Below are 115343 nucleotides of genomic sequence, written 5' to 3'. Positions count from 1 at the left end.
GGTGCCGGTTCTTTCGGACAAACCGGGACGCAGCATGGAGGTCGATACAACGAAAAAGCTGCTGACAGAAGTTTTCCGCGCCGGCAATGCCAGCAACGGCAATGTTTATTTTGACGAAGAAAACCGCCGGCACTTGCTTTCGATCCGTTCTACGTACGCACAAGGAGCATCGGCTCTTTCTGATGAAGGCCGTAAGCCAGAAGCGGTTACCGTGCTCGCCAAGGCCGAAAGCCTGATGAACACAAAAGCGTTCCCTTATGCGATGACGGCGTCCACGCAGAACCAGAACAACCATAACCGCACTGGTTTGTTGTATCTGGAAGCAGCCTACAAGGCCGGTTATACCGACCTGGCAGCAAAGGTGAAGACAGCACTTGTAAAAGACCTGAACGACCAGCTGAAATACTACAAGTACCTGCGTGAGTTCAGGGAAGATTATTATTACCAGCTTGCAAGCGACGAGCGGGATGCAGAGGATTTCCTCCAAATCATCAAGCAGTTCGAGCAGGCTTACGAAGGCAAAAAGCCGCCGGTGCAGGAGCTGCCGCAAGGAGCAAAAGCAGCCGACAGCACAAAAAAATAAAAAAACCAAAACCTCTCACCCGCTGAGAGGTTTTTTGTTTAACGACTTTGTGTGAACAAACTGCCCGGAAATGGTGTAGATTGTGAATACGTCAAAAGTGAAACGGCAAACGTTAAACCGTAGAGTTTTTGATATGAAAGCGGCTCATTTTTACGTTTCCCGATTGACGGCTTACTAAATTTTTTAATTATGATTGGTTTTCATTTTACCAAATACGATCCACGGCAAAACGGGAAGTCGAGGTTCGAGCAGTTGCTGGATTTGTTCACCCAGTTGCTGACTTATACCAGTGGTGATGTGGCTGAGGCCTTGCAATGGCTGAACGAACTGGATAAGAAATACGAACTGACCGACGATGAATATGGCATGGGTGATTTCATCGATGAACTGAAAGAGAAGGGTTATATCACCGAAGATGCGCAAAAAGGTGAGATCAAAATTACCTCCAAGACCGAACAAAGCATACGCAAGCGCAGTCTCGAAGAAATATTCGGCAAGTTGAAAAAAACAAAGTCAGGCGATCACCAGACGTTCAAGCCGGGACTGGGCGATGAAATCAGCCCGGACACCCGGCCCTTCCAGTTTGGCGACATGCTGGAACAAATTGATTTCACCGAGTCGATTCGCAATGCGCAAATTAACCACGGCCTCGATACATTTTCGATGAACGAAGATGACCTGCAGATTCGTGAGACCGATTTTAAATCACAGACGTCCACAGTGCTGATGATCGATATTTCGCATTCGATGATCCTTTATGGCGAAGACCGCATCACGCCGGCAAAAAAAGTGGCGATGGCGTTGAGCGAATTGATTACGACCAAATATCCCAAAGACACCCTCGATATCGTGGTTTTTGGAAACGACGCCTGGCCGGTTGAGATCAAAGACCTTCCCTATTTGCAGGTGGGCCCTTACCACACCAATACGGTTGCGGGGCTGGAACTGGCAATGGACATTTTGCGCCGCAGGAAGAATCCCAACAAGCAGATCTTCATGATCACGGACGGCAAGCCAACCTGCCTGAAGATCGGGAAGCGCTATTACAAGAACAGTTTCGGGCTCGACCGCAAAGTCACCAACCGGTGCATCAACCTTGCGGCCCAGTGCAAGAAGCTGAAAATCCCCATCACGACATTTATGATCGCGACAGACCCTTACCTGCAACGATTTGTGCAGGAATTTACAGAAACCAATAACGGGAAGGCCTATTTCGCCTCGCTCGATCGTCTCGGCGCCTTTATCTTCCGGGACTTCGAAAGCGGCAAACGAAAGACGGTTTATTAAAAACATTTTAAACTTCAGATACGGAATTAAACATGGATAGAAAACACATCAACACCCTTGGCGAGTTGTTAGAAGCTGGATACAAACCGAAAAACATCAAAGAAGAAATCCGACAAAATCTCATCCAAAAATTAAAAGCAAAAGAAGAAACCTTCAACGGAATCATCGGCTATGAAGAAACGGTCATTCCCGATGTGGAGCGAGCCCTGTTAAGCAAGCACAATATTCTTTTTCTCGGGTTGCGTGGCCAGGCCAAAACACGCATGGCGAGGCAAATGACGGAGCTTCTTGATGAATACATCCCTGTGGTGGCGGGCAGCGAAATCAATGATGATCCGCTGAAACCAATTTCAAAATTTGCCAAAGACCTGATTCGCGAAAAAGGCGATGAAACGCCGATCGAATGGATTCACCGCAGCCAGCGTTATGGTGAAAAGCTGGCCACGCCTGATGTCAGCGTTGCAGACCTCATCGGCGATGTTGACCCCATCAAGGCAGCCAACCTGCGCTTAAGCTTTGCGGACGAACGGGTAATCCACTACGGAATCATCCCGAAGAGCAACCGTAGCATCTTTGTCATCAACGAGCTTCCCGATTTGCAGGCAAGAATCCAGGTGGCGCTTTTCAATATCCTGGAAGAAGGCGACGTGCAGATTCGCGGTTTTAAATTGCGACTGCCGCTGGATATCCTGTTTGTCTTTACCGCCAATCCTGAGGACTACACCAACCGCGGTTCTATTGTAACGCCGCTCAAAGACAGGATCCAAAGCCAGATCCTCACACACTATCCCAAGTCGCTGGAAAATGCGCTGGCCATTACCGAGCAGGAAGCCGATATCGAAGATGAGCAGAAAGAAATCGTCAACGTGTCGGACCTCGTCAAGCGCCTGATCGAGCAGGTAGCTTTCGAAGCAAGAGGCAGTGAGTTCGTCGACAAGAAAAGTGGTGTGAGTGCACGCCTGACCATATCGGCTTTTGAAAACGCCGTGAGTGCAGCCGAACGCAGGGCGATCATCAATCGTGAAGCCAATACACAGGTATGGGTGAGTGATTTGGTAGGCATCATTCCGTCCATCACGGGGAAAATCGAGTTGGTATACGAAGGCGAACAGGAAGGACCCTACCAGGTTGCCATGAATTTGCTCGACAAGTCGATCCGTTCGCAATTTGTGCAATACTTCCCCAATCCCGATACACTGAAAAAAAGGGCGCCGCGGAAAGGTGAAGCGCCACAGGCAGTAGACAATCCCTATCGCAGCATCATTTCCTGGTTCGACAAGGGAAACCACATCAACCTTTTCTTTGGAACAACCGATCGTGAGAAAGTGAACCAGTTGTACCAGGTCGACGGCTTGCATGCGTTGGTGAAAAAAACCTTCACCTACGCCAATGAAAAAGAGGCGGCGTTGCTGATGGAATTTGTTTTGCACGGCCTGGCTTCCTATTCACTGATCAGTAAAAAAATCATGGAAACCTCCATCGAATTCAAAGACCTGATGGGAAGCATGTTGAACATCCAATCCTCGTCCGGTTTTGATGATTTGGAGGAAGACGATTTCAGATAGATAACATAAAAAAGCCAACTCGCGGGAGTTGGCTTTTTTATAACTCGTTTTTTGTTTTAAAATCGGAAGCCGATGCTAGCTCCTGCATAGGGTTGAAAACCCGCACCGCCGTCTATGAACGGTGTAAAGGCAATCCGCCAGGTCAATCCCTTTTTTGCGAAAGGCTGGGAACGAAAGCCAACAACCAGGTTTGCAACCATCGTTGATTGATCGTCAAAAAGGAAGTCGTTACCATGAACGTTTATGTAGGTTCCACCGGCTCCTAATTCAAGGTATTTACCATTTTCGCCCAACAGGTAATTTATTTGTGCCGGGATAGCGAAATAACCTGATCCACTTCCGCCGGCCCCGCCTAAACCGATTCGAAAGCCAAGTCCATTTTCTTGTTTTTTAAAACGGGAATCAAAGTTTAATGAATAGATCACAGCAGAGCCCCCGGCTTCAAAATAGATTTGTGAGGCACTGGCCGAAGTACCCATCTTTTTTTCCACCCCTTGTGCATTTGCAGCTACTGTACAAATGATTAAAACGGCAAACAGTAAGCGTTTCTTCATAAACGTAGTTTTGAATAATTTTTATCACGAACATAGAGGAAAAAAGATAAATAATACTGCTTTGGTAGTTTTCGGTTTTTTGAGGGCATTTACCAATCCATTGCTTCACCTATAATTTAAATTGACGGTGGCAATCAAAAAGATTTAGAAATGCTATACGACGTTCACTTCTCTTTCCAATTCAATCCCGAACTTATTTTTTACCGACTGTAATATCTCTTCGCTCAACGCGTAAATCTCTTTGCCGCTTGCTTGGCCATAATTCACCAGAACCAATGCCTGCTTTTCATAGCAGCCTGCGTCCCCCCTGCGAAAACCTTTCCAACCGCATTGTTCGATCAGCCACCCGGCCGGTACTTTCACGTGTTCATTGTCGTAAGGAAATGCCGGAATGGCTGGATAAGCAGCCTGTAAGTTTGCGAATAGCGCTTTGTCCACATAGGGGTTCTTAAAAAAGCTGCCGGCATTGCCGATCTTTTGCGGATCTGGAAGCTTGGATGAGCGGATATTAATTACTGCCTGTGCGATGGCCTGGATGCTTAAATGCTGCACGCCCATTTTTTCAAGTTCCTGCTGAATGGCACCATAATCCGTGTGAAACACCGGCTTTTTATTCAGGCGGTAGGTAACGGCCGTTATCACAAACTGGCCCTTCAGCCGGCGTTTGAAAACGCTTTCACGGTAACCAAACGCACAGTCTTCCAGCGCAAACGTGTGTTGTGTGTGTTCGTACAGGTGAAACGCTTCGAGCTGGTGAAAAATGTCCTTGATCTCGACGCCGTAAGCGCCGATGTTTTGCATGGGCGATGCACCCACATTGCCTGGAATTAAAGAAAGGTTTTCCATTCCTGCATAATCGTTTTCCACGCAGTGTTGCACAAGCAGGTGCCAGTTTACGCCGGCTCCTGCCCTCACATAAATATGATTTTCATCCTGGTGAACCACCTCGATGCCTCCTATCTCGTTTTTCAGGACGAAACCGTCAAAATCTTTTGTCAGTAAAATATTGCTTCCACCGCCAAGGATCATTTTTGCACTGGTGGATTGGGATGAAGTTCGCAGCAATTCTTTCAGTTCGGACGTGGATTGGAAAGTCGTGAAATAACGGGCGGCTGTGTCGATGCCAAAGGTATTGTAGGGCCGGAGCGAAATATTTTCCCGAATTTGCATGAACGCAACATACAAAATATTATGCCCCTTAAAACCGCAACCATTATCGGCGCCACCGGCTTGATCGGTGGCCAGCTTGTCAACCAGTTACAGCAGGACGAGCAGTTTGGTACGATCCGCGTACTTGTTCGCCGGCCCACTACATTTTCGCAAAGCAAGGTGGAAGAAAAGCTGGTGAATTTTCGTGACCCCGAATCGTTTAAGCTTGCACTGGAAGGCAGCGATGTTGTGTTTTGTGCCGTTGGGACAACGCAAAAAAAAGTGCAGGGCGACAAAGATGCCTACCGTAAAGTTGACTACGACATCCCCGTGCACGCAGCCCGGTTTTGTGCCGAAACCGGTTGCCAGAAATTCCTGCTGGTTTCCGCGGTTGGCGCCAACCGAAAAAGCGGAAATTTTTACCTCCGCTTAAAAGGCGAGGTCGAAGACGCCGTGCAGCAATTTGACATCAAAAGCGTGTCGATTTTCCGACCATCCATTTTGTTGGGCAAACGGACAGAGAAAAGGACCGGTGAAAAAATCGGGCAGGTTGTAATGAAACTTTTTTCTTTTTTGCTTTTGGGTTCACTGAAAAAATACAAGCCTGTAAAAGCAAATGCGATTGCAGCGGCGATGATCCGGGAATCGAAAAAAGAAGGGAAAGGAAGGTTTGTTTACGAATTTCCGTTTTAGCCTTGGATCTCTTATAAACGAACCTTCTAGTTATGAATAAGGAGGTTCCAGATCGAAGAAATCGTTTACGCACTACTCACTCTTCCCGCCAGGCACAAACTACTGCGAATCCACATCGGGCAGCATGATCACTTTTTTGAACCGCGTTTGCTGGTGGAGGTTGGCAAATTCTTTTTGAATATCGTCCTTGCATTTGGCGATGAACTGCGCATCACGTGGAAGCTTCAGCAACAGTTCCATCAAAAACATTCCCCGTACGCGGTTGATGACCGGTTCGGCTGGCCCAACGATGTAAGACCGGTAAACAAAATCCATGGCCTTGGCAAACTGGTGGGCACAGTCAAAAACCACGTCGCGTTCTTTGTGCTTGAAGTGGATATGAATGATCCGTGAGAAAGGCGGGTAAAAAAATTGTTTCCGCTTTTCAATTTCCTCGTTATACATCCCGGCGTAATCGTGTCTTGCCACATGCAGTAAAACGGGATGGGTTGGATTGATGGTTTGAATCAGCACCTTACCTTTTCCCGCCTTACGACCGGCCCGGCCGCTTACCTGCTCCATCAATTGAAAGGCCCGTTCGTGCACACGGAAATCGGCAAAGTGCAGCAGCGCATCCGCGTCCAGAATACCTACCAGGTCCACGTTGTCAAAATCGAGACCTTTTACCACCATCTGCGTGCCGACCAGGACGTCGATCTTTTTTTGCTCAAATTGCTGGATCAGCACGTCATGGGCATTTTTATTTTTGACAGAGTCAAAATCCATACGGCTTACCTTGATGCCTTCGAGCTCCGTTTCCAGCACTTCTTCGATTTTCTCCGTACCAAAACTGCGTTGCACCAGTTTGTCGCTTCCGCAGGCCATGCAGGTGGTGACCGGCGGATAGATATTGCCGCAATAATGGCATTTCAGTTTGTTGGATTGCTTGTGATAGGTCAGCGATACATCGCAGTTCCGGCACTCGGCTATCCAGCCGCAAACAGTGCACAATTGGTAAGGCGAATAACCCCGCCGGTTTTGAAAAAGGATCACCTGTTTGCCCCTGGCCACCGTGGTCCTGATTTCATCCAGAAGCCGAGGAGAAAACATGATTTTTTCACCGGGTTTGTGCGCAATAGTGCGGTTGTCGATGAACTCAATGTCGGGAAGCGTGACGTCGCCAAACCGTTCTGCCAGTTCCACCAATCCATACTTCCCTGTTTTTGCATTGTAATAGGTTTCCAGGCAGGGCGTCGCACTTCCCAGCAAAACTTTAGAACTTGTCAGAGAGGCCATGTAGATGGCGGCGTCGCGACCCTGGTATCGTGGTGCAGGATCCTGTTGTTTATAGGAAGAGTCATGTTCCTCATCGCAGATGATCAGGCCAAGATCACGAAAGGGCAGGAAAAGCGAACTTCTTGCGCCCAGTACAATTTTCAGTTCCCCACTTTTTACCTTGTTCCAGATTTCCACCCGTTCATTCTGACTGAACTTGGAATGATAAATACCTATGTAACCACCGAAATGTTTCTGTAAACGGCGGATGATCTGAGACGTCAGGGCAATTTCAGGAAGCATGTACAATACCTGCTGCCCCCTGCGAATGACCTGCTCGATGATTTTAACATAGACGTGCGTTTTGCCACTGGATGTTATGCCATGTAGCAATGCTACCTGGCGTTCCTGGAAGCAGGCCTGCAGTTTTTCGTACGCCTCCTGCTGCGATGGCGACAGGGTAAAATCGATGGTGATGTCTTTGGGAGCATACATTATCCTGTCGATGCTTCGTTTTTCCAGGTGAAGAATTTCTTTGTCCACCAGTCCTTTTAACTGTGCATCGCTGGCGCCGGCTTTTTTCAGCAGTTCTGTTTTGGTCACTTCGCCCTGTGTCTTCATCAGGTGCAAATAACCAAGGAGTAAATCCATCTGTTTGGGTGCACGACCCCAGTTGTTGAGTAATTCGGCCAGTTTTTCTTCGTCGTGGTATTCGTTCGAAAGAAGCACAAAGGTTTCCTTCTTCGCAGTATACGCCTGTTTCAGCGCTTCCCATACAAAACACAGTTTTTTGCCGATCAATTTGTTGACGACCGGATAAACGTGGGTTTGATCGAGGATTTGCTGTACTTCATTCAATCGCAGTTCGTGCTTCATCTGCAGCGCTTCTGCTACCAGGAATTCGTCGTTGTCGAGATCCGAAAAATCATCGCCGAATTCTTCATTAAAGATGAGCACCGTTTCGCTGGATAACTTAAAATGCGATGGCAGGGCGGCGGCCATCACTTCCCCTTCGGTGCACATGTAATAACGGGCCATCCACTCCCACAATTGCAACTGGTACGGATGGATCACGGGCTCGGGGTCGAGCACATTCAAAATGTCCTTTGCTTCAAAGCTCAGGGGCGCATCGCCGTGAATGCGTTTAACAAGCCCCGCGTATTTTTTGTTTTTGCCAAGGTTCACTTCTACCCGGCAGCCCACCGAAATGCCCGGAAGCATTTCTTCGGGTATGTGCCAGGTGTAATTTTTGGGTAAGGCCAGTGGTATGATGACTTCGGCAAACATGAAGGCTGTAAAAATAGGGAAACTACAGCCTTGTTGAGGTTGTAGATTAGCTCTTGCGGCCAGGGAGAAAAACGGGTTGAATGGTGCAGCAAAAAAAACATCGTTCAGAACTTTCTTACCTTCGGCTCATGGGACAGTATTCCATCGGCGACGCGATTAAACTTTACCTGGCTAAAAGCCGCCTCAAAGGCGCCATGCAGGCTTACCAGATTGAAGACATTTGGGAAAAGGTGATGGGAAAAACGATTGCCAAATACACCGAGAACCTGAAAGTGATTAATAAAACACTGTTTATTACAACCAACGTTGCTCCGCTTAAACAGGAGCTGCTGTACCAGAAGGAAAAAATAAAGCTTCGCGTAAACGAAGCTTTGGGCGAAAAAGTCATCGACGATATCGTCATTCAATAATTGTAGGGATAGCCGAAAAGCGGCGGCTCTTCTTCTTCAAAAAAGCCGCTTTGCTTGACCAATGCTGCCTGCATCAGCTCATAGCTCGATACCACGCCTTTAAACTCGATCCGGTCATAAATGGCCAGGTGCCGCACATTGTACCGTTCCATCAGTTTCATGCAATTTTGAAGGGAGGTCTCCGGGGTTGCTACGGGCAGAGTCGTGTTCATGTACTCTCTCACTTCGATCTCTTTCAGCGGCCTGTTTTCAAATAAAATCCGGGACGCAATGTCATGATCGGTGATGATGCCCATGAACTTGTTATCCTCCAGGATAATCAGGTAATCAACATTCTCGGAACACATCTGGTACAGTGCATCGCTGACAAGGCAATGGGCTGCAGCCGTATTGAATTGCGGATAGATGCGGGCTAACAAATCTGCTACTTGTTCCATCGCATAGGTTTTATGTGTTAGGAAATTGGTGATTGTTACTGGCGGCTTGTTTTTAAAGGTAGCCAAGATTTCCCATACAAAACATGATGAGGCTGACAAATATTCTTAGCGGATACGGACACGCGGATCGACAATGCCGTATAGGATGTCCGCAAGGATATTGACAAGAATAAAAAACGTGGCCGAGATCAAAACAGATCCCATCACAACCGGGAAATCGAGTTTTTCCAGTGCATCAACAGTCACCTTCCCGATGCCCTTCCAGCCAAAAATCCATTCGATGAAAAAAGCACCGGCCAGGAGTTCCGCAAACCAACCGGTGATGGCTGTGATGACCGGGTTGAGCGCATTGCGCAGCCCGTGTTTCCAGATCACTGTCCGGCGGCTGAGCCCCTTGGCATAGGCCGTGCGGATGTAATCCTGGTCCAGCACGTCGAGCATGGCACTTCTTGTCAGCTGGGTAATGATTGCCAGTGGACGGATGCCTAGCGTAAAGGCAGGCAAAATCAGGTTCTGAAGGGTCAGTCGTTTATTGCCGTTGAAATCGATATCAAACCAGCTTCCCGTGATGTGCAGGCCGGTCCAGTTTGTCCAGACGAAACCAAATAGATAGGCAATGATGATCGCCATAAAAAATGATGGCGCCGAAATGCCTACGATCGAAGCAAATACGGCCGATGTATCCATCCACGAATTTTGTTTTACGGCTGCCAAAACGCCGAGTGGAATGCCAACCAGGACGGCAATCAACATAGCGGAAAATGCCAGCAAAAGGGTGCCGGGCAAGGCTTCCATCAGGATGCTTCCCACCGATTTTTTGGATTGATAGGACTTGCGCAGGTAAGGCAATTTGATCGCGAGTTTTGTTTGTCCCCCGATAAAAAAGCCGGTCAGCTCTTTTTTCCGGATTTCTTCCGCGCTATGAAAGCTGACCGGGGAAATATCATTCAGGTAAAAAACAGCCTGCTTCCATTTGGGTTGGTCCAGGTAAAGTTCGCGGCGGATATTTTCCTGTGTTTTCGCGTCGCCTGTTTGTCCCATTACCAGCCGCGACGGATCGCCAAATCCCTGGAAAAGGACAAATACCAGCAGCACGACGCCGAGCAGGACCAAAAGACCGTATAGAAATCTGCGAAGGATGAACGTCAGCACGGAAGCAAGTTAGGGTTTTAAAAGGTTGGCGCAGGCAGCTCGTTGGCAGCACGGGCCATTTCCTGCCGGCTCCATTTTTTTTCAACGGTGCCGTTTTTGAGTAAAAGAAGCGTTGGATTGGTTCGGGCAACGGTACGGACCACGGTAAAATCGGTATTAAAAAACTTGCCGCCGGTCACGCCTGCCTTTTCGAAAGCTGCACGGGCCTCGCCGGCGTTGGGCGAAACAACATACAAAGGCAAACCGGTTTTGGCAGCGTTGTCAAGCAGCTTTTTTGTCTGGCCTATCCATTCCGGGTCGGAAAAATCGAGGGCAAAAACCAGCAGTGCTTTTGGTTTTGCCAGTACGCTGTCGGTAAAGTCAATGGTATTACCGGAAATAGAATCTTTTTCATCGTTTGTGAGGGTAAATCCTTTGATCTGTGCTTCTGCATTGCCTTTCCGCACCAGTGTTTGCTTCCGGTCGACGAATTTGTAAGTGGTAAAATCAGCCGGCAGGTTTTCGGGTGCAAATTCATACTGCTTCCCTCCTTTTTCGTACACAAACCGGATGGCAAAGCTATCGGGGACGGCGCCGGGCGGCGGCTTCATGCCGGCGGGCAGGTAAGCGCCTTTTTTAAACGGCAGGCAATCGGCAAGCGGCAAATAGGTTAACACGTACCATTGCAAACCGAGGCTGAAAAATAAGGTCGCAGCCAGGACGATGTTGCCGGACCGGGTCGAAAGAACAGGTTGGATATAGCGTTGTTGCACCAACAGGAAAACTATCATCGCCAGCAAGGCAAGATCTTTCAGAAACGATGTGAACGGCGTGATGGGAATGCAGTCGCCGAAGCATCCGCAGTTGGTGAATTTACCCGACAAATAAGCATAGCCGGTCAGGAACGTAAAGAAGATGATCAGTAAAAGAAGCAGGCGAAGTACAAAGGTTTTTTTCCACCCGATGAGCAAAGCCACACCGGCCAAAATCTCCAGGGTGATCATAAAAATGGAAAGGCCAAGCGCCGCATCATGCAGGGAAGCCAACAGGGTGCCAGGAAGCGAACTTTTGGAAAGTCCAGTGGACCACAGCTCAAAAAACTCCTGCATTTTATAGCCCAATCCGACTGGGTCGTTTGCTTTCACCAGCCCCGAGACGATGAATAAAAGGCCGACCAGCCATTGGATGATTTTTACGGAAGTTCTCATACCACTTGCATTACGTTTTCGTCCATCAGGATCAAGGCAAACACCGCGTAATTGATAATGTCGTAATAGTTCGCGTCCAATCCTTCGCTGATCAGCGTGACGCCTTTGTTGGAAAGGATCTGCCGCATGCGTTGCAATTTCATCAGGATCAGGTCCACAAAACTTTCCTGGCTCATTTGCCGCCAGGCTTCACCGTAATCGTGATTTTTTGCATGCATCAAACCTTGCGCTTCACCAATGAAACGATCGTAAAACTGCCGGACCGTCTCCGGTGCCATTTCTTCTTCGTCTTCTTCCGTCAGTTCAAGCTGTGTCAGTCCGATCACCGCATAATTGATGATGCCGATAAATTCGCCCCGGATATCGTCACTGACTTTTTGTTGTCCAAGTTCCTGGATGGTGCGAATGCGATAGGCTTTAATGTAGATCTGGTCGACGACGGAAATGGTCCGCAACACCCGCCACGCCGTGCCGTAGTCCTTTGTTTTTTTCAGGAAAATGTCTTCACACTGGTGGATTATGTGATTGTATTGTTCGATGGTGGACATGCATTTTTATTTAGGTGAAAGCGGCAAACTTCTGGCTTCAAGCAGGTGACAGAGACGATGTCTTGTGGCTTGCAGCAAACGGCTTGAGGCTTTTCCGTTACATTCGCTCAAAAGTAAGCAACAAGCCGTAATGTTCACACTCAATTGCAAAGGACATTTGCTCGTTATTGACAGGCCGATTGTCATGGGAATTCTCAATACGACGCCGGATTCGTTTTATGCCAGTAGCCGTATGGCCAGCACAGATGCCTTGCTGAAAAAAGGGGAACAAATGATCGGGGATGGCGCCACCATCCTGGATATCGGCGGACAAAGCACACGACCGGGTAGCGAAAAAGTGAGTGAAGAAGAAGAATTGCACCGTGTGATTCCTGCCATTGAATCTGTTCACCGTGCCTTCCCGGACCAGTTGATTTCCGTGGACACGTTTTATTCATCAGTCGCCCGGGAGGCCGTCGCTGCCGGTGCCGGCATCGTGAATGATGTCAGTGCCGGAACACTGGATCATGAGATGATTCCAACCGTCGCTTCACTTGGCGTCCCTTACGTGCTGATGCACATGCAGGGCAACCCACAAAATATGCAGGAAAGGCCCGTGTACGAAAACGTCACGCTTTCTGTTTTCGATGAACTTTCGTTTCGGGTAAAAGCACTGCAACAGGCAGGGATCAACGACATCATGATAGACCCCGGTTTTGGCTTCGGCAAAACCATTGCCCACAATTTCCAGTTGCTGCGGGAGCTGGCATTTTTTCGTCAACTGGAAAAACCGCTCCTCATCGGGCTTTCCCGGAAAGGGACCATTTACAAAACGCTGGGAACAACTGCCGACAATGCGCTGAATGGCACTACCGTTTTACACACCATGGCCTTATTGAATGGTGCCAACATTCTGCGGGTGCACGATGTAAAAGAAGCCATGGAGGCCATTACGCTATACCAGGCGTACAAAAAGTAAAGAGCAGTGTTGCCACTGCTCTTATCTCACAAAAGTTTGTTGGGTGTATTCACAGTTTCCGGGACCGATTGGTTGTTTTCATATCGTGGTACCGTTCGTTTTCCTGGATACGATGGTGTTTCGATGTTGGACTAAAAACGGAGCCTGGTTCTCAGTAAGGCCGGAATAAAAAACAGCCCATTGTTGAATGGGCTGCAAAGATCGGGGTGAAACGCTTTTAATTTGTTAGCGGCTTGTTGAATCTTGGATAGGGGCTCCAACCGGTTCAGGACGCTTGTCGGTTACATCCACTACCTCGATGTCGAACACGAGGTTTTGGTTGGGTTGAATAACCGGTGGTCTTCCCTGCTGGCCATAAGCAATTACAGAAGGAATGAAAATGGTCGCCTTTTCACCCTTCGAAAGCTGGCGTACAGCGTCTTCAAAACCCGGGATTGTACCGCCGGCGCCGACCTGGAGCGGCATCAATTGTCCGTCGGGTTTGTTGTTTGTGTCGAACACCTTTCCCTGCAAGTCTTTCCCTGTATATTTCAGCATCGAAAACTCACCGTATTTGGGTTTTGGTCCCGAACCCGGAGTCAATACCTGGATATAGGCGCCCCACGGAGTACGCTGTGCCTGGATATTGTTTGCTTTCAAATAAGATTCAATCTCGGCTTCGTCTTTCTTGCGTTGCTCTGCGATGGCAGGTTGCTGGTTGAAAGACTCGATATTTTGTTTTTCGAAAGCGGTGTGAGCGTCTTCTTCGTTTTTATAAACTTCGACTACTTTGATAAAGGTCACCAGGTCCTGGCCTTTCTTTTTGGACAGGATCGGGTCTTCGGCCAGCCGGGGGTTTTTGCGGATCATGGAATCAATTGGCTGGATAACCTGGATGCTATCGCCTTTTCTTGCTTCGATCAGCAGCGCAGCCAGTGGATTTGATGATGCGCTGTCTTTAGGAACGCCGGCAAACATGGGCGGGTTACCGTAAGATGTTTGCAGCACGCTGTCTTTAATCTTTTGGGTAATGTGGTAGCTTACGAAGTTGCCGGGCATGACCTTGTCGCCGCTTCCGCTGCTAAACACTTTATAGGGAAAACCTTCTTTCGTTTTTTTGAAGTCAGTTTGTTTACAGGCTGTAAACACGAGGGCCAGCGCTGCAACGGGCAAAAGATGCTTTGTTGTGATTTTCATTTCGATTTCTGTTTATTGTAATTGTTTGCTGTTTTCTTCGATGGCCAGCTTAAATTTTTTAACCGTGTCCTGGAGGGACTCGGTATCCCGGCCGCCGGATGCATTGAAATGGCCGCCGCCACTAAAATATTTACGGGCAAAAGTGTTGCAGTCAAAACTGCCTTTGCTACGAAAGCTCCATTTGCGTTCCTCGTCGCGGTCAATGACCAGGCCTACCAGTTTAATGCCCTGGATGGAAAGCGGGTAATTGACCAGGCCTTCCGTGTCGCCGGTGCGGATATCGTATTTTAAAATCTCCTGCTTCGATACCCACATCAGGGCCGTGTTCAATTCATAATTGATCTCGAGCCGGTTACTTAACACGTGACCTAAAAAGCGAAGCCGGTTCTCCAGGAAGTTATCGTAAAGGGCTTCGTGCACTTTGGTATGCTCCAGCCCCATTTCTTTTAAAAAAGCAACCATGCGGTGCACCGAAGCATGCGTGGAGGAAAACCGGAACGAACCGGTATCGGCCACCACCCCGGCATAAAGGCATTCGGCAATGTAAATATTGACCTTGTCGCGGTGCCCCGAGCCGGCAATAAAGTCGTAAACCATCTCGCAGGTTGAACTTTTGCCGGTATTGGATTCGCCATAATCAAACGAGGCCGTGTCCGGCTCCTGGTGGTGGTCAATGAGAATTTTTGTGCAGTTGATCTCTGCCAGTTTTGGCGCCAAGCTTTTGGTGCGGCTGAAATGATTGTGGTCAAGGCAAAAAAGCCATTCGGCCTCCTCGAGCTTTTTGTCGCCTTCGGTCCGGTGCAGTTCGTAATCCAGTACATCGGCCGTACCCTCCATCCAGTCGAGCCAGCGGGCCCAGTTGGTGGGTGAAATCACCGTAACCTCATGACCAAACTGGCGGAGAAAATGGGCCAGGCCGAGCGAAGAGCCCATGGCGTCCGCATCAGGTTTTTGGTGGGTTGTTATGACAACCCGCCTGGGTTCTGTTAACTGGCTATATAGCTCGTGAATTTCTTTCATGACAAACGGTGCATTCGCCGGAGCGAAAGGCGCAAAAGTATAGGAAAGTTTTAAAGGAGGACGTTAAAGACCGGCGCTGCACTTTTGTTTTTTACTTAAATTGTTAGAGAAATCTTTCCCTTCGCAAACCCGCCGATCCGCTTCCTGCTTTATTCACTACAGATCAAACAAAAAACACGTGTATGAAAAGCAAGCAACAGCCCCTTTCCAGCGATCAACTCGATGAAGGCCTCGACCTCCTTTTTGAACAGTTTGGCAATTCCATGACTGCATTACAGTTGCAGGACATCCAAAGTTCAGAACAAGCCCTTGTAAAGGCCCGGAACCTGTACCAACAGGTGACTATCGGGGTAAAAAAGGATGAAACCATTCCGCTCAAAATCGTCGTCAACCTGATTGAGATCCCGACAAGATTGCTGCGGTCCACGTTTTTTTCGCTCGAAGAACGATATGCGAAAGCGCTGGAGGAACTACAGCTTGCCAAAGCAATCTGCGACGAGGTGAATGCTTCCCTGCAGCAGTTGCCGCAGTCTTTTTACGCCTCCGAGCCTTATGTCGGCTTTATGGACCTGTTTCGGTTTATGTTCTTGTACTACGACCGGGTGGTGGCCACAACCACAAGCATCATCACCGGTACAATTGCGAAAAACGATGGCCTCTATGTCGATGAAGTAGGCATGTACCGAAATGCGGCGGCCGAACTGCGAAAGGTCAATAATTTAAATTTTAAGGTGTCGGATATCAAGAGTTACGACGTCATTCTGCCGATGGTCAACCTGCTGAACCATCTTGCCGACATCCACGAAAAGAAAGCGGAAAAACTGGAAGAGAAGCGCAAACGCATAGAATTTTTAAGCCCGATCGACAAGAAGGTTTTCCTTGTCCATGGCCACAACGAAGCCGTTTTGCGGGAGTTGAAAGAAATGCTGGAGGAGGCGGGAATTGAACCGGTCATTTTAAAATACGAACAGGATGATGGAAAAACCCTGATTGAAAAATTTGAGCATTACGGCCGTTTGTGTGCTTTCGCTTTTGTCATTGTCACTCCCGACGACTGGGTAGAGAACAAAAAAAAGAAGTATTTCCAGGCGAGGCCGAACGTATTGTTTGAACTGGGGTGGTTCTGCGGCCGTTACGGTAGGGACAAAGTGCGCATTATCCAACAAAAAGAAACGCCTCTTCCCTCCGATCTCAATGGAATTGTTACCATCGAGTTTACTGAGCATGTAGAAGAAGCGTATCGGAAAATTATTGCGGTTCTGGAGAAGGCGAACATCCTGCAACCAAAAGCCAAAAAACAAGTAAGCGTTTGAGTTTTTGCACTAGCGGCTTAGCCCATCGCGGACGTCACCAGTCTTCTCTCCCATTCCTGGTGACTTTCCTTCTTCTTGCGGTTCAGCAATTTGATGACAGCCGTAGTTACCAGTGAGCCGGCGACATAAAGCCCGACGGTCATAACTTTCGTTGCAACGGTTTTGTTGCTGTATTGTTTATTGAGGCCGAGGGGTTCGGGAAGCATCACGGCACCAAGACCTGCCGCCAGGCCCAGTAAAGTGCCACGGACCCAAATATTTTTTTCGCTGCCAATGCCGGCTGCACTGTAATAAATGGCATTGCTCAGGAGGTCACCGGCCAGCGCTGCTGTGAATAACGCATTTTCGCGGGGCACTTTTTTGCCGGCTTTTTTCAGTCCCTTCGAAATTGCCTGCATACCCAGTCTGTCCATCCGTGGTGCTTGTGGAACAACTTGCCTGATGCTTTCGTGGAGCAATGTCACCGCTGTGGCACCAGCCAGTCCGCCAGCAAGTATCGTTGTTGCTTTCATGGAAATCCTTTCCTCGAATCTATAAAAAATGTATGCCACAAATGACTCGTCAAATAACCAAACCTTGAAAACGCTGAGCAAGTTGTGTACAAACCAAAACAGGTTCTATCAATTTTCTTCAACAAAACCTTCCGGAGATAGAAGAATTTCATTCAGCAGGAGATAGAACGAGGTTGATTTTTGCACCATTTGGTCACGTCTGAATTCCGGGATTTTCTAAAAAAACCGGCGACCTATTCCCAATAAACAAAACCCTTATATTTGCCCACCATTGAAAATACGTACCCGGCAAAAGGCAACGACTGCCGTCGAAATTTAAAACCAAACAGAAACTCATGACTTCTTACGTGTATTATTTAGCACCGTTGATGGGTGCAATCGGACTTCTGTACACCATTTGGAAATTTTTCTGGGTAGCCAAACAAGATGCCGGTACGGACCGGATGAAAGAAATTTCAACCTACATCGCCGAAGGTGCCATGGCGTTTTTAAAAGCGGAGTGGAAGATCCTGACTTATTTCGGAATTACCGTCGCCTTGCTTCTAGGCTTCATGGGATACACGAACAAAGAATCGCACTGGTCAATCGCCATTGCATTTATCATCGGCGCTTTCTTTAGTGCCCTGGCAGGTTACATCGGTATGCGTGCTGCCACAAAAGCCAACGTGCGGACGGCCCATGCGGCCCGTACATCACTTGCCAAAGCTTTGCAGGTATCTTTTACAGGTGGCGCCGTCATGGGAATGGGTGTTGCCGGTTTGGCGGTGCTTGGTTTGGGCGGTTTGTTTATCGTACTGCTGAAATCATTTGCGCCAGACGCTTTCGCAACAGCTCACGAAGTGACAAGAGCCATCGAGGTTTTGACAGGTTTTTCGCTCGGAGCGGAAAGTATTGCATTGTTTGCCCGTGTGGGCGGCGGTATTTACACCAAAGCCGCTGACGTAGGCGCTGACCTCGTGGGAAAAGTTGAAGCCGGAATCCCGGAAGATGATCCCCGCAACCCGGCTACTATCGCCGATAACGTAGGTGATAACGTAGGTGACGTTGCCGGTATGGGTGCCGACTTGTTTGGTTCGTACGTTGCTACTGTGCTTGCTACGATCGTGTTGGGTCACGAAGTAACGGCAAGCGCTTCTGTTACCGACCTGGTTCACCTGGAAGACGGTTTTGGCGGCTTTTCGCCCATCCTGTTGCCCATGCTGATCGCCGGAGTCGGAATCTTGTTTTCTATCATCGGGACCTTTTTTGTTCGAATCAGCGAAAATTCGGGCATCAGTACAAGTGTTGTACAAAGGGCTTTGAATATGGGCAACTGGGGTTCGATTGTGTTGACAGCAATCGCTTCCTATTTCCTTTGCAGCTATATTTTGCCTGATGGCAATATGTACCTGAGAGGTTTTGCCTTTACCAAAAACCAGGTTTTTGGAGCGATCGCCGTCGGTCTTGTGGTGGGAACCTTAATGAGTATCATCACGGAGTTTTATACGGCTATGGGTAAACGTCCGGTGCTGAGCATCGTTCGCCAGTCGGGTACCGGCCACGCAACTAACGTAATTGGTGGCCTGGCGGTTGGCATGGAGTCAACCTTTTTACCCATCCTGGTGCTGGCAGGCGGTATTTATGGATCGTATGCATTTGCCGGTTTATACGGTGTTGCCATTGCCGCTGCCGGTATGATGGCCACAACCGCAATGCAATTGGCGATTGACGCCTTTGGTCCGATCGCCGACAATGCCGGTGGTATTGCCGAAATGAGCGAGCTGCCCAAAGAGGTTCGCGAAAAAACAGATACGCTGGATGCGGTCGGTAACACAACTGCCGCAACAGGTAAAGGATTTGCCATTGCCTCTGCTGCCCTGACAGCCCTGGCCTTGTTTGCTGCCTATGTCGGCGTGATCAACCAGAATGGCTTTAAAATGGATGGCATCAACATCTACAATGCAAAAGTGCTGGCTTCGCTGTTTGTTGGTGGCATGATCCCCTTTATTTTCTCTTCGCTGGCCATCCGCGCTGTTGGTGAAGCTGCCATGGCAATGGTGGAAGAAGTGCGCCGGCAGTTCCGTACCATTCCCGGTATAATGGAAGGGAAAGGCAAACCGGAATATGATAAATGCGTGGCCATTTCGACAGAGGCTTCCATCAAAAAAATGATGTTGCCCGGTGCGATTGCTATCGTTTCCCCGTTGATAATCGGCTTCCTGCTTGGACCAGAAGCCCTGGGTGGTTTCCTTGCCGGTGCCACGGTTAGCGGCGTTTTGATGGGAATGTTCCAGAATAATGCAGGCGGTGCCTGGGATAATGCCAAGAAAAGCTTCGAAAAGGGCGTGGACATCAACGGCCAGAAATATTACAAAGGTTCCGATCCGCACAAAGCTTCCGTTACCGGCGATACGGTGGGTGATCCGTTCAAGGATACGTCCGGCCCGTCGATGAACATCCTGATCAAGCTGATGTCGATTGTTTCGCTGGTCATTGCCCCGACCCTGGCCGGTTTATTTGGCGACAAAGCTGTGGCGGAGCAGAATCCGGAAAATAATTTTCAGACCGGTGCAGCGTATCAGAAATCCGTGCGGTCTATTAAAGTTAGTCATCAAAAAACGAGTTCAGCAAATACAATTTATTTAAGATAGTTCTGCTTTGTGAGAGACAACTAAAGTTCCCCGCTACTGCTTTGCGGGGACTTTTCTTTTATACCCCTGCCGTTACACAGGTTTTTGGCAAGAAAGCCAGGTCACTCTCAAAAGCAAACCAACCACTCTCTCCTATCTTTGGCGGCACAATTGAGCTATATGAAAAAAATCGCTGTTATCGGCGCCGGAACGATGGGAAATGGCATCGCACACATTTTTGCCCAGGCAGGATTTGTGGTTTCACTGATCGACGTTTCGCAACCGCAACTGGACAAAGCCCTTGAAACAATTGGAAAAAACCTCGACCGGCAGATTGCAAAAGGCACGCTGGCACACGAGGTAAAAGAAACGGCCCTGAAAAATATCACCACGCACACATCGCTTGAGGCAGGTGTCAAGGACGCCGACCTCGTGGTGGAAGCGGCCACCGAAAATATTTCATTGAAGCTTTCCATTTTTAAGCAAATGGACGAATATGCACCAAAGGAATGCATCCTGGCAACCAATACCTCGTCGATCTCGATCACCAAAATTGCTGCTGCCACCAACCGCCCCGAAAAAGTGATCGGCATGCACTTTATGAATCCCGTCCCCGTAATGAAACTCGTGGAGATCATCAACGGGTATGCAACGTTGGAGGAAGTAACCAACCTGATTGTCGACATTACCCGTAAACTGGGCAAAGTGCCCTGCATAGTCAACGACTATCCCGGCTTTGTCGCCAACCGTGTTTTGATGCCGATGATCAATGAAGCCATCTTTTCGCTTTTTGAAGGCGTTGCTGGCGTGGAAGAAATCGATACGGTAATGAAACTGGGAATGGCACATCCCATGGGACCTTTGCAACTGGCCGACTTTATCGGGCTGGATGTCTGCCTGAGTATTTTGAACGTTTTGCACGAAGGATTCGGTAATCCCAAATACGCACCTTGTCCCTTGCTGGTGAATATGGTTACAGCCCAAAAGCTTGGCGTAAAATCAGGTGAGGGCTTTTATACATATACTGCGGGAAACAAAGACCATACAGTGAGCAAACGGTTTCAAAACAGGTAAAAAAAAGGCTCCGTCACGGAGGCTTTTTTTATTATTTGGTAGCAAAGTACTTTTCGCGGATCCGTTTGTCTTCTTCGTAAATGTCATCGTACAGGACGAGTTTGCCATCGTGTCCTTCCGCACTGAAATAGCGGATAAAAAGCGGCAGCTGTTGTTTCACCCGGATAACTTTTTTCTTTTTCGCGGCCAGCCATTTGTTGACGGAATCAATTGGTACGGCTTTTACCGAATCCAACAGCTTTTCTTTATGCAGAATAAAGTCGGCAAGCTGTTTCCACTGCTGTACCCGCACGCAGCCGTGACTCAGGGCCCGCGACGATTTTCCGAAAAGATACCGCTGGTTGGTATCGTGCAAATAAACGGCATATGGATTGGTGAAATTAAACTTCATCACACCCAGTGCATTATCATCGCCGCTGCCTTGCACAACGCGATAGGGAATGACATTTTTGAATTTTGCCCAATTCACCGTATACGGGTTGATTTCATTCCCATTATTATCCACCAGGCTAAAGCCTTTGCGCCGCGTATAGCCGGCATCCCGCTTCAGCCCCGGGAGAATTTCCTTTTTGATGATGCTTTCCGGAATCGTCCATTGCGGGTACGTGATCATGTCGGTGATCACGCTAGTCAGCTGCGGTGTACGGGTTTCGGGTTTGCCGCAGATGATTTTTGATTTCAAAATGGTCGTATCGCCATGCCGCACCTCCAGATAAAATCCGGGCAGGTTGACCCAGATATAATCGTCCTGCAGGCTGGGCAGCATTTTGTATTTGTCCAGCGTAATTGCCACCCGGAGAAACGCTTCCAGGTCGGTTGCATTCAGGCGGTTGACCAGTGCCGGAGACACCAATCCATCCTGTTTCAGCTTTTTCCATTTTTGGTACTTGAGAATGGCTTTGCTGACGGTAAGTGAGTCCGGGTTTTTTACCGGCTTCAGTTTTAGTGTGTCCTCCTCCGCAAGCCGCTGGTAAACCAGTCCTGGCCACAACAGACTGTCCTTTGTTTTGATCAGGGTGAACCGTTTCAGGTTGGCTTTTCGCAAAAAGCGACGCAAAGCTGTTTTGAGATGATGATAGCCGGCCGCGGTTGGCTCCAAACTTTGGGTAAATGAGGTGATCGAACCGGTGGCGAAGGCATTTTTTTGCTGGAGAAAAAAATCGGCGTTCAACGATGAATCCTTCATCAGGACACTGTCAGCGGCAAGCCTTCCCAGTTTGATGTCTTTCACAAGTTGAATGAAAGACGATGTCGCCATCAAATCGAATGAAAGCCACCTGGGATCATTTGGAGGCAGACCGGCAGAACCGGGTTTTTGCAGATCGCTTCGGACTGCCGTCAGTTTTTTTTGGAGATAATCAACCGGGAACAATCCATAAAAGCGGCATTGGTCGATCAGGGCAAGCAGCGAGTCTGCTTCTGGTTTTACTTTGCCCTGAGCAGACCAAAGCAGGCTGTCAGCAGTCTTTTGGTAGATCTCCTTTACCAGACCGCCGTTTTTGAGGTCCATGGTGTCTGCTGTAGCGGCGGGATCCGGTTTGACCGGTTTTGGCTCGTTTCGGTCTTTTTCCAATGGAGCGCCAATCTTTACCGATGGATTTTCCGGTAACGGAGGCGCCGAATTGCACCGGCTGGCAAAAAACCAAAGCATGAAAAGAAGCCCTATTTGTCGTATAGAAAAAAGCATAAATCCTGGCAAACTGTCTGGCCGGTAAAGTACGTTTTTTTGTGTGAAAGGATATGAAAATCAAGGCTGGAGCCAGGCTGTCCAAACATCGGCAAATCAAAAAAATGATCGCGGCAGCACAGGTTGTCTAAAAATTATTTTTGGTGAAACTTCTCCGTCTTTTCTAAAGACGTAATGGGACTGTTGCTGCGAATTTGCAGTTGAACACTGGTGATCCATTCCGTGCATCCACGGCTGGCCAGGTGTTCGTTGATTTGGTGAATGACTTGCATGACGGCTTCGTAACTGCCTTCCACAACAGTGGCAAATGGCCCAACCTCGTGCTGAATACCCGACTTCTGGATAACGGCAATCGCTTCGTCCACCCAGTCATAAGGGTGCCTGTCTTCCACGATCGGCAGAAGCTGAATGGATGCGTTGATGGTATGTGTATGCATTAGCAGGTGCGTTTAATGTGGTGTTCCAGCAGCAGGAAATCGGCGAGCACGATTGCCGCCACTGCTTCCAATACCGGTGGAACCCGCAGGGCGATGCAAAGATCGTGGCGGCCCTTGACGGAAAATGTTTCTACCTGGCCGTTTTCCCAATTCCAGGTTTGCTGTTCCTTCGGTGTCGACGATGTGGGTTTGATGGCGATGCGAAAAACAAGCTCGTTACCGTTGCTGATCCCTCCAACAACACCACCGGCATGGTTTGTTTTCGTTCTCCCGGTTTGGTCGAGAATGGCGTCGTTATGATCGACACCAAACATGCGGGCGGCTGCAAAACCGGTTCCGAATTCAATTCCTCTTACGGCCGGAATGGCAAACACCGCATGTGCTAAAACCGATTCGAGGGAGTCGAAAAAAGGCTCGCCCAATCCGGCCGGCAAACCATTTACGCGGCATTCAACGATACCTCCGACAGAATCCTTGGCGTCAATCGCTTTTTGCAAGCCGGCCTCGATATCTTTTTCGCCGCCGATTTCCAAAATGGTGGATTGGACGGAAATTGTTTGCAGCAGTTTTTTTGCAACCACACCGGCGCCAACGAGACAGACAGTAAGCCGTCCGCTGAAATGGCCGCCACCGCGGAAATCCTCAAATCCGCCGAACTTTTGGTGCGCTACAAAATCCGCATGACCGGGACGGGGAAAAGCTCTTTGTTTTTCGTAATCACCAGACCGTGTATTCTTGTTTTCGAAGACGATTGTCAACGGGGCGCCGGTTGTTTTACCGTTGAACACCCCGGTCAGGAAAATCGGTTTGTCGTCTTCCTTTCGTGGCGTTGTGCCTTTCTGCTGGCCGCCCTTGCGACGTTCAATGTCAACGGTAAAATCTTCTTCGTTTAGCGGCAGTCCCGCAGGACAGCCATCGATCGTTATGCCAACAGACGGTCCATGTGATTCTCCAAAAATACTGACCCGGAATAGGCGTCCAAATGCATTCATGTTATTGCTTGCTTGTCGTTAGGGTGGCTGATAAATGTTCAATGTGATCCCAAAACTGCGGATACGATTTATTCACCGCTTCGGCTTCTTCGATGATTACATCGCCGCTGGCGCCCAGTGCTGCCACTGCGCAAGCCATGGCGATCCGGTGGTCGTGGCGGGAATGGACGGCTGCACCGCTAACTCCTGCTCCACCGCGGACAAGCATCATGTCATCCTGGAAGGAAATCTCCACTCCCATTTTTGCAAACTCTTGCTGCAGGGTCAGCGCCCTGTTGCTTTCCTTGTGGGTCAGTCGATGCACCCCTTCGATCACTGTCGTCCCGTCGCAATAAGCGGCAAGTGCAACAAGCGGCGGAAAAAGATCCGGGCAGTCAGTTGCATTGAAGTGAAATGCTTTCAGCCGGCTTTTCCGTACTTCTATTTTACTTTCTTCAATGCTGATTGTTGCACCGCTCTGCATCAACGCATGCAGCACAGCCTTATCGGCCTGCGTGGAAAAAACATCCAGTCCTTTTACAACGATATCGCCGGCAATGGCGCCGGCTACCAAAAGAAAAGCGCCCCCGCTCCAATCACCTTCCACCTGGTACTTGAACGACGAAGGTGTAGAGGCAACCGGCGAAGGATCTTTCGGAAAGTAAAACGATTGGTAGTCGTTGTTGACAGGAACAGGCAAACCAAATTTGCTCATCACCTGCAGCGTAAGATCGATATAGGGCTTGCTGTTCAGGTTGTGAACAGTGATTGTAACATCCTTTGCCTTTGCGGCTGAAAAGGCAAACAGCAAACCTGTCAGGAATTGCGACGAAAGTGAACCGTCGATCGTGATATCCCGTGGTTGCAACGGACCTTTGATCTGAAGCGGCAGCAAACCGTTGTTGCTGGTGCAGTCAACGCCGAGTTGTGGCAATACATCCGTGAAAAACGAAAACGGGCGCCTTACGAGGCTGCCCTTTCCCGTAACTGTGATCGGCGATTGACTCAAGGCTGCAACGGACGTGAACATACGGGCTGAAAGGCCACTTTCTCCACAGTTGATCTCCTGGCTGATCGGTTGCACGCCATTGCTCCTGATGACAACTGTATCCTTTTCTTTTTCAACAATGGCGCCCAGTTGATAAATGATATCAAGGGCCGCTTCGTCATCGTCTGAAACGCCTGGATTGTGCAAAACCGTCTCGCCGCCTTTGAGCAAAGAGGCTGCACAGGCACGCTGCATCGCACTTTTGGACGCGGGTGCTGTAATCGTGCCCTGTATTTTGGAAGGAGTGACTGTTACCTGCATTAAATGAGTTTGTAAATTTCCGGTAAGGGGATTTTTTTAACGACGGCTTTTCCAAGCTTTTCCAGGAGGATAAAATTCATCAGTTCCCCCTCCCGTTTTTTATCGCTTACCAGCACGTCAAATACTTTTTGTTTGTTGTAGCCCGCCGCTATCGGCAATCCATATTGATCTATCAGGTGAACAAGCCTGTCTGTTCCTTTAAACTTCAGCATTTCCGCCGACAGTTTTGCAGCAAACACCATCCCGATTGCCACGGCTTCGCCATGCATGAATTCGTACTGCTTCTCCACCGCATGCCCCAGCGTGTGCCCGAAGTTCAGCAGCCGCCTTTTGTTCTTTTCAAATTCATCCTCTTTGACGACCCGTGCTTTCAGTGCGGCATTTCGCTGCACCAGCTTTTGCAGCGCCGGTTTGTTTTTTTGAAAAAAAGAAAGCTTCCGTTTTTCCAGCTCTTTCACCATCGGCGCATCCAGGATAGCACCGTGTTTGATGATTTCTGCAAAACCGTTTCGCCATTCATTTTCCGGAAGGCTTTTCAGCAATGAAACATCGTACAGGAGAAAATCGGGCTGGCTGATGGTGCCGACCATGTTCTTATACACGCCGACATCAATCCCATTCTTGCCGCCAATGGCCGCGTCGACCATCGACAACAATGTGGTCGGCACAAAGCCAAACGCAAGGCCGCGTAAAAAAATCGAGGCCACATAACCCGTTAGATCAGTCACAACGCCACCGCCAACGCCAACCAAGGTCCAGGTGCGGTCGGCCTGCAACCCAATCAGTTGCTGAATGATGTTGTCGACCGTTGCCTGTACCTTATATTCTTCACCGGATTTCAGAACGATGGTATTCCAGCCTTTGAAAATTCGCGGATGGGCCGCCGCCAGGTGTTCATCGGTAAGGAGAACCGTCGTTTTCTGCGGAACTATTTTTTTCAACTGCGCAAAAGACGTGTCAAAATAAAATGACGTCGCCTGCCTGCTGAACTGGACTTTTTTAACCTGCATTATCCGTGAAAAACTTTGTTTTGGTGATTGATGCTTTCCATGTGAACGGCATCAAGATATTTCGTCACAAACTCTTTGCTCAATCCCATCTTGTCGCCTTTCTTGCAGGCTCTCTCCAAAATCTCGTTCCAGCGCTTTGTTTGCAGGATGGTGATGTTGTTATCTTTTTTGTACTGGCCGATCTTTTCTGCCACCTTCATCCGCTGCGACAACAACAGCATCAGTTCATCGTCGAGTTGATTGATCTGCTGGCGGAATTTTTCCAGAGCGGCGTGCAGTTCTTCCGACGGAATGTCTTCACGGCGCCAGATAATTTGGTCCAGCATTTCGGCAAGACGTTCGGGTGTCACCTGCTGTTTGGCATCGCTCCAGGCTTTGTCTGGGTCGATATGGCTTTCGATTATCAGGCCGTCGAAATCGAGGTTGATCGCTTCCTGCGCCACATCAAGCAAAATATCACGGCGACCGCAAATGTGTGACGGGTCGTTGATGAAGAGCATGTCCGGGTTGCGACGTTTCATTTCTATCGCCAGGTGCCACATCGGTGCATTGCGGTATTCGGTATTGCCATACGACGAAAATCCACGGTGAATGAGACCGATTTGGTTGATACCGGCCTTGGCTACGCGTTCAACCGCACCGGTCCACAGTTCCAGGTCCGGGTTGATCGGGTTTTTGATCAGCACAGGGACATCAACACCTTTCAGGGCATCGGCAATTTCCTGCACACTGAATGGGTTCACGGTTGTTCTGGCGCCGATCCACAAAACATCAACGTCAAAATGTAAGGCATCTTCTACCTGCTTGGCCGTTGCCACTTCCACTGCCGTGGGAAGGCCGGTGATTTTTTTCGCTTGCAGCAGCCAGGGTAAGCCTTTGGTGCCAATGCCTTCAAAACTTCCGGGACGGGTACGCGGTTTCCAAATACCAGCCCTGAGCATGTCTACTTTACCTGTGTTTGCCAGGCGGGTGGCGGTTTCCAGCACCTGTTCTTCCGTTTCGGCGCTGCATGGGCCTGAAATAATCAGCGGACGTTTTTTCCAAACTTCCTGCAATACGGCTTTCTGGTCTTTCAACTGTTGCATAATGTCGTGTTTTATGTAATGGTTTTTAATTGACTTTTTCAGTGCAAAGAGACTAAGAGAAATTTTATCATAAACGCATTTTCTCTTTGCGGGTCTTTATCGCTTTGTTATTTAATTATTCTCCTGATTTTATTTGCTTGCTCGATCAGGTCTGTCAGGTAGGTATAATTTTCCTTTTCCAGACAGGCCTTGAATTTTCGCAACTGGCTGATGTGTTCATTTAAAACATCCAACACATTATCGCGGTTTTCTTTAAAAATAGGTACCCACATGGCGGGGTTGCTCTTTGCCAGGCGCACCGTGCTTTCAAAACCACCACTGGCCAGTTCGAAGATCGCTTCTTCCTCTTTTTCCTTTTCCAGTACGGTGTTGGCCAGGGCAAAGGAAGTGATATGCGAAATATGGCTGACATAGGCAACATGCACATCGTGATCAACTGCGTTCATGTAAACGAGGTGCATCCCCAACTCCTTGTAAATTTTCTCCACGAGTATCACAGCGTCTTCATCACTTTCTTCCTTGTTGCAGATAACGGTCGCCTTCGATACAAACGCTCCCTGTACGGCCGCCTCCGGCCCGCTGTATTCAGTTCCCCACATCGGGTGCGTAGCAACGAAGCGGCCTCTGTTCGGGTGCGTTTTAATCAATTCTAAAATTCCGCTCTTCGTCGACCCGGCATCCATGACCACCTGGTTTTGCACCTGGTCTAAAACAAGCGGTACAAGTTGTTGCAAGGCGTTGACAGGAGTTGTCAGGATAATGACGTCAGAAGCAACAACGGCTTGCTCCAGTGGTAGGATTTCATCCACCAATCCAAGTTCCAGCGCTTTTTGCTGGTGAGCGGGGTTGCTCTCCACACCGATCACTTTGCTGGCAATGCCTTTTTCTTTCAGGGCAATTGCCATGGAGCCTCCAATCAAACCGACACCAACAACTGTGATAACCATCCGTGTTTATTTGTTGACTTTAGTTTTTATTCTTATTCTGTTAATGGCTGCATCCAGGTTTTCGACCGTGCTGCACAGGCTGATCCGGATATAGCCATTTCCTTCACTTCCGAAAATACCGCCCGGTGTAATAAATACCCGTGCGTTGTAAAGTACCTCATCGCTCAATTCGTACCCGTCTTTATAGTTCGACGGCACTTTTGCCCAGACGAACATGCCGACCTGCTCTTTGCTGAACCGGCATTGCAGGAGGTCCAGCAGTTCAAATACTTTTTCGCGACGTTTTTTGTATTGCGCATTGAGTGCATCATGCCAGTCATCATTCAATTCGAGCGCCTTTGCAGCGGCCAGTTGCACGGGAAGGTACATACCACTGTCCATGTTGCTTTTAAACCGCAATACTTCGTCAATTCTTTCTTTGGCACCACAAAGCATGCCCACCCGCCAGCCGGCCATGTTGTGCGACTTGCTGAGTGAGTTCAATTCGATGACAACTTCTTTGGCTCCTTCAACGGCCAATAAACTCATTGGGTGATCATTCAGGATAAAGCTGTACGGATTGTCGTGACAGATCAGGATCTGGTGTTTTTTCCCGAACACAACGAGTTTTTCAAACAATTCTTTTGACGCTTGCTGGCCTGTCGGCATATGCGGGTAGTTTACCCACATCAGTTTGACTTTCGAAAGGTCTATTTTTTCCAATGCATCGAAATCCGGCGCCCATTCGTTTTCTTCTTTCAGGTGATAGTACACCGGCTTTCCCCCACTGAGCTTCACCGCGCTGCTGTAGGTCGGGTACCCCGGATTGGGTACGAGTGCTTCATCCCCTTCGTTCAGGTAGGTCATGCAAATATGCATAATGCCTTCTTTCGAGCCGATCAGGGGCAACACTTCTGTAACCGGATCCAAGGTGACGCCGTACCATTTTTGGTACCAGGCAGCAATAGAATTCCGTAGCGCCGCCACACCTTTGTAGCTTTGATAGGCATGTACGTTGGGTTTGCGGCTCTCGTTCTGCAACGTGCCAACAACCGCGGCATCCGGAGCCAGGTCGGGACTGCCAATGCCAAGATTGATCACCGTTTCTCCCTGCTTGTTCAGGCCTTCAATCTCCCGCAACTTTTGCGAGAAGTAATATTCGCCAATTCCGTTTAACCGGTTTGCTATCTCAATTTTCATTTGGATGAATTTGCATTACCATTTTTATAAACACCGTAAACCTTGATTGCTTCCGTTACCGGCCCGATCTCCCGAAGCACGGCGTGGAACTGCTCCATACTGTCAAATTCCAGGTCGGCGTGAAAGTTGTATTTCCATGCATTGCTGGGGATGGGAAAGCTTTGCAGCTTGCTTAAGTTGATACCGCCATCGGCAATCTTTGTCAGGACCCTTGCCAGGCTTCCCCTGGAATGGTCGGTATGAAACGACAGGGAAGCTTTGTCCGCGTCGGCCCTTTCCACGGCCGTTTTTTGTAAAATGAGAAATCTGGTGTAATTGTTTTTTTCCGTGTGGATGTTTTCCGCTGCGATCTCCAGTTGAAAAAGTTCGGCTGCCAGTTTACCCGCGATGCCGGCAATGTGTTTGCTTTTCCGCTGGTGAATGTGTTTTGCACTCAACGCCGTGTCTTCTGTTTCCACCAGTTTCCAGTTGAACTTTACCAGGTAGTCCATGCATTGCAGGATCGCAATGGGATGCGAGTGTACTTCTTTGATGTCTTCCAGCCTCACACCCGGATTGACAAGCAAATGCTGCTTGATGGGCAAATAAATTTCACCGACAATCGACAGGTTGGATTTGTGAAGCAGGTTATAATTCGCAAGGATGCTGCCGGCGATGGAGTTTTCGATGGCCATCACGCTGGCGTCGGTTTCTCCTTTTTTGGTCGCTTCCACCACCTCGCGGAAGGTGGCGCAGGGCAGAATGCCAATGTCTTTTCCGAAAAACTGGCGGGCAGCAATCTGGTGAAAACTTCCTTCAAAGCCCTGTATGGATACAATCTTTGCCATGTAAAATGAAAAATCCCGGCTTTTGGCCGGGATCTCTATTTGTTGAAATTTTTTGTTTCTGTAATAATCAACAAAAGCAATCCCGGCCTTTCGTAAAATAAAAGCTAAAATAAAAGTAACGGTATGCCTTGTTGTTTGTCATTCTGCCAACAAATATAAAAATGCTCTTTTTGTTAAAAAAAATATTTTCCTGCTTTTTATGATGGCCAAGGACGTAAAACGGAAAACCTGAGACGTCAAACAGGGCTTTCATATGTCCAAAACCGGTTCTCTCCAACTCTTGCTAATCTCCTGTGCATAAAGCCTGAGATATTCCCTGGTTTCACTTTTCACATTTGACGTTTCACCTTCTCACCGAATCTGCTTCGTTCATCCGGATTCGCCGTCCCTTGTATTTTTTGCCGTCGATTGCCTGTGTCATTTTACGGGCTGCGTCCTTGTCAACTTCAATCCAACTGTTCATCTCCTTCATATCGATGCGACCCAGAACGTCTTTCGGAAGGTCGCTCATGTCCAGGATGAATTGCAGGAAGCTGGCTTTGTAAAAACCATCTTTCGTACCGATGTTGACAAACAAACGCGTCATGTTGCCGCCGCCGCTAAACTCACGGCCACGTGTATCTCGCCGCCGGTCGCCGCCGGAACGATCGTCCCTTCTTTCGAAGCGTTGCTCCCGCTCCCGCATGTTCAGGTCTTCGGCATTTTCGTAATATTTCAGGAAGCGGTCAAATTCAAGAGCCGCCACCCGTTTGAGCACTTCTTCTTTCGAGACCTCGGCAAACTTTTCCGAAAGCATGGGAAGATAGGTTTCGTAGTCGCCATGGCTGATATCAGCAGAAAGAAGTTTGTCCATGAAGTAAAAGAACTGCTTCCGGCAAACGTCTTTTCCCGAGGGTACTTCCAGTTTGTGGAAAGGGACCTGCGTGATGCGCTCAATGTCGCGGATGCGTCTTGTTTCCCTTGAATGCACGATGGAAATACAGACACCCGTTTTACCGGCCCGACCCGTACGGCCACTTCTGTGCGTATAAACTTCAATGTCATCCGGCAGTTCAAAATTGATAACGTGTGTAATGCCCTGCACGTCGATGCCTCGGGCCGCCACATCGGTAGCGATCAGGAGCTGCAATGTCTTTTCGCGGAATTCATCCATCACTTTATTGCGCTGCTGCTGGCTGAGGTCGCCGTGCAGCGCTTCGATATCATATCCCTCGCGGGTAAGTTTTTCGGTGATCTCCTGGGCATCGGCCTTGGTACGGGTAAAGATGATACCGTACATGCCGGGGTTGAAATCGATCAGGCGTTTCAGGACTTCGTAACGATGCTGCGCCTGGGTAACGACATATTGGTGATCGACGCTTTTACTGGCGGTGTTCTTCTTTCCGACGGTGATTTCGAAAGGATCTTTCATGTACCGCTTGCTCACACTACGGATTTCCGGCGGCATGGTGGCACTGAACAGCCAGGTGCTTTCGCGTTTGGGAGTATTTTTAAGAATGGTTTCAATATCGTCCTGAAAACCCATGTTGAGCATTTCATCAGCCTCATCCAGCACAACATAGCTGATCTCTTCCAGGTTAATTGCTTTCCGCTCAATCAGATCGATGAGGCGGCCTGGCGTGGCCACCACGATCTGCACGCCACGCCGGATGTCGCGGATCTGCGCAGAAATAGACGTGCCGCCATAGACGGCAACAAGGTGAATGCCCTTCGAATGCTTGTTGAAATTTTCAATTTCATTCACGATCTGCATACACAGCTCGCGGGTAGGACAAATGACCAGCGCCTGCGGAAATTTCTTTGCCGGATCTACCAGTTGCAGAAGCGGCAGGCCAAAAGCGGCCGTTTTCCCTGTTCCGGTTTGGGCCAATCCTACTAAGTCTTTTGTTCCGGAAAGCAAGACCGGGATGGCCTTTTCCTGTATATTAGTGGGCTGCGTAAAGCCCATTTCTTCTATCGATGTTAAAAGCTGTTCATTCAGCCCAAGGTCACGAAACGTTGCCATAAGAATATTTGCGCAAAGGTAACCGCTGTTCGGCAGGATTAAGGGCGGTCAATTGTATTTTATAGATTGTGGAGGGCTTTCCTGTATTGAAATGTGCACACCCAAAATGATTTGACGAGAAGGAATGTGCCTTTTTCCCTAAAATTTCCTGCCGGACTCAGAACGCCGGCCATCCACGGTTAAAAAAGAAAAGCTGCCCTGTTTTCAGGACAGCCCTCTATGATTGCTTGCCTTTAAAGATCTTTTCTGTCAGGCCGCGGCAGGCGAACAACCTAACTATAAAAACAATTACAATTACTTCTTTGTAGAGTCAACTGTAGTTGTTGTAGTTGTTTTTGTAGAGTCTACAACTTTACCAGTAGTGTCAGTTACAACCGGAGCAGTAACAGCTGAATCAGCAGTTGTAGTTGTTGTAGTAGTAGAAGTAGAGTCAGTCTTAGAAGCTTCTCCAGCTTTGTTGTCACAAGCTACTAATACACCAGCGATAGCCAGAATTCCGAGGAACTTTTTCATGTGTCTTTGATTTTTGATTGGTTTAAAAAGTAAAAAACGTTTTCCGATTATTTTTTCAAACTGTCGGTAGTCTTATCTGCTACGGAGTCAACTTTTGCTTTAAAAGAGTCCGTGTTTTTTTCAATGGTATCCTTTGCTTTTTCAGCGGCGTTCTCTACAGATTCGATTTTTTCATTTTTAACTGAATCTGCCGAGTCCTTGATGTCTTTCGCGGCATCCCCTGCGTTGTTGCAGGAAGCCAGAAATCCAACTGCGATTACAAGAGCAAAAAGCCTTTTCATGGTTTGTTGTTTAAGGGTTTCTAATTCTATTTTAACGTATCTCTCACCGAATCCTTCACACTCCGTAAATCATCAATCTTCGCCTTCACAGCATCCAGTGTCCGCTCTCCCTTCGCCTTAACAGAATCTTTTATTTTCCCGAGGCTGGTGTCCAGTTCCTGTTTCAGGCTGTCCGCCTTCGATTCCACTTTCGCACTGTTGTCGCAGGCTGCCAGGGAAAGGACCAGGAGCGAAAAAAGAACGCACTGTTTCATTTTGCACCGGATTTACAGGATTAATACGCGGATAAAAAAAAGGTAACCCCCTGATTGAAAAAAAATTTTTACCGCCATCTTTGGGTTACTATTTCACCATTTTAGTATTAAAAGAAGATTGCAGTTGAAAGCAGCGTATGACCAAACAGCTTTGTTGGAAGGATTAGCCCGGCAGGACAAAAAAGCTATCGAAACCATCTATAAAGAGAATTTCAACCTGATTCAATCCCTGGTGCTGAACAACAATGGCAGCACGGAAGATGCAAAAGATGTTTTCCAGGAAGCCATGATTGTTTTGTACCAAAAAGTTCAATCCGGATCCTTTGAATTAAACTGTCAACTGAAAACGTTTGTCTATTCTGTGTGCAGGCGTTTATGGTTAAAGCGGCTGATGCAGCAAAACCGTTACGCTTTGTATGAAAGTCATGAGGACCTGGTGGTAGTTGACGAAGAGGTGGAGGATCACGAGCAGCGTAATCTCGAGTTTAGTTTGATGGAAAAGGCAATGAACAGCCTGGGTGAACCCTGCCGCAGCCTGCTCGAGGCGTTTTACCTTCAAAAGAAGGGAATGCAGGAAATCGCGGCCAGTTTTGGATACACCAACGCCGACAATGCCAAAACACAGAAGTACAAGTGCCTGATGAGACTGAAGAAGCTATTTTTTTCGCAGTATAAAAACGGACCCCAGTGATGGAAGATGTTAAATTAGTAGAAGCCGTCGAACGCTATCTTTCGGGAGAAATGCCCGCAGAGGAGCAGGCCTATTTTGAGAGCCTGCGCAAAAGCAACCCGGAGGTTGACCAGTTGGTGGTCGAACACTCCTTTTTTCTTCAGCAACTAAATCGCTTTGAAGATCTTCGCCAATTGAAAAGCAAGCTGAACGAAACGCACCTCCACCTGGTTGAGGACGGCACCATTCACGCACCCAAGTTAAAAGGCGGGGCCAAGCTGGTTTACCTTTTTCACCGGTATAAGCGCACAGCGGCGATTGCAGCCTCTATTGCCGGCATCACGGCAATGGCCATTAGCGCTCTGGTCTGGTCCTTCTCTCCCGTTAAAAATGGCATGACGCAGGATGTTCAGCAGTTGAATCGTAAAATTGACAACCTTGAACAGCACAACCGTGTCCAGGACAACAAGATCAATACGGTGATCCGGCAAATGGAAAGCGTTCCGCCAACGCCTCCGGCGAATATCACGTACACCAGCGGTGGTACAGGTTTCCTCGTAAATGCAAAGGGATACCTGGTGACCAATTACCATGTGGTGGAAGGTGCGAAGTACATCGCTGTTCAAAATTCCGCCGGTAAGGATTTGCAGGCATTGGTCGTTTATCCTGATCCGAAACGCGATATTGCCATCCTGAAAATTGTGGATACAGCCTTCAAAGCGCCTTCGTCCATCCCCTACAGCATCCGGAAAACAACGGCCGATATTGCGGAACCCATTTTCTCACTCGGCTACCCGAGAAATGACATTGTCTACGGCGAGGGCTACCTGGCAGCAAGGACCGGCTATAACGGCGATACGCTTTCGATGCAGATTTCGATCGACGCCAACCGTGGTAATAGCGGCAGCCCCATTATCAACCGCAACGGCGAAATCATCGGTGTGCTGAGTGCGAGACAAACGTCTGCCGAAGGCGCTGTCTTCGCTGTGCAGTCGAAATACATTTACAAGGCGTTGTCGGAACTCCGTAAAGCAGACTCCGCGTACCAGAATGTTAAGCTGCCAGCGACTTCATCCCTCAAGGGTGCCGATCGCACACAGCAGGTAAAGAAGATTTCGGATTTTGTGTATATGGTGAAAGTGAATTACCAGCAATAAAAAAATACTTCATAAAAAAAGGGCTCAATCAATTTGAGCCCTTTTTCATTTGATAACATTTACCACAAACGGTTGGGATATTCATTTGCTTCTATCAGGTCATTGAGATTTTTCTGAACGATCGGTGCATCTTCCCGGTAGGTTACACCGAACCAGGGCGCTGAGGTCGGGATTACCTTGATGCTGCCACGTCCGCTCTTAATGAACTGGTCGGCAACAAAAGGAATCAGGAATTCAGCCTTCGGATCGTTAATGCTCCTGCCGAGGAAGGCTTCAAATTCCTCGCGGATAAAGGGGAAAATAGAAGGATGGAAGCACCAGAAATTCATAGACGATTTGGCTTCTTCCTGCACAGGAAAGGTTGCTCCGTTCGTTTCCTCATATACGATCTGGCCGTTCTGGCGATACAGCTTTACCCTTTCGTTGATGCCGGCCAGTTGGTCGTTGTCGCCAACTTCGATCACGCCACGGCTGACAGAACCATGATCGGATAAGGTTTTATTCAGGTTATATGCAACGATACCGTAAAGGTCTTCCCGGCATTCCATCGTCAGGAAGTTATTGGCCTTGGCAAAGGCATCCGTGCCATAAAAATCGTCCGCATTGATCACGGCAAACGGGCCTTTTACGGCATTGTGGGCACAAAGAATAGCGTGGGCGGTGCCCCAGGGTTTTTTACGGTCTTCGGGAATTGCATGTGTGCCGAGGAAGGCATCCAACTCCTGGTACACATATTCAGTTTCGATCTTGCCATTCAGCTTCGGTTCAAAAATATTTTTAAAGTCTTCAGCAAAATCTTTCCGGATGATAAAGACGATCTTGCTAAACCCGCTTTTGATCGCATCGTAAATCGAGTAATCCATGATGGTTTCACCGCTGGGTCCGAATTGCTGTATTTGTTTCATACTGCCGTAACGCGAAGCCATGCCTGCGGCCATGATAACTAACGTTGGTTTCATATTTCCCTTTTTAAAAATTGGTGCGAAAATAATTACTTTTCCTGCGTTTTTATGAGCGAACCAATTCCATGTAAATCCACCATTGAACCTCTTTCCTCCTATTTCAATCTCCGAACAAAAGTGGATGTGCTCCGACTTGACCTGGTTCACCCGGTCGTGTCCGGTAACAAATGGTTCAAGCTGAAAAAATACATCGAAGAAGCGAAACAGGGTCAAAAAAAACTGGTCACATTTGGCGGAGCCTTTTCCAATCATTTGCTGGCAACAGCGGCTGCAGCACAAAAAGAAGGCCTGCAAAGTGTGGGCATCGTTCGGGGCGAAGAGCCGGCCATTTTATCCCACACACTTCGCCAGGCCCGTTCCTTTGGCATGGAACTTCAGTTTGTTTCCCGCGAAGCCTACCGTCAACTTCATTATCCTGGAAACCTGCCCGCCAATTTGCCCGGAGATTCCCTGGTCATTCCCGAAGGCGGTTACGGCTACCCTGGAGCCAGGGGAGCAGAGGCCATTCTTGCAGAAAACGAGACAGGTGTTTACACGCATATCCTCTGTGCCGTAGGTACGGGCACAACGCTGGCAGGAATGATTTGTTCCGCAATGGAAGGGCAGCAACTCATTGGTATTCCTGTTCTGAAAAACGCTTTTTCCCTTCGGAAGGAAATCAATGAACTCCTTCCATCGGAAAAGAAGGACGCGTTTGCGCTTATTCAGGATTATCACTTCGGCGGCTATGCCAAAAAAACGGAGGCCCTGCTTTCTTTTATGAACGATCTCTATTCCCGTTCCGGCATCCCAACGGATTTTGTTTATACAAGCAAGGCATTTTTTGCTGCACTGGACCTGGTCAGGAACGGGTATTTTTCAGAGGAGGATAAGCTGCTGGTCGTGCATACCGGTGGCCTGCAGGGAAATGATTCTCTAAAAAAGGGAACGTTAATTTTTGACTGAGTCTGGCTTCCGCTTTTATATTTGCGAAAACACGCAGAGTGTTGTTTGATACACAATTATGAGGCGTATTCTTTTATTGCTCGGCCCTTTGTTTTGTTTATCCGTTGCCTTTGGACAGGACACGTTACCCAAATTTTCTGTTCGCAACCTCGGATTTGATCGCGACGGGAATCCAAGTATTGTCATCAGTTGGATCAACAAATACGATTCACTCAATCAGATCAGCATTCAAACTTCGCACGACAGTTTAAAGAACTACCGCACCCTGATCAGCCTTACCGATCCAAATGCCAAAATGAACGGCTTTGCAGACAAACGGGCACCGAACGACCATATGTTCTACCGTTTGTTTATTGTGCGGGGAAACGGGCAATATCTTTTTTCTGTCCCGAAAAGACCATCGAACGATACATCGAAAGTGGCCACGTTGATGGAAACGGTTGTTGCAAAACAGCCGGACTTTCGCGATCAGAAAGAGGCGAAGAAGCCTGATTTTGTACCGTCGTTTTATGTGTATACCAACAAAGACGGTTATGTTTTCATTAACCTGCCGGATGCGGAAAAGCAGAAATACCACATCAAGTTTTTTGAAGAAGACAACAGCTTTCTTTTCGAAATTAAGAATGTACGGCAGCGTGGCCTGACCCTTGACAAGACCAATTTCCTCCATGCCGGCTGGTTTAATTTTGAGCTGTACAACGACGAAAAGCTGGTGGAGCGGCACAAATTTTACCTGGGCAGGGAATTTTAACCGGCACAGGCACCGATCAACCGGCCGTCAGAATAGCGAAAGCAGTCTTCTGTTTCAGATGATCGTCCTTGTTATTCTGTTGCTTCGTCCAAAATATCTACCCGGAAGACATTTTCGAAATTGCGCTTGAGCTTTTCCTTTACTTCATCCAACGGCACCTTTCTCCCAAGTTCTTCTTTAAGCGACGTTACCTTTTTGTTTTGGATGCCACAGGGAATGATGTAGTTGAAATACGAAAGATCCGTGTTTACATTGAAAGCAAAACCGTGCATAGTGACCCAGCGGCTGCATCGGACACCCATAGCACAGATCTTTCGCTCCTTTCCTTTCGTTTGAGCATCAATCCAGACCCCCGTTTCTCCGGGTGAACGGCCGGCAACGATACCATATTCGGCAAGCGTCAGAATAATGACTTCCTCCAATTCCCGCAGGTAACGGCCAATATCCGTATAAAATTTTTCCAGGTCCAGGATGGGATAACCAACGATCTGTTGCGGGCCATGAAATGTAATGTCGCCACCGCGGTTGGTTTGAAAGAATTCAATTCCCCGTTGTCTCCGCTCCTGTTCGTTAATCAATACATGTTCCATCTTACCACTCTTGCCAAGCGTGTAGACAGGCGGATGTTCAACAAAAAGTAAATGGTGTTGAGTGGCAACCTGCTCCGCAGTTTCTCCATCGGTATTTTCACCGGCAAGCGCATTTGCCTTTACGGCCAGATTCTTCTTCAGCAGGACATCCTGGTAATCCCAGGCCGCCTGGTAATCCATTTTGCCCAAATCCCTAAACCATACTTTTTGTTTTTCCATAGCCTTGCAAAAGTAAGCTCCTTTATTTTTGCAGGCTTATGGCAGACGAAACGGACAATATCGAGGATCGGGAAAGCAGCGACGAACTATACGAGCGGTTTGTGTTCAATGCCGACAAAGGCCAGGAACCTTACCGGATCGATAAGTTTTTAATGAACCGGATTGATGGCGCAACGCGTAACAAACTACAGCAAGCCATCAATTCCGGGCTGGTACTTGTCAATGGAAAGGAGGTCAAGCAGAATTACAAGATCAAAGCCTTCGACCAGATCATCGTTTATTCCGACCTGACGCCTGAGTCGACGGACATTGTTCCGGAGAATATTCCGCTTAATATCCATTACGAAGACGACGATGTCATTATCGTCAACAAGCCGGCCGGCATGGTTGTTCACCCCGGCAGCGGCAATTACACCGGCACTCTGCTAAATGGAATTGCATATTACCTGCAGCAAAAAAATCCTTCCATCAATGAAGAGGCGCTGCCCCGCTTTGGCCTGGTGCACCGCATCGATAAAAACACGAGCGGGCTGCTGGTGCTGGCCAAAACCGACAAGGCCATGCGGCTGTTGGCCAAGCAGTTTTACGACCACACCGTCAAACGCGAATACATTGCATTGGTCTGGGGCGATTTGGTAGAAGATGAAGGAACGATCATTGCGCATGTGGGTCGCAACCTGCGTTTTCGGAAATTATTCGAAGCTTATCCCGAAGGAGATCATGGGAAGGAAGCCATTACCCATTACAATGTACTGGAGCGGTTTAACTACGTCACCCTGGTGCGATGCGTGCTGGAAACCGGACGTACCCACCAGATCAGGGTGCACATGAAACACATTGGGCATCCCCTGTTCGCCGACGATTTTTATGGCGGCGACAAAATTGTCAAGGGAACGATTTTCAGCAAGTACAAGCAATTTGTGGACAATTGCTTTGCGATCTGCTCTCGCCAGGCTCTCCATGCTAAAACACTGGGTTTTATCCACCCGTCCACCGGCGAAGAAATCAATTTCGAAACCGAACTTCCGGACGATATGCACCAGGTGATTGAAAAATGGAGAGGCTATGTCAAAACACTGAAAAAAGAGTAGGCTTATTTCTTTGGAAACAACATTTTGTAATCAACCTGGATGGCGCCCTTTGAAATGTCATCCAGTTTTCGTTTGTACAATTTTCGCTTCAGAGGCGACAGGTAGTCGATGAACAACTTGCCGTCTGTGTGATCGTATTCGTGCAGAATGATCCGGCCCGTTACCCCGTCGAAAGTCTTTTTGTGCTTGTGGAATTTCTCGTCCATGTATTCGATGGTCACTTCTTCTGCGCGGTAAACGTCTTCGCGGATTTTTGGAATGCTTAAGCAACCTTCGTTATACGGCCAGTCGTCGCCGGCCTCTTCCACGATGTGTGCGTTAATGAAGACTTGCTTAACGCCAGGCGCATCGGGGTAGTCGTTTTCTTCTTTTTCCTCGTCGTCCATGTTGACAAAAATCTGTGCACTGTCCACGACAAATAAGCGAATGGGACGATTGATCTGCGGTGCAGCCAGCCCAACGCCATTGCTGGCATACATTGTTTCCCACATGTCTTCAATCAACTTGTCCAGTCCAGGGTAGTCCGGCGTGATGTCTTCTGCCACCTTTCTTAAAACCGGGTGCCCATAGGCTACGATCGGAAGTATCATCTTAGTTTCCTTTTTGAATTACGAGGGGCAAAGGTAACGTAACCGGCCGTGGTTTTGGCTATCGGAAACTCTAAAATTGGGAGGCTAAAACCGATTCATGTATTCCTGCAACATGATGGTCGCTGCGATTTCATCTACCAGCGCCTTGTTTTGCCTTTGCTTTTTTTTGAGCCCCATTTGCAGCATGGCCTGGCTGGCCATTTTCGACGTGAATCGTTCGTCCACTTCGGAAATGGGCAGTGAGGGAAAGGCTTTTTTAAATTGACCAATGAAGGTTTTCACCAGTGGCGTGGCATGGGTGTCGGAATCGTCCATGTTGGTTGGCATTCCAATGATTACTTCTTCCACGCCTTCCCGGAGAATGTAGTCTTTGAGGTAGGCCATTAGTTTGGGCGTTTCTACGGTCGTAAGGCCGGTTGCAATGATCTTCAGCGGATCGGTGACCGCCAGGCCGGTTCTCTTCTTTCCGTAGTCGATGGATAAAATTCTGCCCATACTTAAAATTTTACAAAAAGGTCGGCAATGACAAATGCTGCAAAAACCACGCTGGCAATGCCATTGGCGGTCATGAATGCCAGGTTGACCCGGCGCAGGTCGTTGGGCTTCACTACGGAATGTTGGTAAACCAGCATGCCGCCAAACACCAGGATCCCGATCCAGTAGAGCCATCCAAACTGACCGAACTTACCCGCCGCTATCACTGACGCAGCGCTGAGCAGGTGAAGAAATTCCGACACATGCAACGCCTTTGCTTTTCCAAGCCACGCGGGAATGGAATAGAGCTTGTTGGATTTATCAAACTCCTCATCCTGCAGCGCATAGATGATGTCGAAGCCGCTCACCCAGAAAATGACGGCCAGTGAAAACAAAATAGGAAGCCAGTGAAAGGCTCCGGTTACGGCCAGGTAGGCGCCAATCGGGGCAAGCGAAAGGCCCAGGCCTAACACCAGATGGCAGAGCGGTGTAAACCGTTTGGTATAACTATAACCCAGGACGACAGCCAGTGCTACCGGTGACAGGTAAAAACAAAGACGGTTGATAAAAAACGTCGCCACGACAAAGAGCAGGCAACTGGCAATGGTAAAGACCAGGGCGTTTTTGGGTGTGATGATTCCTTTGGGAATTTCACGGATGGCGGTGCGGGGATTGAGGGCATCCCACTTGCGATCGAGGTAGCGGTTGAAGGCCATGGCAGCGCTGCGGGCTGTGACCATGCACACCAGGACCAGCAAAAAATAAACGGGAATGGTCTGGTATGGATTTGCGCCTTGCATTAATTGCATGGCCAGAGAATCGTCGGACATTTTTTGGTGAAAGATGATTCGGGTTGCGTTGCTCTCGTCGAACGAAACCCATCCAAAATGCTGGTTTGATGCCACAGCCAGGAAAAAACCGATCAATGCAAAGGGCATGGCAAAGATGGTATGGGAAAATTTTATGAGAGAAAGATAGTTTTTTACCGTTTTCATTTTCTTAAGATAAACGCTGATTATTTATTTCTTTAATACGGACCTTTTCCCGGATCAACTCCCACAGCACGACACCGGCCGCCGTGGCCACGTTCAGCGAGTGCTTCATGCCCAACTGCGGAATCTCGATAACGCCATCACAAAGTTGGATGGTTGATTGCTCCACCCCTGTTACCTCGTTGCCAAAAATCACGGCAATCTTGTCGTCTTCCACCGAAAAAGAACCGAGCTTCCAGCTATCAATAGCCTGTTCGACCGCGTAAATCGTGTACCCCATAGACCGCAGGTCTTCGATGGCCTCTTCAATTTTTTTAAAATATTTCCACGATACGCTTTCTTCCGCACCAAGGGCTGTTTTCTTGATCTCTTTGTGTGGAGGGTATGCCGTATATCCGCAGATATAAATGCCTTCCAGCAAAAACGCATCGGCCGTACGAAAGACCGAACCGACATTGTATGCACTGCGAATGTTTTCCAGTACGGCGATTACCGGTAGCTTTTCCGATTGGCGGAATTCCTCTACCGATTTTCGTCCCAGCTCCGCCATGCTCAGTTTGCGCATTCTCTTTTTTTGAGCTGCAAAAGTAAGGTTCGGTTTGGCGTGGATAAAAAAAGGGTGCGAAAGCAGCCATCCCTGCTATTTTTGCGGCATTCGCTATGAGTAAGGTAAAGACTGCAGAAACGCCATTAATGCAACAGCACAAAGCCATCAAGGCCAGGTACCCGGATGCCGTGTTGCTGTTTCGTGTCGGGGATTTTTATGAAACATTTGGACAGGATGCAATTATTGCTTCGCAGGTTCTGGGCATTACCTTAACAAAGCGCAACAACGGCGGCGCATCCGACAGCGAACTGGCTGGTTTTCCGCACCATGCCCTGGATACCTACCTGCACAAACTGGTCAAAGCCGGTTACAGAGTTGCCATTTGCGATCAGTTGGAGGACCCGAAAACAGTCAAAGGAATTGTGAAGCGCGGGGTGACGGAAATGGTTACTCCCGGAACGGCAACGAACGACAAGCTGCTCGATTTTAACAGCAATAATTTCCTCGCCGCTGTTCATATTGCCAACAATGCGTATGGCCTGGCTTTCCTCGATATCTCCACGGGTGAATTTTTTATCGCAGAAGGCGACCGTGAATATGCCGACAAACTTTTGATGGGTTTTAAGCCGGCGGAAGTCATTTTTCAACGCCAGAATCAACGGCGCTTCAAAGAAGAATTCGGCACCCGCTTTTACACCTATACACTCGACGAATGGATCTTCAGCTTTCCGTATGCGGAAGAAGGGTTGCTCAAACACTTCGATACCCATTCGTTGAAAGGCTTTGGCATTGAAGGCGCCGATGCGGGCATTGTGGCGGCTGGCGCTGTTTTGCATTATCTGAGGGAGACCGAACACCCCAACCTGCAGCACATTACCTCCATTCACCGGTTGGCGCAGGCCGACTACCTATGGATGGACCGCTTTACGATCCGCAACCTTGAGCTCATTCACAAAAGTGGCGAGGGAAGCCAGACCCTGCTGGATGTACTGGACGCAACAGTCACTCCCATGGGTGCCCGCATGCTGCGGCGCTGGATTGTTTTTCCGCTCAAAGACATGCAGAAGATCAACGAGCGGTTGCAAACGGTTGAGTATTTCATCCTGCAAACAGAGTTACGAAACCAACAGCTTCATGCGCTGAAGCAGTGCGGTGACCTGGAACGTCTCGTTTCAAAAATTCCCCTGAAAAAGATCAACCCACGGGAGCTTTTGCAACTGGCAAGATCACTGACGCAAATCGATACCATCAAACAGCTTTGCATGGCAAGTGAAAACAGCTACCTGCAACGCCTGGGCGATACACTTAACCCGTGTCATTATATCACGGAAAAGATTTTAGCCTTCATTACCGAAAATCCACCGGCGCTGGCCATCAAAGGCGGCTTTCTGAATGGAGGGGTGAACGAAGAACTCGATGGCCTGCGAAACATTGCACAGCACGGCAAGGAATACCTACTGCAACTGCAACAAAAGGAAAGTGAATCAACGGGCATTTCATCGCTCAAGATTGGTTATAACAATGTTTTCGGTTACTATCTCGAAGTAACCAATTCGCACAAAGCCAAAGTGCCGGCAGCCTGGATGCGAAAGCAGACCCTTGCCAATGCAGAACGCTATATCACCCCGGAACTGAAAGAATACGAGGAAAAAATTACCGGTGCGGAAGAAAAAATGCTGGCCATTGAGTTGAATCTGTATGATGCGCTTCTCAACGAACTGCACGATTTTATTGCACCCATCCAGGCCAATGCACAGATCGCGGCAACGCTTGATTGCCTTTGTTGTTTTGCGAACAACGCACTTCAGTTCAATTATAAAAAGCCGGTTTTGCACGAAGGCGATGAACTGGTCATCAAAGAAGGTCGTCACCCGGTGATTGAACGGTCGCTGCCGCCGGCCGAACCGTTTATCAGCAACGATTTGACGCTTGACAAAGAGGACCGGCAGATCATCATCCTGACCGGTCCGAACATGAGTGGTAAATCGGCCCTTCTTCGCCAAACGGCGTTGATTACGCTCCTGGCGCACATAGGAAGCTTTGTCCCGGCCACGGAAGCAAAAGTCCCGCTGACAGACAAAATTTTTACCCGTGTAGGTGCATCCGATAACCTGAGTGCCGGCGAAAGTACCTTCATGGTGGAAATGAATGAAACGGCCTCGATCATTAACAACGTTTCGCCGCGCTGCCTGATCCTGCTGGATGAAATCGGCCGCGGAACGTCAACGTATGACGGCATTTCCATTGCCTGGAGTATTGTTGAACATTTGCACCATGCGACCGAACAGCCTAAAACATTCTTTGCTACGCATTACCACGAGCTGAACGAACTGGAAAATAAATTGCCGCGTGTCAAAAACTTCCATGTCACGAACAAAGAAGTCGGCAACAAGATTATCTTCCTTCGCAAGCTGGCTCCCGGCGGCAGTACGCACAGTTTTGGAATCCACGTGGCAAAAATGGCGGGAATGCCGTCAAGCCTGGTCAACCGGGCAAACGAAGTATTGAAACAACTCGAAGAAAAGCATGTCGATAGTGCCCTGGCACAAAATGTAAAAGGACTGACAGCACCCAAATTACAACTCAGCATTTTTGATGCGCACTCGCAAACGTTTGATGATATCCGGAAGATGCTCGAAGGCATCGATATCAACCGCCTGACTCCTGTAGAGGCGCTGTTAAAACTAAACGAAATCAAAAACCTTTTGAAATAGACCGCAGAGGCCGGAAGAAGCCTGGATTAAGTTCATTGCCGACACATTATTTGGCATCGAACCAAACCTTCTTTTCATCGTCCCATGTACCGTTGTAATTGATGAACAACTCCTCGCCTGCTTCGATGTCGCGGACGGTAATGATGCTGATCGCTTGCTGGTTAAAATACATTCCGTACTGGCAGTTGGCCTTGTACGAATGATTGTAAACGGAAACCAGGCCTAGCGCCATAGCACACTGGTCGAGTTTCTTCCCCCATTCAAAAATATAATCGTGCAGGAGTGTTTTGTCAAGATCAACGCGGTTCTTGCCATTCATGACGATCACCGGTGAGAGTTCTATCAGTGTGCCGGCCGGGATGGCTTCTTCCGTAAATACGCCGCGGCCCATTTTTTTGGTGGCGCCGACATAAAGGCCTTCCCGCAGATAACTTAACTTTTTTGCTGCCATATGAAATCGCCGTGAAGATAGGTTGCGTTGAAATACTGCACTAAATTTGACGCATGACTTTGGAAACGTTACAGGCAGAACTGGAGCATGTATTGGAGAAAGGCGATCCCGATGAGATCAGGTTGTTCCTCGATCAGCAGAATATTAGCGATGTGGCCGAGTTGATTTACACCCTGCCTGAATACGATGCTTCCATCATCAGCTATATGTCCATCCACCGAGCATCGGGTGTGTTCAAGATTTTGGAAACCTCCACCCAGCAGGACATCATTCAACAACTTCCCCCCAGCAAAACAGCAGAACTCCTCAATGAACTTCCCCCGGACGACCGCACGGCGCTCCTCGAAGACCTGCCCAGCGGCGTGGTGCGTGAACTGATCAAGCTCCTCAACCCCAGTGAACGGAAAATCACGCTTTCGCTTCTTGGCTATCCCGAAAACAGCGTTGGACGCCTGATGACACCGGACTATGTATACGTGTATGAAAAAAATACGGTGAAGGAAGTGCTGGAGATCATTCGCCGGGTGGGAAAGAACAGCGAAACGATCGACGTGATTTACGTGATCAACGAAAAGGGCGAATTGCTGGATGATATCCGGATCCGCGAATTTATCCTGGCCTCTCCCGACAAACGTGTGAGCGAACTAATGGACGACCGGGTGATTGCCCTGAATGCCTACGATGACCAGGAAGTGGCCAATGAAGCGTTTAAAATGAATAACCGCGTGGCCTTGCCGGTGGTTAGCAACAGCAACAAGCTGCTCGGCATCGTCACAATCGATGATATCCTGTGGGTGGCCAACGAAGAATTCAGCGAGGACATGCAAAAGATTGGTGGTACCGAAGCGCTGGATGAACCTTACCTTGAAATGCCCCTTTTTCGCCTGCTGAAAAAAAGGGTGGTCTGGCTCGTGGTACTTTTCCTTGGCGAAATGCTGACGGCTACGGCGATGGCGTATTTCGAAGACGAAATTGCAAAAGCCACCGTGCTGGCGCTTTTTATTCCGTTGATTATATCCAGTGGTGGCAACAGCGGCTCGCAAGCCTCGACGCTGATCATCCAGGCAATGGCAGTGGGAGAAATTACGGTAAAAGAATGGTGGCGGGTGATGCGGCGTGAAATCATCTCCGGGATAATGCTTGGCGCTGTCCTGGGTACTATTGGTTTTCTGCGCATCCTTCTCTGGCATAGCATCAAGCCCAGCGTTTATGGCGAGCACTGGATGGTGATTGGGCTGACGGTTGGCATTGCACTGATTGGCGTCGTGTTGTGGGGTACGCTGTGCGGCAGCATGCTCCCGATGATTTTGAAACGGCTGGGTGCCGACCCGGCGGTGAGCTCAGCTCCATTTGTGGCTACCCTTGTCGACGTAACCGGATTGATCATCTACTTCTCCGTTGCCTTCCTGATCCTGAGCGGGAGGCTACTGTAAATGCCTTTTTATCGCTTCAAATTTTAATTTGTCCCTGTTTTTGTTTTTTTTCGCAGCCTAAAAGAATACGAAACTTTATGTGTGGAATTGTTGCCTATATCGGACCCCGTGAAGCCTACCCTGTAATTTTAAAAGGATTGAAGCGGCTGGAGTACCGCGGTTATGACAGCGCCGGCGTGGCGCTCCTCAACAGCGGTTTGAAAGTTTACAAAAAGAAAGGAAAAGTGGCCGACCTGGAAGAATCCATTGTAGGCAAAGACCTGCATGCCAATATCGGGATCGGCCATACCCGCTGGGCCACCCACGGTGAACCCAACGACCGCAATGCCCACCCCCACCTCTCTAACGGTGGCCGGCTGGCGATGATCCATAACGGGATCATCGAGAACTACGCAGCCCTGAAACAGGAACTCCTGAAAAATGGCTACCATTTTCAAAGCGATACGGATACGGAGGTCCTCCTGAATTTTATCGAATACATCCAGGTCAATAACAACTGCTCGCTGGAAGAGGCGGTACGCATCGCCCTGAAACGCGTTGTAGGTGCGTATGTGATTGTGTTGATCGACCAGGAAAATCCCGACACCCTGATCGCGGCCCGCAAAGGAAGCCCCCTGGTGATTGGTATCGGCAAGAACGAGCATTTCCTGGCGTCGGATGCGTCGCCCATTATCGAGTACACAAAGGAAGTGGTGTATGTCAACGATTACGAGGTTGCCATTATTAAACCCGATGAGCTGATTTTGAAAAACCTCGGGAACGAAAGACAAACACCTTACATCACCAAGCTGGACATGGAACTGGCAGCCATTGAAAAAGGCGGCTATGACCATTTCATGCTGAAAGAAATTTTTGAACAGCCGCAAACCATTTACGACTGTTTACGTGGCCGCCTCGATGCGGACCTCGGTACCATCACGATGAGCGGCATTGAGAAATACAAAGAACAGATCATGAATGCCAACCGCATTGTCATGGTTGCCTGTGGCACGAGCTGGCATGCCGGCCTCGTCGCCGAATATATTTTTGAGGAACTCTGCCGCATTAATGTTGAAGTGGAATACGCTTCCGAGTTCCGTTACCGCAATCCGGTGATCAACAAGGGCGATGTGATCATCGCTATCTCGCAAAGTGGCGAAACGGCCGATACGCTGGTGGCGATCGAAAACGCCAAAAAGCAAGGTGCGATCATCCTGGGTGTGGTCAACGTAGTGGGCTCGTCCATTTCCCGTGTGTCGGATGCCGGTGCATATACCCATGCCGGACCGGAAATTGGAGTTGCTTCCACCAAAGCCTTTACCGCGCAACTGGCCGTGTTGACGATGATTGCCCTGAAGATTGCCCATGACAGAGGTAGCATCGATAAAGAGCGTTACCACCGCCTGCTGCACGAACTGAACGATGTGCCGGATAAGGTGAAAGCTACGCTGGAGCAGCACGAACACATTAAAGCAATTGCCGAAAAATACAAGGACTCAACCGATTCGCTTTTCCTCGGCCGCGGTTATAATTTCCCGGTTGCACTGGAAGGTGCCTTGAAACTGAAAGAGATTTCCTACATCCACGCCGAGGGGTATCCTGCTGCAGAAATGAAGCACGGGCCCATTGCCCTGGTCGATGAAAAACTCCCGGTTGTATTTGTAGCAACCAGGGATTCCTATCACGAAAAAGTGGTCAGCAACATGCAGGAAATCCGGGCTCGTAAAGGGCGCATCATTTCCGTGATCAACGAAGGAGACGAACAGAGCACTGCTCTTTCTAACGACGTGATTGTTGTTCCCGAGGCCGACGAAATTCTGGCGCCCATGATCAGTGTGATCCCGCTGCAACTACTTTCCTACTATGTGGGTGTGGCAAGAGGGTTTGACGTGGACAAACCGCGTAATCTGGCCAAATCGGTAACGGTTGAATAATACCAAACCCCTCAAACGGAGGGGTTTTTTGTGGATACTTTTGCCTGAAAAACGACATTGATTTTCGAGGAGCGGCGGGTAAGAGGTTCGTACTCCATTTCGTCCTGTTCTTTTAACTTTAGCCTTATGAACAAAAAACCCTTGCAGTCCATCGGTTATAATTTTATTCAAGCTGCGTTTTTACCAAAAGGAAAAAACGAATATCACCTGCGCAACTTTCAAAACCGCAACGGTATCAATTACCGCAACCTATCTGCCTATGAGATTGAAGTGCTGGTGCGCAACCGCAATACATCAGACGACTGGAACAAGATCCGCGTGTCCGATGCATTCAATCCAGAGCTGGTAAAAAACTGCAAGTTTTTTGGATTGGTACGGATTGGAAAACTGGAAAGCATTGCGCTGGAGTATCACAATATCACCATGCCGGTGGGCTTGTACGACAGTACGATCATCAGTTGTGATTTTGGCGATAACGTCGTGATCAACAACGTGAACTACATGTCGCACTACATTATCGGCAACGAGGTGATGATCGCCAATGTCAACGAACTGCATACGACCGACCACGCAAAGTTTGGGAACGGGATCATCAAGGAAGGTGAGTCGGAGGAAATCCGAATCTGGCTGGAAGTGTGCAACGAGAATGGCGGCCGGAAAATTATCCCGTTCAATGGCATGCTGCCCGGCGATGCTTATCTCTGGAGCAAATACCGCGACGATGAAGCGTTGCTGAATCGCTTCAAGGAAATGACGGAGAAAAAGTTTGACAAGCAAAGAGGGTATTACGGCAAGATCGGCGACAACTGCGTGATCAAAAACACCGCGATCATCAAAGATGTCTGGGTCGGCAGCGATGCATATATCAAAGGTGCCAACAAGCTTAAAAATCTCACGATCAATTCGTCGGCGGAAGCACCGTCACAGATTGGCGAGGGATGTGAACTGGTAAATGGCATTGTAGGATTTGGCTGTCGAATTTTCTACGGCGTGAAGGCAGTACGTTTTTTTATGGCGTCGCACTCACAGTTGAAATATGGCGCACGGCTGATCAACTCGTTCCTGGGTAACAACTCGACCATTTCCTGTTGCGAAGTATTGAATTCGCTGATCTTTCCTTTTCACGAGCAACACCACAACAATTCATTTTTAATTGCAGCGACGGTCATGGGGCAAAGCAATATTGCGGCCGGCGCAACTCTCGGCTCCAATCATAATAGTCGCGCAGCCGACGGGGAGCTGGTGAGCAGCCGTGGCTTTTGGCCGGGTCTCTGTGTGAGCCTGAAACACAATTCGAAATTTGCCTCGTTTACGCTTCTTGCCAAAGGCGATTACCCCGCGGAGTTAAATATTCCCCTGCCCTTCTGCCTGGTCAGCAATGATGTCACCAATAACAAGCTCGTTGTAATGCCGGCCTACTGGTTTCTCTATAACTTGTATGCGCTGGCCCGGAATGCAGCCAAGTATGCCGACAGGGACAAGCGAACCAAGAAGCTCCAGTTTATCGAATACAGCTTCCTCGCACCCGACAGCGTCAACGAGATTTTCAAAGGATTGAATATTCTTCGCAAAGCTGTCGCTCATGCGTACAACCCTGAACTGCGACAAGCGGAAGATCATACAGCCATTACCGAAGGCGAACGCATCCTCAACGATGGGGGTGCGGATCTTCGGGGGCTGGATGTTTTTGTCGAAGGCTTTGAATGCACCAATCGCCCTACCCAGATCATCAAGGCAAAAGAGGCATATGACATTTATAAAAAACTGGTGATCTATTATGCGGTTGAGCAACTCACAAATTTTATCGAACACCACGCCATTGCTTCATTCGAAGAGTTGCAACAGGTATTGCCGCAATCGCCGCAACGACTTGACTGGGTAAATGTGGGTGGGCAGTTGCTTCCCAAAACGGCTTTGGAAACATTGTTACAGGATATTAAATCGGGACGAATCAACAGTTGGAACGAAGTGCACCGGTTTTACCAGCAGCAGGGCCATTTGTATTCCGAACAAAAATTGCAACATTCCTATGCGTCCATACTCGAACTTTTACAATTGGATAGGAACGGTTTGACAGCAGACGATTTCTCCTCATTATTACAACAGGCGCTGGCTTTCAAAACCTGGATGGTCGACAATATTTATGAATCCCGGGCAAAAGACTTCCAGAATGAATTTCGGAGGATGGTGTACGACAATGAGGCCGAGATGGAAAACGTTGTCGGCAGCCTGAAGGACAATGTTTTTATCAACCAGCAAAAAGAAGAATTGGCCCGCTTCCGTCACTCGCTGCAAAAGATCAGTGAGCAATTCAGCCTGGCCATTGTGTAAGGACAAACGGCCTGCGCAGCCCTTGTTATTTCTTCCGGAAGAAAATTCGTACCGGCACACCTTTTAAATCAAAACTTTCCCGCAATTTGTTTTCCAGATAATTGCGATAGGGCGTTTTGATATCGTCTGGATAGTTGGTGAAAAATGCAAACGATGGTACGGCCGTTGGCAATTGGGTAATGAATTTGATCTTGACTGCATTTCCCCTTACCACCGGCGGGTGGTACGATTCAATGGCCTTCAGCATCACGTCATTGAGCTTTGATGTCGGTATCTTGCGCTGTCGGTTTTCGAATACAATCAGGCCTGCTTCAATGGCCTGCAAAATCCTGGTTTTCTCTTTGGCCGAAATGAAAAGGACGGGAACGTCGTTGAACGGTGCCAGGCGTTGTTTCAATACCTTTTCGTAATCCCTTGCCGTGTTAGTTTCTTTTTTAACAAGGTCCCACTTGTTTACAAGCACAACTATGCCTTTTCCCTTGCGGGCAGCCAGGCTGTAAATTGTCAGGTCCTGGGCCGTAATTCCTTTTTCGGCATCCAGCAGCAGCAGACAAACATCGGCTTCATCGAGGGCTTTAATGGCACGGATCACCGAATAAAATTCCAGGTCTTCGTGCACCTTGGCTTTGCGGCGGATGCCCGCCGTGTCGATGAGGATAAAATCTTTTTGAAATAATTTGTAGCGGGTGTGTATGGTATCCCTTGTTGTGCCGGCCACATCGCTCACAATCGTTCTCTCCTCACCTGTCAATGCGTTCAGCAGCGAGGATTTACCAACATTCGGCTGGCCGATGATGGCAAATTTGGGGAGGTGTTCTTCTCCTTCGATCTCGACCTCTTCTTTGATCAGGGCTGTGACATCGTCGAGCAGGTCACCGGTGCCGCTGCCGCTCATGGCCGAAATAAAATGAAGCTTTTCGAAGCCAAGGCTGTAAAATTCCGATGCTTCCAGCAGTCGTTCGTGGTTGTCAACTTTGTTAACCACCAGTAAAACGGGTTTGGTGGCACGGCGCAAAATGTCGGCCATGGCGTCGTCCAAATCGGTCATGCCGGTTGCAGCGTCGACAACGAAAAGGATCACACTGGCCTCGTCCATGGCAATGCGCACCTGGTGGCGGATCTCCTTTTCAAACAGGGCCTGTCCCTCAGGGACAAAACCGCCGGTATCGATCACGTAAAAGGATTTCCCGTTCCATTCCGCAATACCATATTGCCGGTCTCTTGTTACTCCCGGGATGTCTTCCACGATGGCTTTTCGCTGCTCCAGCAAGCGGTTAAAAATCGTGCTCTTTCCAACATTGGGACGGCCAACAATCGCTACAGTAAATGCCATGACTACAAATATTTCGCCTTTAAAAAGTGGACAAAAGTACGCTTTCGCCGCTACTCCGGCGCATTTGGCAGTTTGGAATTGTAAAATTGGAGAAATTGCAACAGGTCTTGTTCCCTTTTAAAAGTCAGCTTTTTTTCGTTGATCCAGTCGTTGTACTGCGAGGCTTTTGGTAAAACGGCCAGGAACGCCTCCCGGTTCAGTTTGCGAATGGGTTGGATGATTTGGTTGGTCCGGATAAAATAATCGATGTCGTCGCGGAAGAAATAACGTTTTTGTGTGCCGAACAGGGAATCTGCAGTGACAACGGTCCGGTGTACATACCTAATTAACTGGTATGCTCCCTGGTTCAGAATGGCTACCAGGCCGTCCACCTTTTTCTTGTTTAAAAACAGGTTGGCTACCTTCCGCTGAAATTCGATGCTGTCATTTTTAAACACGACCCGAACAATGTCTTTGTCCTGCAGCACCCATTCCTCGTTATTTTTTAAAAAATAAATTTCATCGGTGGCAAGGTTCAATTTTACGGGAGCTGTCCCGATCTGACTGCTTTCGGTAAACAGATCGGCTTCCTTCCATTGGTCGCTCCAGAAGGGCGAACCTTTGATTCGGCTGTAGCTGACTTTGGCATTACCACCCAGCCCGTTGAAGTCCACTTCGTCCACATATTTTACCACTTTTGCCTCAGAGAGGTTGGTGATGATCCCATTGTTCATCCGAACGTTTTGCGCCGGCAATGCAAATGGGGCAAGCAAAAACAACAGTGCGACCGGTTGGTACCGTTTTGTCATGGCACATGATTGATTTACCTTTTTAATAGCCATACTCTTTCAAGAAAAGCTCGTTGTCGCGCCATTTTGGGCGCACTTTGACAAAGAGTTCCAGGAAGACTTTTTGCCCGATGAATTCTTCGATCTCTGTTCTCGACAACGTACCGATTTGCCGGATCATCTTGCCTCCTTCGCCGATCAGGATTGCCTTTTGCGATTCCCGCTGCACGATGATCTCGGCCCTGATTTTAATAAGGGTAGACTTTTGCTTGAATTCATTTACGACTACCGTTGCCTGGTAAGGAATTTCTTCCTCGAATAAATCATAGATTTTCCCACGGATAATTTCAGCAACAAAAAATCGGGTGGGAAGATCCGACATTTCATCTTCGGCATAAAAGGCTTCGCCTTCGGGTAGGGCGGCAACAATCTTTTCGAGCAATTCGGGAACACCCTTTCCTGTCAATGCAGAGAGGAAAACGGTTTCTTTTGCGTAGGCTTTACCAGTAAAAAACTGAGCAGCTTCCTTTTGTTTCTCCGCTCCTGCCCTGTCGGCCTTATTGATCACCAGCAGAGACGGAACTTTTAGCCGGAGTGAAGAGAAAATGGTATCGGCTTCTTCCCAATTGTCGTTGATATCGACAAGTAAAAGGGCCAGGTCGGCATCTTCCAGCGCCGTTTTTACGGCCTGCATCATTTTTTCGTGCAGCTTGTATTTTGGTTCAATGATACCCGGTGTATCCGAAAAAATGATCTGGTACGCATCAGACGTTAAAATTCCTTTGATGCGGTGCCGCGTTGTTTGCACTTTGGGCGAAACAATGGCGAGCTTTTCCTTCATCAGCGCATTGAGCAGCGTGCTTTTCCCCGCATTGGGCTTTCCGAAAATGTTGACAAATCCTGACTTCACCTTTTGATAAAAATTAGGCTTCAAAGGTAGAAGAATAAAAAAATGTTTGGAAGGAAAGACCGCCCTCTCTATATTTGCACTCCACAACGCGACGAACGGGTTGTTCAGTTCTTAAACACACAAACTTTTTATATCGCGAAGTAGAGCAGCGGTAGCTCGTCGGGCTCATAACCCGAAGGTCGCTGGTTCGATCCCAGCCTTCGCAACAAGCAAACCCCGGTTTATCCGGGGTTTTTTATTGCCTGTACCGGTCAATCTTGCTATGAAAATGTTATAACCGCACTTTTAAAGGGTTTCAAGGCAGGATTTGCGCAAAACTTGCTGTAAAAAGTGTAGCGGTGTTTTTGCCCCAGCAGGTACCGCATTTCAGCGTCCGATCATGATGAACGAAACACAGTACGACACGGAGTTATTTGCCGAAGTTTACGATGTACACCCACAGGCCATTGTTTGGTTCCGGCCCATTTGGAACAGCGATCATTCAGCGATAGTCGATTTTGCATTTAGTTACTGCAATGATGAAGGTCTGCGCTATTTAGGCGTGACCAGGGATCAGCAACAACAATTACGGGTTTCTGACACGGTTACACTGACCGATCCGTTACGGCCGAAAGTCCTGGCTGAACTGGTCGATGTCTACACGACGGGGCAAACCGCAGAATCGAATATTTACAATCCGGCATTGAACAAATATGCACGGGTTTTGCGAACGAAACTGCGGGGCGGTGTGTTGACGATTTTACAGGATCGTACCGAGGAATACCGGATCATCCGGCAATTGGAACAACAGGCAAACGAATTAAAGGTTAGGGATGACCTGTTGGAAAATCTTTTGAAACACTCTCCTGCCGGGATTTCTGTCACCAAGGTGATTCGAAATGAACAGGGAAAGGTTGTTGATGGCCGTACACTGCTTGCGAACGAAATGGCTGCTCAACTTTTACATCAATCCAGGGAGACTTTTCTTTCGCAAACAGTTGTCCAACTGGATCCGACGATCCTGGAAAGTCCGTTGTATCAGCTGTCTATCCGGACGTTGGAAACAGGCGAGCCATTTCATACGCAATACTATGTGGCATCGGCCAGGAAATGGATTGAGTTGTCGGTTGCCAGGATGGAAAATGACCACCTGATTAACATTTTTACCGATGTCACCGACACCAAGACGGCGCAACTCAAAATGGAGAATTCGGCAGAGCGGCTGAAGGCAGTTTTTAATGCCTCGCCGTCCGGCATGTTCACCTTCGCACCCGTTTTTGACACCAAAGGCGAGGTGGTGGACTTTTGCTTTGTGATCACCAACCCAACATTTGCTGCCTACGCCGGACAAACACCGGAAACCCTGCAGGGCGGCCTTGGCAGCACATTCTTTCCCGGCTACCTGTATAATGGCGTTTTCGAGATGTACAAACAAACCTACCTGACAGGTGCAACCCTTCGCCAGGACATTCATTATAACGTGGATGGACATGACCTATATCTCGATCTTTTGAGCACCAAGGTGCAGGATGAAGTGCTTGTAACGTTCACCGACTATACCATTGCCAGAAAAGCCCAGATTCAACAGGAAAAACTGGTAAAAGAACTTCAACGATCGAACGAAAACCTAGAGGAGTTTGCCCATGCCGCATCACACGATTTGAAGGAACCGATCAGGAAGATCAGCGTTTTTTGCGACCGGTTGATGCATAGCCTTGATGACCGGATGGACGACATGGAGAAAAGTATGTTCGAGCGAATGTCGAAGGCTGCTAACCGCATGATGCTGCTGGTGGACGACCTTTTGAACTATTCGCACGCCGGCCTCAAACCGGCAGAGCTGGAAGAAGTGGATCTGAATAAAAAAGTAACATTGGTGCTGCACGATTTGGAAGTAGCCATAGAGCAAAAAAATGCTATTGTCTCGGTCGATCAACTGCCTGTTGTGAAAGGATACAGGCGTCAATTGCAGCAGTTATTTCAAAATTTGATCAGCAATGCCTTAAAGTATAGTAATCCGGGTGTTCCGCCGGAAATTCACATTGGTTACCGCCTGGTGAAGGGCGCCGACATCCCGTTTGAAACTTCCCCGGCGAACAAAGAGAAGGACTACCATCTCATCGAGATTTCAGATAACGGTATCGGTTTCGAGCCCCAATACGCCGAACGGATTTTCCAGATGTTTCAGCGCCTTCACGGACGAGCCGAATACGATGGTACCGGCATTGGCCTTTCCATTGCCCGTAAAGTGGTGACAAACCACAACGGCTTTATCTGGGCGGATGGTGAAGTCGACAAGGGCGCCACGTTTCATATTGCTTTTGAAAAATAATTTGCGCTTCGCATAATCGCAAGCCGACGAACGGACGTCTTTGTACCTAAAACCGTTTGATCAATAATCCCAGTGCCGCGGCAACGAGGATAATAAAAGGTTCCTGCAATTTTTTAAAGTAAAGCAATGCAAAGATGGTGATCAAAGCAATAGCCGGTGAAATCAGGTCGGTAAATTGTCGTTTCGCCAGAACAAGAACTGCACCGGCAATGGCCCCAACAGCGCCAGCTGTAATGCCTTCAACCAGGGCTTTTACTGCTGGATGATTCCCGTGTCGTTTAAAATAAGGTGCCGGTAAAATCGTGAACAAATAGCATGGAAGAAAGGTTGCCAGGGCCGCCACACTTGCGCCGGGAAAACCGGCAATCAGATAGCCGATAAACCCTACCGTGATAACGACCGGTCCTGGTGTGATCATTGCTACTGCAACAGCATCCAAAAACTCTTGTTCGCTGAGCCAGTGATACTCTTTCACGACACCACCGTATAAAAAAGGAACGATCGCCAGGCCACTTCCAAATACAAATGCACCCGCTTTTAAAAAAAACCAAAACAGCTTCTGGAGTGGATGGCTTAAGTGATAGAAGCCAGCTTGCAAAAAAAAGGGAAGCAAAATAAACCCGTCTGCAAAGAGAAATGTTGGTTTCGTTCTGACGAAACAATAAATGACACTACCAATCAGAATAAGGGAAATACTTTCCTTCTCAAACAGAAATGTGAATACGGCCAGAACGGCAAAAATTGTCCATAACAGCCAATCTTTTCCAACGCTTTTTCGGATGAGTTTGTAACTGCCAACCGAAATAATGCCGATAACGGCGGCGCCAATACCGTAAAACACTGCCTGCATCCAAGACAGACCGCCAAAACTAACGTAGGCAAACCCCAACGCAATAACCATCAAAAATGATGGCAGGACAAAGGCGATACCTGCTGCCGTGGCGCCAATGATTCTGTAATGAACATAGCCCAGGTAAATGGCCAGTTGAGCAGCCAAAGGGCCCGGAGCCAGTTGTGCAAGGGCCAATCCCTGCCTATACTCTTCCTCTGCTATCCATTCTTTTTCTTCCACCAGGTCTTTGTGCATTCGGCCAACTAACGCAACCGGACCACCAAAGCCAAGACTACCCAGTTTTAGAAAATAGCAGACCAGGTCTTTGAGGGTATAAGTTGCTTCTTCAGCGGTCGCCTGTAATGATTTGTTGAACGTTGTCATCTTACGAAACTTTCAGGTGTAGGAAAGCAGGGCGAAGCATTACTGCTCCGCCCCTTTTTATTTACTTAGTAAACCGTCCAAGGTTACGGCGACGTAATACAGACCACCGATCGTAGGACCACCGGCGTACTGGATGTAGTGGTGATTGAGCAAGTTGGCACCTCCAACTTTAACCGTTGTCTTTAATTGCGGCACTCGCACATTGACCTGTGCGTCCAGTGTGCTGTAAGCGTCTACGCCACCGGTAACCAGTGGGCTTTCCCACAGGAATGCATCCTGCCAGCGCCACACGACGTTAAAACCAACGTTCTTCACAACCTCGCGGTTGCCAAAAGAAAGGTTAGTGGCCCACTCCGGTGTGTTGAAACCTGTCACAAATACATCATTGGTATTGTTGGCCTTCATTCGGTTGAAATTCACATTACCGGAAAGACTGAATTTCTTGTAGACGTTGTATGTTATACCCAGCGCCGATCCAAAATTGGTATACGTGTTTTTCGCATTGGTATAAACCCTGTACCGGTCTTGCCCTTTGCTTGCTGCTGTCGTTGCTGTTGCAGATGCAGCGTCCCGGTTACGGTCGATCATGGCCAGGACGGCTGCATCAGAACCAACTTTCTCCCCTTTGGGAACATATACCTGAACTTGTCCCAAAAATCCGTCATATCGGTTGGTGTACGCGTCGATATCCACCAGCAATTTGTTGTCAATGAGAACGGCTTTGTAGCCGATTTCAAAAGAACGAATGCCTTCCGGTCTTGCTTTTGGCAGGTTGGCAACTGTGAGCAGGTTCCGGTTTGCCAGGCCTGCACTGTCGGAATTTCCTGCCGCACTCACTGTCGCATTGAAGTTGACAACCGATGCCTGTGTGTAACTGTTTTCCAGGTAGCCCAAGCCTTCGTTGATGTAGGAAAGACTTCCCACTCTTTTTACCCGACCGTTGTTGACATAGGAAAGCGCTTCAAAAAGCGAAGGAAAGCGGTAGCCCTGCTGATAGGTGAAGCGAAAATTGTGCTTCTTGGCAACCGTATATACGGCTGCCAGGCGGGGCGTGAATTTTGGATCAAACTCGGGGTTGTAATCGAAGCGTAATGAACCAAAGAGCTTGAGCTTTTCATCGAAAAATGTTTTCGTCAATTGCGCAAAGGCCCCGTACTTTTTATAATAAACATTGTTACCATACGTCCCTTCTTTGGTAAGGAGGTTGCGTTCTGCAATCGGACGCGAAAAATCCACAAAATTGTTGCCATCTGGTATGATCTCGTAAATGCGTGCATCGCCACCGACAAGGAGGTCGGCCACCTTCACTTTTTTCGAAAGATCCCATTGCGCCTCTGTGTGATAGAGGCGGCTTTTCTGAACAAGTGCCGCACCACCTGTTTCAGGTGCATCCGGAATAGATCCCGACCTGATGTCCCAATTGTTGATGCCGATAATGGTGTTTTTCAAGGCATCGAATTCGGGAGTACCGGGTTTTACGCGGCTGGCATCGGCCTGCTCCCTGGCATACTGCGTGGCGGCCGCCAGGTTGGCCGATGTCAGCGTACCACCGTTGGCGGCCGCGTAAGCGTTGAGCGCATTTTTAAATTTTGTACCCCAGCTGCCGGCAGTTTTTGTATCGGTAGCGCCACCGCTGTACAGGTCCAGGTTATCGGCAAGTGGTTTGACATTGTAGGAGTCACCGGTATTTTCCAGCGACACGTAGCTGCGAACAAGAAAGTTGTCACCTTTGAGTTCCAGCTTGTGATTTTGCACAATGACGTTGTCAAGCTGGATCTTGTTTCCCCGCTGAAACACACCGTCCATTTTACCCACCCGGTAAGAATACGCTAATTCGGCACCTCGCTTCAGGCGATAGTGCACAGCGCCGTCAAATTTCAGGTTGTCCACCTTTGGATTGATCAGGTCTCTTTCCCAATAGCCGGTACGGGCTACACGTAAAGTCTGGTTGTTTTTACCGTTGATGGTCAACCCACCGATCGACACCACGTTACTGCCGGCAAGTGCATCGTCGCCATATTTGTTCCACCCGTCAAAAGCAACATTGTATTGTCCATTCAGCTCCGAAAAGGACGGGTTGGCACTTTTCAGGTTGTTGGTATTTTGATCAAGTTGCGTGTTGGAGAGCCAGTCGGTGCCCTGCATATATCCCAGGTTCAGTTTAAACGCAAAACGGTCGCTGATTACTTTAGCGTAACGAATGGACGTTTCCGTCAGCACACTGGGAGAATAATCCTTCCCATCTACATGGTTTATACCCGTTTTTTGGTACACACTCAGTCCCTGTGTCACAAAGGGATTTTTGGTAAGAAGGTTGGCCATGCCGTTGATGGCGTTCATGCCGTAAAGTGCGGAAGCCGCTCCCGGCGTGATCTCGACACTTTGAATATCGAGTTCCGTGGGTCCGATGGCATTACCCAGTGGCACACCCAACGTGGCGGCCTGCATGTCCACTCCATCGACCAGTTGCATAAAACGAAAATTGTTGGGGATGTTGAAACCACGGGTATTGGGTACCTTAAATGTCAGGCTGGAAGTCGTCATTTGCACGCCTTTTACATTTTCCAGCGCATCGTAAAAGCTGGGTGCCGGTGTTTCGCGGATGGCCCTGATATCCAGTTTTTCAATGGCTACCGGTGATCGAAGGATGCTTTCCCGTACACGGGATGCGGTTACCACCACCGCATTGCCCAATACGGTTTGCGTGGCAAGGGCAACCTGCAGTTTGGAGCCAAGCGTAGCCACTTCCACTTCCTGCGGCGCAAAGCCGATCGACGAAAACAAAAGAGTGAACGGAAGCTTTTCCTTTGTACGCAATTTAAAAGAACCGTCATTGGCCGTTAGTGTTTTGGTGTCGGTGCCTTTGATACTGACTGTGACGCCGGTGAGTACTTCCCTGGTTTCCTGGCCGGTTACAAACCCGGATATTTCAATGGCATCCTGGGCCGCCAATGATGAAACAGCAAATAGAGAAAAAAAGACGAATAAGAGTTGTTTTGTTCGAAGCATGGTTGGTTTATTTTGAACAGACATGAGGTTTCAGTTTCAATGAAGAATTGTTTTGCGACTGACAGTTTGCAAGGGTTTGTTCCACCCGGTGCATCAAAAGAGGCATCTGGTGATTTTGCAAAGACGAATTGGACAGAAGCAATCGAAAGAGTGGTTATCGTTGTACGGAAGAGGGAATTATTTGGTACAACAACAGGAAGGAATGCTACAACAGCAACAACAAGGTGTAATCGATTCAGCAATGCTGCTAATCATTGTCCTTCCTGATTTCACCAGTGACTTTTTCATTTTTCAGGTTCCTGTTTTAATTCCTACTAAATTGGTAGGTAAATATACCAACACTCTTTTTATTTCCTAAATTTTTTTTGTTTTTCTATAGAAATAGTACAGCCGAATGGCAATTGCCAGGAAAGTTCAACGACATTTTCAAGAGTGAAATGTTACAATCTGGCGTGTTGCAGCAAGAAGGAAGAAACAATGATGTTATTGCGGGGAGAGTTTTTTTGTTCTGTCCATGATATCGTGCAGGGTGCGTTTCTCCAGCACTTTCAAAATGGCGTCCCTTGCTTCCTGCATCACCGTGTTGATGCAGCAGGTTTCTTCGTTGCAGTTCTCGCAAGGCGTGTAAAAATTGAGGCTTACACAGTTCAGCAAGGCAATCGGTCCATCAACAATGCGGATGACCCTTGCAAGGGTTATTTTTTTGGGGGGCTCGGCAAGGCGGTAACCACCATACCGTCCGCGGGTGCTGATCAAAACATCGTGGTTGCGCAGCTCGACCAGGATGGCCTCTAAAAATTTTAGCGGAATGCGCTTTTCCTGAGCGATGGTGCTGATGAGCACAGGCGTTTCGTCCTGGTAACTGGCGGCTAAATAAGCCAGCGCCTGTAAGGCATATTTTGCTTTTTGACTGAGCATTTCACGAAGTCTTTCTGGATGGTCTTTAACGCAAATATACCATTCGGATTTGCATCTTTCGCTGCCTAAAAAACGAAGAAAATATGAGAATGGTCAAACGGAGGAAAAACCTGCAGCGATCTTCCCGGTTACTGAGTGCCCGTCCATGGCTGAAAGCAAATGCTTACTTCTCTGCAGCCATTTAATGAGATGTCCCACCGGGGATGTTAGGCGATCAAATTCATGATGGCTTTCCAAAGGGTATTGCAACTGGTTAGAATCACCAGTGTTCCTACCAGGATAAACATGGTTTTGATCGGCAGTTTGCCTACCAGGCGGGCGGCAATGGGTGCGGCAATAAGTCCGCCGATAATCAAGCCGGCGATATCCCACAGCGGCAGGCTTTCCAGCAGGATAAAAAAGACCACGGAGCTCATAAACACTACGAAGAATTCAGCCAGGCAAACAGAACCAATTACGTATCGCGGACTTCGGCGCTTCGACATCAGGGTGCTTGTCACCAGCGTTCCCCAGCCGCCGCCGGCAAAGGCATCCATAAATCCGCCAACGGCCGCCAGCCACCCGGCCCGTTTTACTTTTGCTTCGTAACTGGGTTTGCTGAATGCTTTTCGCAAGATGTAATAGCCCAGGTAAATGGTGTAAACCGAAAGCGGCAACCGCACATAGGTTGCATATTTCTGACCGAAATAGGCCATCGTTGCGCCCAGCACTGCACCGACAATTCCCGGTATCACCAGGGCTTTGAACAATTTTTTATTGATGTTACCGAATCGGTGATGACTGTATCCCGAAACACCGCTGGAGAAAACCCTTGCAGCGTGGACTCGGCTGCTCACAATCGCCGGATTGACGCCGACGGCCAGCAGGAAGGTTGTGGAAATGGTCCCATAACCCATGCCCAATGAACCATCCGACATTTGTGCCAGGAAGCCGCAGAGCAGCATCATGAGAAACATTTTCGTGTCGATGTAATTGGGAATGGTCTTGATGCTGTCAACCAGCCTTTGTACTGGCACATAGGACAAAATCGTGTGCCCGATGATCATAAAAAAAAAGGCAAAAAGACAGTATTTCACAATCTTTTGCCAGCGCTTTTGCCCGGGTTTGTTCTGCTCTTCCAGTGTCATTTGTTTCGACACCAGCACCCTTGTCAGGTCGTTTAACTGCCTGACTTTTTCACTGAAATCGCCATTGATGTTATTGCGGATGATGCTCAGGTTATCGGCTACATTGTTGATCTCCGCAGGAATGGCTTCATTCAGCACTTCCTTCAACCGCTTCGCCACGGTAGGTGATTTGCCGTTGGTGGAGATGGCAATTTTTACATTGCCTTTCTGTACAACGGAGCTGAGGTAAAAATCACAGAGATCCGGCGTATCAGCCACATTCACCAACTTGTTTTTGCCTTTGGCAACCTCGCTGATCTCCGCACTTTTCGTTTTATCGTTGATGCCAATGATCACGATATCAGCACCGTCAACATCGGTGCTTTCAAAAGGGCGTTCGAAAAGCTCGATCGTTGGGTATTCGGCCGCCAGCGCCTTAATGCTTTCATTGATGCTGGTTGCAACCAGCTTTATTTTCGTCAGTGGCGAGTTGTTCAGCACAGCTGTCAGCTTCTCCAATCCCACGTTTCCACCACCAACAATCAAAATGGAAAGTTGTTCCAGTTTGAGGAAGATGGGAAATAACTTATTTGTTTCCTGAACAAGCATGTTTACTTTTCCAATTATATTTTCGAACGAGATGATGCCATTCGGCCATCTGACTATCCAGCGGATCTCTAACGCCTCAATGGGCGTTTTCTTCAAAATGCCACACCGTCTACCCGCAGTTGTTTAATCAGAGACCAGCTTTTCACGGATGGTAAAATCACCAAATGTTTCACCCGGATTTCTATTGGCGCTATAACGTGCAAACAGGCCATCCAGTTCGTTTAGAATTGTTTGCTCATCAACGTTCTCTTTGTAAGTTTTATTCAACCGCTCTCCCAGCCTGTCACCACCCAGTTGCAGGTTGTAGCGGCCGTATGCGGTTCCGACGAAACCAATTTCGGCCAGTGTCGAACGGCCGCACCCGTTTGGACAGCCGGTCATCCGAATGCTGATCTCGTCGTCCTGCAAGCTGTATTTTTCTAACAGCGGTTCAATTTTGGAGATCAACGTGGGTAGATAGCGTTGCGCTTCGGCCAGGGCCAGCGGGCAGGTATTGAATGCCACGCAGGCTATGGCATTCCGGCGCATGCCACCGGCTTTTTCGGTATGTTCAATAATATTGAATTCATTCAGGATTGCTTCTACCGCTGCCCTGTCTTTTTTGGCAATATCACCCAGTGTCAGGTTCTGATTCGTGGTGAAACGGAAATTGGCTTTTCCCGTTTCCGCTATCTTCAGGAGTGCCGTTTTCAAGGCCAGCTTTTCATCATCGGTCACGCGGCCATTTTCAACAAAAATGGTGTAATGCCATTTGCCGTCCTGGCTTTGTTCCCAGCCAAAATGATCACGTCTTTCCGTGAAGACGTAGGGCTTTGCCGGTTCCAGCAGGAAGCCAAGGCGCTTTTCCAGTTCAGCCTTGAACACATCAACGCCCATGTTGTCGACCGTGTATTTTAACCGGGAAAGCTTGCGGTCGCTGCGGTTGCCGTTGTCTCTTTGAACAGTTGCAATCTGGTAAACGGTCTCGATCAGTTTTTCTTCCGGCACAAATCCAATAACGGTGGCCAGCCTTGGATAAGTGGCTGGGTTGCCGTGCGTGGCGCCCAAGCCGCCGCCAATGGCCACGTTAAAACCAAGGAGCTTTTCATTTTCAATGATGGCGATCAGCGCTACGTCATTTGCAAAAACGTCCACGTCGTTATTGGGTGGAATGGCAATAGCCACTTTAAACTTTCTGGGTAGATAGCGATCCTGGTAAAGCGGATCTTCTTCCAGTTTTTTATCAACCAGCACTTCTTCATCGAGCCACACTTCGTAAAAAGCCCGGGTCTTGGGTAAAAGCGCTTCGCTGATTTTTTTTGCGTAGCCATGAATGTGCGCATGTAAAGGAGAAATGGAAGGATGACTGCTGGCAATCACGTTCCTGTTTACGTCGCCGCAGGCCGCAATTGAATCCAGGCCGACAATATTGAAATCTTTCAACGTTGGTTTAATGTGACGCTTTAAAATTCCATGCAACTGGATCGTTTGCCGCGTGGTGATCTTGATCACACCCGTTGTATACTTGCCGGCAACGTGGTGTGCTGTGATCCACTGCTCCGGGGTAATAAAACCACCCGGGATCCGCAGGCGAATCATGAACGAATAAAGCTTGTCCAGCTTTTGCGCTGCTCTTTCTTCACGCAAATCCCTGTCGTCCTGTTCGTACATGCCATGGAATTTTACCAGGGCATGATCCATTTCCCGGACGGCGCCCGTCAGTTCGTCCTGCAAGCTTTCTTTCAGCGTACCTCTCAAGGCATCACTCGCCACCTTGATCTTTTCTACAACGGATAAATTTTTTTGGTCGGCCATTCGTTCGTTTCTTATTTATAGTTTATCGTTTGTGATTCGTTTTATACTGCCATTCCTTTTGTTAATAAACATCTTTCAGGTAACGGCCTTCTTCTTTTAATGCATTGAGAAGTTCAACTGCAGTGTCGTCACTCACCCCTTTTTGTTCACGGAAGATGCGGGTCAGCATGTTTTCCACGTCGTTGCTCATGGGTTCTTTCGCGCCGCAGATGTAGAGGTAAGCCCCGTTTTCTATCCATTTCACCAGTTCTTCGCGGTGCTGCCACAGCTTGTGCTGTACATACAATTTTTCGTCCTGGTCGCGGCTGAATGCAACGTTCATTTTCGTGAGCACGCCGGTTTCGATCCAGTTGAGCCACTCAGTTTGGTAGAGGAAATCGGTGGTGAAATGCTGATCGCCAAAGAACAGCCAGTTGCGGCCATCGGCACCGGTTGCATCACGATGGGCAACAAAGGAACGAAATGGCGCAATGCCGGTTCCGGGGCCGATCATGATAACATCTTTGTCGGCGGCAGGCAGCTTGAACAAATGATTTTTATGAATGTAAAATTCAACCTCATCCCCTTCCTTCAATTGTGAAAGAAAAGCAGATGCCAGTCCATCCTTTAACTGGTCGTTTGCGACAAAGCGATGCATGCCGACGGTCAGGTGCACTTCACCGGAATGCGCTTCCGGAGACGAGGCAATTGAATACAGCCGCGGCGCAATCGGGTCAAGAATTTGCAGCGCCGCCAAAAACTGTTCCTGCCCGTTGACAGGATAAATGCGAAGCAGGTCCAGGAAATCCATGCGTGTTGCTGGTATATCCTGCTTCACGATGCCCGCATAGGCCTTAACGACACGTTCCGGAAGATTGACCAGGGAAACTTTTCTCTGCAAAAGCTGACCCAGGGCAATGGTTTCGTCTTTGTATGTTACAACCGTTTCTTCTTCAAAGCCGCTCAGCGTGGCAATTCGTTGAACCAGTTCCGGTTTGTTTAACGGGGTAATACCCGCTGCGTCGCCTGGCTCAAATGCCACTTCTTCTGCCGCAATTTCGAGGTGAAAGGTTTGTTTGCCTGAGCCACGGCCATTCAGGTTAACATTTGCCTGGATCTTACCGGTATAGGTTTTACGGCCGGTTTTCTTTGCCACAGGTGCCGTTACCGGTGTAGTAGCCGGTGCTGACGACAACAGCGAATTCAGCAGGCTCACCATCCACTGCTCGGCTGCTTCTTCGTAATCGGTATCGAGTTTTTGTAGAGGTGCTACGCGGTTTCCACCCAATTTTTGCAACTGCTGGTCTACGTCTTCACCGGCTTTGCAAAAAAGCGGATATGCAGTATCGCCCAAAGCCAGCACGCCATAATTGAGCTTTGACAGTTTGATGTTGTCCTGGTGCACAAAATCGTAAAACTTCTTTGCGGTGGCGGGTGGTTCGCCGTCACCCTGGGTGCTGATAACGGTGAAAAACCATTCTTCCTTTGGGAGGTCAGTGAGTTTGTACTGGTCGAGGCTCACTAGTTTTGACTGGATGCCCTTCTTCTTTGCCTTGGCAGCAAACGACGTGGCGAGTTTTTTCGCGTTGCCTGTTTCCGTGCCGTAAGCGATGGTGATCTTTTGCACCGCAGCGGGTGTTGCCGTTGCGGTTGATTCGGACGGCAATAACGCCGTTTCTGCACCGGCCAGGCCGGACAAATAGCCACTCAACCAAATGATTTCTTCCCGGGTGAGACCCGTTACCATCTCCTGCACCTGTTTGATTTTCGATTGTGCGATCATGTTTTCTATTTATGCTGTTAAAGCCAACTGTTCGTTTTCGTTGTTTGAAACATCTTCCGATTTGAAATATTCGGTGGTTTCCGCTTTTTCATTTACCCACCGGAATTGCTCATGCAAGTCCACCACTTTCCCGATAATGACAAGCGTGGGTGAGAAAAAGTTTTTGCCGCCCAGCGCCTCATCATAGGCATACAAAGACGACGTGTACACTTTCTGTTGCGGTGTGGTTGCCTGCTCTATCACCGCCAGTTTTTTACTTGCGTCGATCTGGTTCGCGGTGAGTTTTTTTACAACGTCGCGAAGTGTTTCCGACGACATGTAAAAGACAAGCGTATCATCTGTTTGCGCCAGCTCTTTCCAATACGTTTCACTGACGACATCTGATTTGTAGGCGGTTAAAAACCGAACCGAGGTTGCATAATTTCGTGCCGTCAGTGGCATTCCTGCAAAGGCTGCGGCACCGAGGGCTGCGGTCACACCCGGCACAATCTCGTAAGAAATGTGGTTTTGCTGGAGGGCTTGCAGTTCGTCTAGGATGTTGGAAAATATGGACACATCGCCCCCTTTCAAACGCACCACTGTTTTACCATCCTGTGCATACAATACCATCAATTCGTTGATTGTTGCCTGTGGAGTGGAATGTCCCCTGCGACACTGTTTCCCAACATAAATCACCTTTGCTGCAGCCGGGGCAAACGAACGGATTATTTCGGGGCTCACCAACCTGTCGGTCAGGATCACGTCAGCCTTTTGCAGCCAGCGCATCCCTTTCACGGTAATGAGCTCCGGGTCGCCGCTGCCTGCACCAACCAAAACCACTTTGCCACCAGTTATGGTACTCTTCATATTCGTTTATTGAAAAAGGCCTTCAATGGATAAATAACGTTCGCCTGTGTCGTAGTTGTAGGTCAGGATCTTCGAACCAGCCGGCAGTTCAGGAAGCTTTTTCGCAACGGCTGCCAGCGCCGCACCGGTTGAAATGCCAACCAGAATCCCTTCCTCTTTCGCTATGCGTTGTGCAAATTGAAACGCTTCATCTTTACCGACTGTGATCACGCCGTCGAGTACGTCGGTGTTCAGAATGGTGGGAATAAATCCGGCACCCAATCCTTGTAGCGGATGCGGTGAAGGCGCACCGCCGCTGAGCACCGGCGAGAGTTCCGGTTCAACGGCCAATACTTTCAATCCCGGAATGGCATCTTTTACCACTTCTGCTATCGCCGTAATATGCCCGCCGGTACCCACACCGGTTATGACATAATCCAGTCCGCTTTCTTTAAAATCATTGATGATCTCGCGGGCCGTCGTTTTGCGATGGCTCTCGGTATTGGAAGGATTATCGAATTGCTGCGGTATCCAGGCATTGGGTGTTTCCGCCGCAAGTTCCTGGGCTTTTTCAATAGCACCTTTCATGCCTTTTTCGCGGGGTGTCAGAACAAATTCGGCACCGTAGATTGACATGAGGCGGCGACGCTCAACCGACATGCTTTCCGGCATGACCAAAATGAGCTTGTAACCTTTTACGGCTGCCACCAAAGCCAGCCCGATACCGGTATTGCCGGATGTTGGCTCGATGATGACGCTTTCGGGAGTAAGAATGCCTTTTTTCTCGGCATCTTCAATCATGGCAAGGGCAATCCGGTCTTTGATGCTGGCGCCGGGATTGTTGCGTTCAAGCTTGATCCAAACTTCATAATCAGAAGGAAAAAGTTTGTTTAACCGTACGTGTGGAGTATTGCCGATCGTGTCCAAAATGCTATTCGCTTTCATACTAACTATTAAATAATAAAATTGATGGGTTCGGGAAAGGGGTTCCTGTCTTTGATCCGGATTTCACTTTTGTGATACACCACGGAGTTTGGCGGCACACTGGACGTGATCCAAACATTGCCGCCGATTATGCTGTCTTCGCCAACGACCGTATCGCCGCCGAGGATCGTTGCACCCGAGTAAATCACAACATTGTTTTCGATCGTCGGGTGGCGTTTTGTGCTACGGAATTCCTTTGCTACGTTCAGCGCACCCAACGTAACGCCCTGGTAAATCTTCACACGGTTTCCAATGACAGTTGTCTCGCCGATTACAATACCGGTGCCGTGATCGATGGCAAAGGCGTTGCCGATTTTTGCACCGGGATGGATGTCGATGCCGGTTTTGCCGTGTGCATATTCGCTGAACAAACGGGCCAAAAGGCGCACGCCTTGTTTCCACAATTGGTGCGACAAACGGTAGACGACCGTTGCATAAAAGCCCGGGTAGGCCACGATCACCTCTGCGATGTTTTGTGCTGCCGGATCAAATTCAAGGATCGCCTGCGCATCATTCAACAGTGCTTTGTAAATCGCAGGCCATTGTCCAAAAAACGTATCCGCCTGCAACCGGATTGTTTTTTCGCCACTGATGGTTTCGGCCAGCAGGGATGAAAAATTGTTTTGGAGCCGTTTGTATTCAACAGCCGCTTTTGTAACATCGGCGTCTTCGCCGTTATTTATAAAAAGAAAATGAAAGACTTCGTCAATAAACAGCTCCGCAGCCAGTTTGTCCGGAAACTGCTGCGAAACACCGATACGGCTTTCAGCCAGTGTTTGTAAAAAAGCTGCTTCGTTCATGTTTGTTTTATTGTAACAGCAGTGCACCTGCCGTCATATTACTTGTTTGATCGACCAGGATTGCAGTTCCGTCGGCCGACAGTTTTTGGAACGAATCAAAGGCAATTGGTTCCGCGGTTTTGATCCGCACTTTCACGACATCGTTCAGGGCTGCCGTCTGCGGCGAAGGCTGTTGTGCAAGTGTGTTCACATCGAGTTTATAAGCTATTTCCTTGACAATGGCTTTTACACGCCGGCTGCCTTGCTGCAAAAGGTATCTTGCACCTTCCTGCAATTCTTTGGTATCCATCCAGCACATCAAGGCATCAAACTCCTGCTCGAGTCTTGGCAGTTCGCCCAGCTTCACAATCGAGTCGCCACGACTGACGTCGATATCGTCTTTGAGGTGAAGAATGACGCTTTGCCCGGCAAATACTTCTGTTACTTCTTTTCCCCCAACTTCAATGGCACTGATGACAGATGTTTGACCGGAAGGAAGGATGCGCACCGCGTTTCCGACCTTGTAGGTGCCGTTGCTCACCCTTCCAGCATAACCGCGGTAATCGTGCAGATCTTCCGACTGTGGCCGTACTACGTATTGCACCTGGAAACGCGATGGCGTATGCGTGTAGCCATGCGAAACGGGCAGGTTTTCGAGATAAGAAAGCAGTGGTTCGCCTTTATACCACGGAATATCGGAAGAGCGGGAAATGATGTTGTCGCCTTTCAACGCACTCATGGGAATGTAATAGACATCCTTTAGCTTCAGATCCCTGGCCAGTGCCTCATATTGCTCCACGATCGCATCGAAAACGACCTGGTCGTTATCGACCATATCCATTTTGTTGATGGCAACAATGACATGCGGGATACGCAGCAAAGAGGCAATGATGGAATGTCGCCGGGTCTGTTCCACTACACCGTTACGGGCATCAACAAGAATAATGATGCAATCGGCATTGGATGCACCTGTAATCATGTTGCGGGTGTACTGGATATGGCCCGGTGCATCGGCGATGATGAACTTCCGCTTTGGCGTGGAAAAATACTTATAGGCTACATCGATGGTAATGCCCTGTTCCCGCTCGGCACGCAAGCCATCGGTGAGCAAGGCGAGGTCGATATCGGAATGCGCCGTGTTTTTGCTTTGCTTTTTCAAGGTTTCCAACTGGTCAACCAGGATGCTCTTGCTGTCGTAAAGCAGGCGGCCGATCAGGGTGCTTTTCCCATCATCAACGCTGCCGGCTGTTATAAATCTTAGTAGGTCCATTTGTTTTATTTTGGGTGAAACGTGTTCGTAAAACCTCAATGACTGCTATTTCATCATGACTTGTCGTTTCACATTTACCATTTCGCGTTTCAGTTTAAAAATATCCGTTCACTTTCCTGTCTTCCATTGCCGCTTCAGAAATACGGTCATCAATCCTTGTTTCACCGCGTTCGCTTATCCGTGTTGCCGTGATTTCTGATATGATATCGTCAATGGTCGATGCGGTGCTTTCAACAGCGGCCGTACAGGTCATATCTCCAACCGTGCGATAGCGTACCCGTTTGCGGGAAATCGTGTCACCGTCGTCGATTCGGATGAATTCGGACGTCGCGATCAGTTGCCCTTCGTATTCTAGGATTTCTCTTTCGTGGGAGAAATAAATTGAAGGCAGGTCAATCTTTTCACGTCGGATATAATTCCATACGTCCAGTTCGGTCCAGTTGGAAATGGGAAATACCCGAACGTTCTCGCCCTTGTTGATCTTGCCGTTGTAAATATTCCAGAGTTCAGGCCGCTGGCGCTTGGGATCCCAACCGCCGAATTCATCCCGGATCGAAAACACCCGTTCTTTTGCTCTTGCTTTTTCTTCGTCGCGACGGGCACCGCCGATGCAGGCATCGAATCCAAATTCTTCAATGGTGTCGAGCAGGGTGAATGTTTGCAAAGCATTGCGGCTTGCCAACTTCCCGGTAGTTTCTTTCAACCCTTTTGCTTTAATGGTGTCTTCAACTTTGCGAACAATGAGTTTTTCACCGATCGATTTTGCGAGGTTGTCACGAAATTCCAGGGCTTCGGGAAAATTGTGACCCGTATCGATGTGGACCAGGGGGAAGGGAAATTTTCCCGGACGAAACGCTTTCAATGCAAGATGCACCAGCGTAATGCTGTCTTTCCCACCCGAGAATAAAAGCGCTGGCTTTTCAAACTGCCCCGCAACTTCCCGGAAGATGTAAATGGCTTCTGATTCCAGTTGATCTAAATAATCCAATTGGTAGTTCATATTTTCTGGCTAATTCGTTGTTACTTGATGAACGTGCAAACCGCACTCTTTTTTACTTTGATCTTCCCACCACCAGCGGCCGGCACGGAAATCTTCGCCAGGGCGGACAGCCCGTGTGCACGGGGCACAGCCGATACTGACAAAGCCCTTGTCGTGAAGTGAATTGTAGGGAACGTTGTGCTGGTTGATGTAATTCCGCACGTCGTCTGTTGTCCAGTGCAGAAGGGGATTGTATTTTATAAGCTGGTGGCTGTCGTCCCATTCCAGGATGTGCATTTCGCTGCGACCGGCAGACTGCTCGGCCCGAAGGCCTGTGATCCAAACCGACTTACCCGCCAGCGCTTTTTTCAACGGTTCGACTTTACGTATATGGCAACACTCTTTTCTGCGCTCAACCGACTCGTAAAACGAATTGGGGCCATACTGCCGAACAAATTCCTGGATCTTTTCTGCATTTGGGTAATAGGCATCAATCGGCAGGGAATAGCGCTCCAGTGTGCGGCTCCAGGTTGAGTAGGTTTCGGGAAATAAGCGTCCGGTATCCAGCGTAAAAATGTTGACGGGCACGCCTGACTGGCTGATCTGGTCGGTGATCACCTGGTCTTCCATGCCAAAGCTGGTAGAAAAGGTCAGCCCGCCGGGAAACGCTTCAGAAAGTTGCTTTAAGACCTCGGGGATCGAAAGCTGTACTACCCTGTCCTGCAAAGACAGAAAACTGTCTTTTGTTACAATAGACATGTTCCAAAAGTTAAATGGTCAATAAATGGATAGAAGCAATCGAGAGAGTGTTTCGTGTTGTACGGCTGCAATTCTTAGTTCGTACAACAACAATCGAAAGGCTGACAACAACAACAAGCAGCAAACGTTTTTGCAACGCTGCTTACACTTGTCTTGAACGGGTTTGTTGTTGTCTTTTTCATTTCGTTTATATTATGTCGTGATTGAATGCAATCACTTATCAAAATTTACCGGGAAGCTTATATCGGGTTACGCTAAAATAAAAAGCACTCCCGATAAATCAGAAGTGCTCCGCTATATTTTGTGTTAAAACAAATTATTCAGGCATCTGACTTATCTCTCCCGCTTTCCGCAGGAATGGATGTAGCACCTTTGCCGTTACCGGCATGGTTGCTAAGGTTTCATGGGGCCATCTCCCTCCACCTTTCTTGATAAGCAACTGAAGAACTGGAACAAATGTAACCTGAAAAGTTTAATCCGAGTAGTTTAGTAGGAATTATTTTTTCAACTTTGTTGCATTCTTTCTTTTCCCGGACGTTCCTGCTCGCTGGAAGCCTGCGGCAAGCGACCATCACCGTGAGAAAAACATTGCGATGCGTTCCCTGTTTGCAGAAATGTTAAAGATATTTCCGCAGGAGTTCAATTCCCTTCCTGATTTCGGTCCGTCCCCGCGACTCAATGCCGTACCATCCCCGGTAACCACCTTCCTTACAGAGGCGGATCATTTTTTCGGTCAATTCTTCCGTTGGCTGGTTGCGGTACGACATGCCTTTTGCATAAGGCAATGTTTTTTGCAGGTAGGAATAATTGTCAAATTCCGCGGTTGGTTCCCGCCAGTCGGGATAGGTGCCAAAAAACGGGTCGTTAACGGTCTCCATCAGTTGCACCATCCAGTCCGGGTTATTGGAAACGCCGCCGTGATTTTCGATCAAAACCTGGATATTGGCTTCTCTTGCATACCCAAGTAACATCCTGTAGGACTCTGCCGCCCAGTGCAGCGCCTGGTCCTTGTCGGCGCCCTGTGGACCCCGGCAGTTTGTGCGAATGGCACGACAGCCAAGGTAATGGGCGATATCAATCCATTTGTGATGAAAGCGTGCAAACGCTTTCCTGCCTTCCTCAGTGGGTGAACAGCCATCGCCTTCATCGTCTACCATGACCAGGAGCATTGTGACGCCGTGTTGTGCGGCAGCCTGCTTTAATTGCTTCAGGTAGCTTTCTGTAGGAACGTCGAAAAGCGTATTGACAAACTCGATGCCGTCGAGCCCGAATTCTTCCCTGGCGATCCGCGGGAAATCCAACGTTGTCCATTTCCCGGAACGGATCTCGTCGACCAGTGCCCACTGTGCTAAAGAAATACCGCCTGAAACAGGCGGCGTAAAATCTGTTGTGGTTTCCATGTCTTTGTTTATACCTGTAAAGAATGAATGTAGGCCGCGCTATCGCGGAAGGTCGCCGGTTCCATTTCCACAAAAATATTTTTCACACCGCCGGTTTTTGCTGCCGCAAAAAATTCTTTCCAGTCGATAACCCCCTGCCCTATCGGAACCTGCTTTTTATCGGCTGTCCAGTCCGACAAATGAGCCGAAAGAAAACGTCCAGGGTATCGAGTGAAATAGGTGGCAGCTTTGTATCCAAGATTGATCACTTCCGTTTGAAATTGCATTTTCACCAGCGAAGGGTCAAATTGCTTCAACAAAGCTTCGTAAATCAACTGGCCGTCCAGCGTGGCAAACTCGGTACTATGGTTGTGAAACCCGGTCTGCAGCCCGGCTGCCTTTATTTTTTCCGCGGCCTTGTTTAGCTTGTCCGCACCGGACAAAAAATCAGCCAGGTTAGCGGTTTTTGGCAAGCCGAAACTGGAGCAAACCATTTGACTAAGTCCTATCTCGTGTGCAAAAGCAATCCGGTCTTCCAGTGCATCATCAGCGAACTCATTGAATCCAAAATGACAGCTCGGGCAACGCAAACCGGCATCAGCGATCATCGTGCGCAGTTCAGCGGTTTTGTATTTCAACAAGGGGCCGAAACCAGCATTAACATATCCTTTTGGGGAACACATTTCCGTTAACTGGTATCCCTGGCCGGCCATCAATTTTAACGTGCCTGCAAAATCCTTTGCAAGTTCGTCCCGCACCGTCCACGTCTGGAAACCGATCGGAAACCGCTCTTTGGTTGCACGTGCCAACAATTCGGCAGGCAGGTGGGAAAGAAAGACTGTTCCGCCGACCGTCGCTGCTGCTGCGCGAAGAAATTCCCTGCGATGTAGTGTATTCATGCGTTGTTTGATTGTCTTTTAAATTGATTCCGGATTCCAACCCTGGCGATAATCACGGCGCAGGTATTTATTGGCCGTATCCACGTTTGTGATCGTTCCGCCTGCGGCGTCATATTTCAACAGGCGGTTGGTGCGTAAGGCAACGGCGTACAGGTTGATTGCTTCCGATAAATGGTCGGCTTCCATAAAATTGCCCGGGTATTGTTTGCCCGTTTTCACTGCCTGCACAAACAGGGGAAGCGCTTCCGATGTTTGTTGAACCTGGCTGCGCTTATCAGTCGCAGCTGATGGTGCATCCATTTTTTTCCCGGAGATGATTTGTGGATCCTGGATGTTGAAGCCGGCGAGTATCTTTCCCTTATCGCCGACGAACATCATTCCTTCCTGGGGCAGCTCTTTGTTCTCATTTGCCATCTCTTCCGGGATGGCCGGTCGCATTCCGCCATCGTACCAAATCAGATCAACCGGTCCCCTGTTGCCGTTAGCCGGGTAGCGAAACCGGACTTTGCTGGCCATAGGAAAAGAAAAATCGTTGTTCACACGGAAAGGAACCGGCCCGTTAAAATCGCAAAAATGACTACGGTGTGGCTCAACAACAATTGGAGACGTCAGGTTCAGAGCATTGAAAACGGTCCAAAGACTGTAATGACCCATATCGGCCATGGAGCCGCCACCGAAGTCGTACCAGCCACGAAAAACCATGTTGGTATAGTTTGGATGATAAGCACGGTCAGCTTCCGGTCCAAGCCAGATGTCCCAATTGAACCCATCCGGAACAGGCGGTTTGTCTGTTGGCAGCTCCGGATATTGCGGCCAAACCGGGCGGTTGGTCCAGTTGTGCACTTCCGTTAGCGTTCCGATTGCACCTGCGTTGATCCATGCCATCACGGTATCCATTGATCCGTTCGAGTCCCAGGGAATTAAATGCGTGATGACCTTCGGATGACTGCGTGCCATTTCAATGACCTGCTTTCCTTCCAGCAACCGGTTCGAAAGCGGTTTGTGCATCAAAATATGTTTCCCTCTTTTGATGGCAGCCATGGCCAATACGCCGTGAAGATGATCGGGGGTCATGACCTTGACCGCATCGAGATCTTTTTCTTTTTCCAGCAGTTCACGAACATCGGCGTAAGCCCTGCAACCTTTGAATGTTTTGTCTGGGCGTACGGTGGAATAGTAGGTGTCTACGATGTCTTTACCATTGTCACGGCCACCGGGAATGGTATTGTCGCCACCAGGATTCCAGTCCGGCTTATTGAGCGTTTTGCGTATTTCACTATTGAGATAATTGAGTCCCCAATCGCGGTAGCCCCTCGCTTCTTTGTTGGGATCGCAAACGGCCACGACCTGGATTTCCGGCACTGCAAGCATGGGCAACAATTCCCGGATGCCTTGTGTCCCGATTCCAATGTAGGCCAGCGTTATCTTATCGCTCGGCGGGATAAATCCATCTCCACCCAGTACATGTCTTGGCAAAATCGTAAAGCCGAGTGCCGCCGTGCCTGTCATGGATACAAACTGCCGGCGGTTGATGCCTTTGTTTGGGTGATCGTTTTTGATGCTGTTCTCTGTCGACGAAGTCGATTGGATTGGATTGGGCCGATTTGCTTTTTTCATACAGCAGTTTTAAGCGTGTGCCCTGAATTTAAAGAAAATTTGGAAGCTTTCAACCGGACGAAGTTTCTGAAGTGAATGTGCGGCGATTTCAGGAGACTTTAAAAATTTGGGCTACGCTTCATGAAATGAAGCTATGTGATGTAACAATAGCCGGAAGTACAGCGAAAACAAAAGCCCCTGTAAGTAAATTACAGGGGCTTTATTCTTGTACCGCGTACGGGTACACAAATTTGATCATTTTTAGCAGAAGCGCATATGCAAATGAATGAATTATAAAATATACATTTATTTAATGTCGAATTGCTCATATATTGCTCACAAAACTCATGATTCCAACTGACTAAGCAAAATTCTTTTGAAGAAAATAGCCCTTTAAAAGGGAACCCTCAAAAAAGACCCACCGCTGCCTCAGAAGTAGTAGCCTTCTAATTATCCGCACCTTTGCAAACAGCCCTATGAGCTGCGATACTATATTCCCGCCTCAAAAACAGCTAAAAACCATTTGGTTTTCTATATATTTCCGTTCCAAAACAATGCTTTCCACATGGCTTACTACCTCAACCTGTTCTCTCCCGATACCTACGATAGATTCCTGAAATCAGGCCAAACCGTTACAGGCTTCAGCGAGCGGCAAAAGGCTACCGCCGCCAGCGTTAAACCAGGTGACAAGTTCATCGCTTACGTAACCAAATTATCGCGGTGGGCGGCGATCCTTGAAGTAACGTCTCCCTGTTTTGTTGATGGCACTCCTATCTTCAGCGATGTTAACGACCCTTTTATCGTTCGCTTCCATGTCAAGCCTGTTGTTTGTCTCCCGTTGGACCTTGCGGTGCCGAACGCAGAAGACATTGCATGGAACCACCTGTCCTTCACCAGCAAGTTCCCAAAAGGCAGCTCTGCATGGACAGGTACGGTAAGGGGGAGCCTGAAAAGAATGTTGGATCAGGACGGCGAATACCTGGAGCGCATTCTCATGCAGCAACAGGCGACCCCGACGCGATTTGAAATCTCTGACCAGGACAAAAAAAAGCTCCAAACTGCGACTGTAAAAACCCAGGACGCAAAACAGGTAACCGTCTCCATACCCACAGCCGAAGAAAGTCTTCCGTCACCAGAACAGCCTGCACAGAACACCCGTGAATCCATAAAAATCCAAGCGCTCCTTGCTGAAATCGGTGAACGCATGGGAATGAAGCTCTGGGTACCACGAAGTGACCGCCAGCGCGTCCTGGAACACTGGAAGCCCAAATCACCTTGTCTGCTGGAGGTCTTACCGCTGAACTATGACGATGCGACCCTGAAGACCATCGAAAACATCGACGTCCTGTGGATCAAGGGACGATCTATTGTCAGGGCGTTTGAAGTGGAACACACAACCTCCATTTATTCGGGGATCTTGCGCATGGCCGATCTTATGGCCCTTCAGCCGAACGTAAACATCGCAGCCCACATCGAGGCCCCACCCGAACGTAAAGAAAAGGTGCTTCAGGAGATCACCCGCCCTGTGTTTGCATTTTTGGAGAAAGGGCCGCTTTCAGAGTCCTGCACCTTTATTTCCTACGAGTCGGTGATGGAACTCTCAAAAGAAAGAAGGCTGGAGCACATGTCCGACACGGTGCTGGATGAGTACACGGAATACGCGGAAGAGTCAGCATATTAGTTTAGTTAAACAAATCGATTACCACCACACAAAAGGTGGTTCGGTTCACTGCTTCTATCATGATCAATACAGATTTCACCATCGGAACTCTCTGGTATTCGGGCGATGAGACGCGCTGGAAGGATGCCCTGTCGCTGTATTGGACGCGGGTCCAACCAGCCAACCTGTCGCTGGAGCAGCGAATGGACACCTTGGACATCAGAGAAGTTGAAGCCCAGGACGAACATGGCTGGTTTGAATTCCTGCACGACGAATATTTTGTTTGGAAATACACGGCCAAAAACCGTCTCGCCACCACCAGAATGTGTTTGGAAGAATACGTACAGGAAAACGGTCTTACAAACCTGTCTCGTATCAAAGAGCAACTACTGGTGCTGGATCATCGTGACATCGACGGCAGTCTTGAAACGGCCAGATCGATCCCAGGTTTGGGTTACTCAGGCGCTTCGGGCCTCCTTTCACTTTTGTATCCAAAATGGTATGGCACTGTTGACCAATTCGTGGTGAAGGCCTTCCGCGAGATCCCCGACCTGCCTGAAGAGGAAAAATTAAAGAGGGTCAACGGGAACAACATTACCCTGCGGGGAGGAATATTGCTGGCGGAAATCATGCGGAGGAAGGCCCAAGAAAACAACCAGCGGTTCAACACAAACTTCTGGACACCGCGGAAAATCGACCAGGTGCTGTGGGCATTTCGATGATCTTATCATTTTAGCGATCACCGTAATGAGGAGGGTAACGAAGGTGCAAAAATGCATTATGCAAAGAATCGTTGTAACGTCTAGAACTAAACCAAAATATGATTCTTGTATCTCTTCCCGAACGGTCATGAAAATTCAATATATCTTTAATATCCCACCACATACCCAATTTTGCCTTGTCATTTAGGTGTTTGTAACCAAACACTGCTATAAGCAGAGATAAAAATTCAATATGACTAAGCCAGTGTGCATACTGCCATTCTGGTTTGCTTATAAACGTAATACCAAGACTTTCATAACGCTTCAGTCTGTCGGCTTTTACAGGCACTGAAATTAGTCCTTCAACCAACCATTGAGCCTGTTCACTTGGAATGCTTTCGGGATGTCTTCTTTGGTCATCGACGATAAGAGTATAGTCTCTGAGTGTCCGATATGTGGCATCTTCGGGAACACCCCTCAAATGTTGCAGTTCTTTATGAAGATTCGAAAACGGATCCTTTCTATTAAATTGGCTAAATAGTCTACTATCGTAACCTAGTTTCTTTTTAGCAAAATGCTGCCATAAAATACTCTCACGCCCCTTGTATTCAATATGTAAACTCGTATGTAGAGTAACCCCCATTTAACAGCTTTAAAAAAGTTCCACAAATAATGTTTTATCGACTGGCTGTATACAACAACTGCATTTCAGAAAGTTGGGGAAATGGATGTAGATCAACGATGAAACAACAAATGTTAACTATCCAGATCGGAAGCAATCAACACGGCATTTGATCCCAGGTTTGATCCAGCAACAGCCGCCCAGCCTTCTTTTTGTTTACTCCACCCCACTGTTTGAAGAAGAATTTCACGTCGGCGGCCTTGCACTGCTCCAGTATGTCAAGCGCCCACTCTTCTTTCATTGGCCGTGGTTTACGTCCAGATTCACCACCAACGATGACCCAGTCGATCCCTGTGAGGTTCATGTTGGGGAGTGGCCCGATCAGCGGCTCACACGACAAGAATTTCACCCGCGCTCCAGTGCCACGGAGGTCGTCGATACGATTCATGACCTTCTGGTTCTCCACCGATACGCCCATCCAGATGTTGTGACCCCACTTCAGCTGGCCACTGTATTTCGGGAGCAGATCGCTCCGCTTTGTGAGCACCTGGAAAACGTGCTGCGGGTTATCGTTCATCACCGCGAAGACCTGTTGAATAAACGACAGCGGCACGTCTTTATGAAAGAGGTCACTCATAGAATTGACGAATACCACCTTCGGCGATTTCCAAGTGTACGGGATCGTGAGCGCATCGGGGTGCACCCGCAGCTCGAATCCATCACGGTACTTCTCCACACCCATAGCTTTAAGCCTCCTGGTCATTACTTCTGCGTAACAGTGTTTACAGCCCGCAGAAACCTTATTACAGCCTGTTGTTGGGTTCCATGTCATCTCGGTCCACTCAATCGATGATTGCGCCATTAACTTTTACATTTAATGTTAACCAATCGTTCATCATCTCCCAGGTAATAACTGGTGGCTGGTTTGCCATCCAGGGCAGTAATTTCTATCGAATGATACTTTCGCAGATCGTCCAACACCGCCTTTGTGTGCTTCGGTAGAAAATTATTTTCTAAACCAAACCTCTTCAGATCCCTGTTCGTTACACCCGCGTTTTCCTGTATCAGCTTGAGAACTTTCTGATCATATGCCGCAACTTCACGTTCTTCGAAGATGGGCAGCGCCACGCTGTCACCTGCTTTGAATTCTGAACCTCTTTTCTTATCAACCCGCCATTTGGCTTCCAACATTTTTTCGAAACCTCTCTCGCTGTTGGTGAAGAAATAAATGGCAAACCAGTTATTGTCGTTGTCACGTTCTATTTTGAAGGAGTCAACGTATCGTACACCCAGGTAATTCTTAAATTGTTCCTGCGTCTGGTAAATGAACTTCTTTTGGCTTTCAACGTGCGGCACCCTATCCAACCCACCATACAGCTTACCTAAAAACCTGCGGAGAGCTTCACCACCTTTGTAGTCAAGATCTTTTTTTGATTTGTTCACAAACCTTGACATAAAGTAAATGGGCAGAAACAAAATTACTTCTGTTTTACTGTTGCTCAACAGGTGTTTGATGTCTTCGGGATCGATTTCCTTATACCCCCATGGATCGATGAATACCAACGCCCGTTCTTTTTCCCCCATCTGGTTTGAGCGTTCAATTACCTTTTTGATTAGTGTTTGGTACTCAATTTTGGTATTCCCAACTTGCACCGTGTCTGGAACAAAAATGTTTTGGGCCAGTTCTTTCACCCTTTCCGCTTTCCACTTCTCAGGTTCAATCTGAGACTTTTCCGCATCATTGAAAGTAACACAGACGTTAGGGCATGACTGGCCGTTTGCATAGAAATGATTTTTGATGCACTCCAGAGCAATGATCGGACTACCCTTACCGCCATCATCATATACGCCCTCACCACAGAACAGATCATACAGGTAAATCCGCTTCATGTTTGCACGGTGCAGGACATTCAGGTAGATGGAGAGATAGTTGGAGTAGAGGGTGACCTTCGCTTCGGAATGGTCATACAGGTTGGTTTGCGAGTTAGGTTTTGGCATGCCTAAATTTAACCCATAATCATTCAATCTGGTAGCCATGGCTTCATTTTACATGACGAGAAATGTATTTACGTACATCGGGTGCCGTTTTCGGCACCATCACCACCTCGATGTCGTCCACAGGTTTGTTTGGCTTCATCTTCACTTGCTCGGTAAAATACCGCACCACGAAGTCTATATCATAGCTCAGGTGGGGCCGAATGCCCCTGACGCTGGAGCCGTCATGATAAAAGATAGTGATGCGGTAGTACGGCATCTGCTAATAATTTTAGCAAAGGTAGAAAACTTTCCTTTACCGATACAATAGCATCAATTCGGCGTCATTGCCCACGGCGGCCAACACCCACTTGTAATGCTCCCATATGGCCCTGTTCAGGCTATACCTGATGGTGGTGCCGACCTGTTTACCCGTGATCAGATCCGCCTCCTTCAACTGGCGAATGTGTTCTGAAATGGTGCTTTGCGTAAGCCCGTTGAATTGTTCTGTCATATCGCCCACCGTTCTGCTTTCGTTGAACAGCAGCGTTGATATGATGCGGATGCGACAGGGATGCGCCAGAGTGCGGAATATCTCCGCCGTGTAGTTTTCGTCAGGTGAAAAGAATTCTTGTTTGGTAAGTCCCATAGTGTTTTACCATAAATAGTCCGTTGGCGATGAAAAGACTGACACAAGGCAATATATCGATGAACCTATGTCCACCATGTTCTGTTACCCCAAGAATTAGAACGGGCGCTTTATTTCGTATTTGATCCGTACAAAGCCGCATTCAATAGGGGCACCGTGGCGGCTCCCGTGGGAGTATGGGGGGTAGGCTTTACTAAAGAATGAGGTACTTAACCTTTTCCCAGACAGGCCCGACCATGTAAATCCATTGCGTACCCACTTTTTCTTTGGTGACCAATTCCGCCGCTAGGAGCGCTTTCATTGCCGCGCTTGTCTGCGGTTGCGGAATACCCGTGTATTTGGTGATTACCTTATTGGTAGCGAACCGACTGGCATGGAGGTAAAGAAGAATGGTGATCCGTTTCGGATTGGCTAACGCTTTGAACAAGGTGGTGGTAAGGGGAGTGTCCCATTTGTTTGTGCTCATACCCTAAATACATCTCCAAAGCCAGATGTACATAAAAAAACTATGTTTTTGCTGTAATGTTGAACAACATGTCTATGTTTTCTGTATGACCGCTACTATTATTTGCCAACTCACTCCATGTAAGTCGGCTCCGATACCATCTTCAGCGTTGTTTTTAGCCCCGTAAAGCCACTGTAATCACTCTCGCAACCAAGTCCTCCCTGATGAGCTATCACTCGGTAAAACGCCTTAAAATTGATGCAAAAAGGCTGTTTCTTTCACCACTGTCACAGGTCAAACGCACCAAACGACATTGTGATGTACTCCGTATCCGCCGCTTCTTTTTCCTCTTCTTTTTTGACCAACCGCCGCAGCGTTCTCATTTCCCACTCCTCGTTTGAGATCCGCTTGCGTATTTGTGGCGGAGGCGGTGTTGTTGATGGTTCAGGCTCTGTTTCTGGCTCTTCCTCGTACCTGCGTTTTGCTGGCAAAAACTCGGTGTCCAGGTAAGCTGGCAACCAGTACAACAACGCATCCATGTGTTTTTGCGCCATAGGATGCATCTCCAGTTCTTCTTTGATGGCCCTCTCCGCTACCGCGTCAGAGAGCCTGAACAGTGATTCGTCACTATCACCCAACACATACCGTATGTTATGAAAAGCTGTTTTCCTGGTCATTTCGGGAACTGCTGGCTCCGTGGCTACCATTTCTTCTGGGAAAGGTTGATTAGAAGGCATTACCAGCTGGTTTCGCACGGCGGATGTTTGATCTGGATGCTGTCCTTCCTGTTTCTTTCGGGATCGTCGTTTGCGCCGTGCGTTGTTCTCACCACCACCGTGGTTGTAAGCAATAAGATCGGTGATCATGGTGCCATAAGACGCATCAAAAAATCGTTGCTTTTTGAAGGCGTTTTGGAAACCAGGTGTTAATCGGTACTCCCGCGTGGTGAATGACTTTTTGCCTTCCTCATCGATGGTCTCGATGTTGTCGCGGGTGATCTCAACGACACCCAGTTGTTTCCAGGCATTCACCACCTTCTGGAAGTTGGTGGGGCTGTCGGCGGTGATCTCCGCATATGTGTGAGAATGGATCACCTTTGTGTAGTCTTTAGCTTCAATCAGCTGGTGTGGGAAGTACAGATATTTTGGCAATAGGCTGTGGATTTGATCAAAGCTGCGTTTCCGCTTGCGATTAGCGCTGTAATCGGCCACAATAATCTCCGCCAGCTGGTCTTCCAAATTGACGAAGGACCACAGCCAGAACTCTTTCTTTTGCTGCTGCGTGGCGGTGGGGTCATCACCATCGTGGTCATACCGCCAGCGGTATCCACCTGCGGTTTTGAGTTTCCCCCTGAGGCATTTAGAAATGTTTGATTGGTTGACACCCGTTGCTTGCTGCGCCAGGTAGGTTGATTGGAAGGTGGCCACAGGTCCTATGGCACCAAGTTGGGTGATGGTACGGTCCATTTCAATAGGATTTTGAATTTTAGTTTTTCTCCCCAACCCATTTCAGGTGCTCTCCCGTCTGGAGGGAGAAAGGTTCGGTGGGCGTTGAAATGGATCGGCTAAAGCCACCCACCGTAACCAGTATCGGTGATCCGACATCCATAGGTATGGTGTCGAAATCGAAAGTTCAAAAATTGTTCAGCTGTAAAAGTTACCAGGCTGTCTGACCTCCAGTTCTCTGGCTTACCACATCTGCAACGCCTGGTCTGGCGCTTGCTGCGATTTGTATAATAATAGGAAACCAAAACCCAAAAACCAAGAAAACAGGATCGAAATCAAAGGATTTATAATTGACAGTGAAACCTTTATTCCCCCGCAACGTTGAAGAGATGGTTGTCTCAGTCAAGGTAAACCATGTATCAGACTAGCGCTCGCCCCGTTGTAGTAAGGTAAAGCGTATACCCAAAGTAATCTGTGTACCGATAACCCAACATGGAATCCCATTAAGGTAATCCATGTACCTGTAACATTTCAACACAATTAACCCAAGGTAAACTATGTTCTTCTGACTCTTCTTTTTGAAACATACAAATTACCAGGATCGCTTCACAACCAAGGTAATCCATGTTCTATTAACTCTACTTGATTAAGAACACAGTTTACCTTACGGAAGGAGGATTCTCTTTTCCTTTTGAAAGGTTATATGATACTTGGTTTACCTTGGTTGAAGAAAAGATTCATTCCAACTGGTGTTGTTGAAGGTGTATTCTATTTAATTGTTTTAAACCTTGTTGCAGCCCCACGCTTGTCGGGCGTGGGCTGCACATGTCATCAGGAGAAAAGGATCTGAAACCAGTTCAACCAGCGAAGCGGTTGGAGTGTTTTTTCTCATCATTTCAACGCAGCGCAGCTGGCACCAACTGTCTGGGTATTTTCAGAAGGTATAGTTGTACGTTATCACGCATCCAACCCCGCGCTGGTGTGGCGCGGGGTTTAACACAGATTACATCCAACAAGATCACCACATGTAAGATAACCCAGTCTAATGCCAGCCAAGCTGGCCATGAAGGCTTCGCCTATTTGCTCTGGTTGGTGAATGTCACCCCAACGGTATTCAACCAGGTAGAACAGTGTAAACTGTGCCGACAGTTACATTTTCAATTCACTCATCCGCTCGTCGAGCACCTTCCAGTTGGGAACATATCGGGCGAGCAGCGACCAGAATGCCCTGGAGTGGCTTTTGTCCACCGTGTGAATCAAGATTATGGTTAACCAGTTAGCCGATCAGTGCATACAGAAGTTTTACGGCAGCAATTCGTTTATGATGATTTTGTTCCTCGTTGAACACATACTATAACAGGTTTGTGTTCAACAAATAACATACTTCTGGGCTGCATTATTAGAATTCTGCCTATCAATCTTTCATTTGCTGTTCTTTATCATACTGGCACATCGGGCACAGACCTTCATCAGCAATTTCAATATAATCTGTCAACTTTGAAACATTGCCATTCACACATCTCTGGCATTCGTTATTGCTTTTATAATATTCAACGAATTTTTCCACTACAGCTTGTTGTTTGTCACTCATGGAATCAGCACCTTTTGCTATGACTTGTTTTGCAATTCCATTCAACGCTCCTTTTAGCTCTTCTCTTTCTGAAAGGATTCTTAAAAATTCAACTAAATCATCATTCACCTCGTCATCCATCATTTGCTGTTTTGCTCGTCCCATTTTTGATTTCACATTTTATAGTTACATAATGTTTGATGTATCCAAAGTTAATATTGGGTTTTTGAATTACCAGCTGATTCCTCACGGATACGGACATAGATTCCACAGAAACATCGTCCAATGCAATTAAAGTTTTTGAGAACGAAACTTTTAAAAAGTATAGAGCCTTTCGTTTGTTACATCTTCAATTCCCGCATTTGTTCATCGAGCGCTTTCCACTGGGGGACATATCGAGCGAGCAGGGACCAGAATGCTTTTGAATGGTCTTTTATTCTGGTGTGGACAAGTTCATGAACGATCAGGTAGTCTATCAGGGAATACGGCAGTTTTATCGCGTCGGCGTTCAGGATGATCCTGTTCCGTCCAGTGCAACTTCCCCAGCGCCTAGTCATTTTGCGGATCTGGAGGCCCTGGTAGGTAAACCCAGTTTTCTGGGCCAGCTTCTCCACCCGTGGTGGGAGCTTCTCCAGCGCCCGTGCACGGTAGAATAGGTTCACCGCATTCAGGATCTCATCCTGTTCAACATCCAACGACCTCAGGGTGATCACAAACTGCGAGTGGGTGAATGCCACTGCAACCCCTGCCGCCGTTGGGTCTACCACCAGCTTCACATAGTAGCTTTTGCCCAGGTATGGAAGGCGAGATCCTGTGGTGATACGGTCATGGGCAACCGCTTTCACCACCGCCAATTTTTCAATTATCCATTTTGCTTTTTTCAGAATCAGGCGGTCGGCCACATCACCCGAAACAGCCTTTCCCTTCAGCACCACACCCGAATGCTTCTCTACGGTGATATAATGCGATTTCAGCCCCTCTCTTTCCTGGATGGAGTAAGTGATTACCTGTGAACCATACCGCACACTACGCATCCTTATCTGGTTTTAAAACTTAATCCTGCTCACCAGCCCTTTCTTCAGCAGCAATCAGCGGCTTATGCCACTCCCACAATTCCTCCAATGTTTCAAAGTCCTTCGGAACTGGATTGTTCTGACGGAATGCTTCGCTTGGAGTCAAAGGCTGGTAATGGCTAAAGTAGCTCTCGCATGTTCTACGTGGGTTTACCGCTAAGGAGCACCCAAAGTAATTATTTGTAATATCGTAGTGATGAGTGTGGATGAAACGTCCCCACCGTTTCCTCAACACATTTTCTGGGGTAATATCAATGACTTCAAACTGCTCCATATTTCTTTCGTCTTTGCTACCCCAAGCGTCACTTAAAAGAGAAACCGCTTCTACATCGGATACTGGAGCGCCGTAACCGAATATGGTTGCTCTGACCGATCCGCTTTCCTTACTAAGCCAGGCTTTTACTCGTTCCCATTCTCCTGAGATGAATTCGTCGTCCGTGTAATTCTTTTTTTCGATTGGATAGAGCAGTTTGGTCGGTTCAAAGTAACCGCCATCTCGTCTTGCATACATACCTGCTGGGCCAGATAGCTTATCCTCTTCACTATATCCAATAGCTACGCACCCGTGTAAGAATGCGAGGCTTGGCAAATTTCTCGTAAACTCTTGCCATCTCCAATGTGCATAAACTAAAAAAGGATCCCAGTTAAAAGTTGCAATCAGGTCTTTGCTTCTTAATGACAAAATCAGATAGTCGTAAAGAGTCGGCTGGTCGGGCAACGTCATATCGCTGAAATAAGAATGCACACGGGCCTCTACTTTTTTAATCAGGGGAGAACCTGAATTGTGCAGATTTGCAAACAATTTTTCAAAGTTCGAGGCGAACAACTCTTTAGGCACTTCCGCTACAATGTCTTGCATGCCGACAACGTCGATGAAGTTATCCATCGATGGCAAGCGTTTCCCTGATTTCTCTGGTCGATGTATGGTTGAAGCGATGCTTGCTCCAGCACCCAGAATAACTACATGTCTCCCACCCATCACTTGGTTGATCCCTTCTTCTTTTGACATTCCAGTCATATCTAATTTTTGTTTCGCTTTAAAACGTCAATTAACTCCATTGCTTTGGCCTTCGCCGCTGCACGGTCCAACCTCGCGGTGGTGAGAAATCGGGTGAGCTTAACCTCAATGTCCTTACAAACCATCGTTTTCTCTTCCCACCCCACGATATTGAGTTCACCGCCGATCAGGTCAAAAAGGGTTCGGGTGGCATCATCGGCACCTCCGTCGAACACAGCTTTCATTGAATCATACACCGCCCGCTGGCGCTCCGTGGTGAACCCCTTTTCTTCTCCCTCTGTCTTGTGGCCAGCAATGTCATCCTGGATGTCTGCGTAGGCTTTCAGCAGTTCCGTTTGCGTAATGCGCTGCTCTTTGCGCAGCTTCAGCAGTTCCTCCAAGCGCTCGGCCAGCGGCTTGTAGAAGTCTGGGTTCTTATCCAATCCCACCTTGATGACGTGCTTCAAATTGTTCCGCATCTTCAGTTCACGGGTAGCAGGAGCGGCGTTTTTGATCTCCTGTTTAAACTTTTCTTTGTCGATGATGGACACTGGTTCTTCCAACAGGTTCTCAATCCCCTGAGACTTCAGGTGCTCGTCAATTATACCCTGAAGGAGCTTGCTTTCTTCTTTGGTGACCCGCAGCTCTTCATCATCGGGGTAGGCATTACGGGCACGAAGCCTGATCTCGTTAAACAGTTTGAAGTCGGCTGCAAAACGCATGGCCCGTTTGTTCGGTAGCACGATGGCCACCGACTTGTTGAACTCTTTCAGGAGGTCTTTGAACTGATCCCGCAGGTCCTGTGGTTCGATATGGAGCACCGCTTCCTCGATAAACGCATCGCGATCATAGGTGCGGTCCACTTTAATGGGACGGAAAAAGTCCACCAGCCGCGTGTGGTGCAGCTCCAGACGGGGCAACTCTTCGGAAATATCTTTGAGAATGTCACTGCGTTTCAGGTCCCCACTGAAGATCTCCAGCGCCTGGATCAGGTATTCGGTCACACCGTAATAATCCATGATGTAGCCAGCCTGCTTACCCTTGCCGCTGCGGTTTACACGGGCAATAGCTTGAAGTAGATTGTGTTCTTTCAGCGGCTTATCCAAGTACAGGCAGGAAGCAATGGGTGCATCCCAACCTGTAAGAAGCATATCCGAGACGATCAGAATGGCCGTGTTGTCGTACTTCTTTTTCCCCGACTTTTCTTTTGCGCCCTCATCACCGTACGGGAGTTTGAAATCATCGGTGCCAGTCTTGATGTCTTCAGGGGCCACCACCCAGATGGGCCGCTTTTCGGTAGGATGTTCACGGTTCCAGGTCAGCGTCTCGTAATATTCTTTTGCGATGTCATCCGACTTAGGCGAGCCGATGCTCACCACCACCTTGATGTCATAGTTATGCACCCCTTCAACTCGCAACTGTTCAAAGATCTGTTTGTAACGGATGGCCGCGAACCGCCCGTCGCAGACCAGCATGGCCTTGTGACCATTGGCAAAGATCTTTTCCGTGAAATGTTTTAGCAGGTGCTTTGCAATATCGGTCAGCCGTTCGGGTGACAGTTGGTATTTTTTGAGTGCGTGTTGTTTGAGCAGGTTTTTCTTCTCATCGGAGAGGTGGCCAAACTTGGCATCAAACTCCGCGTCTAGTTCTTTTTTCTTTATATCCAACTTTGCGATCCCCTCATCATACAACAGTTCTACGGTAGCCCCATCCGCCACCGATTCTTTGATGGTGTAGACGTCCAGGTAATCACCGCCATAGAACTCCGCCAGGGTGGACTTATCTTCTTTGGATAGCGGTGTCCCCGTGAAGGCCACAAACTTGGCGTGTGGCAGTACGGTGCGCATAAACGCTGAAAGGAAGCCGTATTGGCTACGATGCGCCTCATCTACGAGCACGTACAGGTTTTCTTTTTTGGAGAGTTCTTCCAGGCCGATCTCTTCACGTTCTTTCTCTACCCATTTTCCATCCACTAGCACCTTGGTGATCTTGGTGAGCACCCCGTCTTTGATCTCTTTCTGCACCAATACGTTTTCGTGCTCTTCCTGTGCTGTCTGATCTTCATCACCCGCAGCCGCTTCCGCTTCTGTTTCCTGAAACTTTTGCAGCGTGGTCATGATGATCCCACCATAGTCGTTTCGGAGCAGCTTGTCCAGGTGTTTCACCGATGTAGCCTGCGCCACGTTTTTAAAGCCCACGTTGCGGAAAGTGGTGGTGATCTGTTGGTCAAGATCTTTTCTATCGGTCATCACCAGCACGGTGGGGTTCTGGAACCCGTATTCAGGGGCTTGTAGCTTGCGGGTCACGTATGCCATCGTTAGCGATTTACCGCTGCCCTGAGTCGCCCAAATGACACCACCTTCGCCGCGCTGGAGTTTGGCGATGGTTCGGTTGGTGGCCCTGATCTGTTGGTACCGTGGTAGCTTTTTGATGACGCGGCCTTCCTCCAGTTCGAAGAGCACAAAGTGTCGGATGATGTCCAGCAGCCGCTCCTTTTCAAAGAGGCTATACAGGAGCTTATCCTGCTCGGTTTTTACACCCGCGGGGCCTTCACCTTTCCGCAGCCTGAAGACCGAATAAAACGCTTGCGGTGAGCCTATAGCACCATACCGTCCACCGACACCAAAGACACCCGCCAATATCTGGTTGAAGTGAAAGAGTTTCTCCGAGTTCTTTTGGTAGAAATCCAAATCGCTGTAGGCTTTGTCGAACGCTCCCTGTGCACCAGGAGCTTTGCATTCGATCACACCCAGCGGAAGGCCGTTGACAAACACCACCAGATCGGGAACGGAGTTCATCGTGCGGCCGTAGACTTTAAATTGATTTACCACCAGGAAGTCATTGTTCGCTGGGTTCAGGTAGTCGATGAAGGAAACGGGTCTGAACTCTTCTTTTCCGCCAAATACCTGTTTAACGGTGTGGCTGGGACCGCGTAGCAGTTCCCAGATTTGCTGGTTGATTTCCATGTGCGACGCACCCTGCACTCCTGTGATCCGATCAAAGGCTTTGTGTAGGTTGCTGGTATCAATCCAGGGGTTAATGCGAACGATGGCCGAGAGCAGGCGCTCCCGCAGGATCACCTCTGTGATGTCGGCCCTTTCGTCATGGGTGCTGCCGTCATAATACTGGTAGCCCATGGCCTGGAACAGCTCAATGGCGGGTTGCTCACTGTGTTTGTATTCGGGTGAGTGGGCCATGGCTAATCGTTGTAGGTAGGCAGGTATACCCGCGGCATCTCTGGGGTGTTCTGACTCAGGTTGAAAAAGGCAAGTTCCAGGTTACGCATGGTAAACTGGCCAGTACCACCAGCTACCCAGCGGAGCAGCGTTTCACGGTAGGTCAGGTATTTTGCAATGTGCGTTTTGTTCAGGGCTACACGATGGCTGGGAAGTTTCGGCGCACCGTACTCTGGGTGATCGTGGAAGAAAAGATCCCACCCGCGCAGCACATGACGATCAATAATCGGCACCGTCATAGGTGCAATAAAATGGAGCACCTTGGTCACACCCACCAGACTGTTGTTAATCACAGGAATTAACTCCAGAAATAAACCCTCAAGCTGAGTGTCATCACCACCTCGGAGCGCCTGGAGTTTTTTAAGCAGTGCATCAGGATCGCCGATCAGATGAGCTTTGACATCGGGAATGGTGGGCATCCATGAGTAGGTGTAGGCCACGATCCTCCAGAAGTCATTCATGGTCTCCAGTGGAGAGGACGTAAACAGGTTATAAGTCAATTCATACCAGTCTGGCCCATTGTAAGCAGTAAAGAATTGCTGTGCATCTTGGTTAGCCTTCAACAGCTGGTTGTAGGCTTCGTGATTGAGTTGGTTCATTTGCTTTGTTAGTTTGGTTGACGCGGAGCTTGCCCGTGAGAAGTTGTTGCATCAGTCCTTTCTTCAGGTCCTGATAGCCGTCTTTCTTTTCTTGTAGAACTGCAAGTTTTTCATCGATTTTATCCAATAGCAATGCGATTTTTTCTTGTTCTTCAGGAGATGGTAGAGGGATCAGGAATTTTTTGATGTCGGCCAGATTTAATCCTGGTTGCGCTCCACCCTTTTCATAGAGCTTCACATTTTTTTTCCCAATCTGAGAGCAAAGAACATGATAGCAAAAACGAAAATGTGCTTTGTTGCTATCAATTGCAATCCTTGCAGTCGTCTGTGTGATATTAGCCCCTTCTAACCATTTTGGCACAACTTGCATATTACCTACGCCTGCACCAACGATTGTTATCAAAAGATCATTTTCCTTTAACCTTGCTCTTTTGTAAGGCACTTCCACTTTTTCAGAAACCCGAAAAAACTCTTCTGGCTTAACCCACCCATTCGAGTAGTCTTTCCCACGCACCAAATAACGCCCATTCTCATCATACGGACCTGGCTGAACTATCCCGTAAGTAATTCCCCTGTCTTCTTGCACTATAAAATTTAAATCTGTTACGCTCCAGCTTTCAGGTATTTCTCCCAACGGTGAATTTTTGAACTGTGTATGTCCGATACCTTTGGTGAGCAACCGCTGCATGAGGCCGCGTTTGAGCTCCTGCGTCTGGGTGATCTGGGCCTCGATGACGTCAATCTTTTCATCAACGGCTGAGAGGATTTTTGTAATCTTTTGCTGCTCTCTGAATGGTGGCAATGGAACTCTTAGCTTTTTGACATCGTCCTTATACAAAGCTCCTAAAGTGGTCGAAGCATTAATTCTTTTTAATGAAGCATTACCCTTGTCACTAATAAAATAATAATACAGATATTTAGGTAATACATCTCCATTCAATTTCAGCAAGTATAAGTTTGGAGCCAATGTTGCTAAAATGTTCGACGGCTTCTCAAAAAAATAAACTTTACCAATCTCTCCTCGCTTTGTTATCAACAGCTCTCCACCGTAAAGTTTCGTTTTCTTCAGAAAAGCATAACTTTTTTCATCCACATATTTTACATCAGTTAGCTTAGTTTCGTTTTCAAGATCAGTAGCTCTGACATACCACGCATAACCAGTAGAATCACTAACCCTCACGTTTTCTTTTACATCAGCGAAACTGCCATTTGCTTCAAAGTCTGTCAGTAATTCCAAAAGGTGGCTAAGATTTACAACTTCCCAATCCCGCGGAAGCTCTCCAACTTCTGTCACCTTATATCCTTCTTTCATATACCCAACTCGTTTAACATGGTGGCCAACTTTGCATCAATCTCCCTTTCCCGTTCTTCCAGCCGTTCCAGTTCTGCTTTCACATGATGCAGGTGGATCTCCGCTTCCCGCTCACTGGTATCGATGTATCGGGAGATGTTCAAGTTGTAATCATTCCCAGCGATCTCACTGACATCCACCAGGCGGGCGAACTTCTCACTCACGGGTTCATCCACCGCCGCTTCTTTCACAAAATGATCGTAAGCTGCGACGATCTTGTTGATGTGCAGCTCCAAAAGTTCGTTCTGGTTCTTACCCTCTTTGTATTCTCCGCTGGCATCAACGATCACCACTTTGTTCTCCAAGTGCTTGGGCTTCGCTTTGTTGATTATCCAAATGCTGGCGGGAATACCTGTGTTATAGAAAAGCGCTGGCGGCAAACCAATAATACCCTCCACCAGATCAGCCTTCAGGAGCTTCTCACGGATGGTTCCTTCTGCACCACTGCGGAACAGGGTACCGTGGGGCAGGACTACTCCCGCCTTGCCGTCGTCCTTCAGCACAGCGATCATGTGTTGAAGGAACGCCAAATCCGCATAACCCCGCGGCGGGATTCCATACTGGAAACGTCCTAGTTTGTCCACAACCACTTTCGCATAGTTGGGAGTTATTTTCTTTTCCTTTCCGTCTTTGTCCAGCTTGACCTCCTGGCTCACCTCCGCGGGTGTCCACCACGCATCCTGGGAAAACGGCGGGTTTGCGATCACACGGTCAAACAACATCAACTCACCGTTGTTATCCTTGTGCTGCGGATTCACCAGCGTGTCACCTTTACGAAGATCCGCATCCATGTAGCTGTGGAGCAGCATGTTGAGCTTTCCAATAGCCCATGTTCCGATATTTTTTTCCTGACCATATAGAGAAACGTTGATGTTGCTGCCTACCTTTCCTCCAGGGAGTGCGGCTATGTATTTGGCCGACTCGATCAGCATACCACCAGAGCCGCAGGTTGGGTCATACACCCGCTGTTTGGGCTGTGGTTTGATCAACCGCACAATGGTGGTTACGACGCCTCTGGGGGAGTAGAACTCGCCGCCCTTCTTTCCGCTGTCGTCTGCGAATTGCTTTATGAGGAACTCGTATGCGTCGCCCAGCAAGTCGGGCGTGTAGAGATCCTGATTTTTCAGGGAATACTGGTTAAAATGCCGCAGCAGTCGCTGGAGTACATCATCACTCAGCCGTTCCTTGTCACCGAACTTTGTGGCGGTGAGAACACCTTCCAACATGGTATTGTCACGTTCGATAGCAGCAAAGGCTTTATCCAGGGCAATGCCGATGTTCTCGGTTACTTTCTTCAACTCTTCCCACCGTGCTTCTGCTGGGATGAAAAAGTACGTTTCGGTCTCGGCGTCGGCGCGGGTGATCCCGTCACGGGCCATGATAGCCTGGACCTCTTCTTCGAAGACATCGTTGGCCCGTTTCAGGAACAGAAGACCGAAGATGTAGTTTTTAAAGTCACTGCTATCGATGGACCCGCGGAGTATGTTGGCACTGTCCCAGAGCCAGGACTCCAGGGTGGCTAGATCAAGTTGTGGCATGTTGGCAATCAGGTAGTTTGGTGGACAAGATACTTATTCTCAAAGAGATGACAAATGACACCTTACCTGTCTGTTTATTCTTAATACAACGCACCAGAGGAAACTTTAGAATACTATACCCTTCTCCCTGCAAACTTTAAACGTTTCGTAAAGCAACTGGAAGTTGTTGATCGGTACCAATCGGCCCCGATCCTGGCCCGATACAAATTTTTCAAAAGTAACCCGAAAGGAAGAACGGTCACGCTCATATCTGTACTCCACAAGAAAGTTATTCGGTAAGGTATGCCTTTGGGTTTGTGAAGTGTTTTCATACATATGATTTTGATCAAACGCATTTTTCTCAGGCAGCAGAAAAGGCAAACAGTAGTTAGCGACGGCACTGTCGATGCTTTCGGCGAAACGAAAATGCTCTGGTGAAGCAATGAACCCGTCACTGAACAACGATGCCACCCGCTCCAGTTTTCGCTCCAGTATTTCTACAGACGGGAAAAGCATTCGGAGAAATTTGAACAAAGAGAGCACTGGATAAGAGTCCGCGGTTTGCCAGTCAGGAACGGTTTTAAGAGGAAAGCGTTCAGTTGCGATAGGAATATGACGGATCTGGACCAACATACGCAGGTTGATTTCACGGGCTTGTATGAAGCCATATAACACCCATTTTAGAACATTGTAAAATTCGGATTTCCTTATAAAATCCCTTGTCTGGTCATAATCTCCATTCGATAAGGGTAATGCCTGAATCAATTGCTGAACAAAAGATTTTACTAAAGCACGGTTGTTGAAGTCGAATACTTCCCTGGAGTAGAATTTATCAATGTAGCCGTTGAAGTCCACCTCGGTGCCGTAGCGGTGGTGAAAGATCTTGCGGATGTTTTCCACATCACAAACAAAGACTACCTTATCGAAACCGAACTTGTTGGTGTCGTAAATATCGTAGTGAGCGCTGAACACGTTGAACAGGCGAAAAATATGTTCTGGGTCCAGGCGATCCAGGGCATCGACCACCAGCACCGTGGTGATCTGATTTTCTTCCGTATTTCGCCCGTGTTTTAGGCGCTCCAACAGCGTCCCGATTAACTTCGAGAGCGGGTCCTTTTCGTACGGCGATCCAGGTGAGGATTCCAAACGTTGGAAGTACTGTGTGATCAACTCGCCCTCGTCTTGCTCCAACCGCTTTCGAAAGGACTGAAAATCTTTTACGGTGTCCCGCAACGCGGTCAGCACAGTCGCTATAGGCTTGCCTACTTTTTCCGATAACGCGATGAGCGGTGAGATCAACGACAGCACATTGCCCCCTTTCTCTACCAGGTACATCTGGCTGAGCAGCAGGGTGGAGAAATCATCTTGGGTGAGATCGAGTTCCGATGCGTGTTTGTAAATTAGGTCCAGTAAAATGTCATATTTGATCCATTCAAAGACGTCCTGGTTGGTGCCAATGGAGTAGTTGATGGGGTTGACCGAGAGAACCAGGTATCGTTCGTTAGGACCAAGTACTTCACGGAGAAAGGTGGATTTGCCTGTTCCAAAAGGGCCAGAAAAAAGGATGCGTTTGTTGTCAGCCAGATCCAGGTGCCTGAGAAATTCTTTTCCAATCTCCGTGTGATCGATCCTGAGAGTCGTCATGTGAGGTTGCAGTAGTTGGTTTGAAAACCCGAATAAACGGAAAAGCTGCGAGATTTTGAAGAACTAGATAAGTTCTTTGCACGGTTTCTTATTTGCATTGACCATTATAAACCTTGTCTGCCCGTCACTGGAAATGGCAGGACAAAATGGGCACAAAAAAACCTCTCGGGTGGAGAGGTTCTATGCAACGTGGTCGATCAGGTTGCCAGATATATTATCCCGCCCGCCTCTATACCGCTCTACAGCGGTCAGGATTGAGGCTTTGAATTTTTTCAATTTTTCACTCTTCACCTCTCCAATATGGCCAGCGTCTATGTTGTCAACCTTCGGATCGACCTTAACCTTTTTTGGCCCTTTTTCGTTCACTTTCATGCAGTAAAGCTACTCATTTTCTACGTAAAACAAAGTAGCCTTCATATTCCTTATTAGGATCAAGTGGTTCGTAGGTGCTGTCTGCATTGAGGCCAAAAGCCATATAGCCAGCACCAGGTGTCAACTCTCGTAATATTAACATTTTATACAATTTAGTCAATCGATCCGTGGCCCCACTAATGAAAATAGTGGCTTTCGGTTTTTGCTCAAGGAAGTAATCTATAATGTCGGCACATGTCGCCATCACTTTTCTCGCATCATTGTTTCCCGTGGGATCGAAATTCTGAATCTGGTCATGGGCATCCAAGTCACCCATAGAGATGCTGTATACGTCGTCATCTTCATCCTTAAAGATGACGCCTTTACGAACGCTGCCCTTTGTTCCTGAACTGGTAAAAATGAACTTGTTACCATAGGCCCCTTTCGTGAATTTATAAGCGTTACGTTTCATGTTCTATTTTTTCGTGCTCCAGCGGCTTTGTCCGCTTCGGCTGTAAGGTTTGGATGTAAACCTACTCCCGTGCTCCACCTCCACAAAGGACAGAGAAAACGATAGCAGGTTGACTGAGCGCTGTATTAATAAACTACTGTATTTCTGTCAGATAACCTAATAAGTCAGGTACACTTTTAAAGTTTATAGACAATACAGCTAGATCGTACTCCAAAGGTCCGACGCATTGTTCAAATGCACGGCCTGGAGCGCATACGATTGTTTAGGTTTTTGGGTTAGAGCAAAATTCTGTCTTTTAACTATTCTTTTTAGGGAGAAAAGGCAGGTTTATGGTTTGCCGCACATACAGGGGCAGTATACGGAGCAAAGCCAGGAAGCCGATCAAATGACTGAAGGCAGCAGGGCTTAACCTGGTGAGCAGGTGGAGTTTGCCAACGAGCGGGAAAGTGGGTGGAGTTTCCACGGGCAAGTAGGTATGGTTGTGACTTATTCCACGTACATTTTGGTGGAGTTAGGGCTTATACAACGGGAAAGTAGGTGGAGTTTGCCATCGAGCGGGAAAGTAGGTGGACATAGGTTCTGGATTAACTGTACAAAAGGTGGAAAACATTAAATTCACGGAAAGGATCACCCGAAGTGAAACAGCCCTGCAACAAAATTACTTTCCCGACAGAAGAAGAAACCAAGACCAAACTAAAAGAGATCCAAGCGGAACCGCCCAGAGAGACTGGAAAGGTCAATCGCAAAGGTCAGCCCGTGAAGCCCTGCAGAGCCTACTTCTGCCCTTCCTGCGGCGGGTGGCACCTAACCTCTTTGACAGTGGCCAAGATGCAGGCCATAAAACGGAACACCATCTGTTCCGTCGCCCAAGAATGTGTACGGAAAAAGGGTTGGAACAAATGACTCAAATTGTATTTTAATTAGTAGAACCGCCGCAACACGTCCAGGTGCGATTTTACCTATACCATGGAAGAAAAACCGCGGTCATAACCCGCGGTTTTTCGTTTTCATAAACCCGTATCGATCCCAAGCAAGCGTTTGACCCGTATCACGATTGCGACCGCACACAGGAAGGCAAGCACCAGGTACACAACCACTGTCAGCCAGCGATTGGGGCGGTTTCGTATCGTTATCCATGGCATGTGCCGTATAAAATCGGGAATGAAGTCGGGGCGTTCCCATACCCACAGCGAACGGGCCAGGCAGATGGAAAAGCCCAGCACGGCTACACACAGGGAGATCAGGTTGAAGGGTGTCACTGGATGCCGATATTTTTTTCGATTTCTTCTATGATGTCATTGGTGAACGATTTGTACGGAAGCGCCTCATCCATTTTCCAGGTGGGCCGTCTGTGTTTCAAGCCCCTGTTGATAAAGAACGGGCGGTTATTGCGTAGCTCCAAGGTCTTGGCACGGGTTATCACATGATACACTTCTTCCCGCTCCGTCTTCTCGGCCAGTTTGACTGGGTACCGATAGAATTTGCCGTTGAATTTGACCCGTATTGTGAACTCCATTAATTCCACCACTCCTGTGTCGGCAAAATATACACATAACGGTTGGTAGCCAGGTTGACCTTGACCTCTACAAACAGGCCACGGTAGCGGTACAGAACAATTAAGAAGCCTGGTTCTGCGGTCCGCTCGGCTGCCTTGCTAGATGGTTAAAAAAAAGCGGCAATAGCCGCATTTTTTAAATATTTCCTTCAGGTGGCCCTTGCTCATCTGGATTGTCAACGTACGAGTACGCGACAGCAACCGAAAATACCACATATTTTTTCTCATGATCCCAACAGGTGCTATGTGAAACGTTTAAGATTTTGGTGTAAGGGTCGTTAAAAAAGTCTCGGATCATCGTTTCAAGTCCTTCAGTAGTATCGCTGCTCCATACAGCTACGTTGTGTTTCTCCATTTTATTTCTGTTTTTGTTCTTCTTTCTTTTCCTGCGGTTTCTTTCTCATTGCTACCCCGATAACGTCAGCAAATGAGCCGCGTATTTTAAGGGGCTGTTCTTTGGGCTGCACTTTCATGTCCCAACACGGATGAAGTTACCAAACTTTTTTCACCCTCAGCCCCAAGGCTATCAACATGATCAGCGTACCCGCGGCGAACAAACCAAAGGTGATCCACCTTTTTGGTTTGCCGCCGATCCGCACCATCTTTACCCTCTGCGGCTGGGACCACACCCAGACTGCGCGGGGCACAAGAAAATAGAGCAAAATGCAATACCAGAAAATCATGAATACGTCCATGAACGATTTAAAATTTTCCATGATGTGAAGGTAAAAAAAATCTAATATTTGATGTTCAGGGCCTCAAAGTCCGCTTGGTGGCGGGGTGCTCAGTGCAATACCGAAACCAAGGTATTTCACCTCAAAGGCGTCGGTATTATCTTGTCCCCGTGGAACAAGCCATCCAGGAATTTGCCAGTTGGGTACGCCAGGAAAAGGAACAGCTGTACATCCTGTGCATTTGTCAAGACGATCCCCAAACCTTTTTCATCAACCAAATTCAACCCTTTTACGCAAAGCTATGTGGCCAAGGCAGGGAGCGGGTTGCATTAAAGTACCGTCCTCTTCTCAACGACCGTAAACAAAAAAAACTTACCCTTCGCCTGCAAGCCATCAACGAAGGTGCGCTGGATGACCTGGCAAAACGACTGGGTGTGAAGAAGTAATTGCGACGGCATTGGTTTCATTCATGAATAGAACCGTTTACACAAGTCCGAGATGACCCATCATATTCATGCAAGCCTGAAAAATGCCATCCACCACCTGGTTAGCTGCACATCACCATTCCCAGCTTCCTGATTTTAGACGCCGTGTTCGGGTTCAGGCTTGCTAGTTTGCTGCATCAGCTGCTGTAAAAAAAACGAAGGTTTCGTAGATCTCTATAATTCAAAATCCTGATACATCACACAGCAAGGATAGTCCAGGCAGAATACTCTGTAAATAAAACAGGGTAAAGTTGCCTGATTGCCGAACGGCAACATTACCTTGTTTGTTTATATCAAGACTACCTCATAGAGCTTTCGTTTCCGTGGCAATGCGTTTCACCTTCTGCACCGTTGCCGTTGAACTGTCCGTGAGCTTTGCGATCTCCCGTATGGAATAGTCGCCCGTGCTCAGGTATTTGAGGATCTTCCTACTGTTTTCTTTTTGCAGGAAGTCGGCTTTGCGCTCGTTGGTACCAGGTTTTCTTCCGAATATGGTACCGCGCTGTTTGGCCGCCAATCGGCCCATAGCGGTAATATCAAGTAGGGATTCTCGTTGTTGCTCTGCAATGACTGAAACGATATGGGAGAACATTTTGAACACAGGGTTCGGCTTCCCGTGGACTTTGCTGGAGATGTTCATGTCGAGTATGTGAACCGTTACGTTATTCTCCTGGCAGACATTCAGGGTAGACAACGTATCAAAGCTATTTCTGCCCAGCCGCGAGAACTCTTCCACCGTGAGGTCGGTCACCTTACCCGCCAGGATCATCTTCAGTAGTTCACCCGCTTTGGGACGTTTAGCGAAAGCGATGGTTCCCGAACACTGTTCCTGGATCACCAGATCATATTTATCGCTATCTAAAGTTTGCCGAGATCCTGACTGACCCAGGCTGGACCACCGAATGTATTTTACTTTCATGTGTGCTGTTTTTTTCTTTAGGATCAAAACTGCTACAGTGGCCGCATAGTTACAAGGTTTCAGACCCGTTTGCCAGCGGCGGAGATGTGGTCGGATTATTCTTGAATTGTATTAATACAAACCAACTTATTTCTGCATTGGCAGACACTTCGAAAATGAGCATAAAAAAAGTTCAGTTTTTGTAAAAAGTTTCTATATTTTGGAGACCAACCAAAAGAACTGAAACAACTACTTATACTCGATGGAGCCAACCTTTTACATCCAAAAGCCAGAGCTTTCGTTTCTGGAGCTAAGCAAACCTATTGTTTTTTTTGACCTGGAGACGACGGGCGTGGATACCGTGAATGATCGGATCGTGGAGCTTTGCGCCGTTCGTGTCAACCCCGATGGCACCCAGCAGGAAGTTCACCTCCTGTTGAACCCGACGATCTCTATTCCCGTTGCGGCCAGCGCCGTTCACGGGATCACGGATGAAATGGTGGTGGACAAACCCACCTTCGAAGAAAAGGTTGATGAATTGGCTCAGTTGTTTACTGGCTGCGACTTGGGTGGTTACAACATCAAGAAGTTCGACGTCCCTGTGCTCATGCAGGAGTTTCTCCGTTTCAAGAAGCACCCCATTAAGTACAGCGAAGTAAAGCTCGTTGATGCAATGGCCATTTATCACCACAAGGAGAAGAGGGACCTGTCGGCTGCCGTTAAATTTTACTGCCAGCGGGAGCACGACGGCGCTCACTCTGCCAAAGCGGACGTGCTGGCAACCATTGACATTTTGAAGCGGCAATTGTTGATGTACGATGACCTCAAACCAAACACCAGCTTCTTGCACGATTACGTTGGTATTGGGAACCTGGTGGACTTCAGCGGGCGATTCATACGGGATGACGCAGGCCGAATCGTTTTCAACTTTGGCAAACATTACGGCAAGGAAGCTTGTACCGAACGTGATTACCTGAAATGGATGATGGATAGCGATTTCAATGCCGATACGAAGCAGGTTGCAACCCGTATTTACTGGAACTGCATCTGGGAAGACCAGATCAAGGCTTGGCTGAGCACCAACAAGCTCACACAGAGCTACGAAATGATTTCTGCGCTTTACACTACCGTGAAGTTTGAAGAAGCTGTTTTTCCGTTTGCGATCCTCCGTGAAGGGGCAAAGCTGAAGGTTAGCTACCTGGTTGAACCACCCGCCACGTACACCTTCGTGCACCAGGATGCTGTTGACATTTTGCTCGGTATTCTTGACAGCCGTTTATCAGGAGAAAACAAGTAACATTATAGCCACCCAAGAAATTGTGTTATCGGTTTTGCGGTATGACATTCCCTTCTTGATAAGGCGATATTAAGGGACGCATTTTTCGTTTATTCTGTGGGCGAAAGTGTCGTGATATTTCCTGGGTAATTTCTTTGTAGTTATCGGAGCCATCCACACGGCGATGGAAGAATATTTCAATGCCACGGCAATTGTCATGTTCGAAAATCTCGCTGAGTAAAACCCTGTCCGATAACCCACAGGAGTGGCCGACAACATACACCTTGTATTCCTCAGCATTAATCAACCGATGCAGGTTTTGGTAATTGTGAGTTTTAAAGTATCCGAACGATTTGATGTGCTCTAAGTAGGCGTTGTCACCCGCATCCTCTATTTGTTGGTAAGTTGGGTCTGTTTCGTCGCCGTACCCAAAGATGATCGGATTGTTCGTTACATCTGCTGCTCGTCCATGTATGTGAATGACTTCATCTGGATTTGCATAACCATGCACGTAAAGAGTATCGGTGTAGTTAAAGTTCAAAAATGTCACTGGCCCATCTTCTTCCTTGCGGACGCCTCTGAAAAACGACATCCTGCTATCCTCTATCGGAAGACGCATGGAATGCTGGAGTGTCGAATTGATTCTTGTTATGTAGGTTGTCAACAGGCTAATGATTTGGTCGAAATCGGCATTGAGTTTACCAATTGCCTTATCCTTATCTTGTAAATTGGGGTTTTTGAACAATGCTTTGAAAATTTTGTAATACTGCCGCTCGATGTCAACCCAACCTTTGTCGCACAGTTTGACCAACCGTTGGTAAAAGTTAGATGGGTATTCAACAAGTCTATTTGCTTCGCAAAACTCTAAGACTTTATGTAAGTTATCAGGTGTAGGCAATTCCCCTTCCACTGGACGACTTTTTTTCTCAAAACTTATCAAAGGGTCACTATAGTACCCGTCGCGTGAAAACGTATCAAACGAATAGCATACATGTGAGCTAACGAAGTCTTTGTAGCTTGTTCTGAGACCATGAGCCAGATCGAAGCCGTTTCCGATTAATACAAGTCTGTGATGTGCCATTAAGAAGGTTCATTGTGCAGCGGAAAAGATACCGAAAACGGAGGAAAATTAATCTTACATAGTATGCGTAATTTGTGCCATACCTGCTTTTTTCACCTTCGTGACCGCGTTGATGTTCAGTCCTGTCAATTTTGATACTTCCACACAACAGTAACCCCTTTTCAGGTATACTCTCATAATAGGAGCATCGTACACGAAACAGATCACTGTACTTCTGGAGTGTTACTGATGTTGAATCAAAGTTTAGTATCAACAGAATTTGAGTGTGAAGAGTTTACTTTCTCCGTAAAATACCTGTGGAATACAGGACAGGCTAAATCAATAACACTCACGATGCTGTCCTATTTTACATACGGCCGCTGATCTCGAACACAGGCAAAGGCCCTGTGGATGATCTTATTTCTTACGGCATTCAAAACACTCATTTTGCTTAACCCTTGCTTTATCCTGCGCTGGTAATACGCCCTACAATCGCCCTCGCGCTGAATAATCGCAATAGCCGCGATATGCAGCAGGCGTTTCATCCTTTGATTGGCCTGTTTTGACACCTTTGCTTTCCCCTGGAGGCTTACCCCAGACGTGTAGCGGAAGGGAGCCACTCCGCAGTGACAGGCGAATTTTTTGGGAGAAGTGAAACTTTTGAACTCATTGGTGGCGATAATCATCTCTGTCGCTAGCACAGTGCCAATCCCATCGACTGATGTGAGCCAGCCGAAAAGTTGGTCCAACCTATCATCTTCTGCGATGGTGGATGATATGGTTTGGTTCACCAGTTTCAGATCTTCTTTCAGGGCCGTTATGCTGCGATCACAATGCGAAGAGAGGTTATCATTGATGGTGCGTTTGACAAAACCTTTCATCTCCCGTAGCTCCTGTTTCAGGGTGTTTTGGGCCATAATGAGCCGCTCCCGCACAGAGCGCAGCTTCTTCAGGTATTCAATGACTTCTCTGGGTTGTTGCCAGAGTATAGCCTTTTGACGGTTGGTATAGGCATGATGGGCAATTCGACGTGAGTCGATCTTGTCGTTTTTTCCCCGTTGCAGTCCCATGGACAGCTTAATTTGCAGGGGGGCCTCCATCCACAGTGGCACCTTTCTTCTCACCAACTCACGTTGAAGAAGCGCTGTATAAAGCCCAGAGTTTTCCACGCAAAACAGGGTCTTCTTGCCACCAGCTTTGTAGGTGACCATCATTTTTTTCAACCACGTCTGAATGTCTTTCTGACTGTTGGTCACCTTTTCGTGCATCAGATAGCGACCTTCATGCAGTACAGTAAAATCCAAAGTATACTTGGATACGTCAACTCCGATATAGTATTTGTAGTCCATACGGAGAAATGGCTTACCCTTTTGCAATGACCCGCCATGCTTACGAATAAATGTAAGGTCTTACCTATTCCGTTCCCCAAGTCAATGGCAGATAACTACAAGGGCAGGTGCTACGAAAAAAAATGGTTCCTCGCAACCGCTCATTCATTTAGCTCCACTGACCATAAGGGTAAGCCCAGCCGCTGGTAGCAGCTACCAAAAGGTAGATCGTTTCAAGCTATCGTACAAGAGCAAATTCTCCCTACCATCAAAAAGGTTTTGAGTCTATTTGTGCAACTAATGGTTGCACAAATGAACACCCAGGTGTAATGTCGGCCTTACAAATTGTCGTATTGGCGATACGACAATCAACAGACTTCGGATTTGTCTTCTTGCAGATCATTTCTATTTTGTGGTCAAAATCCGCACACCATGAACATTTCCTTTGAACAATTCCGCACAGAAGTTGCGGCACTTCAACAAGACATTCGGACAGAGCTGAAGAAACGACAAACTCCAAACCGCCAGCTGATCGAAGACGGTATCGTGAACATTGATGAATACTACCATTCACCACTACGGGTGCTCTGGGTTCTTAAAGAGCCGTACTGCGACAAAAAAGGCGGGGGTGGCGGCTGGAACATGGTGCAAGATCTCAACACCCGAAGAGCAGAAGGCAAAGATCGCGGCGCATGGCAAACCTGGTATCCGATCACCTATGCCAGCTACGGACTGCTCAACGGCTTTAAGCAATATGCTGAAATGCCCCAGATCAACCGTGATCCAGCTGTGTGGCTTTCACTGAAAAAGATCGCTTTCATCAACTTCCAGAAATTACCAGGGAAACCGCAGACCAACATGGCCGATTTGCAAAAGCAGGTCCCTGCGGAAGAACGGGCGCTGGTGGTCCGCCAGATCAAGACGTACCGTCCGCACATTGTCATTTTTGGCAGCACTTTGGAGCTTCTTAAAAACGACCTGGGTCTCACAGGGGAACATGAACTGGAAAAAGGCCATTGCCAAAAGGACGGCGTATTATATTTGAATCTGAAGCACCCCGCACAGCTGGACATTTCCAGGGAAACCTATGTGAACTGGATTGTCAACAGGGCAAAACAGTACCAGGATTTCTATCTGAAGTCAAACACTCACGCCTGACATCGGGGTTTCGGAACATAGATTTCAACGATACATCACATTCTATGGTATCATCTCAAAACAGACCGCGCCTGTTATGCGGCAACTAAAGATCACTGGTCAGAGCGGCAAGCCTATTGACCTGGACGACGTGCCAGCGGAATATGGGTTTGTGGAAAGCCTGGCTAGGTTGTTCGCCGATAACCAGGAAGAGATGGCGCTACTCTACCAGGTAGGCGTTGAAAAAGCAAAACAGTTGAGAGATTTGCTGTCCGCAGGACAATATGACCGTTTTGCTGCATGGGCTGTCCGCCAATCGATTTATCAGAGAAAGGCTGAAAATCGAGGGCCAACAGGACTGACAGGTGCTAACCCCACTCAGGAGTAATCTATGATGAAGAATGTAAAGGGGAATGGATTGGTTCTAGGTATTGGTAACTCCAGCAAACCAATCCTCGCTGCCTGTGAGCCTTCCCATCCCAGGTGGACATTTGCAGTGCTGGATTTCTGGTCAGCGGTCCAGGAGATTCGATTTGTGGAAAATGAATTTCAAGTAGCTGAAGCGACCCTCCGCACCCAGCAAGACCACAGTTTCTTTATTGAGGAACCTAAGCTGGCCGTGCGTTTTGGCCATGGCAAATACCACCGCTCTGACACTCAGAAAATACTGCGTTATACCGTGGATTACCGTCGGTCGCTATGCAGCGCCCTGGGCACCGATTTGGAGTCAGTTTCAACCAGCTTCACAGGCTTATTCTCCATTGTGGTAGTCACCGATGCTGCGGATAAAATTGCGCTGGAAAGTTTCGCTATGCTGATCCCCTGTCTAAAAACACAGGTTGCTGGTTGAAGGTGCTATCTTCTTATCCACCACCCTTTCAGGGTGAGATCATCACCGTGTATGCAACCTCGGTAGTCCGAACGCTCCGTGCCGCCAACGTTGATCACCATCAGGTATTCCGTCAACAGCTTGTTGACCAATTGGCTGATGTAGAGGCAAGACCTCTTTTTATCGCTGTAAGGCATTTCTTATCTCAGGAGCTTTCCGAACTGCTCACGTACACCCAATAAACACATAGCAACGAGGACGATGGAAAACCAGAGTCTAACTTTTGGCTTAGTCCGTCATCCAGTTTAAAATTCAGGTTATAAACCGATACCACAAAGTGGCTTGAATTGGATTTTTTGGTCTGTCAACCTTGATCTTTTGGTACAGCCATAAAATTGGATCTTGATGTTGTAAAAAAAGCCCCCAAAATTTGAGGGCCTGTCATGAAGGTCTGCTACACACCCATTCGGATAGCATTTTTTTCAAATGCTTTGAGCAATTCAGTCTGGCTGAAGTAAACACGGCCTCGCGGCTTTGTCATCCGTACACCGTGCGCCTTGCAGAAATTGTACACGGCGGTGCGGCTTGAATAATTCAACAGCTGTTTTGCCTGTTCCATGGTTAACCATTCGCGCATTGTTCATAGGTTTTTTTGATCCTCTGCCCCTTTTACGGTGAGGTTTATTCTATAACAGCAGGCCCTATTCGCCAGCTGCCTTCCACGAAACAACTTCCGTGAAACTCTTTGATTAACTTGCCCTGAGTTGGCTGGAGCCGTTCATTAAAGAAGTGGGAAGTTGATGGATTAAACTTTTCCGCTCCAGCTGTTTGGTTTTCGCCGCTAGGCGCTTCTCCGAAACCTTACCATAAATTTCGGTGCTTCGAATGTCGTTCCCCAACATTTTCCCCAGATCTTCCAACCGCCCGTCGTGATCCATGTAATCTACCGCAAATGAATGGCGCAAAACATAATGGGTCGTATTAACGGTTACACCAGCCAGCTTCATCAAGTTTTTGTAATGTTTAGTCAGATTTGTATCGCTGGTGAGTTCAAAACAGAGATCGCCTCCGCCTGGTGATAACGCCCGTAGTTTATGGTAGGCGTGTTCGGCGGTGGCCGTCAAAACTACACGGAATGGTTTAGGGTTTTTGATTTGCGCATTGTTAAGGTGCTTTTCCCTGATCTTTTTAATCCGCAAACGATCAACCTCGCGATCATACTTGACATGTTCACTTCGAAGTGTCTTTATGTCGACCATTGCCATACCTGTGGCCAGGCCAAACATAAGGCAATATTTTGCCACCTGCTGGGGGCGAGATAACCTGTGATCGCTCAATTGCATTACTTTCAAACTGTCGTCCGTATCCAGAACTTTTTTGTCTGCACCAATAAACGCACCCCGAAAATTCTTCGGCAGCGGGGACTTCTCCATGATCTCAAGTTCGACGACAGAAAATTTGAACAGGGATGCAATCATTGTGAACCAGGTTGTGGTGCTGTTCTGTGAAGGTGTGAGCCCTTTTCTTTTCCCCCGCGAAACACGAATGTTGTCTCTGTACCACATCTCCAAATCCATCAGGTCTTTTTTGCTGATCTCAGTAATCGGCGGCGTCGACCCCTTCGTTTCCTTAAAGAATCGATGCAAAACGTTATTTACAGCATGACGGAAGACACGGGCACGTCCTTTAGATAAATTGCGATACTTGATAAGACCCTCCATTACTACATTGACGGTACGCTCCTTCATTTGCTCTTGCATTCGCTTCTCGACTTCTTTCCTCTTCCCGCGGGGAGGCTTACCAGTGAGTTGTGTTTTGACAGTCGACTGAATGAATTCCTTTAATTCTGTGACGGTGGGTTCTTTTTCGAAAGCGAACTTTTGCAACAACAACTCTGCGCTGCTGAGAAACTTGGTTATTTTGGAATTTATCAACGCGGTGTTGTCACTTTTCCCCACCGCCTGCTTTTCACCCCAATTTTTAATCGGTAGTGTGATGCCTAAACTGATCACAGTTGTAAAGTGCAGAAATCCAGATTCATAAAATGAAAAGAGTAAAAAGATGTCGTAACGCGACGCATCTTTTCGGTTTTTTTTCGGCTGTGGATAACAGTTTACTTTTTTTGTGTCACTTATCTTAACAAGGATGTCCATTTACGTAAGTTTTTGTGCTTTGCGGTTGCAAGTTGTATTGATTTGTTTACACGCTTACAAAACTTCAAAGCATTTGAGGAAAACGGCGATGAATAGGTTGCGATCATCGATCAACACCAGAATTTGATCGACATGTTTTTGCTTTGTTTTAGGACTTTTTGTTATGATTTCTTTAACAAATAGATATTGATAACATAAACTTCCCTTTGATTCGTATTGTTCTTTGTGATTAAGGAGGTCGGATATGAGCAAAAATCCTGCTCACGTATTGCGCATGTACTACATGGATAAAAGGTGCAAAAGGTGATCGAAAATGAACAACGTGGAACAAAAGTGAGAAGTGTGGAACGCAGTGCGGAAGAGATTTTAAACGTAAAAAGCCCCACATTGCTGTGAGGCTCCTCGTACCGCGTACGGGATTCGAACCCGTATCACCACCGTGAAAGGGTGGTGTCCTAGCCCTTAGACGAACGCGGCGTTCCGTTTTGGGAGTGCAAAAATAGGGGGCACTTTCTTTCCATCCAAAACTTTTCGAAAATTCTTTGAACTTTTTTTAGGTCAACCCAATTTCAAAATGGCGGTCGGGAATCTCCACGTCAGGAAAACCCCGCTTCACCAACCAGGCTTTAAAATCCTGCTGCACGTCGTACTCGCCGTGTACAAGAAAAAGCTTTTTGATCTGTGAGCGGTCCTGGCAGGAAATCCACTGGCTGAGATCTTCATAATCACCATGCGCACTCATGCTTTTAATTTGGCCGATCTCAGCATGCACCTGGTGTTGGACGCCGAAAATGCCTACCTCCTTCGCTCCTGCCAGCAAGCGGCCGCCGAGTGAATACGGTTCGCAGTAGCCAGTCATTAAAATACTGTTACGACTATTCTCAATATTGTTGCTGATATGATGTTTGACACGTCCCGCTTCAGCCATGCCACTAGCCGAAATGATGACGCAAGGCTCGTTCCGGTAATTCAGCAATTTCGATTCTTCCACGCTGTCGATATAATGTAAGCCTTCAAATTGGAAAGGATCAGAGTCTGATTGCAATACTTTTTGAATCGTCTTGTTATAATACTGCGGATACTTTTTAACCACTTCGGTAATGGATGTGCTCAATGGGCTGTCCAGGAAATAATCCACCTTGGGCAACCGGTTTTCAAGCGAAAGTTCGTTTAAGGCATAAAGGATTTCCTGGGTGCGGCCAAGGCTAAACGCCGGCATAATCAATTTACCGCTTCGTTCCAGGCAGGTCCGGGTAATCCATTCAAGGATATGATCGAGCGAGGTGGACGTATTTTCATGCAGGCTGTTTCCATAGGTCGATTCCATGAGAACATAATCGGCCTGTGGAAACGTCTCCGGCGATTTCAGGATCACGTCGCGGTAGCGGCCTACATCACCGCTGAACGTCAGCCGTGTCATTTCGCTTCCCTCCTGCACCCGTACATGCACGCAGGAACTGCCGATGATATGGCCGGCATCTGTAAACATCGCTTCCACACCCTCTGTGACAGTAAACCACTCATTGTAGGGGCGTGAAACAAATAGTCCGAAGCAGGCTTTTGCATCATCAACGGTATAAAGTGGTTGAACCAGCGGTTTGCCCTGGGCCCTGCTGCCCTTGTTATGGTATTTGGCATCGCTTTCCTGAATTTCTCCCGAATCGAGCAGCAATAATTGCGACAATTCTTTGGTCGCATCGGTACAATAAATGGAACCCTGAAATCCCTCCTTTGCAAGCTTGGGTATCAGGCCGCTGTGATCAATGTGCGCATGTGAAAGGATCATGACATCCACTTCGTTTGCCGCAAATCCAAAATCACTATTCAGCTTGTCCGTATCCTTGCCCATTCCCTGGAAGAGACCGCAATCAAGCAGGACCTTTTTGCCATTTTTCAGGGTCAGCAAATGCTTGGAGCCCGTTACTGTCCGCGCCGCGCCGTGAAATGCTATTTTCATGCTGGATGTTTTTGTTAAGTTAACACTTTTCTGCAGTGTACTACGGTTATGCATCCATGTTGCCAAAAGCTGCTGAAACGTTTCCTGCAGTACTTTCCCGTATTCACAAATTGTACCGCTTTCAGCTGAGAATGGTTGTCAATGCTGCGAATGAATTTTTTCCGTTTTGTCTTGAGGCTGTTCCTGTCATGAACGAACCGGAGACAGATCTCTTTTATCCTATTCTTCTGTGATCCATTCCGCACCGTGTTTCCGTAATTCTTCATCCATTACCTCATAAACTTTATTTTTTAGCAGCGTTACGTCTTTTAGTGTAAACTGGTCCACAGGAATAGGCGCAAGAAAGACAGCCCTGCTGCGGCCCGGGTTGAGAGAAAGAAAGGCAGTGGTTTTCATCCGGCTATAGCTATCGAGAAAAAGTACGGGCTGCACAGGTGTGCCGGTTTCAATTGCAATGCGAAAAGCGCCATTGTAAAATGACTTGAGAGGCCGACCGGTTTCGTTGAACGTGCCTTCCGGAAACACCAAAACGGATATGCCTTTTCGCAGGATCGACTTCAACACCTGGACGCTTTTTGTGCGGTTGGCGGAGCTGCTGCGGTCAACGCTCACAATCGCATTTTTGTAAATGGTACCAAAAACAGGCACTCTTGCCATTTCTACTTTTCCCAATGGACGAACCGGCCTGCGAAACACCTTGGGAACAAGAGCCGCATCCAAATACGAAATATGGTTCGCGACAAAAATATACGACTGCGATCGGGCCGGTTTGTGATAAAAAACATTTTTGTGCCGGATCAATACCAGGGCAAACCAAAGATCGGCCCAAACCATGCAGGCTGCGTAAACCAGATTGCCGGCCCGGATCCGACCAAAAAGCGTTGCCACGAGCGACCAGATAAAAACCGGTATCATCAGGATGACAAAAAGTACCAAGGCGTATAAAACATAGACTCGCTGCAAAAACTTCAGGAGGTAGCGCATCAATGGTTGTTTTTGTTGCCGTCGCCGGGGCACTGGCAACTGAATTCTTCTTCCAGATTGTAACAGGTGATCACCTTTGTTTCGGCCGGGCACTGGGCAAAAATCACGCGGATATTCTCTCCGCTTTGCGTTCGTCCCTGCAAGGCAAAGATGGGACAGGGTCTTTCGCGTCGATCGGATTTGTTGAAATTGATTGCGCCTTTCTCCATGATTTCCCCGATTTCTTCCTTACTGATATGACGGCAATCCATGCGGCAAAGCGCATGTTTTGTGTAAACCAGGGATATGGGATGCCGGTCAAAAGCTTCCCGCTCCTTCGGTTCATTCCAGCGCCTGACGAGAAATGCAACAAAGAAAAGAAGGAGCACGACAACGGGCACAAAGGCATTCCGCTTTTTCATGGTAACAAATGTAATCGCCACAGGCCAATGAACACCGGTCTCCTTACCATCTTCAAACAACCCGCCCTGGCCAGCGTGCCGTCCGTTTGAATAGAAGATTGAAACTTACGTTAAAAGCGCCGGCTCCGGCCAGACCCGGCTGACCGCCATTCTTCCACTACGCTGCATTTGACTACCTTTGCCCGTCATGGAAAAACAACGTTCAGTTGCCTTTCACACGTTGGGATGCAAGCTCAATTTTTCGGAAACTTCCACGCTTTCCCGCATGATGGAAAGTGAAGGCTTTTTGAAAAAAGAGTTTGAGGACGTGGCCGACGTGTATGTGATTAACACCTGTTCGGTTACAGATAACGCCGATAAAGAATGCCGCCAGCTTGTACGGCGTATCCAGCGCAAGGCGCCGGAAAGCCTTGTCGTGATCACGGGCTGCTATGCACAACTGAAGCCCAAGGAAATTTCGGAAATCCCGGGAGTCAACCTGGTGCTGGGGGCAGCCGAGAAATTCAACCTCGGTTCTCACCTCCGCGAACTGACCAAAAATGATTCGGGGAAAATCAGCAGCTGCGATATTGAAGACGTTTCCGGTTTTCATGCCTCGTTTTCTGTAAACGATCGCACCCGGACGTTTTTGAAAGTGCAGGATGGTTGCGACTATACCTGCTCTTTTTGTACCATTCCAATGGCCCGCGGAAAAAGCAGAAGCGACAGCATTTTGAACGTCGTAAAACAAGCAGAACAACTCGCCGAAAAGGGTGTAAAGGAAATTGTGTTGACCGGTGTAAACCTGGGTGACTTCGGCAAAGGCCCCGACGGTGCGAAAAAGAAGGAAGAAAGCTTTTTTGAACTGATACAGGAGCTGGAACATGTGGATGGCATCAGTCGCTACCGCATTTCCTCGATCGAACCCAACCTCCTGACGGAAGATATTATCCGGTTTGTAGCGGAAAGCCGGAAATTCATGCCGCATTTCCACATTCCCCTGCAGAGTGGCAGCAACGAAATGCTGGGTGCCATGCGGCGACGTTATAAGCGGGAGCACTATGCGGAGCGAGTGGAGCTGATCAAATCACTGATACCGCATTGTGCCATCGGTGTGGATGTGATCGTTGGTTTTCCTTCCGAGAGTGATGTGCATTTCAGGGAAACGTTTGAATTCCTCCATCAACTACCTGTCTCGTACCTTCATGTGTTTACTTATTCGGAAAGAGACAACACGAGGGCGCTGGAAATTCAGCCGGTTGTGCCGATGCAGGTTCGCTATGAGCGAAACAAACTGCTGCGCAACCTGAGCTACATGAAGATGCAATACTTCACCGAACAGTTTCGCGGGCAAAAAAGACCAGTTCTTTTTGAAGGGCATAATAAAAACGGCATGATGGAAGGGTATACGGACAATTATATTCGTGTTGCGACGCCTCACCGCGAAGAGTGGGCAAACTCTGTTATCGAATGGACGATTTAACTAGCGAAATGAAGAAATACCTGATTACTGCAACGTTTCAGTGGAATGAGGAGATGATGGACCAACTGCAGGAGCATCGCGACCTTATCAATCAGCTTATCGACGAGCAGGTAATTGAACATTATGTGGTGAGCATGGAAATTCAAACGGTTTGGATTACATTGAATGCAAACAATAAGCGGGAAGCAAAAAAACTTCTATCACCCTCTCCTTTTTATAAATACTGGAAAATTGTGGTGAATGAGCTGATGGTTTGGGATGGGCAGAATTACCGTCTTCCCGCAGTACAGTTGAACTAAAATATTTTTTGAACTTTTTTGAAAAATATTTTTTTCTGTAAAACTCTTCCCCTTATTTTTGCACTCCCAACAACAACGGGACAGTTCTTAAAAAGTTCAAAATCAAATGGGAGCATAGCTCAGCTGGTTCAGAGCATCTGCCTTACAAGCAGAGGGTCCGCGGTTCGAACCCGTGTGCTCCCACACACTACAGGCAAGGGTTTCAACGAAAGTTGAAACCCTTTTGTTTTTCTGGTTTAAACTAGGTTTAAACTTTTCACTATTTTAAACAGTGTTTATTTTCTTTGAAAATTTCATCACATGAAAAAGAGAAAATACGACACGTCGGTTGTTATGCTTTACCTTTTGGGAAAAGAAAGGCTTCTACCCCACTCCTTTCGCAAGCAGATTCCCTTTTCCACCATCTCAAGCTGGCGAAAAGTCGATTACACCTCCTACCTTGGTCATGAGTACCGTTTCATATTTGAAGACCGGTGGGATGTGCTGGTCTTACAAGAGCAAGTGACAACACTAAAGCGGCTGCTATCAGTTGTTTTGAAAGCGTGGCTGCCGTTTAGAGTAGAGATGCAATCGTTCATCGATAATGCAAAGAATGACCGCTCAATGCAAAGGAAGATTGTTTCTGCGGTTGAACTTCTGGCGAAAGCATATAATCTCAAAACTATTCTTCAATTGCTTGGGCTCAATCCAACACAATACTGAGAGCGGAAAATACTATCGCATTTGCATTGTCTTTGTTCCGAAACTTCGCTTTGCCTAAGGCGCTTTCCCAATCAGCTCAGTCAAGAAGAAGTCCGCAAGATGAAAGCACTTCTGACTTCTTCCAAATTTCAGCACTGGCCGATTGTCTCCATTGCCGCCTATGCACTGAGAAATGGCTTTCTAAAGGCAAGTCTGTTCTCCTGGTACAAATACGCCCGGCTGCTGCAGCTGCCAACTCGAGTGTGTAAGCGTTGTGAGAAAATGGTCGGCCTAGTAGCCTCCGCTCCAAATGAGTACTGGCATGCCGATACGACCTACTATGAGCTTTTCAGAGCAAAGAAGATTTGCATCACCTTTGTAATGGATAACTATTCCAAGATGATCCTGGGATTTGCTGTCAATGAAAAGCGTTGTTTTGCACTCATCAAAGAAGCCCTAACAAACGCCTTACAAACAGCAGCGGGACAGCCAGTGTGCAACAGTAGTTATCTGGTGACCGATGGTGGCGATGAAAACCAAAGCGACCAAGTGCACCAGTTTCTTGCCTCCCTGACAGAGCATAGACTTACTAAAATTACAGCATTAAAGGACATTCAGTTCTCCAACTCCCCTGTTGAGTCCATTCACCGCATCCTGAAAAGCCGGTACCTACGAAATCAAAAATTTAGAACCTTGGAAGAGTTGACTCAGTTCCTCAACCTTGCGGTGCAGGATTACAACATTAAGCGCCCACACTGCCGCCTGATGTTATGAACACCCGAAGAAGTTTACTTCGGAATTCCACTCGGCTTTGATCCAAAACAGCGCATGTTGAAAGCGGTCAAACAACGGGTGCAGAAAAACAAGCAAACCGCCTGCAGTGCCTGCTATTCATTAAATGCCTACTCGTTCAAACAGCCTACTCATTTAGCTCCCACTACAAAAACATGACCTACGATGGATCGTAGATCGAAGCGCTCGATTCCGGCATTGATGTAAGCGTCTGACCCAGGGAAATGCTAAAGTGCCGGCAGGTTTTTGAAACGTTGTGAATTTGCTTGGCAGCCTGTTGGGCAGGTTGCAAAGTTTGGATTACCTTGACGGACCATCCTCTTCTCTTTTATTCATTTCCATCGAAGGCACCACAATTTGCCACAGCCAATTTGTTTACAGCGATGTATCAACAGCTTTAACATCTAAAAAAAATCTACCCTGCTGTCCTCTCATTTAAATTGTAGCCGGTTGTCGTTGAAGCAGTTTTCAAAATGGACCTAAACGTACAGAAACATGACCAATCCACCGGTTTGTCGCCTTTTTGTTTTCTGCAAGTGCCACTGAATCCCCAATAGTTCAATTCCTGCCCGAATGCCTGGATCCAATTTAGCCGCTTATCACCCTATTCGGCAACTTCCTTTTCGCCGAATGTCTTTAGTGCGGATCCCAGCTCATCCATCATTGTGGTGTTGCCCACGTACAGAACGGAACGTTGATGAATGCTCTCCGGAATGATACCAAGAATATCCTGCTCACCGTCTATTGCCTTGCCGCCG

Annotated in this window: 111 protein-coding genes, 3 tRNA genes and 1 riboswitch (1 of these 115 running past the window's edge); of the genes, 34 read left to right on the top strand and 80 right to left on the bottom strand. The window is 48.0% G+C overall.

The annotated features are described in order from the left end of the window. The 3 genes from D6024_RS27260 to D6024_RS12275 all read left to right on the top strand — a co-directional run. On the top strand, positions 1-583 hold the 3' end of the coding sequence (locus tag D6024_RS27260; RefSeq protein WP_240410019.1) for a glycosyltransferase family 117 protein. The gene continues 2813 nt to the left of window position 1, outside the view; only the last 583 of its 3396 coding nucleotides appear in the window; its start codon lies beyond the left edge, outside the window; it ends in the stop codon at positions 581-583. Between the two features lie 189 nt (positions 584-772). Further along, positions 773-1870 carry a vWA domain-containing protein gene (locus tag D6024_RS12280; RefSeq protein ID WP_121354930.1) on the top strand — a complete coding sequence of 366 codons (1098 nt, stop codon included), beginning with the start codon at positions 773-775 and terminating at the stop codon, positions 1868-1870. Positions 1871-1902: 32 nt separating this feature from the next. Further along, positions 1903-3435 (top strand): magnesium chelatase, encoded by a 1533-nt coding sequence (locus tag D6024_RS12275; RefSeq protein WP_121354929.1) that lies wholly within the window; start codon positions 1903-1905, stop codon positions 3433-3435. A 56-nt stretch (positions 3436-3491) separates the two neighbouring features. Here D6024_RS12275 and D6024_RS12270 read toward each other — a convergent pair whose 3' ends face one another. Then, the gene (locus D6024_RS12270) at positions 3492-3989 is read right to left on the bottom strand and encodes a hypothetical protein (protein ID WP_121354928.1); all 498 of its coding nucleotides are present in this window, start codon (positions 3987-3989) and stop codon (positions 3492-3494) included. 153 nt (positions 3990-4142) lie between these two features. Then, complete coding sequence (murB, locus tag D6024_RS12265) at positions 4143-5159, bottom strand: UDP-N-acetylmuramate dehydrogenase (RefSeq protein ID WP_121355353.1); 1017 nt, start codon at positions 5157-5159, stop codon at positions 4143-4145. 21 nt (positions 5160-5180) lie between these two features. On the opposite strand from murB, the gene D6024_RS12260 reads away from it, so the two are divergent. Further along, positions 5181-5831 carry an NAD(P)H-binding protein gene (locus D6024_RS12260; RefSeq protein WP_121354927.1) on the top strand — a complete coding sequence of 217 codons (651 nt, stop codon included), beginning with the start codon at positions 5181-5183 and terminating at the stop codon, positions 5829-5831. Between the two features lie 99 nt (positions 5832-5930). On the opposite strand, the gene priA is transcribed toward D6024_RS12260, so the two are convergent. Next, entirely contained in the window at positions 5931-8372 is a 2442-nt protein-coding gene (gene priA / locus D6024_RS12255) for a replication restart helicase PriA (RefSeq protein ID WP_121354926.1), read from the bottom strand. A gap of 128 nt (positions 8373-8500) precedes the next feature. Here priA and D6024_RS12250 point away from each other — a divergent pair, with 128 nt between their 5' ends. Continuing rightward, positions 8501-8782: a DUF721 domain-containing protein gene (locus D6024_RS12250; RefSeq protein ID WP_121355352.1), complete on the top strand. Its 282-nt coding sequence runs from the start codon at positions 8501-8503 to the stop codon at positions 8780-8782. Here the strand turns inward: D6024_RS12250 and D6024_RS12245 are convergent. From D6024_RS12245 to D6024_RS12230, 4 genes are all read right to left on the bottom strand, one after another. Continuing rightward, positions 8776-9219, bottom strand: a complete 444-nt coding sequence (locus D6024_RS12245) for a CBS domain-containing protein (RefSeq protein ID WP_121354925.1) — start codon at positions 9217-9219, stop codon at positions 8776-8778. The two genes, D6024_RS12250 and D6024_RS12245, sit on opposite strands and share 7 nt — an antisense overlap. A 105-nt stretch (positions 9220-9324) precedes the next feature. Further along, the gene (locus D6024_RS12240; RefSeq protein ID WP_121354924.1) at positions 9325-10371 is read right to left on the bottom strand and encodes an ABC transporter permease; all 1047 of its coding nucleotides are present in this window, start codon (positions 10369-10371) and stop codon (positions 9325-9327) included. Positions 10372-10388: 17 nt separating this feature from the next. After that, positions 10389-11558 (bottom strand): BT_3928 family protein, encoded by a 1170-nt coding sequence (locus D6024_RS12235; RefSeq protein ID WP_121354923.1) that lies wholly within the window; start codon positions 11556-11558, stop codon positions 10389-10391. Next, the gene (locus D6024_RS12230; protein WP_121354922.1) at positions 11555-12106 is read right to left on the bottom strand and encodes a DUF1599 domain-containing protein; all 552 of its coding nucleotides are present in this window, start codon (positions 12104-12106) and stop codon (positions 11555-11557) included. Before D6024_RS12230 ends, D6024_RS12235 begins: the two co-directional genes overlap by 4 nt. Before the next feature lie 130 nt (positions 12107-12236). Between D6024_RS12230 and folP the strand changes: the two genes are divergently transcribed. Next, positions 12237-13064 carry a dihydropteroate synthase gene (gene folP, locus D6024_RS12225; protein ID WP_121354921.1) on the top strand — a complete coding sequence of 276 codons (828 nt, stop codon included), beginning with the start codon at positions 12237-12239 and terminating at the stop codon, positions 13062-13064. Between the two features lie 225 nt (positions 13065-13289). On the opposite strand, the gene D6024_RS12220 is transcribed toward folP, so the two are convergent. Both D6024_RS12220 and D6024_RS12215 read right to left on the bottom strand, forming a co-directional pair. Then, a complete protein-coding gene (locus D6024_RS12220) occupies positions 13290-14240 on the bottom strand; it encodes an FKBP-type peptidyl-prolyl cis-trans isomerase (protein ID WP_121354920.1) in 951 nt (316 codons plus the stop codon). A 12-nt stretch (positions 14241-14252) separates the two neighbouring features. Further along, complete coding sequence (locus D6024_RS12215; RefSeq protein ID WP_121354919.1) at positions 14253-15260, bottom strand: DHH family phosphoesterase; 1008 nt, start codon at positions 15258-15260, stop codon at positions 14253-14255. Between the two features lie 182 nt (positions 15261-15442). On the opposite strand from D6024_RS12215, the gene D6024_RS12210 reads away from it, so the two are divergent. Continuing rightward, positions 15443-16573, top strand: coding sequence for a TIR domain-containing protein (locus D6024_RS12210; protein ID WP_121354918.1), 1131 nt, complete (start codon positions 15443-15445; stop codon positions 16571-16573). A gap of 17 nt (positions 16574-16590) precedes the next feature. Here D6024_RS12210 and D6024_RS12205 read toward each other — a convergent pair whose 3' ends face one another. Then, positions 16591-17085, bottom strand: a complete 495-nt coding sequence (locus tag D6024_RS12205; protein WP_121355351.1) for a hypothetical protein — start codon at positions 17083-17085, stop codon at positions 16591-16593. 335 nt (positions 17086-17420) lie between these two features. Between D6024_RS12205 and D6024_RS12200 the strand changes: the two genes are divergently transcribed. Both D6024_RS12200 and D6024_RS12195 read left to right on the top strand, forming a co-directional pair. Continuing rightward, positions 17421-19715, top strand: a complete 2295-nt coding sequence (locus tag D6024_RS12200) for a sodium-translocating pyrophosphatase (protein ID WP_121354917.1) — start codon at positions 17421-17423, stop codon at positions 19713-19715. Between the two features lie 159 nt (positions 19716-19874). After that, positions 19875-20768, top strand: coding sequence for a 3-hydroxyacyl-CoA dehydrogenase family protein (locus D6024_RS12195; RefSeq protein ID WP_121355350.1), 894 nt, complete (start codon positions 19875-19877; stop codon positions 20766-20768). 31 nt (positions 20769-20799) lie between these two features. Here D6024_RS12195 and D6024_RS12190 read toward each other — a convergent pair whose 3' ends face one another. The 13 genes from D6024_RS12190 to D6024_RS12125 form a co-directional block, all read right to left on the bottom strand. Further along, the gene (locus D6024_RS12190) at positions 20800-22419 is read right to left on the bottom strand and encodes a L,D-transpeptidase family protein (RefSeq protein ID WP_162944731.1); all 1620 of its coding nucleotides are present in this window, start codon (positions 22417-22419) and stop codon (positions 20800-20802) included. Positions 22420-22589: 170 nt separating this feature from the next. Continuing rightward, positions 22590-22892, bottom strand: a complete 303-nt coding sequence (locus tag D6024_RS12185) for a thiamine-binding protein (protein WP_121354915.1) — start codon at positions 22890-22892, stop codon at positions 22590-22592. Beyond that, complete coding sequence (locus tag D6024_RS12180; protein WP_121354914.1) at positions 22892-23884, bottom strand: chorismate synthase; 993 nt, start codon at positions 23882-23884, stop codon at positions 22892-22894. The genes D6024_RS12185 and D6024_RS12180 overlap by 1 nt, the downstream gene beginning before the upstream one ends. Before the next feature lies 1 nt (position 23885). Beyond that, entirely contained in the window at positions 23886-25172 is a 1287-nt protein-coding gene (gene aroA / locus D6024_RS12175; protein ID WP_121354913.1) for a 3-phosphoshikimate 1-carboxyvinyltransferase, read from the bottom strand. Further along, positions 25172-26182, bottom strand: coding sequence for a 3-dehydroquinate synthase (gene aroB / locus D6024_RS12170; protein ID WP_121354912.1), 1011 nt, complete (start codon positions 26180-26182; stop codon positions 25172-25174). Before aroB ends, aroA begins: the two co-directional genes overlap by 1 nt. Then, positions 26182-27267 carry a chorismate mutase gene (locus D6024_RS12165; RefSeq protein WP_121354911.1) on the bottom strand — a complete coding sequence of 362 codons (1086 nt, stop codon included), beginning with the start codon at positions 27265-27267 and terminating at the stop codon, positions 26182-26184. Before D6024_RS12165 ends, aroB begins: the two co-directional genes overlap by 1 nt. A 107-nt stretch (positions 27268-27374) precedes the next feature. Next, positions 27375-28214 carry a prephenate dehydrogenase gene (locus tag D6024_RS12160; RefSeq protein ID WP_121354910.1) on the bottom strand — a complete coding sequence of 280 codons (840 nt, stop codon included), beginning with the start codon at positions 28212-28214 and terminating at the stop codon, positions 27375-27377. A 6-nt stretch (positions 28215-28220) separates the two neighbouring features. Next, positions 28221-29393, bottom strand: a complete 1173-nt coding sequence (locus tag D6024_RS12155) for a pyridoxal phosphate-dependent aminotransferase (RefSeq protein WP_121354909.1) — start codon at positions 29391-29393, stop codon at positions 28221-28223. Beyond that, positions 29390-30220: a prephenate dehydratase gene (locus D6024_RS12150; protein ID WP_121354908.1), complete on the bottom strand. Its 831-nt coding sequence runs from the start codon at positions 30218-30220 to the stop codon at positions 29390-29392. Before D6024_RS12150 ends, D6024_RS12155 begins: the two co-directional genes overlap by 4 nt. Before the next feature lie 343 nt (positions 30221-30563). After that, complete coding sequence (locus tag D6024_RS12140; protein ID WP_121354906.1) at positions 30564-32225, bottom strand: DEAD/DEAH box helicase; 1662 nt, start codon at positions 32223-32225, stop codon at positions 30564-30566. A 294-nt stretch (positions 32226-32519) separates the two neighbouring features. Next, positions 32520-32738, bottom strand: a complete 219-nt coding sequence (locus D6024_RS12135) for a hypothetical protein (protein ID WP_121354905.1) — start codon at positions 32736-32738, stop codon at positions 32520-32522. A 47-nt stretch (positions 32739-32785) separates the two neighbouring features. Next, a complete protein-coding gene (locus D6024_RS12130; protein ID WP_121354904.1) occupies positions 32786-33019 on the bottom strand; it encodes a hypothetical protein in 234 nt (77 codons plus the stop codon). A gap of 26 nt (positions 33020-33045) precedes the next feature. Continuing rightward, positions 33046-33273 (bottom strand): hypothetical protein, encoded by a 228-nt coding sequence (locus D6024_RS12125; protein WP_121354903.1) that lies wholly within the window; start codon positions 33271-33273, stop codon positions 33046-33048. 154 nt (positions 33274-33427) lie between these two features. On the opposite strand from D6024_RS12125, the gene D6024_RS12120 reads away from it, so the two are divergent. Next, complete coding sequence (locus D6024_RS12120) at positions 33428-33964, top strand: RNA polymerase sigma factor (RefSeq protein WP_240410018.1); 537 nt, start codon at positions 33428-33430, stop codon at positions 33962-33964. Beyond that, the gene (locus tag D6024_RS12115; RefSeq protein ID WP_121354902.1) at positions 33964-35100 is read left to right on the top strand and encodes a S1 family peptidase; all 1137 of its coding nucleotides are present in this window, start codon (positions 33964-33966) and stop codon (positions 35098-35100) included. Before D6024_RS12120 ends, D6024_RS12115 begins: the two co-directional genes overlap by 1 nt. Before the next feature lie 59 nt (positions 35101-35159). Here D6024_RS12115 and D6024_RS12110 read toward each other — a convergent pair whose 3' ends face one another. Continuing rightward, positions 35160-36059 (bottom strand): sugar phosphate nucleotidyltransferase, encoded by a 900-nt coding sequence (locus tag D6024_RS12110; protein ID WP_121354901.1) that lies wholly within the window; start codon positions 36057-36059, stop codon positions 35160-35162. 51 nt (positions 36060-36110) lie between these two features. On the opposite strand from D6024_RS12110, the gene D6024_RS12105 reads away from it, so the two are divergent. Continuing rightward, positions 36111-37007, top strand: a complete 897-nt coding sequence (locus D6024_RS12105) for a 1-aminocyclopropane-1-carboxylate deaminase/D-cysteine desulfhydrase (RefSeq protein ID WP_121354900.1) — start codon at positions 36111-36113, stop codon at positions 37005-37007. Between the two features lie 58 nt (positions 37008-37065). Then, on the top strand, positions 37066-37758 hold the full coding sequence (locus D6024_RS12100) for a hypothetical protein (protein ID WP_121354899.1): 693 nt from the start codon (positions 37066-37068) through the stop codon (positions 37756-37758). Positions 37759-37829: 71 nt separating this feature from the next. Here D6024_RS12100 and lipB read toward each other — a convergent pair whose 3' ends face one another. Continuing rightward, positions 37830-38567, bottom strand: coding sequence for a lipoyl(octanoyl) transferase LipB (gene lipB / locus D6024_RS12095; protein ID WP_121354898.1), 738 nt, complete (start codon positions 38565-38567; stop codon positions 37830-37832). 38 nt (positions 38568-38605) lie between these two features. On the opposite strand from lipB, the gene D6024_RS12090 reads away from it, so the two are divergent. After that, complete coding sequence (locus tag D6024_RS12090) at positions 38606-39658, top strand: RluA family pseudouridine synthase (protein WP_121354897.1); 1053 nt, start codon at positions 38606-38608, stop codon at positions 39656-39658. A gap of 2 nt (positions 39659-39660) precedes the next feature. Here D6024_RS12090 and def read toward each other — a convergent pair whose 3' ends face one another. The 4 genes from def to D6024_RS12070 form a co-directional block, all read right to left on the bottom strand. Further along, positions 39661-40248 carry a peptide deformylase gene (gene def, locus D6024_RS12085; protein ID WP_121354896.1) on the bottom strand — a complete coding sequence of 196 codons (588 nt, stop codon included), beginning with the start codon at positions 40246-40248 and terminating at the stop codon, positions 39661-39663. An 84-nt stretch (positions 40249-40332) separates the two neighbouring features. Then, positions 40333-40743, bottom strand: coding sequence for a Holliday junction resolvase RuvX (ruvX, locus tag D6024_RS12080; RefSeq protein WP_121354895.1), 411 nt, complete (start codon positions 40741-40743; stop codon positions 40333-40335). 2 nt (positions 40744-40745) lie between these two features. Further along, positions 40746-41717 (bottom strand): UbiA-like polyprenyltransferase, encoded by a 972-nt coding sequence (locus D6024_RS12075; protein ID WP_121354894.1) that lies wholly within the window; start codon positions 41715-41717, stop codon positions 40746-40748. Between the two features lie 4 nt (positions 41718-41721). Further along, positions 41722-42279: an RNA methyltransferase gene (locus D6024_RS12070; protein WP_121354893.1), complete on the bottom strand. Its 558-nt coding sequence runs from the start codon at positions 42277-42279 to the stop codon at positions 41722-41724. 128 nt (positions 42280-42407) lie between these two features. Between D6024_RS12070 and mutS the strand changes: the two genes are divergently transcribed. After that, the gene (gene mutS / locus D6024_RS12065; RefSeq protein WP_240410017.1) at positions 42408-44975 is read left to right on the top strand and encodes a DNA mismatch repair protein MutS; all 2568 of its coding nucleotides are present in this window, start codon (positions 42408-42410) and stop codon (positions 44973-44975) included. Between the two features lie 46 nt (positions 44976-45021). On the opposite strand, the gene D6024_RS12060 is transcribed toward mutS, so the two are convergent. Then, a complete protein-coding gene (locus D6024_RS12060; protein WP_121354891.1) occupies positions 45022-45426 on the bottom strand; it encodes an SET domain-containing protein in 405 nt (134 codons plus the stop codon). A 53-nt stretch (positions 45427-45479) separates the two neighbouring features. Between D6024_RS12060 and mgtE the strand changes: the two genes are divergently transcribed. From mgtE to D6024_RS12045, 3 genes are all read left to right on the top strand, one after another. Then, positions 45480-46859, top strand: coding sequence for a magnesium transporter (gene mgtE / locus D6024_RS12055; RefSeq protein ID WP_121354890.1), 1380 nt, complete (start codon positions 45480-45482; stop codon positions 46857-46859). Positions 46860-46936: 77 nt separating this feature from the next. Continuing rightward, positions 46937-48772, top strand: a complete 1836-nt coding sequence (gene glmS / locus D6024_RS12050; RefSeq protein WP_121354889.1) for a glutamine--fructose-6-phosphate transaminase (isomerizing) — start codon at positions 46937-46939, stop codon at positions 48770-48772. A gap of 126 nt (positions 48773-48898) precedes the next feature. Then, complete coding sequence (locus tag D6024_RS12045) at positions 48899-51103, top strand: DUF4954 family protein (protein WP_121354888.1); 2205 nt, start codon at positions 48899-48901, stop codon at positions 51101-51103. A gap of 25 nt (positions 51104-51128) precedes the next feature. Here D6024_RS12045 and der read toward each other — a convergent pair whose 3' ends face one another. Genes der through era form a run of 3 tightly spaced genes read right to left on the bottom strand, consistent with a single transcriptional unit; the run spans position 51129 to position 54113 of the window. Continuing rightward, positions 51129-52436 (bottom strand): ribosome biogenesis GTPase Der, encoded by a 1308-nt coding sequence (der, locus tag D6024_RS12040; RefSeq protein ID WP_121354887.1) that lies wholly within the window; start codon positions 52434-52436, stop codon positions 51129-51131. A 50-nt stretch (positions 52437-52486) separates the two neighbouring features. Beyond that, positions 52487-53224 (bottom strand): hypothetical protein, encoded by a 738-nt coding sequence (locus tag D6024_RS12035; RefSeq protein WP_121354886.1) that lies wholly within the window; start codon positions 53222-53224, stop codon positions 52487-52489. A gap of 22 nt (positions 53225-53246) precedes the next feature. Continuing rightward, complete coding sequence (gene era / locus D6024_RS12030) at positions 53247-54113, bottom strand: GTPase Era (RefSeq protein WP_121355348.1); 867 nt, start codon at positions 54111-54113, stop codon at positions 53247-53249. A gap of 134 nt (positions 54114-54247) precedes the next feature. Here era and D6024_RS12025 point away from each other — a divergent pair. Together D6024_RS12025 and D6024_RS12020 are read left to right on the top strand one after the other, a co-directional pair. Beyond that, positions 54248-54319: transfer RNA gene (locus D6024_RS12025), tRNA-Met, on the top strand. Positions 54320-54492: 173 nt separating this feature from the next. Then, positions 54493-56424, top strand: a complete 1932-nt coding sequence (locus tag D6024_RS12020; RefSeq protein WP_121354885.1) for a sensor histidine kinase — start codon at positions 54493-54495, stop codon at positions 56422-56424. Between the two features lie 46 nt (positions 56425-56470). On the opposite strand, the gene D6024_RS12015 is transcribed toward D6024_RS12020, so the two are convergent. The 15 genes from D6024_RS12015 to D6024_RS11940 all read right to left on the bottom strand — a co-directional run bounded on the left by D6024_RS12015 (position 56471) and on the right by D6024_RS11940 (position 76329). Further along, positions 56471-57640, bottom strand: coding sequence for a chromate transporter (locus D6024_RS12015; protein WP_121354884.1), 1170 nt, complete (start codon positions 57638-57640; stop codon positions 56471-56473). A gap of 57 nt (positions 57641-57697) precedes the next feature. After that, positions 57698-60649, bottom strand: a complete 2952-nt coding sequence (locus D6024_RS12010) for a TonB-dependent receptor (RefSeq protein WP_121354883.1) — start codon at positions 60647-60649, stop codon at positions 57698-57700. A gap of 483 nt (positions 60650-61132) precedes the next feature. Beyond that, entirely contained in the window at positions 61133-61567 is a 435-nt protein-coding gene (locus tag D6024_RS12000; protein ID WP_121354881.1) for an RrF2 family transcriptional regulator, read from the bottom strand. A gap of 206 nt (positions 61568-61773) precedes the next feature. After that, positions 61774-63282: a TSUP family transporter gene (locus D6024_RS11995; protein ID WP_121354880.1), complete on the bottom strand. Its 1509-nt coding sequence runs from the start codon at positions 63280-63282 to the stop codon at positions 61774-61776. Between the two features lie 123 nt (positions 63283-63405). Beyond that, a complete protein-coding gene (gene cysI / locus D6024_RS11990; protein WP_121354879.1) occupies positions 63406-65076 on the bottom strand; it encodes an assimilatory sulfite reductase (NADPH) hemoprotein subunit in 1671 nt (556 codons plus the stop codon). A gap of 61 nt (positions 65077-65137) precedes the next feature. Further along, positions 65138-66838 carry a diflavin oxidoreductase gene (locus D6024_RS11985; RefSeq protein WP_121354878.1) on the bottom strand — a complete coding sequence of 567 codons (1701 nt, stop codon included), beginning with the start codon at positions 66836-66838 and terminating at the stop codon, positions 65138-65140. Positions 66839-66847: 9 nt separating this feature from the next. Then, positions 66848-67684: a uroporphyrinogen-III C-methyltransferase gene (gene cobA, locus D6024_RS11980; RefSeq protein WP_121354877.1), complete on the bottom strand. Its 837-nt coding sequence runs from the start codon at positions 67682-67684 to the stop codon at positions 66848-66850. 6 nt (positions 67685-67690) lie between these two features. Continuing rightward, positions 67691-68608, bottom strand: a complete 918-nt coding sequence (gene cysK, locus D6024_RS11975; RefSeq protein WP_121354876.1) for a cysteine synthase A — start codon at positions 68606-68608, stop codon at positions 67691-67693. An 8-nt stretch (positions 68609-68616) separates the two neighbouring features. Next, complete coding sequence (gene epsC / locus D6024_RS11970) at positions 68617-69447, bottom strand: serine O-acetyltransferase EpsC (protein WP_121354875.1); 831 nt, start codon at positions 69445-69447, stop codon at positions 68617-68619. A 7-nt stretch (positions 69448-69454) separates the two neighbouring features. Beyond that, positions 69455-70696, bottom strand: coding sequence for a sulfate adenylyltransferase subunit 1 (locus D6024_RS11965; RefSeq protein WP_121354874.1), 1242 nt, complete (start codon positions 70694-70696; stop codon positions 69455-69457). A gap of 94 nt (positions 70697-70790) precedes the next feature. Next, complete coding sequence (gene cysD / locus D6024_RS11960; protein ID WP_121354873.1) at positions 70791-71696, bottom strand: sulfate adenylyltransferase subunit CysD; 906 nt, start codon at positions 71694-71696, stop codon at positions 70791-70793. A 9-nt stretch (positions 71697-71705) separates the two neighbouring features. Further along, positions 71706-72434, bottom strand: a complete 729-nt coding sequence (locus tag D6024_RS11955) for a phosphoadenylyl-sulfate reductase (protein WP_121354872.1) — start codon at positions 72432-72434, stop codon at positions 71706-71708. Positions 72435-72764: 330 nt separating this feature from the next. Further along, positions 72765-72872: riboswitch (SAM riboswitch) on the bottom strand. 179 nt (positions 72873-73051) lie between these two features. Beyond that, positions 73052-73834: a sugar phosphate isomerase/epimerase family protein gene (locus D6024_RS11950; protein ID WP_121354871.1), complete on the bottom strand. Its 783-nt coding sequence runs from the start codon at positions 73832-73834 to the stop codon at positions 73052-73054. Between the two features lie 8 nt (positions 73835-73842). Next, positions 73843-74712, bottom strand: a complete 870-nt coding sequence (locus D6024_RS11945) for a sugar phosphate isomerase/epimerase family protein (RefSeq protein ID WP_121354870.1) — start codon at positions 74710-74712, stop codon at positions 73843-73845. 18 nt (positions 74713-74730) lie between these two features. After that, the gene (locus D6024_RS11940; protein WP_121354869.1) at positions 74731-76329 is read right to left on the bottom strand and encodes a Gfo/Idh/MocA family protein; all 1599 of its coding nucleotides are present in this window, start codon (positions 76327-76329) and stop codon (positions 74731-74733) included. Between the two features lie 544 nt (positions 76330-76873). Here D6024_RS11940 and D6024_RS11935 point away from each other — a divergent pair. Next, positions 76874-77989 (top strand): EVE domain-containing protein, encoded by a 1116-nt coding sequence (locus D6024_RS11935; protein ID WP_162944730.1) that lies wholly within the window; start codon positions 76874-76876, stop codon positions 77987-77989. A 59-nt stretch (positions 77990-78048) separates the two neighbouring features. Next, positions 78049-78690, top strand: coding sequence for a hypothetical protein (locus D6024_RS11930; RefSeq protein ID WP_121354867.1), 642 nt, complete (start codon positions 78049-78051; stop codon positions 78688-78690). A gap of 10 nt (positions 78691-78700) precedes the next feature. Here the strand turns inward: D6024_RS11930 and D6024_RS11925 are convergent, their stop codons facing one another. From D6024_RS11925 to D6024_RS11840, 18 genes are all read right to left on the bottom strand, one after another. Beyond that, positions 78701-79312, bottom strand: a complete 612-nt coding sequence (locus D6024_RS11925; protein ID WP_121354866.1) for a hypothetical protein — start codon at positions 79310-79312, stop codon at positions 78701-78703. Positions 79313-79448: 136 nt separating this feature from the next. After that, complete coding sequence (locus D6024_RS11920; RefSeq protein ID WP_121354865.1) at positions 79449-80153, bottom strand: DUF5131 family protein; 705 nt, start codon at positions 80151-80153, stop codon at positions 79449-79451. Beyond that, on the bottom strand, positions 80153-81328 hold the full coding sequence (tcmP, locus tag D6024_RS11915; RefSeq protein ID WP_121354864.1) for a three-Cys-motif partner protein TcmP: 1176 nt from the start codon (positions 81326-81328) through the stop codon (positions 80153-80155). Before tcmP ends, D6024_RS11920 begins: the two co-directional genes overlap by 1 nt. Before the next feature lie 4 nt (positions 81329-81332). Further along, a complete protein-coding gene (locus tag D6024_RS11910) occupies positions 81333-81545 on the bottom strand; it encodes a hypothetical protein (RefSeq protein WP_121354863.1) in 213 nt (70 codons plus the stop codon). A 36-nt stretch (positions 81546-81581) separates the two neighbouring features. Next, positions 81582-81914: an ArsR/SmtB family transcription factor gene (locus tag D6024_RS11905; RefSeq protein ID WP_121354862.1), complete on the bottom strand. Its 333-nt coding sequence runs from the start codon at positions 81912-81914 to the stop codon at positions 81582-81584. 193 nt (positions 81915-82107) lie between these two features. Then, positions 82108-82380 (bottom strand): ArsR/SmtB family transcription factor, encoded by a 273-nt coding sequence (locus D6024_RS11900; protein WP_121354861.1) that lies wholly within the window; start codon positions 82378-82380, stop codon positions 82108-82110. Positions 82381-82646: 266 nt separating this feature from the next. Further along, positions 82647-83825, bottom strand: a complete 1179-nt coding sequence (locus D6024_RS11895) for a hypothetical protein (protein WP_121354860.1) — start codon at positions 83823-83825, stop codon at positions 82647-82649. 1128 nt (positions 83826-84953) lie between these two features. Further along, positions 84954-85052 carry a M48 family metalloprotease gene (locus D6024_RS27610; RefSeq protein WP_394338467.1) on the bottom strand — a complete coding sequence of 33 codons (99 nt, stop codon included), beginning with the start codon at positions 85050-85052 and terminating at the stop codon, positions 84954-84956. A gap of 166 nt (positions 85053-85218) precedes the next feature. Then, the gene (locus D6024_RS11885) at positions 85219-85551 is read right to left on the bottom strand and encodes a hypothetical protein (protein ID WP_162944728.1); all 333 of its coding nucleotides are present in this window, start codon (positions 85549-85551) and stop codon (positions 85219-85221) included. A 164-nt stretch (positions 85552-85715) separates the two neighbouring features. After that, positions 85716-86408 (bottom strand): M48 family metallopeptidase, encoded by a 693-nt coding sequence (locus tag D6024_RS11880; RefSeq protein ID WP_121354857.1) that lies wholly within the window; start codon positions 86406-86408, stop codon positions 85716-85718. Between the two features lie 19 nt (positions 86409-86427). After that, positions 86428-87456: a hypothetical protein gene (locus D6024_RS11875; protein ID WP_162944727.1), complete on the bottom strand. Its 1029-nt coding sequence runs from the start codon at positions 87454-87456 to the stop codon at positions 86428-86430. Between the two features lie 11 nt (positions 87457-87467). Continuing rightward, the gene (locus tag D6024_RS11870) at positions 87468-90641 is read right to left on the bottom strand and encodes a type I restriction endonuclease subunit R (RefSeq protein ID WP_121354855.1); all 3174 of its coding nucleotides are present in this window, start codon (positions 90639-90641) and stop codon (positions 87468-87470) included. A 2-nt stretch (positions 90642-90643) separates the two neighbouring features. Then, positions 90644-91279, bottom strand: coding sequence for a hypothetical protein (locus D6024_RS11865; protein ID WP_121354854.1), 636 nt, complete (start codon positions 91277-91279; stop codon positions 90644-90646). Further along, positions 91233-92591 (bottom strand): restriction endonuclease subunit S, encoded by a 1359-nt coding sequence (locus D6024_RS11860; RefSeq protein ID WP_121354853.1) that lies wholly within the window; start codon positions 92589-92591, stop codon positions 91233-91235. Before D6024_RS11860 ends, D6024_RS11865 begins: the two co-directional genes overlap by 47 nt. Continuing rightward, positions 92588-94168, bottom strand: a complete 1581-nt coding sequence (locus tag D6024_RS11855; RefSeq protein ID WP_121354852.1) for a type I restriction-modification system subunit M — start codon at positions 94166-94168, stop codon at positions 92588-92590. Before D6024_RS11855 ends, D6024_RS11860 begins: the two co-directional genes overlap by 4 nt. A gap of 105 nt (positions 94169-94273) precedes the next feature. Next, positions 94274-95791, bottom strand: a complete 1518-nt coding sequence (locus D6024_RS11850; protein ID WP_121354851.1) for a P-loop NTPase fold protein — start codon at positions 95789-95791, stop codon at positions 94274-94276. 180 nt (positions 95792-95971) lie between these two features. After that, a complete protein-coding gene (locus tag D6024_RS11845) occupies positions 95972-96163 on the bottom strand; it encodes a hypothetical protein (RefSeq protein WP_121354850.1) in 192 nt (63 codons plus the stop codon). A gap of 13 nt (positions 96164-96176) precedes the next feature. Beyond that, positions 96177-96614, bottom strand: a complete 438-nt coding sequence (locus D6024_RS11840) for a DUF6934 family protein (RefSeq protein ID WP_121354849.1) — start codon at positions 96612-96614, stop codon at positions 96177-96179. A 599-nt stretch (positions 96615-97213) separates the two neighbouring features. Here D6024_RS11840 and D6024_RS11835 point away from each other — a divergent pair. Beyond that, positions 97214-97534, top strand: a complete 321-nt coding sequence (locus tag D6024_RS11835) for a hypothetical protein (RefSeq protein ID WP_162944726.1) — start codon at positions 97214-97216, stop codon at positions 97532-97534. An 87-nt stretch (positions 97535-97621) separates the two neighbouring features. On the opposite strand, the gene D6024_RS11830 is transcribed toward D6024_RS11835, so the two are convergent. From D6024_RS11830 to D6024_RS11820, 3 genes are all read right to left on the bottom strand, one after another. Continuing rightward, on the bottom strand, positions 97622-97873 hold the full coding sequence (locus D6024_RS11830) for a hypothetical protein (RefSeq protein WP_121354847.1): 252 nt from the start codon (positions 97871-97873) through the stop codon (positions 97622-97624). After that, entirely contained in the window at positions 97870-98130 is a 261-nt protein-coding gene (locus D6024_RS11825) for a hypothetical protein (RefSeq protein ID WP_121354846.1), read from the bottom strand. The genes D6024_RS11830 and D6024_RS11825 overlap by 4 nt, the downstream gene beginning before the upstream one ends. A 175-nt stretch (positions 98131-98305) precedes the next feature. Continuing rightward, a complete protein-coding gene (locus D6024_RS11820; RefSeq protein WP_121354845.1) occupies positions 98306-98524 on the bottom strand; it encodes a hypothetical protein in 219 nt (72 codons plus the stop codon). Between the two features lie 130 nt (positions 98525-98654). Here D6024_RS11820 and D6024_RS26700 point away from each other — a divergent pair, with 130 nt between their 5' ends. Together D6024_RS26700 and D6024_RS11810 are read left to right on the top strand one after the other, a co-directional pair. Next, entirely contained in the window at positions 98655-98909 is a 255-nt protein-coding gene (locus tag D6024_RS26700; RefSeq protein WP_162944725.1) for a hypothetical protein, read from the top strand. A 104-nt stretch (positions 98910-99013) separates the two neighbouring features. Next, positions 99014-99289, top strand: a complete 276-nt coding sequence (locus D6024_RS11810) for a hypothetical protein (RefSeq protein WP_121354843.1) — start codon at positions 99014-99016, stop codon at positions 99287-99289. 343 nt (positions 99290-99632) lie between these two features. Here the strand turns inward: D6024_RS11810 and D6024_RS11805 are convergent, their stop codons facing one another. Then, a complete protein-coding gene (locus D6024_RS11805) occupies positions 99633-100247 on the bottom strand; it encodes a recombinase family protein (RefSeq protein ID WP_121354842.1) in 615 nt (204 codons plus the stop codon). Positions 100248-100488: 241 nt separating this feature from the next. Between D6024_RS11805 and D6024_RS11800 the strand changes: the two genes are divergently transcribed. After that, positions 100489-101523: a 3'-5' exonuclease gene (locus tag D6024_RS11800; RefSeq protein WP_121354841.1), complete on the top strand. Its 1035-nt coding sequence runs from the start codon at positions 100489-100491 to the stop codon at positions 101521-101523. 25 nt (positions 101524-101548) lie between these two features. Here the strand turns inward: D6024_RS11800 and D6024_RS11795 are convergent, their stop codons facing one another. After that, a complete protein-coding gene (locus D6024_RS11795) occupies positions 101549-102583 on the bottom strand; it encodes an AbiH family protein (RefSeq protein WP_121354840.1) in 1035 nt (344 codons plus the stop codon). 341 nt (positions 102584-102924) lie between these two features. Continuing rightward, complete coding sequence (locus D6024_RS11790; protein WP_121354839.1) at positions 102925-103911, bottom strand: transposase; 987 nt, start codon at positions 103909-103911, stop codon at positions 102925-102927. 324 nt (positions 103912-104235) lie between these two features. Here D6024_RS11790 and D6024_RS11785 point away from each other — a divergent pair, with 324 nt between their 5' ends. The 3 genes from D6024_RS11785 (at position 104236) to D6024_RS11775 (ending at position 105877) form a co-directional block, all read left to right on the top strand. Continuing rightward, the gene (locus D6024_RS11785) at positions 104236-105048 is read left to right on the top strand and encodes a hypothetical protein (protein ID WP_162944724.1); all 813 of its coding nucleotides are present in this window, start codon (positions 104236-104238) and stop codon (positions 105046-105048) included. 76 nt (positions 105049-105124) lie between these two features. After that, positions 105125-105415, top strand: coding sequence for a hypothetical protein (locus tag D6024_RS11780; protein ID WP_121354837.1), 291 nt, complete (start codon positions 105125-105127; stop codon positions 105413-105415). Between the two features lie 3 nt (positions 105416-105418). Further along, positions 105419-105877, top strand: coding sequence for a hypothetical protein (locus D6024_RS11775; protein WP_121354836.1), 459 nt, complete (start codon positions 105419-105421; stop codon positions 105875-105877). Between the two features lie 5 nt (positions 105878-105882). Here the strand turns inward: D6024_RS11775 and D6024_RS26695 are convergent, their stop codons facing one another. From D6024_RS26695 to D6024_RS11735, 7 genes are all read right to left on the bottom strand, one after another. Further along, on the bottom strand, positions 105883-106053 hold the full coding sequence (locus D6024_RS26695) for a hypothetical protein (protein WP_162944723.1): 171 nt from the start codon (positions 106051-106053) through the stop codon (positions 105883-105885). 257 nt (positions 106054-106310) lie between these two features. After that, positions 106311-106493, bottom strand: coding sequence for a helix-turn-helix domain-containing protein (locus D6024_RS11765; protein WP_121354834.1), 183 nt, complete (start codon positions 106491-106493; stop codon positions 106311-106313). A 112-nt stretch (positions 106494-106605) separates the two neighbouring features. Then, complete coding sequence (locus D6024_RS11760; protein WP_121354833.1) at positions 106606-108009, bottom strand: tyrosine-type recombinase/integrase; 1404 nt, start codon at positions 108007-108009, stop codon at positions 106606-106608. A gap of 405 nt (positions 108010-108414) precedes the next feature. Further along, a tRNA-Glu gene (locus D6024_RS11750) sits at positions 108415-108486 on the bottom strand. Positions 108487-108562: 76 nt separating this feature from the next. After that, entirely contained in the window at positions 108563-109966 is a 1404-nt protein-coding gene (locus tag D6024_RS11745) for an MBL fold metallo-hydrolase (protein ID WP_121354831.1), read from the bottom strand. A gap of 219 nt (positions 109967-110185) precedes the next feature. Then, positions 110186-110950, bottom strand: a complete 765-nt coding sequence (locus D6024_RS11740) for a lysophospholipid acyltransferase family protein (protein WP_121354830.1) — start codon at positions 110948-110950, stop codon at positions 110186-110188. Continuing rightward, positions 110950-111351, bottom strand: coding sequence for a DUF4258 domain-containing protein (locus D6024_RS11735; protein WP_162944722.1), 402 nt, complete (start codon positions 111349-111351; stop codon positions 110950-110952). Before D6024_RS11735 ends, D6024_RS11740 begins: the two co-directional genes overlap by 1 nt. Before the next feature lie 187 nt (positions 111352-111538). On the opposite strand from D6024_RS11735, the gene mtaB reads away from it, so the two are divergent. From mtaB to D6024_RS11710, 5 genes are all read left to right on the top strand, one after another. After that, positions 111539-112813, top strand: a complete 1275-nt coding sequence (gene mtaB / locus D6024_RS11730; protein ID WP_121354828.1) for a tRNA (N(6)-L-threonylcarbamoyladenosine(37)-C(2))-methylthiotransferase MtaB — start codon at positions 111539-111541, stop codon at positions 112811-112813. Further along, positions 112801-113112 carry a hypothetical protein gene (locus tag D6024_RS11725; RefSeq protein ID WP_121354827.1) on the top strand — a complete coding sequence of 104 codons (312 nt, stop codon included), beginning with the start codon at positions 112801-112803 and terminating at the stop codon, positions 113110-113112. Before mtaB ends, D6024_RS11725 begins: the two co-directional genes overlap by 13 nt. Before the next feature lie 108 nt (positions 113113-113220). After that, positions 113221-113295 (top strand) — tRNA-Val (locus D6024_RS11720). 117 nt (positions 113296-113412) lie between these two features. Further along, the gene (locus D6024_RS11715; protein ID WP_121354826.1) at positions 113413-113814 is read left to right on the top strand and encodes a hypothetical protein; all 402 of its coding nucleotides are present in this window, start codon (positions 113413-113415) and stop codon (positions 113812-113814) included. Positions 113815-113913: 99 nt separating this feature from the next. Then, positions 113914-114567: a DDE-type integrase/transposase/recombinase gene (locus D6024_RS11710; protein ID WP_121354825.1), complete on the top strand. Its 654-nt coding sequence runs from the start codon at positions 113914-113916 to the stop codon at positions 114565-114567. A 622-nt stretch (positions 114568-115189) separates the two neighbouring features. On the opposite strand, the gene D6024_RS27605 is transcribed toward D6024_RS11710, so the two are convergent. Continuing rightward, complete coding sequence (locus D6024_RS27605; protein WP_394338466.1) at positions 115190-115330, bottom strand: hypothetical protein; 141 nt, start codon at positions 115328-115330, stop codon at positions 115190-115192. Between the last annotated feature and the right edge of the window lie 13 nt (positions 115331-115343).

Origin of the sequence: Flavisolibacter nicotianae (assembly GCF_003628535.1) — a bacterium.
Lineage (GTDB): Bacteria > Bacteroidota > Bacteroidia > Chitinophagales > Chitinophagaceae > Flavisolibacter > Flavisolibacter nicotianae.
Note: the sequence above shows the minus strand (reverse complement) of the source record. Positions and strands in the feature narration are given on the sequence as shown.

Excerpts from the sequence above, each read along its gene's own strand:
- D6024_RS12000 (WP_121354881.1), bottom strand. The coding sequence starts at position 61,567 with ATGCTCAGTCAAAAAGCAAAATATGCCTTACAGGCGCTGGCTTATTTA.
- D6024_RS11790 (WP_121354839.1), bottom strand. The coding sequence starts at position 103,911 with ATGGACTACAAATACTATATCGGAGTTGACGTATCCAAGTATACTTTG.
- D6024_RS12210 (WP_121354918.1), top strand. The coding sequence starts at position 15,443 with ATGAAAAGCAAGCAACAGCCCCTTTCCAGCGATCAACTCGATGAAGGC.
- D6024_RS12160 (WP_121354910.1), bottom strand. The coding sequence starts at position 28,214 with ATGGTTATCACAGTTGTTGGTGTCGGTTTGATTGGAGGCTCCATGGCA.
- D6024_RS12215 (WP_121354919.1), bottom strand. The coding sequence starts at position 15,260 with ATGAAAGAAATTCACGAGCTATATAGCCAGTTAACAGAACCCAGGCGG.
- D6024_RS11710 (WP_121354825.1), top strand. The coding sequence starts at position 113,914 with ATGAAAGCACTTCTGACTTCTTCCAAATTTCAGCACTGGCCGATTGTC.
- mutS (WP_240410017.1), top strand. The coding sequence starts at position 42,408 with ATGCAACAGCACAAAGCCATCAAGGCCAGGTACCCGGATGCCGTGTTG.
- D6024_RS11845 (WP_121354850.1), bottom strand. The coding sequence starts at position 96,163 with ATGAAAGTGAACGAAAAAGGGCCAAAAAAGGTTAAGGTCGATCCGAAG.
- D6024_RS12270 (WP_121354928.1), bottom strand. The coding sequence starts at position 3,989 with ATGAAGAAACGCTTACTGTTTGCCGTTTTAATCATTTGTACAGTAGCT.
- D6024_RS12150 (WP_121354908.1), bottom strand. The coding sequence starts at position 30,220 with ATGGCAAAGATTGTATCCATACAGGGCTTTGAAGGAAGTTTTCACCAG.
- D6024_RS12280 (WP_121354930.1), top strand. The coding sequence starts at position 773 with ATGATTGGTTTTCATTTTACCAAATACGATCCACGGCAAAACGGGAAG.
- D6024_RS11740 (WP_121354830.1), bottom strand. The coding sequence starts at position 110,950 with ATGCGCTACCTCCTGAAGTTTTTGCAGCGAGTCTATGTTTTATACGCC.
- D6024_RS12105 (WP_121354900.1), top strand. The coding sequence starts at position 36,111 with ATGAGCGAACCAATTCCATGTAAATCCACCATTGAACCTCTTTCCTCC.
- mtaB (WP_121354828.1), top strand. The coding sequence starts at position 111,539 with ATGGAAAAACAACGTTCAGTTGCCTTTCACACGTTGGGATGCAAGCTC.
- D6024_RS12165 (WP_121354911.1), bottom strand. The coding sequence starts at position 27,267 with ATGCAACAGTTGAAAGACCAGAAAGCCGTATTGCAGGAAGTTTGGAAA.
- D6024_RS11865 (WP_121354854.1), bottom strand. The coding sequence starts at position 91,279 with ATGAACCAACTCAATCACGAAGCCTACAACCAGCTGTTGAAGGCTAAC.
- ruvX (WP_121354895.1), bottom strand. The coding sequence starts at position 40,743 with ATGGGCAGAATTTTATCCATCGACTACGGAAAGAAGAGAACCGGCCTG.
- D6024_RS12070 (WP_121354893.1), bottom strand. The coding sequence starts at position 42,279 with ATGCGCAAACTGAGCATGGCGGAGCTGGGACGAAAATCGGTAGAGGAA.
- D6024_RS11735 (WP_162944722.1), bottom strand. The coding sequence starts at position 111,351 with ATGAAAAAGCGGAATGCCTTTGTGCCCGTTGTCGTGCTCCTTCTTTTC.
- D6024_RS12245 (WP_121354925.1), bottom strand. The coding sequence starts at position 9,219 with ATGGAACAAGTAGCAGATTTGTTAGCCCGCATCTATCCGCAATTCAAT.
- D6024_RS12115 (WP_121354902.1), top strand. The coding sequence starts at position 33,964 with ATGGAAGATGTTAAATTAGTAGAAGCCGTCGAACGCTATCTTTCGGGA.
- D6024_RS11745 (WP_121354831.1), bottom strand. The coding sequence starts at position 109,966 with ATGAAAATAGCATTTCACGGCGCGGCGCGGACAGTAACGGGCTCCAAG.
- D6024_RS12190 (WP_162944731.1), bottom strand. The coding sequence starts at position 22,419 with ATGCTTTGGTTTTTTGCCAGCCGGTGCAATTCGGCGCCTCCGTTACCG.
- D6024_RS12110 (WP_121354901.1), bottom strand. The coding sequence starts at position 36,059 with ATGAAACCAACGTTAGTTATCATGGCCGCAGGCATGGCTTCGCGTTAC.
- D6024_RS12135 (WP_121354905.1), bottom strand. The coding sequence starts at position 32,738 with ATGAAAAAGTTCCTCGGAATTCTGGCTATCGCTGGTGTATTAGTAGCT.
- D6024_RS11855 (WP_121354852.1), bottom strand. The coding sequence starts at position 94,168 with ATGCCACAACTTGATCTAGCCACCCTGGAGTCCTGGCTCTGGGACAGT.
- D6024_RS11930 (WP_121354867.1), top strand. The coding sequence starts at position 78,049 with ATGATCAATACAGATTTCACCATCGGAACTCTCTGGTATTCGGGCGAT.
- D6024_RS12220 (WP_121354920.1), bottom strand. The coding sequence starts at position 14,240 with ATGAAAATCACAACAAAGCATCTTTTGCCCGTTGCAGCGCTGGCCCTC.
- priA (WP_121354926.1), bottom strand. The coding sequence starts at position 8,372 with ATGTTTGCCGAAGTCATCATACCACTGGCCTTACCCAAAAATTACACC.
- D6024_RS11945 (WP_121354870.1), bottom strand. The coding sequence starts at position 74,712 with ATGAATACACTACATCGCAGGGAATTTCTTCGCGCAGCAGCAGCGACG.
- D6024_RS12200 (WP_121354917.1), top strand. The coding sequence starts at position 17,421 with ATGACTTCTTACGTGTATTATTTAGCACCGTTGATGGGTGCAATCGGA.
- D6024_RS11955 (WP_121354872.1), bottom strand. The coding sequence starts at position 72,434 with ATGTCTATTGTAACAAAAGACAGTTTTCTGTCTTTGCAGGACAGGGTA.
- D6024_RS11925 (WP_121354866.1), bottom strand. The coding sequence starts at position 79,312 with ATGGGGGTTACTCTACATACGAGTTTACATATTGAATACAAGGGGCGT.
- D6024_RS11725 (WP_121354827.1), top strand. The coding sequence starts at position 112,801 with ATGGACGATTTAACTAGCGAAATGAAGAAATACCTGATTACTGCAACG.
- D6024_RS11825 (WP_121354846.1), bottom strand. The coding sequence starts at position 98,130 with ATGGAGTTCACAATACGGGTCAAATTCAACGGCAAATTCTATCGGTAC.
- glmS (WP_121354889.1), top strand. The coding sequence starts at position 46,937 with ATGTGTGGAATTGTTGCCTATATCGGACCCCGTGAAGCCTACCCTGTA.
- D6024_RS12060 (WP_121354891.1), bottom strand. The coding sequence starts at position 45,426 with ATGGCAGCAAAAAAGTTAAGTTATCTGCGGGAAGGCCTTTATGTCGGC.
- cobA (WP_121354877.1), bottom strand. The coding sequence starts at position 67,684 with ATGAAGAGTACCATAACTGGTGGCAAAGTGGTTTTGGTTGGTGCAGGC.
- D6024_RS12155 (WP_121354909.1), bottom strand. The coding sequence starts at position 29,393 with ATGAAAATTGAGATAGCAAACCGGTTAAACGGAATTGGCGAATATTAC.
- D6024_RS11850 (WP_121354851.1), bottom strand. The coding sequence starts at position 95,791 with ATGACGACTCTCAGGATCGATCACACGGAGATTGGAAAAGAATTTCTC.
- D6024_RS12125 (WP_121354903.1), bottom strand. The coding sequence starts at position 33,273 with ATGAAACAGTGCGTTCTTTTTTCGCTCCTGGTCCTTTCCCTGGCAGCC.
- D6024_RS12140 (WP_121354906.1), bottom strand. The coding sequence starts at position 32,225 with ATGGCAACGTTTCGTGACCTTGGGCTGAATGAACAGCTTTTAACATCG.
- D6024_RS11940 (WP_121354869.1), bottom strand. The coding sequence starts at position 76,329 with ATGAAAAAAGCAAATCGGCCCAATCCAATCCAATCGACTTCGTCGACA.
- D6024_RS12130 (WP_121354904.1), bottom strand. The coding sequence starts at position 33,019 with ATGAAAAGGCTTTTTGCTCTTGTAATCGCAGTTGGATTTCTGGCTTCC.
- cysI (WP_121354879.1), bottom strand. The coding sequence starts at position 65,076 with ATGGCCGACCAAAAAAATTTATCCGTTGTAGAAAAGATCAAGGTGGCG.
- D6024_RS11860 (WP_121354853.1), bottom strand. The coding sequence starts at position 92,591 with ATGAAAGAAGGATATAAGGTGACAGAAGTTGGAGAGCTTCCGCGGGAT.
- D6024_RS12195 (WP_121355350.1), top strand. The coding sequence starts at position 19,875 with ATGAAAAAAATCGCTGTTATCGGCGCCGGAACGATGGGAAATGGCATC.
- D6024_RS11765 (WP_121354834.1), bottom strand. The coding sequence starts at position 106,493 with ATGCGCGAATGGTTAACCATGGAACAGGCAAAACAGCTGTTGAATTAT.
- D6024_RS12100 (WP_121354899.1), top strand. The coding sequence starts at position 37,066 with ATGAGGCGTATTCTTTTATTGCTCGGCCCTTTGTTTTGTTTATCCGTT.
- tcmP (WP_121354864.1), bottom strand. The coding sequence starts at position 81,328 with ATGGCTACCAGATTGAATGATTATGGGTTAAATTTAGGCATGCCAAAA.
- D6024_RS12035 (WP_121354886.1), bottom strand. The coding sequence starts at position 53,224 with ATGACAAAACGGTACCAACCGGTCGCACTGTTGTTTTTGCTTGCCCCA.
- D6024_RS12250 (WP_121355352.1), top strand. The coding sequence starts at position 8,501 with ATGGGACAGTATTCCATCGGCGACGCGATTAAACTTTACCTGGCTAAA.
- D6024_RS12010 (WP_121354883.1), bottom strand. The coding sequence starts at position 60,649 with ATGCTTCGAACAAAACAACTCTTATTCGTCTTTTTTTCTCTATTTGCT.
- D6024_RS12015 (WP_121354884.1), bottom strand. The coding sequence starts at position 57,640 with ATGACAACGTTCAACAAATCATTACAGGCGACCGCTGAAGAAGCAACT.
- D6024_RS12045 (WP_121354888.1), top strand. The coding sequence starts at position 48,899 with ATGAACAAAAAACCCTTGCAGTCCATCGGTTATAATTTTATTCAAGCT.
- cysK (WP_121354876.1), bottom strand. The coding sequence starts at position 68,608 with ATGAAAGCGAATAGCATTTTGGACACGATCGGCAATACTCCACACGTA.
- D6024_RS12185 (WP_121354915.1), bottom strand. The coding sequence starts at position 22,892 with ATGCATACACATACCATCAACGCATCCATTCAGCTTCTGCCGATCGTG.
- D6024_RS11820 (WP_121354845.1), bottom strand. The coding sequence starts at position 98,524 with ATGGAGAAACACAACGTAGCTGTATGGAGCAGCGATACTACTGAAGGA.
- lipB (WP_121354898.1), bottom strand. The coding sequence starts at position 38,567 with ATGGAAAAACAAAAAGTATGGTTTAGGGATTTGGGCAAAATGGATTAC.
- folP (WP_121354921.1), top strand. The coding sequence starts at position 12,237 with ATGTTCACACTCAATTGCAAAGGACATTTGCTCGTTATTGACAGGCCG.
- D6024_RS11780 (WP_121354837.1), top strand. The coding sequence starts at position 105,125 with ATGCGGCAACTAAAGATCACTGGTCAGAGCGGCAAGCCTATTGACCTG.
- der (WP_121354887.1), bottom strand. The coding sequence starts at position 52,436 with ATGGCATTTACTGTAGCGATTGTTGGCCGTCCCAATGTTGGAAAGAGC.
- D6024_RS11935 (WP_162944730.1), top strand. The coding sequence starts at position 76,874 with ATGGCTTACTACCTCAACCTGTTCTCTCCCGATACCTACGATAGATTC.
- epsC (WP_121354875.1), bottom strand. The coding sequence starts at position 69,447 with ATGAACGAAGCAGCTTTTTTACAAACACTGGCTGAAAGCCGTATCGGT.
- D6024_RS11880 (WP_121354857.1), bottom strand. The coding sequence starts at position 86,408 with ATGCGTAGTGTGCGGTATGGTTCACAGGTAATCACTTACTCCATCCAG.
- D6024_RS26700 (WP_162944725.1), top strand. The coding sequence starts at position 98,655 with ATGAAGTTACCAAACTTTTTTCACCCTCAGCCCCAAGGCTATCAACAT.
- D6024_RS11870 (WP_121354855.1), bottom strand. The coding sequence starts at position 90,641 with ATGGCCCACTCACCCGAATACAAACACAGTGAGCAACCCGCCATTGAG.
- D6024_RS12180 (WP_121354914.1), bottom strand. The coding sequence starts at position 23,884 with ATGAATGCATTTGGACGCCTATTCCGGGTCAGTATTTTTGGAGAATCA.
- D6024_RS11920 (WP_121354865.1), bottom strand. The coding sequence starts at position 80,153 with ATGGCGCAATCATCGATTGAGTGGACCGAGATGACATGGAACCCAACA.
- D6024_RS11715 (WP_121354826.1), top strand. The coding sequence starts at position 113,413 with ATGAAAAAGAGAAAATACGACACGTCGGTTGTTATGCTTTACCTTTTG.
- aroB (WP_121354912.1), bottom strand. The coding sequence starts at position 26,182 with ATGCAGGTTAAAAAAGTCCAGTTCAGCAGGCAGGCGACGTCATTTTAT.
- D6024_RS11910 (WP_121354863.1), bottom strand. The coding sequence starts at position 81,545 with ATGCCGTACTACCGCATCACTATCTTTTATCATGACGGCTCCAGCGTC.
- D6024_RS11875 (WP_162944727.1), bottom strand. The coding sequence starts at position 87,456 with ATGTCAAAAGAAGAAGGGATCAACCAAGTGATGGGTGGGAGACATGTA.
- D6024_RS11995 (WP_121354880.1), bottom strand. The coding sequence starts at position 63,282 with ATGCTTGTTCAGGAAACAAATAAGTTATTTCCCATCTTCCTCAAACTG.
- D6024_RS11795 (WP_121354840.1), bottom strand. The coding sequence starts at position 102,583 with ATGGCACATCACAGACTTGTATTAATCGGAAACGGCTTCGATCTGGCT.
- D6024_RS11775 (WP_121354836.1), top strand. The coding sequence starts at position 105,419 with ATGATGAAGAATGTAAAGGGGAATGGATTGGTTCTAGGTATTGGTAAC.
- D6024_RS12090 (WP_121354897.1), top strand. The coding sequence starts at position 38,606 with ATGGCAGACGAAACGGACAATATCGAGGATCGGGAAAGCAGCGACGAA.
- D6024_RS11900 (WP_121354861.1), bottom strand. The coding sequence starts at position 82,380 with ATGAGCACAAACAAATGGGACACTCCCCTTACCACCACCTTGTTCAAA.
- D6024_RS12260 (WP_121354927.1), top strand. The coding sequence starts at position 5,181 with ATGCCCCTTAAAACCGCAACCATTATCGGCGCCACCGGCTTGATCGGT.
- D6024_RS11905 (WP_121354862.1), bottom strand. The coding sequence starts at position 81,914 with ATGGGACTTACCAAACAAGAATTCTTTTCACCTGACGAAAACTACACG.
- mgtE (WP_121354890.1), top strand. The coding sequence starts at position 45,480 with ATGACTTTGGAAACGTTACAGGCAGAACTGGAGCATGTATTGGAGAAA.
- D6024_RS12075 (WP_121354894.1), bottom strand. The coding sequence starts at position 41,717 with ATGAAAACGGTAAAAAACTATCTTTCTCTCATAAAATTTTCCCATACC.
- D6024_RS11985 (WP_121354878.1), bottom strand. The coding sequence starts at position 66,838 with ATGATCGCACAATCGAAAATCAAACAGGTGCAGGAGATGGTAACGGGT.
- D6024_RS12275 (WP_121354929.1), top strand. The coding sequence starts at position 1,903 with ATGGATAGAAAACACATCAACACCCTTGGCGAGTTGTTAGAAGCTGGA.
- D6024_RS11950 (WP_121354871.1), bottom strand. The coding sequence starts at position 73,834 with ATGGAAACCACAACAGATTTTACGCCGCCTGTTTCAGGCGGTATTTCT.
- D6024_RS12235 (WP_121354923.1), bottom strand. The coding sequence starts at position 11,558 with ATGAGAACTTCCGTAAAAATCATCCAATGGCTGGTCGGCCTTTTATTC.
- D6024_RS12205 (WP_121355351.1), bottom strand. The coding sequence starts at position 17,085 with ATGAAAGCAACAACGATACTTGCTGGCGGACTGGCTGGTGCCACAGCG.
- def (WP_121354896.1), bottom strand. The coding sequence starts at position 40,248 with ATGATACTTCCGATCGTAGCCTATGGGCACCCGGTTTTAAGAAAGGTG.
- D6024_RS11840 (WP_121354849.1), bottom strand. The coding sequence starts at position 96,614 with ATGAAACGTAACGCTTATAAATTCACGAAAGGGGCCTATGGTAACAAG.
- D6024_RS12020 (WP_121354885.1), top strand. The coding sequence starts at position 54,493 with ATGATGAACGAAACACAGTACGACACGGAGTTATTTGCCGAAGTTTAC.
- D6024_RS11760 (WP_121354833.1), bottom strand. The coding sequence starts at position 108,009 with ATGGACATCCTTGTTAAGATAAGTGACACAAAAAAAGTAAACTGTTAT.
- D6024_RS11965 (WP_121354874.1), bottom strand. The coding sequence starts at position 70,696 with ATGGACCTACTAAGATTTATAACAGCCGGCAGCGTTGATGATGGGAAA.
- murB (WP_121355353.1), bottom strand. The coding sequence starts at position 5,159 with ATGCAAATTCGGGAAAATATTTCGCTCCGGCCCTACAATACCTTTGGC.
- D6024_RS26695 (WP_162944723.1), bottom strand. The coding sequence starts at position 106,053 with ATGCCTTACAGCGATAAAAAGAGGTCTTGCCTCTACATCAGCCAATTG.
- D6024_RS12230 (WP_121354922.1), bottom strand. The coding sequence starts at position 12,106 with ATGTCCACCATCGAACAATACAATCACATAATCCACCAGTGTGAAGAC.
- D6024_RS11805 (WP_121354842.1), bottom strand. The coding sequence starts at position 100,247 with ATGAAAGTAAAATACATTCGGTGGTCCAGCCTGGGTCAGTCAGGATCT.
- D6024_RS11895 (WP_121354860.1), bottom strand. The coding sequence starts at position 83,825 with ATGGACCGTACCATCACCCAACTTGGTGCCATAGGACCTGTGGCCACC.
- cysD (WP_121354873.1), bottom strand. The coding sequence starts at position 71,696 with ATGAACTACCAATTGGATTATTTAGATCAACTGGAATCAGAAGCCATT.
- aroA (WP_121354913.1), bottom strand. The coding sequence starts at position 25,172 with ATGCAGGTAACAGTCACTCCTTCCAAAATACAGGGCACGATTACAGCA.
- D6024_RS11800 (WP_121354841.1), top strand. The coding sequence starts at position 100,489 with ATGGAGCCAACCTTTTACATCCAAAAGCCAGAGCTTTCGTTTCTGGAG.